Annotated in this window: 129 protein-coding genes, 4 tRNA genes and 2 pseudogenes (1 of these 135 cut by a window edge); 52 read left to right on the top strand and 83 right to left on the bottom strand. The window is 40.5% G+C overall.

The window, feature by feature from the left end:
* The first annotated feature begins 137 nt into the window (after positions 1–137).
* The 5 genes from FTV27_RS02130 to arsH all read left to right on the top strand — a co-directional run bounded on the left by FTV27_RS02130 (position 138) and on the right by arsH (position 5037).
* Complete coding sequence (locus FTV27_RS02130; protein ID WP_373687138.1) at positions 138–2378, top strand: TonB-dependent receptor family protein; 2241 nt, start codon at positions 138–140, stop codon at positions 2376–2378.
* Between the two features lie 113 nt (positions 2379–2491).
* Positions 2492–2821, top strand: a complete 330-nt coding sequence (locus FTV27_RS02125) for a metalloregulator ArsR/SmtB family transcription factor (RefSeq protein ID WP_180055089.1) — start codon at positions 2492–2494, stop codon at positions 2819–2821.
* Positions 2818–3291: an arsenate reductase ArsC gene (locus tag FTV27_RS02120; RefSeq protein WP_180076934.1), complete on the top strand. Its 474-nt coding sequence runs from the start codon at positions 2818–2820 to the stop codon at positions 3289–3291. The genes FTV27_RS02125 and FTV27_RS02120 overlap by 4 nt, the downstream gene beginning before the upstream one ends.
* Positions 3291–4331 (top strand): ACR3 family arsenite efflux transporter, encoded by a 1041-nt coding sequence (gene arsB, locus FTV27_RS02115; RefSeq protein WP_180076933.1) that lies wholly within the window; start codon positions 3291–3293, stop codon positions 4329–4331. Before FTV27_RS02120 ends, arsB begins: the two co-directional genes overlap by 1 nt.
* Position 4332: 1 nt before the next feature.
* Entirely contained in the window at positions 4333–5037 is a 705-nt protein-coding gene (arsH, locus tag FTV27_RS02110) for an arsenical resistance protein ArsH (RefSeq protein WP_180076932.1), read from the top strand.
* Between the two features lie 57 nt (positions 5038–5094).
* On the opposite strand, the gene FTV27_RS02105 is transcribed toward arsH, so the two are convergent.
* The 4 genes from FTV27_RS02105 to FTV27_RS02090 form a co-directional block, all read right to left on the bottom strand.
* A complete protein-coding gene (locus tag FTV27_RS02105) occupies positions 5095–5613 on the bottom strand; it encodes a GNAT family N-acetyltransferase (protein ID WP_180076931.1) in 519 nt (172 codons plus the stop codon).
* Between the two features lie 90 nt (positions 5614–5703).
* Positions 5704–6837 carry a glutamate 5-kinase gene (gene proB, locus FTV27_RS02100; protein ID WP_078190202.1) on the bottom strand — a complete coding sequence of 378 codons (1134 nt, stop codon included), beginning with the start codon at positions 6835–6837 and terminating at the stop codon, positions 5704–5706.
* Between the two features lie 40 nt (positions 6838–6877).
* Positions 6878–8092 carry an Obg family GTPase CgtA gene (gene cgtA / locus FTV27_RS02095; RefSeq protein ID WP_180076930.1) on the bottom strand — a complete coding sequence of 405 codons (1215 nt, stop codon included), beginning with the start codon at positions 8090–8092 and terminating at the stop codon, positions 6878–6880.
* Positions 8093–8305: 213 nt separating this feature from the next.
* Positions 8306–8680: a helix-turn-helix domain-containing protein gene (locus FTV27_RS02090; protein WP_180076929.1), complete on the bottom strand. Its 375-nt coding sequence runs from the start codon at positions 8678–8680 to the stop codon at positions 8306–8308.
* A 115-nt stretch (positions 8681–8795) separates the two neighbouring features.
* Between FTV27_RS02090 and FTV27_RS02085 the strand changes: the two genes are divergently transcribed.
* Positions 8796–9650, top strand: a complete 855-nt coding sequence (locus FTV27_RS02085) for an SDR family oxidoreductase (protein ID WP_180076928.1) — start codon at positions 8796–8798, stop codon at positions 9648–9650.
* A gap of 59 nt (positions 9651–9709) precedes the next feature.
* Here the strand turns inward: FTV27_RS02085 and FTV27_RS02080 are convergent, their stop codons facing one another.
* From FTV27_RS02080 to uvrB, 7 genes are all read right to left on the bottom strand, one after another.
* Entirely contained in the window at positions 9710–10390 is a 681-nt protein-coding gene (locus FTV27_RS02080; RefSeq protein ID WP_078190209.1) for a hypothetical protein, read from the bottom strand.
* A 3-nt stretch (positions 10391–10393) separates the two neighbouring features.
* Entirely contained in the window at positions 10394–11095 is a 702-nt protein-coding gene (locus tag FTV27_RS02075) for an MFS transporter (protein WP_143221649.1), read from the bottom strand.
* Positions 11096–11402: 307 nt separating this feature from the next.
* A complete protein-coding gene (locus tag FTV27_RS02070; protein ID WP_168379186.1) occupies positions 11403–12860 on the bottom strand; it encodes a glyceraldehyde-3-phosphate dehydrogenase in 1458 nt (485 codons plus the stop codon).
* Between the two features lie 354 nt (positions 12861–13214).
* Positions 13215–14897: a hypothetical protein gene (locus FTV27_RS02065; RefSeq protein ID WP_180076927.1), complete on the bottom strand. Its 1683-nt coding sequence runs from the start codon at positions 14895–14897 to the stop codon at positions 13215–13217.
* A 218-nt stretch (positions 14898–15115) separates the two neighbouring features.
* Positions 15116–16048, bottom strand: coding sequence for an EamA family transporter RarD (gene rarD / locus FTV27_RS02060; RefSeq protein WP_180026332.1), 933 nt, complete (start codon positions 16046–16048; stop codon positions 15116–15118).
* Positions 16049–16175: 127 nt separating this feature from the next.
* Complete coding sequence (locus FTV27_RS02055; protein WP_180010426.1) at positions 16176–16772, bottom strand: lipocalin family protein; 597 nt, start codon at positions 16770–16772, stop codon at positions 16176–16178.
* Positions 16773–16924: 152 nt separating this feature from the next.
* Positions 16925–18946 carry an excinuclease ABC subunit UvrB gene (gene uvrB, locus FTV27_RS02050; RefSeq protein ID WP_180076926.1) on the bottom strand — a complete coding sequence of 674 codons (2022 nt, stop codon included), beginning with the start codon at positions 18944–18946 and terminating at the stop codon, positions 16925–16927.
* A 300-nt stretch (positions 18947–19246) separates the two neighbouring features.
* Between uvrB and FTV27_RS02045 the strand changes: the two genes are divergently transcribed.
* Both FTV27_RS02045 and FTV27_RS02040 read left to right on the top strand, forming a co-directional pair.
* On the top strand, positions 19247–20035 hold the full coding sequence (locus FTV27_RS02045) for a hypothetical protein (protein WP_180076925.1): 789 nt from the start codon (positions 19247–19249) through the stop codon (positions 20033–20035).
* 198 nt (positions 20036–20233) lie between these two features.
* Positions 20234–21691, top strand: coding sequence for a sensor domain-containing diguanylate cyclase (locus FTV27_RS02040; protein ID WP_180077055.1), 1458 nt, complete (start codon positions 20234–20236; stop codon positions 21689–21691).
* Positions 21692–21751: 60 nt separating this feature from the next.
* Here the strand turns inward: FTV27_RS02040 and FTV27_RS02035 are convergent, their stop codons facing one another.
* Positions 21752–21931, bottom strand: a complete 180-nt coding sequence (locus FTV27_RS02035) for a hypothetical protein (RefSeq protein ID WP_078190224.1) — start codon at positions 21929–21931, stop codon at positions 21752–21754.
* Between the two features lie 444 nt (positions 21932–22375).
* On the opposite strand from FTV27_RS02035, the gene FTV27_RS02030 reads away from it, so the two are divergent.
* From FTV27_RS02030 to FTV27_RS02020, 4 genes are all read left to right on the top strand, one after another.
* Positions 22376–23452, top strand: coding sequence for an OmpW family protein (locus FTV27_RS02030; RefSeq protein WP_180063386.1), 1077 nt, complete (start codon positions 22376–22378; stop codon positions 23450–23452).
* A 244-nt stretch (positions 23453–23696) separates the two neighbouring features.
* Positions 23697–24908 carry an MFS transporter gene (locus tag FTV27_RS02025; RefSeq protein ID WP_180063387.1) on the top strand — a complete coding sequence of 404 codons (1212 nt, stop codon included), beginning with the start codon at positions 23697–23699 and terminating at the stop codon, positions 24906–24908.
* A complete protein-coding gene (locus FTV27_RS17150; RefSeq protein ID WP_257220694.1) occupies positions 24901–25035 on the top strand; it encodes a hypothetical protein in 135 nt (44 codons plus the stop codon). The genes FTV27_RS02025 and FTV27_RS17150 overlap by 8 nt, the downstream gene beginning before the upstream one ends.
* Positions 25036–25256: 221 nt before the next feature.
* Positions 25257–26213: a TauD/TfdA family dioxygenase gene (locus tag FTV27_RS02020; protein WP_180063388.1), complete on the top strand. Its 957-nt coding sequence runs from the start codon at positions 25257–25259 to the stop codon at positions 26211–26213.
* 107 nt (positions 26214–26320) lie between these two features.
* Here the strand turns inward: FTV27_RS02020 and FTV27_RS02015 are convergent, their stop codons facing one another.
* Positions 26321–27232, bottom strand: a complete 912-nt coding sequence (locus FTV27_RS02015) for a LysR substrate-binding domain-containing protein (protein ID WP_180004936.1) — start codon at positions 27230–27232, stop codon at positions 26321–26323.
* A gap of 102 nt (positions 27233–27334) precedes the next feature.
* Between FTV27_RS02015 and FTV27_RS02010 the strand changes: the two genes are divergently transcribed.
* Complete coding sequence (locus FTV27_RS02010) at positions 27335–28186, top strand: pirin family protein (protein WP_180076924.1); 852 nt, start codon at positions 27335–27337, stop codon at positions 28184–28186.
* A 94-nt stretch (positions 28187–28280) separates the two neighbouring features.
* On the opposite strand, the gene FTV27_RS02005 is transcribed toward FTV27_RS02010, so the two are convergent.
* On the bottom strand, positions 28281–29264 hold the full coding sequence (locus FTV27_RS02005) for an alpha/beta hydrolase (protein WP_257224248.1): 984 nt from the start codon (positions 29262–29264) through the stop codon (positions 28281–28283).
* 337 nt (positions 29265–29601) lie between these two features.
* Here FTV27_RS02005 and chrA point away from each other — a divergent pair, with 337 nt between their 5' ends.
* Entirely contained in the window at positions 29602–30840 is a 1239-nt protein-coding gene (gene chrA, locus FTV27_RS02000; RefSeq protein WP_180076923.1) for a chromate efflux transporter, read from the top strand.
* A 33-nt stretch (positions 30841–30873) separates the two neighbouring features.
* On the opposite strand, the gene FTV27_RS01995 is transcribed toward chrA, so the two are convergent.
* Positions 30874–31986: an AAA family ATPase gene (locus FTV27_RS01995; protein WP_180076922.1), complete on the bottom strand. Its 1113-nt coding sequence runs from the start codon at positions 31984–31986 to the stop codon at positions 30874–30876.
* 142 nt (positions 31987–32128) lie between these two features.
* On the bottom strand, positions 32129–33544 hold the full coding sequence (sthA, locus tag FTV27_RS01990; protein WP_078190237.1) for a Si-specific NAD(P)(+) transhydrogenase: 1416 nt from the start codon (positions 33542–33544) through the stop codon (positions 32129–32131).
* Between the two features lie 206 nt (positions 33545–33750).
* Here sthA and lipA point away from each other — a divergent pair, with 206 nt between their 5' ends.
* From lipA to FTV27_RS01975, 3 genes and pseudogenes are all read left to right on the top strand, one after another.
* Positions 33751–34764 carry a lipoyl synthase gene (lipA, locus tag FTV27_RS01985; protein ID WP_078190238.1) on the top strand — a complete coding sequence of 338 codons (1014 nt, stop codon included), beginning with the start codon at positions 33751–33753 and terminating at the stop codon, positions 34762–34764.
* Between the two features lie 409 nt (positions 34765–35173).
* Complete coding sequence (locus FTV27_RS01980) at positions 35174–37687, top strand: acyl-CoA dehydrogenase (RefSeq protein ID WP_180076921.1); 2514 nt, start codon at positions 35174–35176, stop codon at positions 37685–37687.
* A 159-nt stretch (positions 37688–37846) separates the two neighbouring features.
* A pseudogene (locus tag FTV27_RS01975) lies at positions 37847–37969 on the top strand (4-carboxymuconolactone decarboxylase); the annotation flags it as partial.
* Positions 37970–38142: 173 nt separating this feature from the next.
* Here the strand turns inward: FTV27_RS01975 and FTV27_RS01970 are convergent.
* The 44 genes from FTV27_RS01970 to FTV27_RS01755 form a co-directional block, all read right to left on the bottom strand.
* Complete coding sequence (locus FTV27_RS01970) at positions 38143–38916, bottom strand: N-acetylmuramoyl-L-alanine amidase (RefSeq protein WP_180076920.1); 774 nt, start codon at positions 38914–38916, stop codon at positions 38143–38145.
* Positions 38913–39470, bottom strand: coding sequence for a hypothetical protein (locus FTV27_RS01965; protein WP_180076919.1), 558 nt, complete (start codon positions 39468–39470; stop codon positions 38913–38915). Before FTV27_RS01965 ends, FTV27_RS01970 begins: the two co-directional genes overlap by 4 nt.
* A gap of 42 nt (positions 39471–39512) precedes the next feature.
* Entirely contained in the window at positions 39513–40514 is a 1002-nt protein-coding gene (locus FTV27_RS01960) for a hypothetical protein (protein WP_180076918.1), read from the bottom strand.
* Between the two features lie 4 nt (positions 40515–40518).
* Positions 40519–43320 carry a phage tail protein gene (locus tag FTV27_RS01955; RefSeq protein ID WP_180076917.1) on the bottom strand — a complete coding sequence of 934 codons (2802 nt, stop codon included), beginning with the start codon at positions 43318–43320 and terminating at the stop codon, positions 40519–40521.
* The gene (locus tag FTV27_RS01950; protein WP_180076916.1) at positions 43286–43507 is read right to left on the bottom strand and encodes a hypothetical protein; all 222 of its coding nucleotides are present in this window, start codon (positions 43505–43507) and stop codon (positions 43286–43288) included. Before FTV27_RS01950 ends, FTV27_RS01955 begins: the two co-directional genes overlap by 35 nt.
* Positions 43504–43719 carry a hypothetical protein gene (locus tag FTV27_RS01945; RefSeq protein ID WP_218949492.1) on the bottom strand — a complete coding sequence of 72 codons (216 nt, stop codon included), beginning with the start codon at positions 43717–43719 and terminating at the stop codon, positions 43504–43506. The genes FTV27_RS01950 and FTV27_RS01945 overlap by 4 nt, the downstream gene beginning before the upstream one ends.
* A gap of 2 nt (positions 43720–43721) precedes the next feature.
* The gene (locus FTV27_RS01940) at positions 43722–44822 is read right to left on the bottom strand and encodes a phage BR0599 family protein (protein WP_180076915.1); all 1101 of its coding nucleotides are present in this window, start codon (positions 44820–44822) and stop codon (positions 43722–43724) included.
* Complete coding sequence (locus FTV27_RS01935; protein ID WP_180076914.1) at positions 44819–45961, bottom strand: hypothetical protein; 1143 nt, start codon at positions 45959–45961, stop codon at positions 44819–44821. The genes FTV27_RS01940 and FTV27_RS01935 overlap by 4 nt, the downstream gene beginning before the upstream one ends.
* A gap of 64 nt (positions 45962–46025) precedes the next feature.
* Positions 46026–46451, bottom strand: coding sequence for a hypothetical protein (locus FTV27_RS01930; RefSeq protein WP_180004830.1), 426 nt, complete (start codon positions 46449–46451; stop codon positions 46026–46028).
* A gap of 9 nt (positions 46452–46460) precedes the next feature.
* Entirely contained in the window at positions 46461–46790 is a 330-nt protein-coding gene (locus FTV27_RS01925) for a hypothetical protein (protein WP_257229955.1), read from the bottom strand.
* A gap of 187 nt (positions 46791–46977) precedes the next feature.
* Positions 46978–49386 (bottom strand): hypothetical protein, encoded by a 2409-nt coding sequence (locus tag FTV27_RS01920; RefSeq protein ID WP_180076913.1) that lies wholly within the window; start codon positions 49384–49386, stop codon positions 46978–46980.
* A 57-nt stretch (positions 49387–49443) separates the two neighbouring features.
* On the bottom strand, positions 49444–49878 hold the full coding sequence (locus FTV27_RS01915) for a zinc ribbon domain-containing protein (RefSeq protein ID WP_180076912.1): 435 nt from the start codon (positions 49876–49878) through the stop codon (positions 49444–49446).
* 77 nt (positions 49879–49955) lie between these two features.
* Entirely contained in the window at positions 49956–50621 is a 666-nt protein-coding gene (locus FTV27_RS01910; protein ID WP_180076911.1) for a hypothetical protein, read from the bottom strand.
* Between the two features lie 75 nt (positions 50622–50696).
* The gene (locus FTV27_RS17310; protein ID WP_306669968.1) at positions 50697–50825 is read right to left on the bottom strand and encodes a hypothetical protein; all 129 of its coding nucleotides are present in this window, start codon (positions 50823–50825) and stop codon (positions 50697–50699) included.
* A gap of 89 nt (positions 50826–50914) precedes the next feature.
* On the bottom strand, positions 50915–51358 hold the full coding sequence (locus tag FTV27_RS01900; RefSeq protein WP_180076910.1) for a hypothetical protein: 444 nt from the start codon (positions 51356–51358) through the stop codon (positions 50915–50917).
* Positions 51359–51361: 3 nt separating this feature from the next.
* Positions 51362–51844, bottom strand: a complete 483-nt coding sequence (locus FTV27_RS01895; RefSeq protein ID WP_180076909.1) for a phage tail tube protein — start codon at positions 51842–51844, stop codon at positions 51362–51364.
* 88 nt (positions 51845–51932) lie between these two features.
* The gene (locus tag FTV27_RS01890) at positions 51933–52451 is read right to left on the bottom strand and encodes a Rha family transcriptional regulator (RefSeq protein WP_180076908.1); all 519 of its coding nucleotides are present in this window, start codon (positions 52449–52451) and stop codon (positions 51933–51935) included.
* 123 nt (positions 52452–52574) lie between these two features.
* On the bottom strand, positions 52575–52931 hold the full coding sequence (locus FTV27_RS01885) for a DUF3168 domain-containing protein (RefSeq protein WP_180076907.1): 357 nt from the start codon (positions 52929–52931) through the stop codon (positions 52575–52577).
* Positions 52928–53383: an HK97-gp10 family putative phage morphogenesis protein gene (locus tag FTV27_RS01880; RefSeq protein WP_180076906.1), complete on the bottom strand. Its 456-nt coding sequence runs from the start codon at positions 53381–53383 to the stop codon at positions 52928–52930. Before FTV27_RS01880 ends, FTV27_RS01885 begins: the two co-directional genes overlap by 4 nt.
* 7 nt (positions 53384–53390) lie before the next feature.
* Positions 53391–53720 (bottom strand): phage head closure protein, encoded by a 330-nt coding sequence (locus FTV27_RS01875; RefSeq protein ID WP_180076905.1) that lies wholly within the window; start codon positions 53718–53720, stop codon positions 53391–53393.
* A gap of 1 nt (position 53721) precedes the next feature.
* A complete protein-coding gene (locus FTV27_RS01870; protein ID WP_148826125.1) occupies positions 53722–54027 on the bottom strand; it encodes a head-tail connector protein in 306 nt (101 codons plus the stop codon).
* Positions 54024–54206, bottom strand: coding sequence for a hypothetical protein (locus tag FTV27_RS01865; protein WP_180076904.1), 183 nt, complete (start codon positions 54204–54206; stop codon positions 54024–54026). Before FTV27_RS01865 ends, FTV27_RS01870 begins: the two co-directional genes overlap by 4 nt.
* Positions 54207–54258: 52 nt before the next feature.
* Positions 54259–55461: a phage major capsid protein gene (locus FTV27_RS01860; RefSeq protein ID WP_180076903.1), complete on the bottom strand. Its 1203-nt coding sequence runs from the start codon at positions 55459–55461 to the stop codon at positions 54259–54261.
* A complete protein-coding gene (locus FTV27_RS01855) occupies positions 55454–56113 on the bottom strand; it encodes an HK97 family phage prohead protease (RefSeq protein ID WP_180076902.1) in 660 nt (219 codons plus the stop codon). The genes FTV27_RS01860 and FTV27_RS01855 overlap by 8 nt, the downstream gene beginning before the upstream one ends.
* On the bottom strand, positions 56106–57341 hold the full coding sequence (locus FTV27_RS01850) for a phage portal protein (RefSeq protein ID WP_180076901.1): 1236 nt from the start codon (positions 57339–57341) through the stop codon (positions 56106–56108). The genes FTV27_RS01855 and FTV27_RS01850 overlap by 8 nt, the downstream gene beginning before the upstream one ends.
* Positions 57338–59026, bottom strand: a complete 1689-nt coding sequence (locus FTV27_RS01845) for a terminase large subunit (RefSeq protein ID WP_180076900.1) — start codon at positions 59024–59026, stop codon at positions 57338–57340. The genes FTV27_RS01850 and FTV27_RS01845 overlap by 4 nt, the downstream gene beginning before the upstream one ends.
* Positions 59027–59030: 4 nt before the next feature.
* Complete coding sequence (locus tag FTV27_RS01840) at positions 59031–59483, bottom strand: terminase small subunit (protein ID WP_180076899.1); 453 nt, start codon at positions 59481–59483, stop codon at positions 59031–59033.
* 107 nt (positions 59484–59590) lie between these two features.
* Positions 59591–59746 carry a hypothetical protein gene (locus tag FTV27_RS01835; protein ID WP_180076898.1) on the bottom strand — a complete coding sequence of 52 codons (156 nt, stop codon included), beginning with the start codon at positions 59744–59746 and terminating at the stop codon, positions 59591–59593.
* The gene (locus tag FTV27_RS01830; protein ID WP_180076897.1) at positions 59743–60036 is read right to left on the bottom strand and encodes an HNH endonuclease; all 294 of its coding nucleotides are present in this window, start codon (positions 60034–60036) and stop codon (positions 59743–59745) included. The genes FTV27_RS01835 and FTV27_RS01830 overlap by 4 nt, the downstream gene beginning before the upstream one ends.
* On the bottom strand, positions 59975–60256 hold the full coding sequence (locus FTV27_RS01825) for a hypothetical protein (RefSeq protein WP_180076896.1): 282 nt from the start codon (positions 60254–60256) through the stop codon (positions 59975–59977). The genes FTV27_RS01830 and FTV27_RS01825 overlap by 62 nt, the downstream gene beginning before the upstream one ends.
* A gap of 255 nt (positions 60257–60511) precedes the next feature.
* Positions 60512–61051: a hypothetical protein gene (locus tag FTV27_RS01820; RefSeq protein ID WP_180076895.1), complete on the bottom strand. Its 540-nt coding sequence runs from the start codon at positions 61049–61051 to the stop codon at positions 60512–60514.
* On the bottom strand, positions 61035–61310 hold the full coding sequence (locus FTV27_RS01815; RefSeq protein ID WP_180076894.1) for a DUF968 domain-containing protein: 276 nt from the start codon (positions 61308–61310) through the stop codon (positions 61035–61037). The genes FTV27_RS01820 and FTV27_RS01815 overlap by 17 nt, the downstream gene beginning before the upstream one ends.
* Entirely contained in the window at positions 61303–61476 is a 174-nt protein-coding gene (locus FTV27_RS01810) for a hypothetical protein (protein WP_180076893.1), read from the bottom strand. The genes FTV27_RS01815 and FTV27_RS01810 overlap by 8 nt, the downstream gene beginning before the upstream one ends.
* Positions 61477–62219: 743 nt before the next feature.
* Positions 62220–62774: a hypothetical protein gene (locus FTV27_RS01805; protein WP_180076892.1), complete on the bottom strand. Its 555-nt coding sequence runs from the start codon at positions 62772–62774 to the stop codon at positions 62220–62222.
* A 9-nt stretch (positions 62775–62783) separates the two neighbouring features.
* Positions 62784–63188 carry a DUF1064 domain-containing protein gene (locus tag FTV27_RS01800; protein ID WP_180076891.1) on the bottom strand — a complete coding sequence of 135 codons (405 nt, stop codon included), beginning with the start codon at positions 63186–63188 and terminating at the stop codon, positions 62784–62786.
* 170 nt (positions 63189–63358) lie between these two features.
* Positions 63359–63601 (bottom strand): hypothetical protein, encoded by a 243-nt coding sequence (locus tag FTV27_RS01795; RefSeq protein ID WP_180076890.1) that lies wholly within the window; start codon positions 63599–63601, stop codon positions 63359–63361.
* Positions 63598–63822: a hypothetical protein gene (locus tag FTV27_RS01790; protein ID WP_180076889.1), complete on the bottom strand. Its 225-nt coding sequence runs from the start codon at positions 63820–63822 to the stop codon at positions 63598–63600. Before FTV27_RS01790 ends, FTV27_RS01795 begins: the two co-directional genes overlap by 4 nt.
* On the bottom strand, positions 63819–64109 hold the full coding sequence (locus FTV27_RS01785) for a hypothetical protein (RefSeq protein WP_373687137.1): 291 nt from the start codon (positions 64107–64109) through the stop codon (positions 63819–63821). Before FTV27_RS01785 ends, FTV27_RS01790 begins: the two co-directional genes overlap by 4 nt.
* A complete protein-coding gene (locus FTV27_RS01780) occupies positions 64106–64963 on the bottom strand; it encodes a hypothetical protein (protein ID WP_180076888.1) in 858 nt (285 codons plus the stop codon). Before FTV27_RS01780 ends, FTV27_RS01785 begins: the two co-directional genes overlap by 4 nt.
* Positions 64956–65735 carry a YdaU family protein gene (locus FTV27_RS01775; RefSeq protein WP_180076887.1) on the bottom strand — a complete coding sequence of 260 codons (780 nt, stop codon included), beginning with the start codon at positions 65733–65735 and terminating at the stop codon, positions 64956–64958. Before FTV27_RS01775 ends, FTV27_RS01780 begins: the two co-directional genes overlap by 8 nt.
* Positions 65735–66082, bottom strand: a complete 348-nt coding sequence (locus FTV27_RS01770) for a hypothetical protein (protein WP_180076886.1) — start codon at positions 66080–66082, stop codon at positions 65735–65737. Before FTV27_RS01770 ends, FTV27_RS01775 begins: the two co-directional genes overlap by 1 nt.
* On the bottom strand, positions 66079–66801 hold the full coding sequence (locus FTV27_RS01765) for a phage antirepressor KilAC domain-containing protein (protein WP_180076885.1): 723 nt from the start codon (positions 66799–66801) through the stop codon (positions 66079–66081). The genes FTV27_RS01770 and FTV27_RS01765 overlap by 4 nt, the downstream gene beginning before the upstream one ends.
* A gap of 14 nt (positions 66802–66815) precedes the next feature.
* Positions 66816–67070 carry a hypothetical protein gene (locus FTV27_RS01760; RefSeq protein WP_180076884.1) on the bottom strand — a complete coding sequence of 85 codons (255 nt, stop codon included), beginning with the start codon at positions 67068–67070 and terminating at the stop codon, positions 66816–66818.
* 47 nt (positions 67071–67117) lie between these two features.
* Positions 67118–67333, bottom strand: a complete 216-nt coding sequence (locus FTV27_RS01755) for a hypothetical protein (protein ID WP_180076883.1) — start codon at positions 67331–67333, stop codon at positions 67118–67120.
* Between the two features lie 91 nt (positions 67334–67424).
* On the opposite strand from FTV27_RS01755, the gene FTV27_RS01750 reads away from it, so the two are divergent.
* The 15 genes from FTV27_RS01750 to FTV27_RS01680 all read left to right on the top strand — a co-directional run bounded on the left by FTV27_RS01750 (position 67425) and on the right by FTV27_RS01680 (position 74409).
* Positions 67425–68093, top strand: coding sequence for a S24 family peptidase (locus FTV27_RS01750; RefSeq protein WP_180076882.1), 669 nt, complete (start codon positions 67425–67427; stop codon positions 68091–68093).
* A gap of 11 nt (positions 68094–68104) precedes the next feature.
* Positions 68105–68599: a hypothetical protein gene (locus FTV27_RS01745; protein WP_257229954.1), complete on the top strand. Its 495-nt coding sequence runs from the start codon at positions 68105–68107 to the stop codon at positions 68597–68599.
* 335 nt (positions 68600–68934) lie between these two features.
* Positions 68935–69291 carry a hypothetical protein gene (locus tag FTV27_RS01740; protein ID WP_180076881.1) on the top strand — a complete coding sequence of 119 codons (357 nt, stop codon included), beginning with the start codon at positions 68935–68937 and terminating at the stop codon, positions 69289–69291.
* On the top strand, positions 69288–69722 hold the full coding sequence (locus tag FTV27_RS01735) for a hypothetical protein (RefSeq protein WP_180076880.1): 435 nt from the start codon (positions 69288–69290) through the stop codon (positions 69720–69722). Before FTV27_RS01740 ends, FTV27_RS01735 begins: the two co-directional genes overlap by 4 nt.
* On the top strand, positions 69719–70636 hold the full coding sequence (locus FTV27_RS01730) for a recombinase RecT (RefSeq protein ID WP_180076879.1): 918 nt from the start codon (positions 69719–69721) through the stop codon (positions 70634–70636). The genes FTV27_RS01735 and FTV27_RS01730 overlap by 4 nt, the downstream gene beginning before the upstream one ends.
* On the top strand, positions 70636–71385 hold the full coding sequence (locus FTV27_RS01725) for a YqaJ viral recombinase family protein (protein ID WP_218949490.1): 750 nt from the start codon (positions 70636–70638) through the stop codon (positions 71383–71385). Before FTV27_RS01730 ends, FTV27_RS01725 begins: the two co-directional genes overlap by 1 nt.
* Entirely contained in the window at positions 71382–71615 is a 234-nt protein-coding gene (locus tag FTV27_RS01720; protein ID WP_180076878.1) for a hypothetical protein, read from the top strand. Before FTV27_RS01725 ends, FTV27_RS01720 begins: the two co-directional genes overlap by 4 nt.
* Entirely contained in the window at positions 71612–71926 is a 315-nt protein-coding gene (locus FTV27_RS01715; protein ID WP_180076877.1) for a hypothetical protein, read from the top strand. Before FTV27_RS01720 ends, FTV27_RS01715 begins: the two co-directional genes overlap by 4 nt.
* Positions 71926–72171 (top strand): hypothetical protein, encoded by a 246-nt coding sequence (locus FTV27_RS01710; protein WP_180076876.1) that lies wholly within the window; start codon positions 71926–71928, stop codon positions 72169–72171. The genes FTV27_RS01715 and FTV27_RS01710 overlap by 1 nt, the downstream gene beginning before the upstream one ends.
* Positions 72172–72753 carry an HNH endonuclease signature motif containing protein gene (locus FTV27_RS01705; RefSeq protein WP_180076875.1) on the top strand — a complete coding sequence of 194 codons (582 nt, stop codon included), beginning with the start codon at positions 72172–72174 and terminating at the stop codon, positions 72751–72753.
* Complete coding sequence (locus tag FTV27_RS01700) at positions 72753–73127, top strand: hypothetical protein (RefSeq protein WP_180076874.1); 375 nt, start codon at positions 72753–72755, stop codon at positions 73125–73127. The genes FTV27_RS01705 and FTV27_RS01700 overlap by 1 nt, the downstream gene beginning before the upstream one ends.
* On the top strand, positions 73124–73534 hold the full coding sequence (locus FTV27_RS01695; RefSeq protein ID WP_180076873.1) for a hypothetical protein: 411 nt from the start codon (positions 73124–73126) through the stop codon (positions 73532–73534). Before FTV27_RS01700 ends, FTV27_RS01695 begins: the two co-directional genes overlap by 4 nt.
* Positions 73527–73841 carry a hypothetical protein gene (locus FTV27_RS01690; protein WP_180076872.1) on the top strand — a complete coding sequence of 105 codons (315 nt, stop codon included), beginning with the start codon at positions 73527–73529 and terminating at the stop codon, positions 73839–73841. Before FTV27_RS01695 ends, FTV27_RS01690 begins: the two co-directional genes overlap by 8 nt.
* Positions 73838–74134 carry a hypothetical protein gene (locus FTV27_RS01685; RefSeq protein WP_180076871.1) on the top strand — a complete coding sequence of 99 codons (297 nt, stop codon included), beginning with the start codon at positions 73838–73840 and terminating at the stop codon, positions 74132–74134. Before FTV27_RS01690 ends, FTV27_RS01685 begins: the two co-directional genes overlap by 4 nt.
* Positions 74134–74409, top strand: a complete 276-nt coding sequence (locus FTV27_RS01680) for a pyocin activator PrtN family protein (protein ID WP_180073714.1) — start codon at positions 74134–74136, stop codon at positions 74407–74409. The genes FTV27_RS01685 and FTV27_RS01680 overlap by 1 nt, the downstream gene beginning before the upstream one ends.
* Here the strand turns inward: FTV27_RS01680 and FTV27_RS01675 are convergent.
* Positions 74393–75532 (bottom strand): tyrosine-type recombinase/integrase, encoded by a 1140-nt coding sequence (locus FTV27_RS01675; RefSeq protein ID WP_180076870.1) that lies wholly within the window; start codon positions 75530–75532, stop codon positions 74393–74395. The two genes, FTV27_RS01680 and FTV27_RS01675, sit on opposite strands and share 17 nt — an antisense overlap.
* A gap of 188 nt (positions 75533–75720) precedes the next feature.
* Between FTV27_RS01675 and FTV27_RS01670 the strand changes: the two are divergent.
* Positions 75721–76002: pseudogene (locus FTV27_RS01670) on the top strand (carboxymuconolactone decarboxylase family protein); the annotation flags it as partial.
* Positions 76003–76106: 104 nt separating this feature from the next.
* Here FTV27_RS01670 and FTV27_RS01665 read toward each other — a convergent pair.
* Together FTV27_RS01665 and FTV27_RS01660 are read right to left on the bottom strand one after the other, a co-directional pair.
* Positions 76107–76364, bottom strand: coding sequence for a hypothetical protein (locus FTV27_RS01665; RefSeq protein WP_180076869.1), 258 nt, complete (start codon positions 76362–76364; stop codon positions 76107–76109).
* Positions 76365–76549: 185 nt separating this feature from the next.
* A complete protein-coding gene (locus tag FTV27_RS01660) occupies positions 76550–77728 on the bottom strand; it encodes a S1C family serine protease (protein WP_078191894.1) in 1179 nt (392 codons plus the stop codon).
* Positions 77729–77897: 169 nt separating this feature from the next.
* On the opposite strand from FTV27_RS01660, the gene FTV27_RS01655 reads away from it, so the two are divergent.
* Positions 77898–78656 carry a Nif3-like dinuclear metal center hexameric protein gene (locus tag FTV27_RS01655; protein ID WP_180076868.1) on the top strand — a complete coding sequence of 253 codons (759 nt, stop codon included), beginning with the start codon at positions 77898–77900 and terminating at the stop codon, positions 78654–78656.
* Between the two features lie 156 nt (positions 78657–78812).
* Positions 78813–79439 (top strand): superoxide dismutase, encoded by a 627-nt coding sequence (locus FTV27_RS01650; protein ID WP_078192384.1) that lies wholly within the window; start codon positions 78813–78815, stop codon positions 79437–79439.
* 324 nt (positions 79440–79763) lie between these two features.
* Here the strand turns inward: FTV27_RS01650 and FTV27_RS17145 are convergent, their stop codons facing one another.
* Both FTV27_RS17145 and FTV27_RS17140 read right to left on the bottom strand, forming a co-directional pair.
* Positions 79764–80366, bottom strand: coding sequence for a hypothetical protein (locus tag FTV27_RS17145; RefSeq protein ID WP_257229953.1), 603 nt, complete (start codon positions 80364–80366; stop codon positions 79764–79766).
* Positions 80367–80379: 13 nt separating this feature from the next.
* Positions 80380–81108 carry a hypothetical protein gene (locus tag FTV27_RS17140; RefSeq protein ID WP_257229952.1) on the bottom strand — a complete coding sequence of 243 codons (729 nt, stop codon included), beginning with the start codon at positions 81106–81108 and terminating at the stop codon, positions 80380–80382.
* Between the two features lie 496 nt (positions 81109–81604).
* On the opposite strand from FTV27_RS17140, the gene FTV27_RS01640 reads away from it, so the two are divergent.
* From FTV27_RS01640 to FTV27_RS01620, 5 genes are all read left to right on the top strand, one after another.
* Positions 81605–81680 (top strand) — tRNA-Asn (locus tag FTV27_RS01640).
* A 5-nt stretch (positions 81681–81685) separates the two neighbouring features.
* Positions 81686–81761 (top strand) — tRNA-Asn (locus tag FTV27_RS01635).
* A gap of 217 nt (positions 81762–81978) precedes the next feature.
* Positions 81979–82054: transfer RNA gene (locus FTV27_RS01630), tRNA-Asn, on the top strand.
* 256 nt (positions 82055–82310) lie between these two features.
* Positions 82311–82386, top strand: a tRNA-Asn gene (locus FTV27_RS01625).
* Between the two features lie 22 nt (positions 82387–82408).
* Positions 82409–82891 (top strand): DUF2726 domain-containing protein, encoded by a 483-nt coding sequence (locus FTV27_RS01620; RefSeq protein WP_218949488.1) that lies wholly within the window; start codon positions 82409–82411, stop codon positions 82889–82891.
* 75 nt (positions 82892–82966) lie between these two features.
* Here the strand turns inward: FTV27_RS01620 and FTV27_RS01615 are convergent, their stop codons facing one another.
* The 4 genes from FTV27_RS01615 to FTV27_RS01600 form a co-directional block, all read right to left on the bottom strand.
* Positions 82967–83227, bottom strand: coding sequence for a hypothetical protein (locus tag FTV27_RS01615; protein ID WP_168379169.1), 261 nt, complete (start codon positions 83225–83227; stop codon positions 82967–82969).
* Between the two features lie 182 nt (positions 83228–83409).
* Entirely contained in the window at positions 83410–84870 is a 1461-nt protein-coding gene (locus FTV27_RS01610) for a S9 family peptidase (RefSeq protein ID WP_180076866.1), read from the bottom strand.
* Positions 84871–84992: 122 nt separating this feature from the next.
* The gene (ubiA, locus tag FTV27_RS01605) at positions 84993–85874 is read right to left on the bottom strand and encodes a 4-hydroxybenzoate octaprenyltransferase (RefSeq protein ID WP_180076865.1); all 882 of its coding nucleotides are present in this window, start codon (positions 85872–85874) and stop codon (positions 84993–84995) included.
* Between the two features lie 22 nt (positions 85875–85896).
* The gene (locus FTV27_RS01600) at positions 85897–86382 is read right to left on the bottom strand and encodes a chorismate lyase (RefSeq protein WP_111884531.1); all 486 of its coding nucleotides are present in this window, start codon (positions 86380–86382) and stop codon (positions 85897–85899) included.
* A 202-nt stretch (positions 86383–86584) separates the two neighbouring features.
* Between FTV27_RS01600 and FTV27_RS01595 the strand changes: the two genes are divergently transcribed.
* Positions 86585–87499 carry a polysaccharide deacetylase family protein gene (locus tag FTV27_RS01595; protein ID WP_180076864.1) on the top strand — a complete coding sequence of 305 codons (915 nt, stop codon included), beginning with the start codon at positions 86585–86587 and terminating at the stop codon, positions 87497–87499.
* 84 nt (positions 87500–87583) lie between these two features.
* Here FTV27_RS01595 and FTV27_RS01590 read toward each other — a convergent pair whose 3' ends face one another.
* Together FTV27_RS01590 and glnA are read right to left on the bottom strand one after the other, a co-directional pair.
* Complete coding sequence (locus FTV27_RS01590) at positions 87584–87862, bottom strand: hypothetical protein (RefSeq protein WP_111884533.1); 279 nt, start codon at positions 87860–87862, stop codon at positions 87584–87586.
* Between the two features lie 96 nt (positions 87863–87958).
* Positions 87959–89374, bottom strand: coding sequence for a type I glutamate--ammonia ligase (gene glnA, locus FTV27_RS01585; protein WP_171263711.1), 1416 nt, complete (start codon positions 89372–89374; stop codon positions 87959–87961).
* 878 nt (positions 89375–90252) lie between these two features.
* On the opposite strand from glnA, the gene FTV27_RS01580 reads away from it, so the two are divergent.
* The 9 genes from FTV27_RS01580 (at position 90253) to FTV27_RS01540 (ending at position 97057) form a co-directional block, all read left to right on the top strand.
* Positions 90253–90837, top strand: coding sequence for an aminodeoxychorismate/anthranilate synthase component II (locus FTV27_RS01580; RefSeq protein WP_218949484.1), 585 nt, complete (start codon positions 90253–90255; stop codon positions 90835–90837).
* An 18-nt stretch (positions 90838–90855) separates the two neighbouring features.
* Positions 90856–91902: an anthranilate phosphoribosyltransferase gene (trpD, locus tag FTV27_RS01575; RefSeq protein ID WP_168379163.1), complete on the top strand. Its 1047-nt coding sequence runs from the start codon at positions 90856–90858 to the stop codon at positions 91900–91902.
* Between the two features lie 16 nt (positions 91903–91918).
* Positions 91919–92725 (top strand): indole-3-glycerol phosphate synthase TrpC, encoded by an 807-nt coding sequence (gene trpC, locus FTV27_RS01570; protein WP_180010492.1) that lies wholly within the window; start codon positions 91919–91921, stop codon positions 92723–92725.
* A gap of 106 nt (positions 92726–92831) precedes the next feature.
* The gene (locus tag FTV27_RS01565; protein WP_180076863.1) at positions 92832–93815 is read left to right on the top strand and encodes a hypothetical protein; all 984 of its coding nucleotides are present in this window, start codon (positions 92832–92834) and stop codon (positions 93813–93815) included.
* Positions 93816–93926: 111 nt separating this feature from the next.
* Complete coding sequence (locus FTV27_RS01560; RefSeq protein ID WP_078191970.1) at positions 93927–94616, top strand: Smr/MutS family protein; 690 nt, start codon at positions 93927–93929, stop codon at positions 94614–94616.
* 95 nt (positions 94617–94711) lie between these two features.
* On the top strand, positions 94712–95260 hold the full coding sequence (gene folE / locus FTV27_RS01555; RefSeq protein WP_171262632.1) for a GTP cyclohydrolase I FolE: 549 nt from the start codon (positions 94712–94714) through the stop codon (positions 95258–95260).
* Positions 95261–95378: 118 nt separating this feature from the next.
* A complete protein-coding gene (locus tag FTV27_RS01550; protein ID WP_180076862.1) occupies positions 95379–95735 on the top strand; it encodes a cupin domain-containing protein in 357 nt (118 codons plus the stop codon).
* Positions 95736–95985: 250 nt separating this feature from the next.
* Complete coding sequence (locus tag FTV27_RS01545; protein WP_180076861.1) at positions 95986–96435, top strand: hypothetical protein; 450 nt, start codon at positions 95986–95988, stop codon at positions 96433–96435.
* Between the two features lie 70 nt (positions 96436–96505).
* Positions 96506–97057, top strand: a complete 552-nt coding sequence (locus FTV27_RS01540; protein WP_180076860.1) for a DUF4385 domain-containing protein — start codon at positions 96506–96508, stop codon at positions 97055–97057.
* An 8-nt stretch (positions 97058–97065) separates the two neighbouring features.
* Here FTV27_RS01540 and FTV27_RS01535 read toward each other — a convergent pair whose 3' ends face one another.
* From FTV27_RS01535 to hemE, 5 genes are all read right to left on the bottom strand, one after another.
* Entirely contained in the window at positions 97066–98457 is a 1392-nt protein-coding gene (locus FTV27_RS01535) for a diguanylate cyclase (RefSeq protein ID WP_180076859.1), read from the bottom strand.
* 106 nt (positions 98458–98563) lie between these two features.
* A complete protein-coding gene (locus FTV27_RS01530; RefSeq protein ID WP_180076858.1) occupies positions 98564–100468 on the bottom strand; it encodes a DUF4105 domain-containing protein in 1905 nt (634 codons plus the stop codon).
* Between the two features lie 79 nt (positions 100469–100547).
* Positions 100548–101018, bottom strand: a complete 471-nt coding sequence (locus tag FTV27_RS01525; RefSeq protein ID WP_078190276.1) for a DUF3015 family protein — start codon at positions 101016–101018, stop codon at positions 100548–100550.
* Positions 101019–101168: 150 nt separating this feature from the next.
* On the bottom strand, positions 101169–101960 hold the full coding sequence (locus FTV27_RS01520) for a DUF817 family protein (protein ID WP_180077050.1): 792 nt from the start codon (positions 101958–101960) through the stop codon (positions 101169–101171).
* Positions 101961–102000: 40 nt separating this feature from the next.
* Positions 102001–103071, bottom strand: coding sequence for a uroporphyrinogen decarboxylase (gene hemE, locus FTV27_RS01515; protein WP_180076857.1), 1071 nt, complete (start codon positions 103069–103071; stop codon positions 102001–102003).
* Positions 103072–103276: 205 nt separating this feature from the next.
* Here hemE and FTV27_RS01510 point away from each other — a divergent pair, with 205 nt between their 5' ends.
* Positions 103277–104497 carry a L,D-transpeptidase gene (locus tag FTV27_RS01510; protein WP_180076856.1) on the top strand — a complete coding sequence of 407 codons (1221 nt, stop codon included), beginning with the start codon at positions 103277–103279 and terminating at the stop codon, positions 104495–104497.
* Positions 104498–104688: 191 nt separating this feature from the next.
* Positions 104689–105384: a pirin-like bicupin family protein gene (locus FTV27_RS01505; protein WP_180076855.1), complete on the top strand. Its 696-nt coding sequence runs from the start codon at positions 104689–104691 to the stop codon at positions 105382–105384.
* A 29-nt stretch (positions 105385–105413) separates the two neighbouring features.
* Here FTV27_RS01505 and FTV27_RS01500 read toward each other — a convergent pair whose 3' ends face one another.
* The 7 genes from FTV27_RS01500 to FTV27_RS01470 all read right to left on the bottom strand — a co-directional run.
* The gene (locus FTV27_RS01500; protein WP_180076854.1) at positions 105414–105617 is read right to left on the bottom strand and encodes a hypothetical protein; all 204 of its coding nucleotides are present in this window, start codon (positions 105615–105617) and stop codon (positions 105414–105416) included.
* A gap of 714 nt (positions 105618–106331) precedes the next feature.
* Positions 106332–107531, bottom strand: a complete 1200-nt coding sequence (locus FTV27_RS01495; protein ID WP_218949482.1) for a hypothetical protein — start codon at positions 107529–107531, stop codon at positions 106332–106334.
* A 103-nt stretch (positions 107532–107634) separates the two neighbouring features.
* Complete coding sequence (locus FTV27_RS01490; protein ID WP_180076853.1) at positions 107635–109065, bottom strand: aspartate ammonia-lyase; 1431 nt, start codon at positions 109063–109065, stop codon at positions 107635–107637.
* Positions 109066–109248: 183 nt separating this feature from the next.
* Positions 109249–110889, bottom strand: coding sequence for a thiamine pyrophosphate-binding protein (locus tag FTV27_RS01485; RefSeq protein WP_180076852.1), 1641 nt, complete (start codon positions 110887–110889; stop codon positions 109249–109251).
* Positions 110890–110939: 50 nt separating this feature from the next.
* The gene (locus tag FTV27_RS01480; protein WP_180076851.1) at positions 110940–112406 is read right to left on the bottom strand and encodes an aldehyde dehydrogenase; all 1467 of its coding nucleotides are present in this window, start codon (positions 112404–112406) and stop codon (positions 110940–110942) included.
* A 19-nt stretch (positions 112407–112425) separates the two neighbouring features.
* Complete coding sequence (locus tag FTV27_RS01475) at positions 112426–113217, bottom strand: aspartate dehydrogenase (RefSeq protein ID WP_180076850.1); 792 nt, start codon at positions 113215–113217, stop codon at positions 112426–112428.
* A gap of 9 nt (positions 113218–113226) precedes the next feature.
* On the bottom strand, positions 113227–113690 hold the 3' portion of the coding sequence (locus tag FTV27_RS01470; protein ID WP_180076849.1) for an SDR family oxidoreductase. 331 nt of this gene lie beyond the right edge of the window; the window shows 464 of its 795 coding nt (coding positions 332–795); the start codon falls outside the window, past its right edge; the stop codon is at positions 113227–113229.

Below are 113690 nucleotides of genomic sequence, written 5' to 3'. Positions count from 1 at the left end.
TTCATTTTAAGAAACCGTGCTTTAGCGCGGTTTTTTTGACTATAAATTACACCTATTCTTTATTTAAATTAAAAAGTCTATTAGCTTAATCATATTCATAGTTTTAAATGATAATCATCCTTATTTAAATTTATCGCATGCAAGATTATGATACGCGCTCTCTCTCCATTGCTCACACTTTTATGTATAGTTCAAGCAAAAAATCTCCAAAGCTTCAAAATTTCCCGTTATTACCGCTAACTATTGCAGTAGGTATAAGCATGGTTGCCACTATGGCTTCTGCTGCTGAAAATACAGAGACCGCGCAAGCTGATGTTTTACCGACCATCACCATTGAAACTCAAGGGAACTGGCTGGAAAACGCCAATGAAAAGAAGGTGCAAAAGCATGCCGGTGCGCGGACCATCATTGACCGTAAACGCTTAAACGAAAGCGCAGCAACATCTCTTAAAGATGCGTTACGCCAAGTTCCTGGTGTTCAGGTTCAAGAAAATAATGGTACTGGCGGTAGCGATGTTTCATTAAATATTGGCGTTCGTGGATTAACTTCTCGCCTCTCTCCACGTTCAACTGTGTTGATCGATGGCATACCGATGTCATTTGCACCTTATGGACAACCACAGCTTTCTATGGCACCTGTCTCTTTAGGAAATATAGAATCTGTTGATGTAGTCCGTGGAGCAGGTTCTGTCCGTTTTGGGCCACAAAATGTCGGTGGTATTATCAATTTTGCCACACGTAGCATTCCTGAATCATTTAAAGGAACCGTAGCTTTAAACTCTGAATATGCAACGGGTACAGATCAGGTAAAATTAAGTCCTAGTCTGTTCGTTGGTGGAACATTTGATAATGGTTTAGGCTTAGCCTTGCTTTATTCAGGTACTAAAGGCAATGGTTATCGTGAAGCGAACAATAAAAATGACATTGATGATGTCATGTTAAAAACCGCTTATGACATAACAGATCAGGATAAAATTGCATTAAATTTCCATCACTACGATGGTACAGGTAAAATGCCTGAAGGTTTAAGCACTGCTGAATTCGAAGCAAATCCATATCAAACGTCGCATTATCGTGATTTTTTCACTGGCCGTCGTTCAGATGTATCCCTACGTTATACACATAAAGATGACACGAACAACTTTGAACTTTTAAGTTATTACATCGATTCATTCCGTACCAGCAACCTTGAATCCACCTTAACCAATGGCAATCATCGCTTAGATACTTCACCACGTGATTATAAAGTCTTTGCCATTGAGCCACGTTATTCTCGTAGCTATAGCTTAGGTAGCACGCTGAATGAAGTGACTGTAGGCTACCGTTATATGGATGAAGAAAGCACCGAGTTCGCAGGCCGTACTGAATACGCTGCAGATGCTGAACCCGGTCAGTTTATAGCACGTACCCGCAGTGCGGGTGGCACCAAAGCACACGCAGCTTATATCGATAACCGTATAGAATTGGGTAAATGGAATATTACACCCGGCGTTCGTTTTGAATCGATTGATACGCAAAACAGTTTTAGTGCTTATAAAAATGGCGTATTACAAAATACTGTTCATCCCTCGATCCAATCAGACGAATTTTTACCAAGTTTAGCTGTCCTATATAAAGCAACAGACCATTGGAATTTCTTTGCTAATGCCGGTGTATCTTTTGGTCCACAGCAATACAACCAATTAGCAACAACGCAAGGTACTACAGCAGTCACAACCCTAGATGGCTTACATCCTGAAAAGTCTAATAACTATGAAATTGGTACCAAATATTTAGGCAATGGTTTGAGCGCTGAATTAACTGCGTTTTATCTAGATTTTGACAAAGAACTGATTTTAGAACGTGATGCTGCAAACAATGGCATTTGGACTGACCTCGGTGCTACAAGTCATAAAGGGATTGAAACCGGTTTCAGTTATGACTTTGGACATTTAGCTGACACCCTCGAAGGCTTGAAAGCCTATGGTAATTATACCTATACCAAGGCAGTTGCTGAAGCAGGTAATTTCAAAGGTAAGGACTTGCCATTCTATTCACAAAATGTCGCAAACTTTGGCTTAGGCTATAAATATGATGCTTGGTCAATCAATGCCGACATGTATGCACAATCTAAACAACGTGCACCCGGCAACCAAGATTCGGGGATCTATCAAACTGAAGAAACTGCAAACGGTAAACTGGGAGATATTCCTGGCTATTCAACTTTCGCTGTACGTACAGGCTATGACTTTAGCGGTTCGCTGCAAGGGGTTAAAGTTGCCGCTGGCATCAAGAATGTATTTGATAAACAGTATTTCACCCGTTCATCAGATGCAACCGGTGGTAAATATATTGGTCAGCCACGTACTTTCTATTTACAAACTTCATTCGACTTTTAAACTGATCTAAATATAAAAATCCCACCAAGTGTGGGATTTTTATTGAACAATACATATGGACATCCATATGTTCACATGTAAAGATATATGCAAATCCATATATACAGATAAAAATGGAACAGACTGAATTTTTCAAATTACTTGCAGATGAGACTCGTCTGAACATCATCATGCTGTTGGCATGTAAAGGTGAACTCTGCGTATGTGAACTCACCGAATCACTTCAATTAAGCCAACCCAAAATTTCGCGCCATCTAGCGCTACTACGGTCATCTAGTGTTTTGAGTGATCAACGCAAAGGTCAATGGGTCTATTACTCCATTCACCCTGCACTGCCTACTTGGTGTACACAAATACTTGATGTCATGCGTCACCAAGAACGATTTAAAGATCTCGATTTAAACTCTCCGAAAGGCACTACCACATTGTGTGAAACGCTATGAATTTTTTATTTCTATGTACTGGCAATAGCTGCCGCAGCATTTTATCCGAAGTACTGTTTAACAAGCGTGCACCTGAAGGTTTCCGTGCCTATAGCGCAGGCAGTAAACCTTCAGGACAAGTCCACCCATTTACCTTAAAAACCCTACATAACCTCAATCTACCGACTGAGGGCTTGTCGAGTAAAACCATCACAGCATGTGAACAATACCAACCCGATGTGGTAATTACTGTCTGTGGTTCTGCAGCTCAAGAAGCTTGCCCAATTTACTTAGGCTCTGCCATCAAAGCACACTGGGGTTTAGAAGATCCTTCCCATTTAGAGCTTGCAGATGACATCAAACTTGCAGCTTTTCTTGATACCGTGGCACATATTAACCGCCGTTTAGATGCTTTATTTGCACTCGATTTTAAGCAATTAAGTCGTGAAGAGCTTAACAAAGAAATCCAAAAAATTTCAGAGATTCAATAATGACTGCTGCAAAACTGTCATTTCTAGACCGCAATCTAACGCTATGGATTTTTATCGCAATGGGGCTAGGCATTGCGATTGGCGTGTATGTTCCAAGTGCTTCAAGAGCTTTAAATCAACTCAATATCGGTGATGTCAATATTGCGATTGCCATTGGTTTAATCCTGATGATGTATCCGCCTTTGGCGAAAGTGGATTACAAAGCACTGCCTGAAGTGTTTAAAGACAAACGCACCCTATACCTTTCACTGCTTCAAAATTGGTTAATCGCGCCTTGCCTGATGTTTATTTTGGCGATCGTGTTTTTACAACACTACCCTGAATACATGACCGGTTTGATTCTGATTGGTTTAGCACGTTGTATTGCAATGGTTCTGGTTTGGAATGATCTCGCTTGTGGGGACAACCAATACGTTACGGCTTTAGTGGCATTTAACAGTATTTTCCAAATTGCATTTTTTAGTACCTACGCATGGTTCTTTTTGAGTTTTTTACCGCCATATTTTGGTATCGAAGCACAAGTGATCCAAGTCAGCTTTTGGACCATCACACATGCAGTATTGGTGTATCTAGGTATTCCCTTCCTGCTCGGTTTCCTGACGCGTGCCATATTGGTAAAACACAAAGGTCTGGATTGGTATAAAAATCAATTTATACCCAAAATCAGCCCCATCAGTTTAATCGCATTACTCTTTACCATTGTGGTGATGTTTAGCCTCAAAGGTGCAGATGTCGTGAGCCTTCCGATGGATGTACTGCGTATTGCCATTCCCCTCACAATCTACTTTGTGGTGATGTTTTTCATTAGCTTTTTGATGAGCAAATGGATGGGCAATAACTACGCCAAAACCACTGCGATATCCTTTACCGCAGCAGGTAATAATTTTGAACTTGCCCTCGCTGTTGCCATCGCCACCTTTGGCATTGCATCTCCGATTGCATTTACCACGATTATTGGCCCATTGGTTGAAGTCCCTGTGCTGATTGCATTAGTGAGTGTATCGCTATGGTTAAAACGCAAATGGTATAAAGAGAACTAAAATGAAGCTCCCCAATATTCAACTAGATTTACTTGAAACACCGAGTTTTGAACATGTTCAAGCAAAAGCACTTGAACATCCGCCACGCATTCTGCTGCTATATGGCTCTAACCGTGAACGCTCATTTAGCCGTTTAACGGTATTGGAGGCGGGTCGAATCCTTGAACATTTTGGTGCAGAAGTCAAAATCTTTCATCCTAAAGGTCTTCCACTGCCTGAAGATGCTGAAACTTCACATCCTAAAGTTCAGGAATTACATGAATTGCTTACATGGTCAGAAGGCATGGTTTGGTGTTCGCCAGAACGACATGGTGCGATGAGCTCTATATTGAAAGCACAAATTGATTGGATTCCTTTAGCTGCAGGTGCCATTCGTGCTACTCAAGGTAAAACGCTGGCGTTAATGCAAGTCAGTGGTGGTTCGCAATCTTTTAATGCTGTTAACCAAATGCGCATCCTTGGGCGTTGGATGCGGATGATCACGATTCCAAATCAATCTTCCGTTGCGAAAGCATTTTTAGAATTTGATGAAAATGATCGCATGAAACCTTCCTCCTATTACACTCGCATTGTCGATGTGATGGAGGAATTATATAAATTTACCCTACTCACACGTGGTCAATCTGCCTACCTCACAGATCGCTATTCTGAACGAGTTGAAAGTGCGGAAGAACTCTCTAAACGAGTTAATCAAAAGAACCTTTAATGAAAAACTCCTGCATCTGTGCAGGAGTTTTGGTCTAAAATATCCATCCGTTTCCACTTAAACTAATAATTTATAAAATAATGTCGTTGAATCTATTGTACCTGTATGGCTCAATGCAAATTGCGGGATGATCCCAGCTTTTATAAAGTTAAATTTTTCATATAGCTTTTCAGAGACAGCGCCTGTACGCGTATCAAGTACAAGTAATTTCAAGTTCAAGTGTTTTGCTTTATCTTCTGCAAGTGTTAATAGTTGGTGAGCAATGCCTTGCTGACGTACCTTTGGATGCACCATAAGTTTTTCAATCTCAGCACGATGCAGTGCATTGGCTTTGGTGGCACGAACCAATTGTACTGTGCCCACAATTTCACCGCTATGTAGCGCCACCCACAAAAAGGTTTTATGCTTTTGAATATCCTTTGCCACAGCAGACCAATATTCATCATAGTGCGACTTAGATTCTTTAGTTAAAAAACCCAGTGATGCACCATCTTGCACACATTGTGCCAATAATTCACACAGTTGAGCCTGCTCATCTTTTAGATCTTGAAGGTTTAAATATTGAATTTCGCTCATATTCTTCTCGTCTTATTACTATTTTTATCGTTATATTCAAATGGCATGCCATAAAAAATCCCGCTCGGAAGCAGGATTTTGATTTTCAATTTAGTAAATCGACATATGATTGCGATGGATCATTTCAAGTGATCGGGCTTCCCCTAAAACTTGATGAACTTTATCTGAGGCCAAACCTTTAACTATTTCTGCCGAGCGTGAACTGAAGTTTACACGACCTACGGCAACACGATGACCTTGTGTATCGACACATTCCACCACATCACCACGTTCAAAATGCCCTTCAACTGCTTTCACGCCTACAGGTAATAAACTACGGTGATTATCACGTATTGCCTTTACAGCACCATCATCAATCACCAAACGTCCAGCTGTTTGTAAATGTGCAGCTAACCATTGTTGATGGGCTGTCACACGATCATTGTCCGTAATGAATAAGGTACCGAGTAATTCACCTGCCATCACACGTGAAAGCACATTATCGCTATCACCGCTCGCAATCACGGTTGGACAACCTGACTTAGCAGCCAAACGTGCTGCACGAACTTTGGTTAACATGCCACCACGGCCAAATTTACCGCCGCCGCCAGCCATATCGAATAATGATTCATCCATTGCACGTACTGTATGGAACAGTTTTGCGTCTGGATTGGAACGAGGGTCAGAGTCGAACATACCTTCTTGGTCAGTTAGAATCACCAAGAGGTCTGCATGTACCTGTCCAGCCACCATCGCAGCTAAAGTATCGTTATCGCCAAAGCGGATCTCGTCAGTCGACACTGTGTCATTTTCATTGATCACAGGAATCACACGCCAATCAATCAAATGCTGCAAGGCATCACAAGAGTTCAAATAGCGACGACGGTCTGCCAAGTCATCATGCGTTAACAAAACTTGTGCTGTGCGAATCGAACGTTGTTCTAATACGCTAGACCAAGTATGAATTAAGCCCATCTGACCAATGGCAGCACAAGCCTGTAGACTGGGTAGATCTGTGGGTCGGTTGTCCAAATTCATACGAACCATCCCTTCAGCCACAGCACCGGAAGACACAAGAATGATCTCGTGCCCTGCATTGTGTAGTTCTGCAATTTGTCCCGCCCAATGCGAGATTGCATCCAGATCTAACCCTTTTCCGTTTGCTGTGAGTAGTGATGATCCGATTTTAACAACGATACGTTTACAACCCTTGAGCTGACGTTGCCCATCTACCACTTCTATCATCTTGTCCTCAGACTTGTTTGCTTTGACACTTATTCAGCAATTAACGTACGTAGTACGATTCTGCCTCATCATCACCGTCTTCAAATTCATCATCAAAGTCTTCACCTTGACCTGCCAGACGTTGTTGACGACGCATTTCACGATATGCTTCTTTCGCAGCAAGCGTTTGCTCACGTGTTTCAGCTTCAAGCTGATCACGGAACGCTTTAACTTCTGCAGCATATTCAGGATCTTCAGTTTCTCGTTCGCGCTGTTCTTCAATTTGATCCATCAGGTAGTACACAACGTCTTTAGTACCTTCAAATGTTAAACCTGAAGTTTTGAATACAGGGCCTTTCCACTGCAACTCTTCGAGAATGTGATCACACCATTCATCACGCGTTTCAGCCGCCAATTGGTCTACTTTATTGAGTACCAATACAACAGGTAATTTTGAAAGTGTTGGGGAGAATTTTTTCAACTCTTCCAAAATTGCTTTTGCATTGTACGCAGGGTCAGAACCATCAATCGGTTGAACATCTACGATGTGCAATAAAATACGTGTACGCGCCAAGTGTTTCAGGAATCGAACACCTAGACCTGCACCTTCTGCAGCCCCTTCGATTAGACCCGGAATATCCGCCATTACAAATGAACGGTGACTATCGGCATCAACCACACCTAGATTTGGCACCATAGTGGTAAATGGATAATCTGCAACTTTTGGTTTTGCTGCTGAAACTGCACGGATAAAGGTTGATTTACCCGCATTTGGCATACCCAACAAACCAACGTCTGCGAGTACTTTTAATTCAAGACGAATTTCACGATATTCGCCTTTTGAACCGTGTGTACATTTACGTGGAGAACGGTTGGTTGAAGATTTGAAGTGAGTATTACCCAAGCCACCTTCACCACCTGCTGCCACTAACACACGCTGACCGTCAGCCACTAAGTCGCCGATGATATCGCCAGATTCTGTATCTACAATTGTTGTGCCCACTGGAACGAGCAATACGGTATCTTCACCGCCACGGCCTGAGCAGTTCGCTCCACGACCATTTTTAGCACGTTCTGCACGGAATTTACGTGTATAACGATAATCTACTAGGGTACTTGTGTCGTTGTCGGCTTGAACGTATACGTTACCGCCACGACCACCATCACCACCATCTGGACCACCAAATGGTACGAATTTTTCACGGCGAAAACTGGCTACGCCATTGCCACCGTCGCCAGCCTCTACGGTAATGACTGCTTCATCAACAAAGCGCATGTTTGCCAATCCTCTAAAAACTTTAAAACCGCTTATTCTGCCATATTTTAAAGAATTTCTCGAACAATATTATTCAGCAATACTATAAATTTCATTCATCTTGGTGCTGATGCAAATTTTTAGGAAAATCCGCACCTCGCTCGAAAATCTTTAGCTCATCATCAAAATACCTTTGATAAATAGCAAACGAATTTCACTCCCCATTTCTGAAAGCTATTTACGTGCATTTTCCTTGGCTTCAATAATTTCAGGCAATGTTCGTTCAACCCAACCAATCAGATGCATTAACTTTTCTGCAGCCTGTGAGCCCATTAAAGTCAGTTGATATTCAACTTTGGGTGGCACGACTGGATAGACTGTCCGTAAGATAAAACCATCTTGCTCGAGCATTTTCAGCGTTTGAGCCAGCATCTTTTCGCTCACCCCTTCGATCCGCTGCTTAAGTTCACTAAAACGGTGTACCCCTTCAGTCAAACAACGCAAAATTAATACTGACCATTTATTGGTGAGATGTTCCAATATTTCTCTAGATGGACAGTCCGTGGATAAAACTTGACCTAATAATTTACTTGTAGCGTATGTGTTCATTAAATCTTTCCTCAAAGTCACTAACTTACTTTTTGGTACGTACTTACATTTAGTAAGTTAACAGATTAAGATTCAACCATCAAGATCATTGATTCAACAATCAGAGGGTTTAAATATGAAAATCGCAATTACAGGTGCAACAGGTCAACTAGGCCAATTGGTCCTTCAATTTTTATTGAAAGAAACCGCGGCCGAAAACATCATCGCTTTAGTTCGATCACCAGAAAAAGCAGCATCTCTACAAGCTCAAGGCATCGAACTTCGTCATTTTGACTATGATCAACCAGATACACTTGTTCCTGCACTACAAGGTGTCGATAAATTATTACTCATTTCTGCCAATGAAATTGGTCGCCGTACTCCACAACACAAAGCCGTAATTGATGCTGCAGTAGATGCGAAAGTTCCATATCTTGCTTATACCAGCCTGTTACGTGCAGATACGTCACCATTGGGTTTATCTCAAGAACATCGTGAAACAGAAAGTCTGATTCAGGCTAGTGGTTTAACCTATACCTTCTTACGAAATAACTGGTATGTCGAAAACTATCTTGCTGCTGCAGGACATGTGGTGGAAACAGGTACCTTATTTGGTGCAGCAAAGGATGGAAAAATTAATGCAGCGACCCGTGCTGACTATGCTGAAGCAGCTGCAAAAGTGCTTACAAGCGCTGGTCATGAGAATAAAACTTATGAACTTGCAAGCTCAGACAGTTTCACCTTGACACAGCTTGCTGAAACCTTACAGCAAGTTTCAGGTCAAAATGTTCACTATCAAAATCTAACAGCAGAAGACTACACACAAGGCCTATTACAAGCTGGCTTGCCCGCTGGTCTTGTAGATGTGATCGTCGATGCCGATATCAATAGCATTGACGGTGCGATGCAAAGTGATCGTAAGGACTTGGAACAGTTACTTGGACACCCAACCACTACTCTACATAGTGCTGTTCAAGCCGCTTTAAAATAAGATCCAATCCATTAAAAAAAGCCCGAATTGATTCGGGCTTTTTTTGAGTTGAAATACGCTTAGGGATGTACATTTTTTATCGGCAAATCCATATTCATATCTAAATTTGCCTTGGTATTACGCTCTGCGTTATACATCGTAGCATTAAAGGTTGCGATTTTTCGCATGGTCATCGGGTCATTAAGTTTTAGCTGTGGTGCAAACTGATGTACCACATGCAAATCGACTTTTTCATTAAACTCAAAATACACAGGGCCATTAAAATTAATTCGAATAGGAATGTTATAGGTTCTTTTCAAATGAAAAGGCACATCTAACTTGACAGGAATGTCCATTTTTAAAGGAAATTTCGGCACGAGTTTATTTTTAATCACCAAATCCGTGGTCGCCTCAAGCGGCATCGTCTGGTTAATTTGAATATTGGTGGAATAATCAATATCCACAGAGATCGGAACCTCTACACTAAACTGCAAATCTGCCAGATATTTTCCCTTTAATGGTAGTTGCAGCTTCCGATCTAAAGCAATCTGCGTATCCAGAGTCCCAATAGACTGCGTTTGCAAATAATTGCCGACTGAAATTTTGGTGGGTAGTGAATGCGACAATTGAATATCAGCATTTTTTGCACGTACTTGCATCGACGCATAAATATTTAAATACAACCAAAATAACACCGCAACCAATAACGCAACTGCGATAAAACTCAAAATGATGCGCTTCGCCGATTGAAATATCCACATGGCTTACTCCTGAGCTTTCGCTTCAGTTTTGGCATGCTCTCTGTTGAGTCGCATTGTTTTTAGTGGAATTACCAATTCACCCTTTTTAATTTGAACCGGCAACGTATTTTGCACATCCACTGTCGCTTTTAATGCCGTTTTAATTGGAACATTTAAATTACCTTCAATAGGAATGTTGGTTTTTAAATTTGCATTCAGTGGAATATGTAGGTTTTCTTTCAGCACGGTTTTGACTGGTGCATCAAATTTTAAATGTACTTTTTGCTCCAAAGGCACATTCATATTCACTGGAATATCCAATTGAATTGGGATATCACCTTTGAGTGGTAAAGTCACATCCTGCCCCATGACTTTAACTTTCACTTTGGTATTCACAGGAAGGTTTTGATTCACTTTCAAAGTTTCACGCACTGGAATCGTGGTCTTGATCGGAACTTGATTATCAAAATACACCCGTGGTGTCAGCGTTTGAGTTAAGGGAATATTTAAATTTTCATGTATCGGAATTTCAGCATTCACCCGCCCTGTCACGTCCACATCCAAGGCATCATGAATTTTGACTTCGGCTTGTAATGGCTCTTGCAGGTCGATATTGACGTTTTGATTTTCTAGCGGGATATAAATATTAAAGTGCTTAAACACCCAAATGGCGATGAGTACACCACAGAGTGCAGCAAACACAATAAATGCCAATCCACTGAGCATGTGCTTTGCTTGCAAACTAAATTCCTTTTGCTTTTTTATTTTTACAGCTTTATTTTGAACACATTACCTAAACCAGTTTGCAATTTTTTGTATTTATTTCTTTAATAATTTCATCAACTTAAAACTTGAATATTTTAGTCGGCTTTTTCATTATAAATGACTCGCACTCATCTAACAGTGGCAGAAAAAACAAGACATTTTGATGTTTTTGATCAATCCATTCATCGTCTATGCCTTAAGCTATTCATCCCTGCTCATTAGATAAAAAAAAGAGCCTCAAATGAGGCTCTTTTTTAGCTTTCACAAATTATGCATTTGTTTCAGCAGGAATTTTTGGATAGCTTACGCCGCCCATTTGTTCCGCGATACGCAATACTTGGCAGCTATAACCCACTTCGTTATCGTACCAAACATAAGCAGTTAAACGGTTACCAGAAGTGATTGTCGCTTGAGCGTCAAATACACCTGCAGTACGTGAACCGATAAAGTCAGATGATACAACTTCAGTTGAGTTTGTATAACCGATTTGACCTTGAAGGTTAGAGTTGATTGAAATTTGGCGAATGTATTCATTCACTTCTTCACGATCAACATCTTGACCTAAAGTAAGGTTCAAAATTGCAAGAGATACGTTTGGAGTAGGTACACGTACTGAGTTACCAGTCAATTTACCTTGAAGAGCAGGAAGCGCTTTAGCAACAGCTTTAGCAGCACCTGTTTCAGTAATAACCATGTTCAATGTTGCAGCACGGCCACGACGGTCAGCTTTATGGTAGTTGTCGATTAAGTTCTGGTCGTTCGTGAACGAGTGAACTGTTTCAACGTGACCATTGATCACTGTGTACTTGTCGTTTAACACTTTAAGTGTTGGTGTGATCGCGTTTGTTGTACAGCTTGCAGCAGAGATGATTGTATCTTCATCAAGGATGTCAGCTTGGTTCACACCGTATACAACGTTCTTCATGTCACCTTTACCAGGTGCAGTTAGAATTACACGTGCAGCACCAGCGCATTTAAGGTGCTGTGCAAGACCTTCAGAATCACGCCATTTACCTGTGTTATCGATTACAAGTGCATTGTTAATACCGTAAGCAGTGTAATCAACTTCAGATGGGTTAGACGCATAGATCACTTTGATGAAGTTACCGTTAGCAATGATTGCTTCATTTTCTTCATCAACAGAAATCGTACCTGCGAATGGACCATGAATAGAGTCACGACGTAACAAAGACGCACGTTTTTCTAAGTCACCGTCAGATGATTTACGAACAACGATTGCTTTAAGGTTAAGACCACGGCCTAAACCAGATTGGCTGATCATCAAACGTGCAAGGATACGACCAATACGACCGAAACCGTAAAGTACAACATCACGGTTTTCAACGTTAGTTGCATTGCCTTCAAGTGATTTAACAGCGTCAGCAACGAATGCGTCAACATCACCGCCTTTTTCTTTGAACTCAACAGCAAGTTTGCCAAGATCAATTTCAGCAGTACCGATGTTTTCGATTTTTGCCAAAGCTTCAAGAATTGGGAAAGTGTTCACAACTGAAAGTTCAACGTCAAGTACGCGAGTACGACGATGCGCTTTAAGAATTTGGATAACCGAACGGTTAATTAAAGAACGACCGTATACTGTAGCTACGATGTTTTTTTCACGATATAACTGACCCACTAGGGCAATCATACGTTCCGCGATTTCTTCACGGTTTTTCCAGCGACCTTGGTGCTCTGCATGTAGGGCAACGATAGTGTCTTTGCTCACAGATACGTCCTCTAATTAATTGTAAATCTAAGCATAAATTTCAAAACCCCACAATTGTAATGGAAAACTGAAAATTAATGAATCTAAAAGCAGATTTCGACAAGGTTATTTTGTTATATATTTACTATCAATTTTCAAAATAATCATGATTAGTATTATGATTTTATAGCCGAAAGTTGAAAAACCGGCTTTTTCGCAGATTTTTGTCACAAAATTTCAAATGTAGTTTTATCAACCAGATCTCAGCACATTTAGCTCAAAGATGCACGAATATTTATATTTTTCAAATTGTGGTGTTTTATATTTTGGGCAAAACAATGGATTTTTGAAGTCAGATCAATATTTAAAATTCAGTTAATTCTTCAGATTCTCAGCAAACTTTTCCAGATTAAACTCAAAGAAATTGACACTCAGCTCTAATATTTTCGGTAGTGCATTTAAACCATTCTCTCCAGCACTAATCGCAAAATATCTCCGATCACTAAAAGATCGCACGTTTAAGGCATTTTCACATGGCTCAAAATCGAGATTGACGAGCTGTGACGCATGTTCCTTCAGCAACATTAAAACCTGCATATAAGTCTGGCGCTTTTTTTGTTGCTGCGCTTTTAAAGCATCGGCTTCAAGGCTTTCATACTCCCCTGTTTTCGTCATGCGTTTGGAAAATCCAACATGCGCATGCGCGCCATGGGTACCCGTATTTTCTACAGTTGCGTCTGTAGCAAAGATCTTCTGTTGATCATCGACCGGCTGCAAGATCGCCTTCAGCGCCGTATGAATTTGCTGTGACTGCTGATGATGTAATTCCCACTCATCTTCGTTTTGAACATGAAAAATTTGAGCACGCCGTTTCAACAAAAGCACCTGCCAAGCCTGTAGTTGAAGTCGCAGTCGTTTTAACTCCAAACTCGCCTCAAACTTCGGGCAGCTACTTAAGACGTTTAGACTCGTGATGAGCTTCTGAGATATTTGCATGCTATGGAAAAATAAAAAATCATGCTGTATCTGCTCACTCAGTTGATATTGAACAGTCTGATGCAATGGCTTCAAGATCAATGTATTGAACTGCTGCTCAAAAGTAGGTAAAACCGTCACTAATTGAGTGGCATCCTCTACATGCAGCATTAAAAGTAGATGCTTATCTACCCGTATATGTAGTTGCTGCATTAAATTTTGCAGATCTAAATGTATAAAACCTGCAATAGATGCCAGCTTAGAGACTTGAATTTTTAATTCGTCTATTTGCTGATTCTCTAAAGCAGTATTTAAATCTAAAGCTGCCCCATCAAAAACGTCGTCTGCTAGGGCGTCATTATGTTTTGTCGATAAAAACCGACTTGCTGAATACTGCGTCGTCCAATCTAAATCAGGCGACAAAATATAAATAAACTCAGATGTTTGTACAATTTGTAAATAACGCGTTTTTTGTTCATGCTTTAAATAATATTTAAAAATCGGATGTTGCCAAACCTCAGATGATTTTGGTACAGAAGCATCAAAAACTTGCCCTAACATATGTGACTTTAAGAAAATTTCGATCAAGAAAATTTTAACTTGCAGAGCAGTGAGTTGACGTGCATCACTCGGCGCAATCAAATCCATTTCACGAATGATTTGTGCGGCATTTAAAATGAAATGCTGATGTAATACATTTTTTTCATACTGTAATTCAAAATCTTCTTCGGCATCTATTTTATTGATATAGGCTAGGTTTTCTTCTAATTTTTGCGCAACTTGAATACTCATTGTCAATATTCGAAGTTCTTCGAGCTGTGTTGCCAAATACTGTGCATGCTCACGCATGACATCATATTTTAGTACTTTCATCAGCATGCCCAAATTCATCGGTACATCTCTTTGATACGACTGTGATGAAGACTCCCAACGAATACCTTTTGGCGATAACACCTGCTGTATCTGTGCTAAATTGGATTGATCAAGATCAGTGCATACTTCAGATACAATACTCCGCCAATGCTGATCCAACACAGGCTCTAGCTGTAAAAGTTTAGCGCTTTGATGAAATGGGACAACCACTGACTGCTTCCTGTATCTTGGTTCTTTAATCGATCTTTTATCGATTTCAGTTTATTTTTATCTAAAATAAATATTTTTGTACACCATCATTCAATGCTGTTCTTCCTAAACAATAAATTGAATCATGGCGTGTTTTAGTTTTCTAAGTTTAAGATTTTATTAAAAAACAGCAAGCATTAATTGTAAACTGATCAATTTATCGTACCAGCATTTTCAGTCTAAGAATCGATTCGATCATTTAACGCTTTTACATTTTTTGCTAGCGCACGTTCATTTTGCTTTTGTTTAAACAGATGCAAAACACCCTCTATCACCAATAACAATACCGCACCCCAAATTGGAATATAGGTCAGCCATTCTTCGGCTTCTACTCGCTCCCCCAATGCGATGGATGCAAAAGCTAACAACACGGGTTCTAAATAACTCAACAAACCAAAAATCACAAATGGCAAATAACGACTCGCCAACATATAGCTACCTAAGCCAAGCGCACTCAGAAAACCCAGTCCTAAAACCGCCAAAATCAGATACGGGAATAACGACATTAGCTCTAAACTATCGCTATGAATAAATCCTAAATAAAAGGCTACAGGCAAAATTAAGCAAAGATCCCACCAAAAACCACCCAAATGATCGGTTTTAAAGGTACGACGTAAAAAGAAATAAATCGGATAAGCCACAGCGACATAGACAGTTTCCCACGCGATACTGCCAATACGCCAAATTTCGTGGCCGACCCCTAAAATTGCCAATGCCACGGCAGCCATCTGCCATTTAGACAGCTTTTCTTTATACAGTACACATCCAACCAGAACCATCACTAAGGGCAATAGAAAATACCCTAAAGATACTTCTAGCCCTCGGCCATTAATTGGTCCCCACAAAAACAACCAAAGCTGTGTAGTACATAAAAATGAACTAATGATTAACCAAATGAGAAAGATCGGTTGCTTGACCACACGCCAAAAAATTTCACTGACTTTGTTTAAATCTTTCATCCACCACATAAATAAAGTTAAAAATGGCAAGGTCGCTAACATGCGCCATGCAAAAGTTTGCTCGCTATCTAGAGGTTTTAAAAAGATGGTAAAGAAATACAAAATACCAAAAGTGACCGATGCCAATACAGACAATGCAACGCCTTTATACATCTTTCACTCCAGTCAAAATGACTACATAATCTTGATATTTTGCTTGATCAATCAAGCTTCTCACCTGGACATTCTAGCAAATAAAAAACCATGCACAGGCATGGTTTTTTAGCATTTGTTCAATTATTTAGGTTTTAGGTTTCACTGTCTGCTTGGTATGAATAATATCTGATAAATCATAACCAACAGATTGCGCATAATTTAAATATTCCTGAATCACTTCCTGATCTGGATGAGCCGAACGAGAAAGAACCCACATATATTTACGACGTGGCTCACCCACCAAAACTGTCTGATAGTCTTCATCGGCTTTGAGTACCCAATAATCACCACGCCCCACAGGCAACCAACGAATGGCTTCTGGTAAGAAACTAACTTTTAATTTCGAGTTAAACGGTGCATTTTGTACAAATGCCTCGCCTATTGATTGTTTCTTGGTACCATCTTTAGATACACAGCGATTATTTACATTAATATTGCCATTTTCATTTAGCGTGTAAACCGCAGTCACATCACGGTCACAGCTTTTTTGAAAAACCATAGGCTTACGAGCTACTTCATACCACATCCCTAAATAACGATCGAGCTCAACTTTTTCCACAGTCTGTAAAGGTTTCGTCTGTGCATAGGCCATTGTGGCTGCACCCAAACCAATTAACACTGCTGCACCAAGTGCAATTTTTGCGAGCTTAAAACCAGCTTTCGGAAGATTCGTTGTTGTCATTTTATGCCTCATTTCGATGCAAAACATTCGATGAAAATTAAGTAATTCTCTCTCGTGTTTTTACTCTAGCGGAAAAAATTGCTCTAAAAATCATTTTCTTGTCTGAATTATGTATGTAATTCAGACAATATGCCGCATCTTGTCTAACAAAATTATGAAATCATCTGTGCTTTTAAACGCAAGATTTCATCACGTAATCGAGCAGCTTGTTCAAACTGCAATTCTTTCGATGCTTTCAGCATTTCTTTTTCCAGCTTGTTCATATGTTTTGCTAAAAGTTTTGGATCAGACATCAAATGACGTTCATCTGCAGTTAATGCTTTGGACTGATCTGAAATTTTTGCATCGATTTCATCATCTGTCAGCACTTCACCAGTATCAATATCATTGACGTTTTGACGCACTGTACTGCGTGGCGTAATGCCATGCTCAAGGTTAAATGCAATCTGTAAATTACGACGACGATCCGTTTCATCAATGGCTTTTTGCATGGAGTCGGTCATACGATCTGCATATAAAATCGCTTTACCATTTAAGTTACGCGCTGCACGACCGATGGTTTGAATCAAAGAACGCTCAGAACGTAAGAAGCCTTCTTTGTCTGCATCTAAAATGGCTACTAGAGACACTTCTGGCATATCTAAGCCTTCGCGTAGTAAGTTAATCCCAACAATTGCATCGTATACACCCGAACGCAATTCATGGATAATTTTAGTGCGCTCAACAGTGTCAATATCTGAATGTAAATAAGCGACTTTAATGCCATATTCTTTCAAATATGAAGTTAAATCTTCTGCCATACGTTTGGTTAATGTCGTAACCAATACACGCTCATTTAAGTTTTTCCGATTATTAATTTCTGACAATACATCATCCACTTGCGTTAACACTGGACGAATTTCAATTTCAGGATCAACCAAACCTGTGGGTCGAACCACTTGCTCAACGACTTGTTCAGACTTTTCCATTTCATAATGTGCAGGCGTTGCACTGACATAAATGGTCGAAGGAATAATCCGCTCCCATTCTTCAAATTTCATTGGGCGGTTATCAAGCGCACTTGGTAAACGAAAACCGTAATTGACCAAATTTTCTTTACGTGAACGGTCACCTTTATACATAGCCCCAATTTGCGGAACGGTAACGTGCGATTCATCAATGATTAATAAGGCATCATCAGGTACATAATCAAACAAAGTCGGAGGTGCTTCACCAGAAGGACGGCCAGACAAGTGGCGTGAATAGTTTTCAATACCGTTAGTATAGCCAAGCTGCTGCATCATCTCTAAATCATACCGTGTACGTTGTTCGATACGCTGTGCTTCGAGTAATTTATCATTTGCACGAAAGAATCCTAGTCGTTCTGCGAGTTCTTCACGAATCGTCCCAATTGCACGCTGTAAATTATCTTTAGGTGTTACATAATGGCTTTTTGGGTAAATCGTAATCCGTGGCACTTTACGGACCATTCTGCCCGTCAATGGATCAAACCATCGAACTGAATCAACTTCATCATCAAATAACTCTATTCGAATGGCATTTTGATCAGATTCAGCAGGAAAAATATCAATAATTTCACCACGAATACGGTATGTGCCCCGTAAAAATTCGAGTTCATTTCGGGTGTATTGCATTTCCACCAAACGACGGATGATATCATCACGGCTAATACGGTCTCCTTCCACGATATGCAGAAGCATACTCATATAAGCATTGGGATCACCCAGACCATAAATAGCTGAAACTGACGCTACAATAATTGCATCACGTCGCTCTAATAATGCCCGTGTTGCCGAAAGACGCATCTGGTCGATATGATCATTAATCGATGAATCTTTTTCAATAAAAGTATCTGAAGATGGAACATAGGCTTCGGGTTGATAATAGTCATAATAACTGACGAAGTATTCCACGGCATTATGCGGAAAGAAGGCTTTAAACTCGCCATAAAGCTGCGCAGCCAAAGTTTTGTTATGCGCCATAATAATCGTTGGACGTTGCGTGCGAGCGATCACATTTGCCATGGTATAGGTTTTACCCGAACCTGTTACCCCTAAGAGCAACTGGTCATGCATTCCTTTCTCAATCCCCTTGACCAATTTCTCAATCGCTTGAGGCTGATCACCTGCGGGCTGATATTGTGTTACCAGTTCAAAAGGCTGTTCCTGCATCACACTCTTCTTCAACAGTTTTTATAGGGCTTTATTATGAGGGCAAAGTTGCACAAAACAACGCTAAATTTATGTAAAAAGCCAAAGTCTCTTACAGACAGAAGAAACTTTACTGAGTATGTGTTTCTATACTTTGTCATCAACTTCAAAAAATATAAAGCGCCTGATTGTGCCAATTTTTTTCGAAGAAACTCTTTAGGCTAAAAAACTCATAGATAAAGCGTTCATTTAACCCAGATAGATACTTGACCTAGCTAAATTTCACCTGCAACATGAACAAAAGGACGCCACAGATCAAACTTTATGACTTACCAATATCATGACGAAAGTATTGTTAAAAACTTAGCTGAAGATACCATTTTTGTTTTTGGCAGCAATATGGCAGGTCAACATACTGGCGGTGCAGCGCGTACTGCCCTAGAGCATTTTGGTGCAATGAATGGTATTGGTCGTGGATGGGCTGGTCAAAGTTTTGCTATTCCAACGATGAATGAGCATTTACAACAAATGCCGTTGTCACAAATTCAACACTATGTCGATGATTTTAAAATCTATACCAAGAATCATCCGAAGACTAAATACTTCATTACCTCGATCGGTTGTGGTGTCGCTGGCTATAAAGTTGAAGAAATTGCTCCCATGTTTAAGGGGATTTCCAGAAATGTTATTTTTCCAATTTCATTCCGTCCTTTCGTTGAAAAAGCATTACCAAAACTCACCTCGAAACTTTTACATACGATTTATCGAGATTCGGTTATTTTCGCACCTTCAACAGATGAGTTGGTTGATGTACTGGCCTTAACGGATAATGAAAAAAGTCTTGCGAAAATTGTCCTGAATACCCAAATGTACCCGACAGACAGTAATGGTCGTGACCGTATTTTTGAAATTGAAGATATTTTGCATGCCCTGAATGGGAAAATATTTGAATTTCAAAGTAATTCTGAAGGCCCGATGATGTTTGGCGGCGTTATTTTAGCCCTACTTGAACTGTACAATATCAATGAAAAAGATTTCATCGATGTTTGGAAAGCTGAACGTGAAATTGCTGCACCAAAGCCTGAAAATAAAGCCCGTAAAGCCAGCCGCTAAAGGCTCTTTTCACCACATTTGAAACACCCAAAAAGCCAATGTCCATATTGGCTTTTTTTCTACGGTTGTTTAATGGTTTTTAGTGACTTAAGTCACATTAAAAATAAAACTTATTTTACATATCACATTATTTTAATATCATTTTTTTCGTCTTATACTACTTGCTGACATTATCATAAAGAATGACGAGCACATAAAATAGACATGCTAGATTCTCCTTTTTTTGAGCTATCCCCCATTGCCATGTGGCTTGAAGATTACAGTGAAGTCAAAAAACAATTTGATCTCTGGCGTCAACAAGGTGTGCAGGATCTCGCCACTTTTCTTCAACAAGATGAATCTCGTATTTTGCAATGTGCGAGAAAAATAAAAATCTTACAGGTCAACACAAAAACACTAGAACTGTATCAAGCACGTGACTTTGAACATTTATGTCAAAACCTGGATTTAGTTTTTCAGGCGGAGATGTGTCAAACACACATTAGAGAATTGGTTGCATTGTGGAATGGTGAAACGCATTTTTCCCATTCTGCTGTGAACTATACGCTCAGTGGACAACGCCTAGACATTCAACTCAAAGGCATTGTGCTACCGAGTCATGAGCAGGATTTATCTGCCGTCTTAATTACGACTGAAGATATCACCTCTTATACTGAAGCTTGCCGTTTACAAGAACAAAGTCGTCATTTGGCAGAAGCGCGTTTTCATTATTCTCCGACCTCACTTTGGGTCGAAGATTTTAGCCGGATTAAAATCAAATTAGATCAGCTACGCGCTTTAGAAATCGAAGACTTTGTCACTTTTTTGGATGTTCATCCCGATTTTGTACAAGAGTGCATTAAAGAAATACTGATCGTTGACGTCAATCAAGCCACGCTTGATTTATTTGGCGCTCCGAACAAAGAAATATTGCTCAAAAATGTACATAAAGTATTTGCCAAAGAGATGCTTCAAACATTTAAAGAACAGTTGATTGAACTTTGGAATGGTAATTTACATCATCAACGTGAAGCTATAAATTATGCACTTGATGGCAGTATTCGCCACGTCTTACTACAATTTACTGTATTTCCCGATTATCTTGATGATTGGAGCACCGTGCAGGTTGCCTTAACCGATATTACTGCACGTAAAAAGGCTGAAAATTATCTTGAGTATTTAGGTAAACACGACGTACTGACCAAACTCTATAATCGTTCATTTTATATCGCAGAACTCAAGCGTCTCGAACGCAATCAATTACGTCCTGTTTCTTGTATTTTTATTGATTTAAATGGACTAAAAGAACTGAATGACAGTATTGGGCACGATGCTGGTGACAGTATCCTCAGACGTCTGGGCAACATTTTAAACCAACTTATTCAGCATACGCCCTATTCTGCTTCGCGCATTGGCGGTGATGAATTTGTCATTCTATTACCGGGTGCAGATGATGCAGCGCTGCAAAACTGCTTACAAAGTTTGAATGAGTTGTTATTGGTCGATAACCAATTTTATTCTAATCAACCGATGAGTATCTCGATTGGCTTTGCCACCAATGAGCTGAATGAGCGGATGGAAGATATGCTCAAACGTGCCGATCTAGACATGTATCGTCAGAAGAAAAAGTATTATCTCAATAAAGACCGAAGAATTCAGTCTGAAATACGCAATTAACATCAATAATTTGCAATAAAAAAGCCATGGTTTGAACCATGGCTTTTTTATTTAAATCTTTTAACGCTTACCCATCGAACGACGTGTACCGCGTGGTGGCATCCAAGTACGGTCAGCATAACGCTGAGGTTTTGGACGCATATCTTCAAAGATTTCATCCGAAGCATTATCTTCAGCTTTTTTAATCGGAAAAGGCAAATTGACTAAAGCCTTTTTCTTGGGAGGGTTTTGCGTACTCATACGAATAACTCAATTGAATCTGGCGCTATTGTACAAAAAAAATGGTTTTGGTGTAAAAGGCTTTGAGAGATTAGCCTCGATTGGCATATAAAGACTCAATGATTAGCTATGAATTTTTATATCTATAGAGGACAACAGCACAAAAAAGTGCTTTGAATATGGTTGTTTTAAACTATTTTACTGACCCAAATCAACCAACACACTGTCAATTATGTCAATAAATATTGAATATTTACAAATAGATAGAACCATTTCTAAATTTCAAAAATGTTCGATTTTTTTACACAAATACCTAATTAAAGCCTTCAAATAATACAAATCATCAAGAATGTTACAGGATTATTACGTTTATTCTTGTTTTCTATAACATTTTTTACGCACTAATTTTGAATAATGGGCACTTAGAAAAATTATTATCAATTTACGGACATGGAGTCCTTTAAAATGAAAAAAAGTGTATTGTGCATTGCTGCTTCTATGGCTGCCCTACCTATGCTCAGTCATGCAGACTCACCATATTTTAGTTTAAAAGATGGCGATGGCTTCAAACGTTTTTCTGTCTCTGTTGGTGCTCTACATGTTATGCCACAAGGTAAAGCACAACCATTCCATGTTGATACATCAGTAAAAAATGGTGAAACAGCCAAAGTTGGTGATATTTCAATTGACGCAGTAAAAGCCAATATGGATCCTGCTATGGATCCAAACATTTCTACTTGGTTTGTCGGTTTGCTCGATAAATTAGGTACGAGTACCTTACCAGCAGGGCTAAGCGGTACTGCTGAAATTAATGGCCTACAAAGTTGGGATAACCAAGGTACTGGCCTTGAAGCCGATGATGTAACCACACTAGGCATCATGACCAACTATTTCTTTACTGATAACATTTCTTTAGAAATGAAAGCCGGTATCCCACCTGAGGTAGACCTAAACGGCAAAGGAAAAATTTATGCGCCATTTGCAGCTATTGCGACACCTGAGTTAGGTATTATCGACCTACCTGAAATCGCAATGAAGAATAGTTTGCTGATTACAGATTTAGAAGCCTACGGCCCAGCGGCATCTGCTCGTGCATGGACCCCCGCTGCAGAAATCCAATATCACTTCGGTAAAACTGGCGTCAATAAATTCCGTCCCTATGTGGGTCTAGGCGTAATGTATGCATACTTTAATGAACTAGAAATTAATCCACGTACAGAAAAAGACCTGATTGCTGCTGGACATATGATTGCCAATATTAAAGAAGGCAATGCTGGTGCCGCACTTGACGGTAAACCAAGTAAAGCTAAGCCAAAAGTTGATTTAGAGGCAACTGATGTATTTGCTCCGGTTGCAACGGTTGGCTTCACCTATGATTTCAATGACAAATGGTTTGCTGTAGGTTCTGTCAGCTATGCACACCTACAGAATGAAACCACCATTACCGTTACAGATGCGACACATGGTGAACTGATCAAATCTAAAGCCGATATTGAAGTAAATCCAATTCTTGCGTATGCAGGTATCGGTATGCGTTTCTAATTAATAACCTGAATATAAAAAAGACGGCTACAGCCGTCTTTTTTATTAGGCTATATATGGTCTTTTATTCTGAGATATCTTTTAAATCTCTTTTAAACACTTTTGAATTTATGCTGAGGCAATTTCCTTTATTCATCCATAGTTACCTATAAAAAAAATTTATTGTTTGGTGAATTAAATTTAATCGCAACTCTGCGTTTATTCGAATACCATTGAGTTAAATTTAAAGAATGTAGACTGCTGTATGTCTGATACTCGTTTCTCGAAACCCCTGATTTATATGCTCATTGGCAGTGCTATTATTTTGGCATTGTCATTAGGGGTGCGTCATGCATTTGGCCTCTATCTCGTGCCGATGAGTGATGAATTCGGTTGGGGACATAACGTTTTTAGCCTTGCCATTGCCATGCAAAACTTAATTTGGGGTGCTGTGCAGCCGATTACAGGGGCTTTTGCAGATAAATATGGCAGTAAGATCGTGGTCGCCGTCGGTGGTGCATTATATGCCCTCGGACTATTACTCATGGCCATCAGCTCTACCGGTTTACTGCTTAATTTAAGTGCAGGTTTAATCCTGGGTTTAGCCCTCTCAGCCACATCTTTTCCAGTATTACTTTCTGCCGTAGGTCGTGCAGCGCATCCAGAAAAACGTAGTTTAGCCATGGGTATTGCCAGTGCAGCAGGTTCTTTTGGTCAGTTCATTATGCTGCCCTCTACATTACTGCTATTGCAAAAATTGGGTTGGTCTTCGGCTTTGGTGGTCAGCGCCATTTTAATTGCGCTAATTATTCCTTTAGCATGGATGTTAAAAGCACCAATGTATGTTGCACCAAATGCAACCAATACGCATGAAGCCTCTCTGAATTTTAAACAAATCTTGAAATTGGCTTGGGAGCATAAACCCTTTTGGTTTCTAGCACTTGGTTTCTTTGTCTGTGGCTTCCAAGTGGTGTTTATTGGCATCCATCTGCCGGGTTATTTAATTGATCATGGCTTTAATGCCACTACGGGCACTATTTTCCTAGCGCTCGTTGGACTATTTAATATTGTCGGCACCTACACAGCTGGTTGGCTCGGTGGCAAATATTCCAAACCAAAGCTGTTAATGGGACTGTATGGTTTACGTGGCATTGCCATTATTGCCTTTCTTTTGCTGCCTTTAAGCACATGGACAATCTATGCATTTGGCGTCATTATGGGTCTACTATGGCTTTCTACCGTACCGCTCACCAACGGTATTGTAGCCAATATGTTTGGCGTTAAATATCTCAGTATGCTAAGTGGTATCGTATTCTTTACTCATCAAGTCGGTTCATTTTTTGGTGGTTGGTTGGGTGGTGTGAACCACGATATAACCGGTAACTATAATGCCATTTGGATTTTTTCGATTGTCCTGAGTATTTTTGGAGTATTGGTACATTTCATGGTTAATGAGGAAAGTGTCATTCATGACTAATTCAACACTGTGGTTCCGGCTCAGTATTGGCATCAGTATTCTGGCCTTGTTGGCATTGTCCATCGGCTTATGGAGCCAAACGCCTGAATTATTCGAATACTTTAACCAAGCGTTTTGTGCACATTAAAGACGTATTGAAGCAATAATTCCAATTCAAACTGCTGTTTTATCAACACTACAACAGCAGTTTTTTAGCTATTTTCTACACGATTCAATAAAAGCTGCATTTTCAGCATATTAGTATTAATCATACGTTTTTTCATAAACTTAGCTTATTTTTTAATTTTCCATCCTGCGCTTTCTTCCATAGATTAAGTCTCAATAAAGAACAATTTGAGAACTTATGAAATGACCGCATTAACTCAACTTTCACAAGCCATCCATGATGCTCCACGTTGGCATCAAGCAGAACAATTTCAAGATGGCAATGAAATTCGTATTGAAGCGCAACATGACCAAGCTTTGGGGGCTGTGGTTTATGGTTTAGATGCGCGTAAAGCACAGTCTGGGGAAACCATCTACCGTTTAAAACAAGCGTTGGCAGAACACTTGATTTTAATTTTCAAACATCAAAGTCTAGATGATTTACAGTATCTCGCGTTTGCAAGTTACTTCGGTTCAATCTTCCGTCCCGATGCAGATATTCCTGTGCTGGCGTCACAAGATGATACCGGTACACCACCAGACGTCGTACCTGTGTCAAATGCAGTCGGTAAAGGAGACTATACTGGACATGGTGAATTGGCTGCGCATGCAGACCATCAGTGGACTCCACTGCCATCATTTGGTTCATTACTCTATGCCATTGAACTGCCACAAGACGGTGGACAAACCTCATGGTATAACACTATTAAAGCCTATGAAGCTTTAGATGAAGCGACACAAAAACATTTAGACCAACTTCAACTCATTACCTATAACCCATTTGTCCGTGCCAAAAATAATAAAGGCACAACGGGATATGGCGCTACACCGCTATATCGTTTCAAAGACCAACCGATTGTTGGACATGCTTATCCACATCCGCTTGTACGTACCCATCCAGAAAGTGGCCGTAAAGGGCTGTGGTTAAATGAACGATCTGAAGTGGAATTGGTTCACTACGATGATCAGTCAGGCAGTGAATTGATTGCATCTTTACGTGAACATTTATTGAAACCTGAGTTTCGATATGAACATCAATGGGAAGAAGGTGACATTGTATTTTGGGATAACCAAGCGACATTACACTCACGCCGCCCTTTCCCTTCAGACCAACGCCGCTTATTAAAGCGAATTAGCTTAGCAGGAGGACGACCATACTAATGTTGAACTTCATGCCAACAATAAAAAATAAATAACCCTGTAAAATCCGTGTTTGAGCAATAACCCAAAATAATTAGAATATGAAAACAATAAGAACACTGCTCAAATTACGGATGATCTATATCTAAGGCCTTAAAACCTGAAATCAAATGATCTAACATCGCACGTACACCCGGCAGCATACCTTGTCGTGTCGCGTATGCAACATGGATGACCCCTTGCGGCAATTGCCATTCAGGAAATAGCTCAATTAACTCACCACTTTTTAAAGCATCACGTACAAACACTTTGGGCAAAGAAGCGATTCCCACGCCAGAAATAGCAGCAGAAATCATCGCACCAAAACTGTCAGTTCTTAAGCGTGGATGAAATTCAATTTGTTGGGTTTCACTTTTTTCACGATGTCGAAAATCCCAAAAATGTTTAGGCCGATCAAAACCAATACACGGAAAATTTTGAATCTCAGCCAATTGCTGTGGCATTTCACGCTCGAAGAAAAGTTGTGGCGATGCCACTAAAACATGATCACAAGCATCTAAATCTCGAACGATCAAATCACTATCCATTAAAGGCATATTGCGCACACGAATGGCTAAATCTACGCCTTCCTCAATGACATCAACCCGATGATTGGTCGCCATCAGATGCACACTGATGTCTGGATATTGCTGCATAAAATCGGTGACCATTTTTGCAACAGGCATTTCCACCAAAGCCACAGGACAAGAAATTTTAATCTGGCCACAGAGTTGATCGTTCAACGTACTGAGCACAAAATTTTCCGTTTCGCTGACTTCCTCTAAAATTTTTAAGCAATGTAAATAGAACTGTTGTCCTATTTCAGTCACAGTAAATTTTCGCGTATTCCGCTGAATCAGACGTACACCCAAACGGGTCTCTAATTCTGTAATACGGCGTGATAGTTTAGATTTTGTAATACCCAATGCTTCACTGGCTTTGGTATAACCTTGGTATTTCACCAATTGCACGAAGTAGTAATAGTCATTTAAATTTTGCATGATTGTTTCATTTTTAGAATAATCTGTTGAGTTTTTCGCCCTGTCATTCCCTCACTATACCTCAATAATAGATCTCAGAAGCAATATATTGAGGGCTGAATTATGAATTCAATCAAACGTGTTTATCATAGTGATCGTAGCACTTGGGTGGGCGATGGCTTCCCAACAAACTCTATGTTCCCTATGCAAGAAATGGGCAATCAAACCAGTCCATTCCTCGTTATGGGCTATACCGGCCAATATCATTTCTCTCCAAGTCATCATCAACGTGGTGTTGGGTCACATCCACACCGTGGCTTTGAAACAGTGACCATTGTTTATGAAGGTGAATTGGAGCATTTTGACTCTAAAGGAAATCACGGCAGTATTGCCAAAGACGAAGTGCAATGGATGACCGCGGGTCGAGGCATTATGCATGAAGAACACCATTCTAAAGATTTTGCAAAAACTGGCGGAAATTTAGACATGGTACAACTTTGGGTCAATTTACCTAGTCATGCCAAAATTACTGAACCTCGCTACCAAGAACTGACTACAGCCAATATTGCTGAAGTTAAACTTGCACAAAATGCAGGCGTGGTACGCGTCATTGCTGGCCAATTTGAAGACACAATGGGTACAGCTGAAACCTTTAGCCCAATGAATGTCTTGGATGTGCGCTTGAATGCAAATGTTGAACAGGAATTTTCATTCAACCCACAGTGGAATAACATGATTTTTGTATTAAGTGGCGCGATCGAAATCGAAGGTCAACGCTTTGATGCGAAACAGACTTTATATGTCAGTGACCAAGTATCGTCCTTGAAACTTAAATCTTTTGAAGCAACCAAACTGCTTATTTTAAGTGGCGAAGCTTTAAATGAACCGATTGCGGCACATGGACCATTCGTCATGAATACTGAAGATGAAATACGTCAGGCATTTTATGATTTTCAACATGGTCATTTTGCTTAAATATTTCCACGATAAAGTCCCAATAAAAAAACCGCCTTCTGGCGGTTTTTTTATATCTATTTTGGTATGAATTACGCATCACGCTTTCAACAGATTATTGCGTGACTTTTTGATAAAACTCATCGATTGTATTGACCATTTGCTTAAGTCCCGGCTGTTCCAAAGGATAATATCCTGCATTTTTCAACAGCACGACATCGACTGGAACTTGGTGAATCCGTGCTAAAAATGGCTGACTTAAAGCCAAAGGCGTCCAGCGGTCTTGTTCAGGCTGCGTTAGTAAAATTGGGCAGACATCAAACTGCTCCGGTGGCGTGTCATTTTTATAATATAAATACGAATCTAGAAATTTAACCGATACACTATTCCCAGCTGACGTTTTATCTTTTAAAAAGACCTGCAATGCTGCGTCATTATTCACCAAGCGATGCATTTTACTTACCCACCGCATCGGCATTGGCAATGCTGAAAATGGTGTATGTGCTGTCACATGAGCCAGTGGGCTGCCCACGCGGCTCATAAATTTATTCAAAGAGACTTGATCACGCACAGTTTTATTTGAAGTGTCTAGAAAGGTCATACCGACGATACCTTTCACCTTTTTATTTTTTGCCGCCACGTGATAGGTCAACATACCACCTGCACTAAGCCCATACAAAACGATAGGACGATGATCTTTTTGTAGCTCGGCTTCAATGAGGTCATTACCTGCTTGAACCCAATCATCATAACGAATTTTTGAGCCCTTTTTGACTTGGGTGAGGCCATAACCGGGCATATCAATAGCGATAGTTTCATAGCCACGTTGTGCCAAAGGATGACCCAAAATCATCGACATTTGTCGACCATTTGTTCCCACACCATGAAACAGAATCACCTTCACTTTTGCCTGTGGATTCCGATAAGTATCTAAGTGAACAGTATGACCCTGCCAACTCCACCACTCTTCTTTGGGTCGCTGCGTTTCTGTTAAATGGTATTCTTTGGGTAGATAGTGCTGAATGCCCTGCCAACTGTTTTGATCTGTATAACTTGCTAATGCTTGTGAAGCAGGTAGCTGATCATCTGCAAATGCCATGATTGAAAGTAACGATGCAATGCCACTCATCAACCACTTCAATAAAGCGCTCAAAATTTCTGATAAGGTGTCTGATTTTGGAGAAGTCATTTTTAGACAAAATATTTTATGTGTAAATGCTGATGCTAATCAGCGGCAGAAACCGATGCCATGTGTATGTGGGACAGTACTATGTCACTTTATCCAATTATCGTTTTCTCTGCAAAGTGCTTCAGAATATATTTGAAGCAGGATTTACATACTCCTGCAATAATCAGCCTTTAAGATCTTTTAACTTTAATAATTTTATCCTTTAGAAATTCATAACCTTACTTTTGATTTTAAATATTGGTAACGCATGAGCCAGTCCATACCACAACGAAACCTTGTCATCTTTCTCACCTTTTTAAGATTAGGGTGTATTGCATTTGGTGGACCTGCTGCGCATTTAGTGTTGTTTTTTCAATATTTTGTGAAACAAGAAAAATGGATAACGGAGCATGAATATGCGCATTTGCTTGCCTTGACTCAAGTCCTTCCAGGCCCAACCAGTAGCCAGCTCGGCATGGCGATTGGATTTCAACTCAACCGCTATCAAGGTGCTTGTTTGGCGTGGTTAGGCTTTACTTTACCATCCGCCCTGCTGATGTGTGCCGCGGCGATTTTAAGCTTAAAACTTAGCGATCAACTCTCAACACAGTTCTTTCATGTTATTCAGTTGATTGTCCTTGCTGTGGTTACATGGGCATTTTGGCAAATGATGCGAAGCTTCTGTAAAACAAAATTTCAGTATCTAGTCATGCTTTTAGCTGCATTTTTTATTTATTTCTTTCAATTTTCTCTAAATCAAGTTTTGGTGATTTTATGCGCTGCAATTATCGGTTTAGTTTTATCGTCAAATCAATTACGCAGCCAAAAGCCAAATATCACCGAAACAGTTCCACCCAAACATGACAATTTTAGCCAGAATGCATATGAAAATACTCGCACCTCTTGGCTATGGCTTCTCGCCTTTATCAGCCCTTTTTTCGTTCTGCCATTCTTCGATATACAACATAGCAATATATTGTCTTTCAGCTTAGAAAGCTTCTACCGCACAGCATCCCTCGTCTTTGGTGGTGGACATATTATTTTGCCATTTTTACATCAGGACTTTGTCTCTACAGGACTGATCAGTAATGAAAATTTTGACTTAGGCTATGCCCTTGCACAACTCATGCCGGGGCCCTTGTTTAGTTTCGCCACCTATCTCGGCACACTTTTACCCATGACCGATGTGCCAATATTGAATGCCGCACTCGCGACATTGGCGATTTACTTCCCATCGTTTTTATTATTGTGTGGCTTATTACCGTTTTGGAATAAGTTGATGAAATGCCCGATGCTTTTTGGCACCTTAAAAATGATCAATGCGGCTGTCGTCGGTCTATTACTGTGTCTACTATTTCAAATGAGCCAGAAATACATCATTCAATGGACAGACTGTATATTTGTTGCCGTCATTATTGCTTTACTTCGCAGCAAACTGCCAGTTTGGTTCAGCTTAATAAGTAGTTTTATCGGCTATTATGCTTTTTTATCTTTTCTGCCTTTTTAAGCTAAAACAAAAAACTAGAGCTAAATGAATAATCTAATCCTCATCGATTAAGCTTGCGCCCTTGACCACGGTCTTCCCCTCGACCTGATCTAGTTGATAATGCTGCACATCACTATACTGTTTGATCATTTCAACCAGCTCATTGGAATGTGTGGTCAACCAAAGCTGTGTATAGCGACTTGCTTCAGCAATCAGCAGCGCCAAGGCAGGTAATAAATCGGGATGTAAGCTATTTTCTGGCTCATTCAGTGCCATAAAATTTGGGGGTCTTGGACTCAATAAAGCCACAGCTAAACACAAAAACCGTAAAGTCCCATCTGAAAATTCGGCACTTTCCAAAGGTCTTAAGATCCCTTGCTTTTGCATCATCATTTGAAAGCGCCCACCCATTTCCTGCACATAAAATTGGGTCTGCGGAAAGGCTTTTTCTAGTACTTCAAACAAGGTTTCACTGTTGCCACGCTCACGTAAAGTTTCAAAAGCCGCAGCTAAATTTGTACCATCATGCGCTAAAACTGGCGAACGAATGCCCACCTGTGGGACACGGATCGGTGAATTTCCACTGACAGAAAACTCATGATAAAAGCGCCAGTTTTTCATGGTCTCACGCACTTGTGAAACTTCGGGGTATAAATGTGGATCGGACAATTGTCCAAACACCGACTCTTCAGGTGTTAAAGACATCGGATAAGCAATCCGTTCTTCATCAACATTTTTAAGAAATGCCGCTTGGTTGGTTCTCTCTAACAACTCGCTCATTTTTCGACGTTGATAACCGCTTAACCAAATTCCTTCTACTTTGACCAAAGGATCGAGTGCAAACAAGGTGATGAGCGGTTCAGGAAAACCTATTTCAAGTTGATATTCATAATGCTCCATCTCCACTGCAAGCTTCATGCGCTTAGGGTCTTTCGATCGATCACCCGCACGGTGACCACCTGCCCACATGATTTTTTGAATCCCGCCCTCATTTGCAATAGCTTGGGATAATTGGCCATTTGCAGCTTCATGCAGGAGACGTACAGCTTTATATAGATTGGATTTACCACAACCATTCGGACCACTGACAATATTCAGACGCGACAAGGTCAGACTCATATGATGAATAGATCGAAAACCTTGAATAGTCACTGAACGGATCGTCATGGGTTACCTAAAATGAGTTGAAAATGCTGATGATTATGAGTTGATTGACTGTATATTTTGTATGCACTTTATTCTACCCATAAGAAACCCGCAAGCCGAAACTTACGGGTCTTTCATTGCACAATCTAAGTTAAATTTAACCTTAGAATAAGCGGTTCATACCATTCAATGTTGCAACACGGTACGCTTCCGCCATTGTCGGATAGTTAAATGTGGTTTCTACGAAATATTTAATCGTATTGTTCGGGCTGTTCATCACGGCCTGACCGATGTGAATAATTTCCGCAGCATTATTACCGAAGCAATGAACACCTAAAATTTCTAAAGTATCACGATGGAACAAGATTTTAAGCTCGCCCACGGTATCGCCCGTAATTTGCGCACGTGCCAAATGACGGAAAGATGCCTGACCCACTTCATACGGAATTTTTTCTTCAGTTAACTGTTGTTCAGTTTTACCAATCGAAGAAATTTCAGGAATTGTATAAATACCTGTCGGAATATCCGTTACAGGTGCAATTCCTTCTTCACCGCTCATGTTAGAACCAGCACAGCGACCTTGGTCATATGCAGCAGATGCAAGTGATGGCCAACCGATTACATCACCCGCTGCAAAGATATTCTCTACTTCAGTCTGATATTGATCATTCACGGTTAATTGACCACGGCTGTTTGGTTTGATGCCTACATTTTCTAGGCCTAAACCATCGGTATTACCAGAACGGCCGTTACACCACAAAATCGCGTCGGCTTTAATTTTCTTACCACTTTGCAAGTGCAGAACTACATGATCATCATGTGTTTCAAGATGATCAATCTGCTCATTGTGGCGAATCAGTACACCCTGCTCACGTAAACGATATGACAATGCATCTGAGATTTCATCGTCTAAATAGCTGAGTAATTTGTGCTGTGTATTGATCAAGTCTACTTTATGGTCTAAACCAATAAAGATAGACGCATATTCACAACCAATCACACCTGCACCATAAATGATGATTTTTTGGATTGAATAATCCAGATCCAAAATTTTATCTGAATCAAATACGCGAGGATGATTAAAGTCTAAAGCAGCTGGACGGTAAGGACGTGAACCTGTCGCAATCACTAATTGCTGGAATACTAAAGTTTCCGTCATACCTTCATTGCTAAAAATCAAAACAGTGTTTTGATCTTGGATATACGCACGACCGTGGAAAATATCAATTTTATTACGGTCATAAAAACGTGAATGCGTTTCAACTTGTTGTTGAATCACTTTATGCGCATTACGTAACACCTGTTTCATCGTGAACTGTTTCCATTCACCGACTTTTTGGAACATAGGGTCACGTTGGTAACGTAAAATGCTTGAAACGGTCTGACGCAATGCTTTACTTGGAATTGTTCCTACATGGGTACAGTTACCACCAAGCTGTTCACGCATATCTACAATAGCAACTCGCTTACCTGATTTAGCAAGTTTCATTGCAGCGCCTTCACCCGCAGGGCCAGAACCCAGAACTACCGCATCGTATTTCACGAAAGTTCCACTAACGACCTCTTTCTTACGTGGCATTCAACGCTCCTTTACAAATATTCTTTAATCTAGGCTGTATTATGACGTATATCCTAACTTTTTTGGATATTTAGCTCACATATATTATGTGATAACCACATTTATTATATGAATATCGTTTTCCCCCTATTTAAGCTCAAGTCCGCTATAATGATCGAGCTAATTTTTTGAATATCTCCTCGTCAAAAACAGTGGAAAAGTTGAATATGTCTGAGAACCGTAAACCTGTACAGGGTGTAAAACTTCGTGGCGCAGAAAAAGTCGCTCGCATACCTGTGAAGGTCGTGCCAACGGTTGAAACGCCTCGTAAGCCTGACTGGATTCGGGTCAAAATGGCTGCCCCTGATGAAGTTCAACGTATTAAAACAACTTTACGTGCACAAAAACTACATACCGTGTGTGAAGAAGCGGCTTGCCCGAACTTACCTGAATGTTTCGGTGGCGGTACTGCAACCTTTATGATTATGGGCGATATCTGTACTCGTCGTTGCCCATTCTGCGACGTTGCGCATGGTCGTCCCAATGCTCTTGACCCAGATGAACCACGTCACATGGCAGAAACCATTGCCAATCTTGGTTTGAAATACGCCGTAATTACGTCGGTCGACCGTGATGACCTAGTTGATGGCGGCGCACAGCACTTTGTTGACTGTATTAAAGAAGCTCGTGACTTGAGTCCAAAAACACTTTTGGAAATTCTAGTTCCTGACTTCCGTGGTCGTATGGATGTTGCCCTTCGTATCATGACGGAGTGCCCTCCTGATGTGTTTAACCACAACATTGAAACTGTGCCACGTTTGTATAAAGCAATGCGTCCAGGTTCTGACTACCAACACTCTCTAAACTTATTAAAAATGTTTAAAGAATACTGCCCAGATGTACCAACCAAATGTGGTTTGATGGTCGGTATTGGTGAAACTGAAGAAGAAGTGATCGCGTTATTAGACGACTTAAAAGCACACGATGTTGACTATGTCACCATTGGTCAGTACTTACAGCCCTCTAAAGAACATGCCCCTATTGACCGTTTTGTAAGCCCAGAAGAATTTGAGCGTTACACGGCACATGGTCAAAAGCTTGGTTTCAAAAACATTTGGGCTGCACCAATGGTACGTTCAAGCTACTTTGCTGACCGTCAATACTATGGTGAGCCAGTGCCTGCGGTACGTCGTAAAACTGATCCTGCAAAGAAAATTGCAGTGCAAACGATTGAAGCCTAATCACGCAAAGATTTAAAACATCACAAAAAAGCCCTCATTGATTGAGGGCTTTTTTTGTGGCTTTCACACTCAGCACAATTCGTTAACAAATATAAGATCTTTCGAAAATAGTGCGTTCCTTTAAACGGTATCCAATATATCGAATCATCCAAGTTTACGTAATGTGACATTTCTTTGCCCGATAGGGATTGTGTTGTGATTATTTATTAATCAATCTATTGATAACACTTTATTTGCGCTTTCATGATATTCGCGCAATTGTCCAATCATACTCACTAGCCGAGTGATGCCATTTTGACAGTCTCATGCACTTTAAAATCAGAAAGACAAAAGATGAGATCATTTTTAAACGCATGTAGGCTGTTTTAAAAGCATAACGCTCTGGCCCTTGTCACTGGAGCCATAACAAATGCTATTTATACTCAGTGCCGTACTCTTTATTTTTGCTCTTTGGGCCGTTTTTTTCTTTGAACTTTCACGTGCTGTAGGCGCAATAACACTGATATTCGTTTCAATTGCACTCGCCTTTTTAAGCCCATGGTCATTAATACTTGGCATCCCTCTTATTGCTTTAAGTTTAATCGTGCTGATTGACCCACTGAGACTCAATCTGCTCACCAAACCTGCCTATAAAACCTTAGCAAATGCGATGCCGAGTATGAGTACTACGGAACGTGAAGCGTTGGATGCAGGAACAAGTTGGTGGGAAAAAGAGCTATTTATGGGCGCGCCTGATTGGAAAAAATTTGAGGCTTATCCCTATCCTCAGCTCAGTGCTGAAGAACAATCCTTCATTGATAATGAAGTCGAGCAACTTTGTAGCATGCTCAACGAATGGGATATTCACCATAAACATAAAGACCTCCCACCAGAAGCTTGGCAATTCATCAAAGATAATGGTTTCTTAGGATTGGTGATTCCAAAATCGTATGGAGGCCGTGAATTTAGTTCATTTGCACAAAGCCGTGTCATGAGCAAGATTGCATCCCGCTCACTGACTGCTGCAGTCAGTTGTATGGTGCCCAACTCGCTTGGACCAGGGGAATTGCTTCTACACTATGGTACCGAAGCACAAAAAGACCAATACCTCCCAGGCCTTGCCAAAGGTGAAGAAATTCCATGTTTTGGTCTCACTAGCCCTGAAGCAGGCTCAGATGCAGGCGCTATTCCTGATACAGGTGTCGTCTGTTATGGCACCTTTGAGGGACAACAAGTGCTCGGCTTAAACATGAACTTCTCTAAACGCTGGATTACCCTTGCACCAATTGCCACCGTCATTGGTCTGGCATTTAAACTATACGATCCAGATGGCTTATTGGGAGATAAAAATAAAACGGAATATGGCATCACCTGCGCCCTATTACCAGCAAGTCATGACGGTGTCATTACAGGCCCACGTCATAATCCAGGTTCACCATTTATGAATGGGACAGTAGAAGGCAAAGATGTCTTTATCCCCTTAGATTGGATCATTGGTGGAATTGAAAATGCCGGCAAAGGTTGGCGTATGCTAATGGAATGCTTAGCGGTTGGTCGAGGTATTTCACTCCCTGCATTGTCAACGGCAGCCGGTGAAATGGCATATTTAAATGTCGGTGCATTTGCCAAAGTTCGTCAGCAGTTTAAAATTTCTGTGGGTAATTTTGAAGGTGTACAAGAAGCTTCGAGTGATATCGCTTCAGATGCTTATATGCTTGAAGCATTTCGCTATTTGGTGACATGTGGTTTAAACCAAGGCGGCAAACCTGCTGTGATGACTGCAATGGCCAAATACTATGCCACTGAAACCATGCGTAAAGTAGTGAATCACGGCATGGACATCGTCGGTGGACGTGCCGTGCAAATGGGACCTCGTAATTTTTTAGCTTTGAATTATCAGGCCATTCCTGTGTCAATTACTGTCGAAGGTGCCAATATTCTCAGTCGCTCTCTGATGATTTTTGGACAAGGCTCAATGCGTTGCCATCCATATTTATTTGAAGAGCTACAATTACTCCAAGCCGAAGATAAAAAAACTGCACTTAACACATTCAATGAAATGCTCTTTAAGCACTTAGGCTATACCTTTAACCGAACTGCACGCGCCTTTGCTTATGCGTTCACTGGTGGCCCATCAGACTCACCAGCTTCAGCAGATGAATTTAGCCGCCCCTACTATAAAAAAATTAATCGCTTCAGCGCCGATTTCGCGCTGACTGCAGATATGTGTCTTGGCCTATTAGCCGGTGATATTAAACGTAAAGAAATGCTTTCGGGACGTTTGGCGGACATTCACTCTTATTTATTTATAGCAACGGCTATTCTTAAATATTATGAACAAGGTCAAAGAAGCGAAGCTGAAAAATTACATGCGCAGCTTGCATTAGATAAAGCTTTGTACAATGTTGAAGAAGCTTTCCATGGCTTATTTGACAACTTCCCAATGCGACTAGCAGCAAGCGTTGTAAAAATCATCTGCTTTCCGTTTGGACGAGTTGTTGCCAAACCGACAGACCGTTTAAAACGTGAAGTTGCCACTCAAATGATGCTAGACAATACTTTCCGCCAAGAACTGAAAAAGCACGTGTATTACAGCACCGCAGCAGATGAAGTTTCTGGTCGTATGGAAAATGCCTTTTTACAACTGTTGAAAATTGAACCGCTGTGGAACCAATTTAAAAAAGCTGAATCTAAAGGCCAATTCAAAGGTTTAACTTTTGAAGCACATATAGCCGATGCGATTGCACAAAAAGTCATTACAGTATCTGAAGCTGAACAGCTCAGTACGTATAACATTCAACGCTATGACAGCATGCTCACAGATGTTTTCGATATGCAACTCATCCACGAACTTGAGCTATCAAATCCACATTTAACCGTTGCACCAGAAGTGAAAAAGCAACAACACACCGATGATGAACCAGAAGCATTCCTGCGTTATTAATCAGCTTCTGCATCGCTTTTGAGCTTAATTTTTCTCAAAATAAAAGCCATTCCACTGTTAAACAATGGGATGGCTTTTTTATACGACCATCAGCCAATGGTATCGCAGAGTCAAAGGTATAGGCTGTACTGCAAAATTACATCACTGAGGGTTTGCTACATGTCACAACAAGATTATGAAAATGGCTTAAAAGTTCGTACTGAAGTTATGGGTGAAAGTTTCGTTAAACGTGCTCAAGACAATACCGTGCCATTTACTCAACCTTTGCAAGATTGGATTAATTAATTTTAAAAACAATGTAAAATCAACATTATAAAACCGTATATCGATTTTAAGGCGTAAATTTGGAGTAAATAAAGGCTCATCAAAGAGCCTTCACACATATCCCCACATTCACATTCGTTGTGATTGAATGAGCTGTGCAACCTGATAGCAGGATGCACGGTAATATAATTTTAATTACGCTTTTCATAGTCGATCAGCACTTCAGCCACAGCTTTTGCAGCCAGCCAGTAGCGCGCATTGAATCGGGTAAGTTCATCCTCATTCGAAATAAATCCAAGTTCAACAATCAAACCACCAGCATTGATAAATCCAAGTTTTCCACGGGCTGACTGTGATTGATCAATCCAGCCATTGTCACCACGTAATCGACTACCAAGAGCATCTGCTACGGCTTTGGATAACTTTTGAGCCAAGACCTTATCTTTTGGCAATGCAATCGTTTCTACCCCATTCGCTTGTCTTGAAGTCGCTGCATTCATGTGAAATTCGACTGCTACACTTGAGCCTTGGATTAATTTTACCGCAGCAGACAATGGATCGTTTTTAGTGCCAGTACCATCAGTTTTGACCTGCAATCCGGCTTCACGCAAATAATGAGTCACTGCATTGCGGAAATTGACGACCAGATCTGCTTCTTTATATTTGCCATTTACTGCACCCGGATCTGCATTGCTATGCCCTGCAGTAATTGTCACAAATTGATTTACATCGTGTAGTTCGGGCTGCTTTTTCAGACGTGCAAGCACCATAGCCACACCGACAAACATACCAACCCACTCTGCAATATTTTCAGGGATCTTATTTTTCAGCTCTTGTGGGATTACGTTCCACACACCTAAAAACTGCTCTGAAAATAAAATCAGGGCATAAAAAAAGGCGCTAATTGCACCTACTTGTACCGACTTGAGTTTCCAAGCCTGTTTCCAGTTATCAATCAATTTCATTTTTCCTCTCTCATATTTCGTTCATAAATTTTGTTGCGGATTTCTTCAACCGTTCTTAAGAGTTGGTCAGATTGTTTTTCAAGAACTTGGATGGATTGGCTATTTGCCATTGTCTGAGTGTTTACCGTGTCTGTCTTACTCGTTTGAGTATTCCAAGCGACGACGAATAGACCTGCTAAGAAAATGCCACCAAAGCGCACAAGATTAGTAATACTGTCGATCTTGGTCTTACTTTCATGTAGTACCCTAATCTGTGAATCCACCTCTTTAAATCTTGGTTCAACTTCATTTCTGAGCTGCTTAATCTCACTTTTGAAGTTTGACTTTGCTTGGTCTAAATCTTCTTGCAGATTGTCACGAGTTTGAGTTAAGTCATTGCGGGTCTGTTGATGCTCCTTATTGAGCTGCTCTAACTGCATATTCATACGGTCGAGCTTTTGTGGCATTTCAGCAAGCTTATCCATATTTTTTGATATGTCATTAATCTTGTCTGAGATGGCAATAAGCCGCCCTGCTGTTGCTACTGGTGGGTCAGATGAGTAGTCATTTGGCATTGCGCCCCCTAATTTTTGGCAATAAAAAAGCACCCGAAGGTGCTATAAAACTGGATATGCTTCGTGAATTGGTGGCTTCCACTCGTTGTTGTCTTGATCTACTCCGACAATTTGAACCAAATCATTAGGGCTTATTGGTTTTGAGAAACCATAAGACCCAAGACTATCTGTTATCGACTCATCAATCAGACATCCTGTTTTTTTATCGTATAATCTAACCTTTTTGTTTGCGGCTAGTGAGTTGTCTGGGTTCAATAGAGTTCCAGCAATATTGTATAACACGGGACTGCTTGGAGGTAAGTCTCCATTAGTTCCGATTGCTAGACTATCAACTACACGACCCTCAATCCAACTCGATAAAGCCAAACCGATATACCCCTCCGATGGTAAGCTAGTAGTATTGTAATCAATACCCCATGTTGTCGGCTCTGTCACATCGCTCATCCACGATTTTACTTTAATGTTATTTCCAACAACTTTTATTCTTAAATTAAAAAAGTAACGATGTCTACTGCTTTCTGCGCTAATGTCGAGGTATGTTCCGCTTGTTGTCGCTGCGTTTGATGACGTATACCCAGCGGAATATAAGCGCATTGTGCGTGCAACAACTAAGTCTGTATGCGCAACATTGCCACCTGTAAATACAACACCACCCTTACTAAAGTCTATAGTTGCAGTTGAATCATATTCGACTGATGGCAAGCGAAATGCAAAACCAAAACCACCGCTATAATCCGATATTTGCCCCCACTGAGCCATTCTTGAAGCTCGTCCTGATATTAACGCTTCAAAATCTCTGACTTTTTGCTTTAAAAGAAAACGTATTTGGGTTTTTGAGTTATTGTCTGCGGCAACCCCAGCATTATTAATTGGATTTAACTGCAAACACTTTTTATTGCGCAGGTAGTCAAAAATTGTATCTGCCGATAACATTTCAAAGTCTGTTCTATCGTCTCCTGCTTTCACAATAAAATCAGAAAACTCATAATTATTCTCAAGTTTAAATGGCTCAACCGAGCCAAAATCATAAAAATATTGAGCCATTTTTTTACTCCTCGAATTTTAATACGACATTATTGCCGATTGGTCTAGTGTAAGGTTCTGTAAATTTCAGTTGATTAACCGCTGATTCAACTACAAAGTCATGTACAAATTTTTTCATGCACTCATACCCATCTCTAGTTGAAATAATTTCAAGTCGAACATTGAGCGCTGTAAATTCATCTTGATCAATAATGATCGAATTCAGCTCTGTTGTTTTTGAAACAAGCAAAACATTACTTGTACTATATAGATTAACTATATATGACACTCCCGCTTCGACTGTTGTATCTGAGTCATACCAACCAAGCGGGGTACCACCTGTCTGCTGTAATCGATTCCGATGTGACCAAGATAGATTAATGTTTCCACGCACTAAAGATGGCCAATACTCACCGTTAATTTTCACGTTGGCTGGTGGGTACGGGCGATATGCTTCACCACTCAATGTGATTGAATGTGTAGTAGCCAGCGCAGCCGAAAGCTGCGCGGAGCTAGTATTTGTCAGTGCTTTCACATTCACGATTTCACCCGCGTAGTAGTCAGTATTGTCTACGGCCAGCCATTGATCGCAGAAATAAAGCCGGGCTTCAGCAGCATGTACTGCAGGCTGAGTACCAAGCACACCGCGTTTCACTGTGACTGTATTTACAACAAGATCAATCGCCGTAACAGCAAGCTTTTCGTCATCAAGCAATAACCATTCATTTAGTTCAATCAAATCAAGATCTGTGCTGTCTTTAATTGAAAGTACTGTCTGCGTGCGGTCAATGCCTGCATTTAATAGTGCAGATGGACAATAGTCCAATGTTGCTTTTGTGCTGTAGCCGCCTTGCCCTGTTTGCATATCTGCATTTGTTGAATTGCGCTGATGCCGCGCTGCAATCACCGCAACTTTTGAAAGTGTTGGGTCTGCATCAAGATCTGCATTCACTTCTGATTCGCTTGAGAGCTGTACAGCATCAAAATACGGTAACTCAATTACACGCACAGTCGGATTATCTAGCGGCGGCTGATTCATTGGGTTTTCAGTTGGTGGCACATATGGTGCCAATGAATTCATTGGTGTGCTAAATACATCCTCAATCGCTTCAATTTTCACACTAAGATCGTGTGCATCTCCGTAATCGATTGCCTTAACACGCATGATTGAGCCCACAACACCATGAACACCCCAATTCCATGTAAATGCATCACCAACTGACAGCTTGCGGCCAAAATCGGGATGCACTTCATTCAATGTGACCACTTTCAGCGGACTTGAAAGCGCATGCAAATCACGCTCTGCCGCACGATATGCGGTGGCTGCATTGGTAAAGCCATCGTATTCAACAGGCTTATTCACTAAACCGTTTTGCGCAATACGCGCAGGATCTTGTGCGGTTGATGTCGCATTTTTACCGGTTTCTTTATTCCAGTATGTCACAGTGATTTGGTTTACTTGCTCTGCTGCAGTACGAATTTCGTAATCTGAAATTGAGCGCACATTGGACTCATCTAACACAACCAAAGATTCTGCTTCATAGTCATCGCGAATCAGTTTTAGCGTCCATTTATTTGTTTTTTTATCAACAAAACAAGACGCATCAATGTGCTCGCAAATCAGATTAATAATGTTTTGAATCTGCCCCTCATCATCAAAAACAATGCTCATATACATGTCTTCAATTTTTAAGACACGCCAAGCTTCAAGGAATGAATCTTTATCAAGCATTGATTCGGGTTGACCTAATCCCCACTGGGCATTTGTGATGCAGAGCCATAACATATCAGCGGGGTTCATATCTGGCTCACCAGTGCGAATACCAAACCACGCCTCTTCATTAATTAATGCAGACCCGTCATCCGTCCAAATCCACGGACACAATAATCCGCCGCCTAGCTTGACATCTTCACGTACCCAATTGTCTTCCGGTGTATTGTCTAAACTTGACAAAGCAATATGGTGCGGCAAGTCAGCATTGTTAGAGTTAGCAATAAACTGAGTGTATAAACAAAAATGCTTAACTGCGTTGAAGTGGCTCTGCGCTGTTGCTGTATGCGATGCTGTAACATCCTCCCCATCTGCAATAATGACAAATGTATTGCGCGTCGCTTCTGCGTTTTTAGAAAAAAATGAATACCCTGTGCTCATCATTTCTGTAAATGAATTGCCACTCACCTGGTCTTTATATGCAATAAAATCCCCAAATTCACCCGCATCACTGACCTGAAAATCAATAAAATCTTTATAGGTCACAGTTGCGTCAAATGCGATAATGCGAACATTTAAAACACAGTTGTAGTAAGTTTCTTTAAAAAAAACTAAGGTATTAACAATGCTTGAAAGTGTATTCTTTAAGCGCACAAAGTCTTGCATTGATAGTGATTTTGAGCAGTCAAAAGCAAATACAAAATTTGAAGGAACATTGGTGATATTAGAGTTAATGCCGCCAACATGTGAAATGCGGTATTTCCAGTCTTTCATGTAGTTTTGATTGCCAATATAACCTTGCTTCCAAACAAAAGAACTGACGCCACGGTACGCCGGCACATTGCCCACGCCTAAGACCGACTCAAGGTATGGATCAGGCTGCTGATCTGGTGTGCCGATGTAATAGTTGAAATTGCCTGCAACACCACCACCAGAGTCATCACCACCAAACAAGTGAGGCTTTGAAATTCTACTAGATTCATTACCCACCCCGCCGTACCATGCTTCTTTGTCTTCCACCCAGATTCTGCGTAGATAAGCACCCGCATGTGCAAGCACAGCATGAAATCCGACAGAATATTTATACCCGACCGTTTGCTTCTTTCCGCTGCCCATTTTCTTCCGCCTTCGCTATCTCTACGACTCTTAAAGCCATCACATCGTTTGTATCAATCAATTTTTGCGCTTCGATTCCATTCGCTAGAAAGTCCTGCCAATCCCAATTTCTGGCATTAAAAAAGGGCTTAACGCCCTCTTTTCTGCAATACCCAGCTGCTCGCATATGTCGAATATAAATTCTCATTTCTTAATCGCCTGACTTTTTTGATCACCAAACCACACGACGCTACCCTTCACATCGCGTGTACCCAGCACCACTTTATTAGTCACACCCTCTTCGGCAGTAGTAACTTCTACATCTTGTGCTGACATCTTGTTTTGCTGACTGCGCATCATTGCAAAGCTAACGATCAGCGAGACAACCATGGCTACTACTGCATAAATCAGTAAATTCATCGCTAAATCACCTGTCGCTCAAGTGGGTTGTCGGTCGGCACAAAAGGGAAGCCGCCATAATTCGGCATATTGCCGTAGGCCTTGCATGCAGTTGGGGTACGCATACAACCCGGATAAAGTGTCACATACGGAATCGCATCCTTTGCTGTCTGCAATTCGGTCTCAGCTAAAGAAAGCGCTGCGGTTTTGCCTGAAACTACCGTTTCGGCTTGCAGTTTTTCTGCTTGCGCCAGTGTCAATGTATCCACTAAATCCTGATAATTTGGATCATCTGGATTAGCCAGATCGACTGCGGCTTGTGCATCAATTTCAGCTTGTGTTTTGATTGCTAAATCTGCTTGTGCGTCAACCAATTCAGTTTGAGCTGTATCAAAAGCCAATTGTTTTTCATCAATGGTTGCAAACAAAGCTGCAAGCTGAACATCTTCGATCACATATTTAGAGAAGCTGTCATAACGGCGCTTCAGAATCAGCGAATTCTGCTTGCTTTCATCAATAGTGATTAAGACACCGGTTGGATCTTCAATCATTCCAATCTTGAAGTAATTGTCTGCGTACAACTCAAGATCACGCAGCACAACACTCAACTTATCAATGCTTTTGATCGTAGTTTTTACCGCATAATCATCTTTATTCAGTCGACACTCATCACTGAATACGCGATACGGACACGGCCCTTGAATTTTACGTGTAACAGCATTTCGACCAACTTTTGTGTATTCAGTTTCAAACTGCAGCGTAATACCGTCACTTTTTGGCTTTACTTTGACTAAGCGGCCCGACCAGAACTGATTAAATTGCGTGCCTTCATACGCAAACATTTCAACAGTCGTCAACTCTTCAAGTTCAGAGCGTGAGAGATTTTGTGCAAGCTCTGACTGTAAAGAAAATTCAATATCCATGACTTCTTTTTCAAGTGTTGTGCCTGATTTGTGCCGACCACGCTTGATGACATGCGGCTCAAATGAATAGCCCAGGTGTTCAATAAATGCATCACCATTGGTATAAGCACGAACCACAGCACCGGTTTTAAAAAGATAAAGCTCACGTCGGGCAATCGTTTCGCGACCATTGCCCAGCACTCGCTTAAAAAATTGCATCATGGCTCTATCTCCAAAATTGAAACTGAAGATTCAGTGATATTTCCGCCCTTGTACTGAATATCAGTAGAATCGTTATTTAGGCGATGTAGGCCCAAATAACAGATCATATGAATGCTTGCCGCAGGCTTATTCAGAGCTGGTGAAATGGTCAGTCTTGTATTAACACCATTTCTTACCGCAGCTGTGATTGTGTGTGCAGTCCAAATGTCATTTGCTTTAATCGCAATATGCTTGCGGTGCGTAGCAAATTCCAAATATTGGTTTGACTCAACATCCAGCACAGCAGCTATGTTGCCAGTGCTTTTTACGTAGAAGTTTCGTTCAAAGGTCGGCATCCAATACGGCCTAAACATTCCCAGTCGGCGAAACAAGAACTGGCGATATTCATACAGCTCAGCTTGCGTTTTCATCACTGAGCGCATCGGCTTGCCATATTTTGCATGCAGCCAATTCGTATGCTGATCAATTGGTCCAAGGCCAAAATCAACAACTGTCTGGTGCTGCAACACAGTGACATTCAGCGAATCCCCTTCAAGAAGAAGACGTTTAAAATATATATCGTTACCCAGAAACTGCGCTGGCGCCGGAGAATTTTTATAAGGAGCATCCAGCACCTGAAATTGCAGTTTAGGCTGACTCCAAACCGCATTGATCGGTGCTGAAACGTCGCCCAACAAAAAGCCCACTCGAAGTGGGCATATTGTGAAGTTTTGCAGGTCTATGGATTGATGCAACTTGAGCCCATCGCTACGTACTTCTTGAATCTCAACTACAATCCGTTCGCTACCTTTTTTGATTAAAGCCAATGAATCAGGCCGATAATCATAAATTCCAGTATTACAGGCAATAAAATCACCCGATGCGGCGGGTATGCGCTGCCATTCTATGTCCACTGGCACAGCCCACTTTGAGCGCAAACCACCATACAAAACATTGAAATTCTGAGCCATGGCTTTTCTTAATGCCACATAATCGATATTGAGCAACTGGGCTGCAGTTTCACGCAACGCGGTGCGCTGCTCTGTGCCGTTGTGAGATTCAAACATATATGTACTGAAAGACAGTGACTCTGATGAACCTACAAGGGTGCATTCAGTGAGCAATACAAGTTCGCCAAAAAGTGTTGTTTGGATTTTCATATTGATCTCAAAATTTAGGTATTAAAAAACCGCCCAAAAAGACGGTTTTTATCTACTTGACTGTTTAGCAATGCGAATGTCTTGCATTTAGTGTTTTTCTAGCCTCATGCACAACTTTATTCATGTAGGCACTGCGGCTACTTGTATTTTGCTGAAACAATGCTGGTTCAATTTGCTTCTGAATATTTTTGTCTAATGTTTCAAACACATGAACAAATACATCCTCCCCATCTACAACAACCATATTTTTTTTTGGATAAATTTCAAGAACATGTTCTTTTTTATCCGCACTAGTAATGTAACTAACAAACTCTTCATTTTTAAGTAATGATTCAATGTATAAAGCCTCAGCTTGCTTTCGGCTCTTATACATCCTTCTACTAGTTAAAATTGACACAATTGCGAGACCAATCATCACGCCTGTTAGGATAGACATAATAATGCCTAGCAGGTCAGTATTTTGAGCGATAGATAGTAGAATATTTTCCATAAATCCCCCTTACTTTTGACCTAAAATCTTAAACGGCTGCAAGTCAACAACATGTCTATTATATCTTTCAATAATATGCGGAATAACAATCACTGCTAAAGCAATTTTTGATATCAGCATTGTATCAACTTGGAACTGATAAGTATTTTGGATTAATGTTACGCCATAAAGCATTGAGAAAATAATCCCAATCACAATACAAATAATAGCAATAATTGAATTTGTTGAAGATGCACCTATAGTCATTGCATAGATAGCAATAGTGATAGTAAGAGAACTCTTGGTTAATATCCCTGTGATTAACCACTCAACCACCAATGGTAGCAACGGTAGTGACATATGCACAATCAAGCACAGCAAGAACGCTGTCCAAGCATCATTAATTCCAGGGAATCTCTTAGCCATTGAAAATAATATAAGCAAAATTCAGAGCGAATGATACATACATTTACTTATATTTTATACATTTAGCTAAAAATTATTTATCCTGAGCCGCGAATATAGGGAGAAGCCCACAAAAGCGGGCTTACGCAATACCAAGCGCGGCCTTAAAGTCAGACGGATTCGCTTTAATCAAATTGAGTACTGTTTGCCCTCCAACTGGACTGCGGATGTACCCACCTACAAGGTCATCACGGTCAACCTGATTGATGATTGTGAGTTGCTGACCTTGAGCTGGAGCAGCTTGTGTCTGTTTATCGTTCAAGTAGTTAGTCAAATCCTTATTTTGTTGAGGGTTCAACACACGTTCACCACCGTCTAGCAGCCAAGTACCCTCTTTCGGAATGTTATCGATACCGTTATGAGCCATACCAACCGGACTCAACGCTGAAACCGCAGCCTGAAGCAAACCTGTTTCCATAGTTGCCATTGCGACAGCAGGCAAGTTATATGGAAACGGTGCTGATGCCCAAGCTGCCGAAATAGCTTGATAACTATTTAACGCTGTAGAAAACAGTGCAAAGCCTTTTTGAACTCCACCAAGTATTGCGTATGCTGCACTAGAAGAGTCAACTAGACCCATCATCATGCCTGCGAAGTCAGCACCATATTGGGAACCGTAAGACATCTGCATGGTCAAACGCTGCTGTTGATACTCCTCTTCTGTCAGTAGCATGTGTTTACGTGCTTCTGCTAAAAGATCCATATCTTCTTGGTATGGCGATTTATCCAAGCCCATCATGGACTTGTAATCACCCCACACCTGCTCACGCTCAGCATTCGACTCCAGGCCCTGATTAAAGTTCGCCTCTTTAACAAGACTTTGCTTCATTTCAGGTGAATATTCAGCAGTATTGAGAATCTCTTCTCGTATTAATGTGTAATATTCTTTGGCGTAGTCAGCAGCAGATATCCAGTGGCGCTTAGCTTCAAGGAGTTGTTTTGATTGAGCTATCCGCAATTTATCAGTTTCAATCTTATACATCTCGTTCAGCGCTTGGATTTTTCCATCTCGCTGTTCTTTAGTGAGCTTCGCATCAGCCATTACTTCCTGATGACGTATATTGAACGAGTATTCAAGCTTTCTTTTTGCGGTTAATTTGTGTTCAGACACCTCAAAACCTATCTGCATTTCTGCAAGTTTCTTTTCTTGCTCAAATCGTGCCTCAGCCATAGAGATATATTCAGACATGCCATTTTTGCGTAGTCGCTTAATCTCTTTTTCTAGTTCGATTTCTTTTTGCAGAGGCCCACTTGCATAGTCGTAAATAATTCGCTGTTGCTCTTCTAGAATTCGATTTAGGTCTGCGTTTGCCTTTGTATTTGCTTTGGCTGATTTTGTGGCTTTGTTTTGTTTGTCTACCAATTCACCAAGCCCAGCATTTACACCTTTTGTATTTGATCCCAGTTGCCGTACTGCTGCTAATTGTCTAGCGGTAGATGAGGCAGATCCTCTTGTAATTTTATCTATACGATCCGCCGATGCGATCATAGTTGCGTCCAAATCAGCAATCATTGCATCTTGAATTGATTGCGTTTGACTAATATTGCCAGTCAAAATCGCTTGACCAGTTGCCATTAAGCCGCCAATCACCTTTCCAACCAGCTGTACCGCAGTAGCAGCACCAATTGCTACCTTCGCAACATACCGCAGTCCATCTGCAACAGTATCAGCAACATCAGAAAATTGCGCCCCCTGCTCAGATCCACTAAAAAAGGCATCTGCAATATCAACAAAGGCAGGAATAACAGCTTGCATAAGTTGATTTTTAGCACCTTGCAGCTGTAGATCAAGCAAATAAACCTGCTCTTTAAGAATTGCAGCAGACTTAATTGTGCTATCACTCATAATTAGACCGGCACGATCTGCTGCATCAGCATAGAGATCCATACCTTCACCACCATTCATAAGCAATGGGATGAGATCAGTCATGTCTGAAGCCATTGACTCCAGATAGAATGACATTTGCTGTTGAGTTACCCCTGCCTCCTCAAGCTTATCAACATAGAGTTGAAGCGCCTCTGGCCCAGAGAGTTTTTGCATCTTCAAAATCAACTTTTCAGCTGCTTCTGCCGATCCCTCGGTTTTAACCGCAATTTGCTCAAAAAAATCAACACCACCGCCTGCACCTATGGTTGTAAGTTCTCCTAATTTCTCATTAAAGTCTTTCATCATGTCAGAAAGCTTTTCTTGCTCAATGCCGTATGCTTGAGCACCAACTGCCATTCGCTGAAAATCTTGTGTGGTGGTATTAGCGCGAAATGCAAATTTCTCTAACTCAACTGCTTGCTGTGCGGTCGCATAAGCCATGCCAGCTAAAGCAGTTACAGCACTTGCACCAACGGTCGCTAGAGCGGTTCCGTATGTATTTACATGCTTTCGCATATTCTCAAAACTAATTTTGACTTGTTTTTCACTATCCTGAATAGGGCCTATAAAGTTACCAATCTTGGCAACCAAATCTAATGTCAACGCTCCAAGCTTGGTACTCATATAAAACCTCAGACAATAAAAAAGCACCCTACTGGGTGCTTTGTATGCTTAATATTTTTAACTGCAATGTTTTTTCCAAAGGATATCCATTTCTTTTTTGGAAATAGTATGCCCTTCTAAATCAACAATATCTTTTACTGATACAAACCTTCTTGCTCCAACGTAACCACCAAAGCTGTTTTTAGAATTAACGGTGCCGCAATTTTCATTTAGGAATTCAAATTTAGCTGAATCTGGATCTTTTAAAACCTCTGAAATAGCGCGCATTGTAGATGCTTTAGCTCGTAACGCCTTCTGTTCAACACTCAACTCTACAGGCTCGCTTGTTGTTTTATCCGAGTACATCCAAATGAGAGCTGCCAGCCCCAACATTACAACGCAAATCCAAGTTAACACACTGGTTTTCTTTGGTTGCTTCGCCCCACAACGTGGACAACTTTCCGCCTTGTCGCTTACTGGTGATCCACATTCTTTACAAGGCTTAATGCCCATACCCCACCCCAAATTATTAATTTAGGACAAGATACTAATTTTACGGCCAAAAAGAAACCGCCCGAAGGCGGCTTACTTTAGAAGTTGTATCGAATACCAGCTTTGTAGGTCATGCCGTCAATATCTAAGTCTGAGCTATTTCCAGAAACACACAACCCATCTATACACGCCTCTGCATCCTCATTAATAAGCCACTTGTAGCCCACATTCCCAAAAACATCTAGATTATTGTTAACTTTATGCCCCAACTCAAAGTGAATTGGTAGGGTTACATAAGTAAGATCTATTGATACATTGGCGTCAAAATCAGCATCGTAAGCGCTCTCATCTAGCCACGCATACCCAATGCCAGCACCAACCGCAGCATAGTTGTTTTGATTTTCTAAGACCTTATACTGCAACCCAACCGATATTTCGTGAAAATCCATATCCGATGCATTTTGAAATGCATATTCTGCATAAACATCCGTTTTTTGAGTGATATCTGCAGATGCATTCAAAAAGAAGCCATTAAATGTTTCATCACCGCCGAATTCATTTGAACCAATTTTAGAACCCGCATAACCACCTGCAAGTGACATCTGCCCATTAAATCCGACACCACTGGTGGTTGATTTGTTGTACGTGGTTTCTGCTTTTGAACCCATAGGTAATGGCTCGCCGGATTGAAGAATTATTGCTCGATCAGCCAAAGCAAGTGATGAAATTAAAGATAATGTTCCGATTGCTAATAATTTTTTCATACTACCCCCTTAAAAGTAAGGTGATAAACTACTCAATTATTTAAAAAAAGTCTACACAGTTAATAAAAGGCCGACCTAAGCCAGCCCCTTCATCATCATCTCATCTACCGTCAAAATTTCATCTTCAGGCTGGTCTTCGTGCGGCATAAAAGAAACTGCTTTAATATCTTTGGCACCTTTAGATGCCAAGTATGTTGCCGCCAAATTTCCAAAACCCTGCTCGATTCTGCGGCCAACAAATAAGGAGCCTCGCTTGATACGATAAGCCCACCAGATCGCAAATTCCTCCGCACTTATTCGGGCTTTTGCTTCTTCGATTGTTCTTCCACCAATGCCGTTGATAACGAGCTCACACCAGAACTCTTCTGATTTAAAATCCACTTCTTTCCCATGAAATCATTTACCGCATCAACTACTTCATTCATTGCAGCAATAATTTCAGAGTTCACCAGGCCTGTATCCTCGATGGTCGGGAAGAACTTTTCATCTTCAGATACGTAAACAGCAGCAAATAAGATTGCTTTTGAGTATTGATCAACTGTAGCTTCATTTTTGTCCTTCAAGCCCCAAGCGTTAATTGCTTCAACACACTCCTGATGGGAAAGGCGTTTAATCAGGATTTCACCCTCAAAAGCTTCACCATTCATGCCGACAAAACTAATTGTTCGTTCAACCAGCACCCCAACCCCCGCCGCTTTGCGGACAGAGGCAAGTGTTAATTTATTTTTTTTAGCCATGTTTTAAGGTCCTACAGGTGGGATTGTGCGCATTACTTCGTTAATACCTGAAGTGCGCTTGAGTGGGTAGTTGTAACCAACGAATTGAGATTTTTCGAAAGTACGATCTGGAGTTTTAAGATAACCCTCCCAAACCCACCACATGCGAGTTGTTGGAGTAGAGACAACATCACTTACAACAGTTGGTGCGTCGGTTGAATGGCTAGAACCTAAATACCACATCACTTTTTTACGAGGATCTGACTTAGATAGCGCCAACAATTTAAGATGCGAATCGTTTTCGTCATCAAAATCTGTATCCAATGTGCCTTCGCCTGGTGTTTTCTTGCCCGGATCGAAGTTATCTTCCTCATCATCAAGGCAAGTAACATCGATATCTTCTTCGGTATCTGTGCCAAGTGTTAAGTTTTTTGCACATTGGACAGCAATAATCTCTGTGCCATCGAAGTAATACAACTGTGATTTTTGAACTTTAATACGCGCCATGAGTAGCTACTCCTCAATTTTTTGGCATAAAAAAACCACCTTTCGGTGGCATTGGTTTGAAAATAATTAACCCCACACTTGGCGGGGTTTAATCATCAAAAAGCGGCAAACACGGTTGCATTAACTTCTCGACTTCCTCGATTGCGCTAATCAATGTGTCTCTCTTTTTGCGATAACTTCCGAGAATATGACCTGCTAGACTTGCATCTGCTTTCTCTAAGTCAAGTTGCAGATTCAATTTATTGTGAATAGTAGCGTGTGCTTGATGTTGATTACTTAAATACTCTTTGGTTCTAAAGAACGCTTGCACCAAAGCACATTTAAAATCGACAACTCGCTCAGTGTTTCGCATTAATGTCATCAGGAAGGTCGCCTGTTGTTCATTCAGCAAGGCTATACGTCTGGTCTGAACACCACCATCAGTTTCAAAGGGTCGCATTTCAAATGCCACCCTTCCAAATTTGTTGAAGTGATGTATGTGTGTTTTGATTAACTGCATCACGGCTTTATGGTTGGCTTTGGAACCGTCTGCTATATGAAGTGATGTTGTTAAGGCCTTGTCGCCCTCAGCAATTACAATTTCATCCGTAGTCATTATGTTTGTCATGTCTTGCTCCTGATGCTCAATTAATAAAAGCAATCCACCCGAGCATCAATCAATGTGGTGAAATGCTTTGTAAATTTCAGGCATAAAAAAGCACCCGATTGGGTGCCTGTTAGTTGAAAATGTTTATCTTTGTGACCACCAATTCATATCCCAGCCACGCCCATGCAATTTGGTTTCAGCATCAATGCTGTCAGGATGCTTTCCGTTGTAATAAAACCCTGCTTGCTCTAAAACTATTCGGGCTTTTAAACGCAAATCTTCCGCTTCCTTGGGATTGGAATGCCAAATCACCATTTGATATGTGTCATTTTCATCGATCGCACCACAATCAATAGTGTTTTCAGGTTCTGAGCCTATGCCTTGAAAAACCAAATATGGAACCTCTGTGCCAATGTCTGCTTGGTCTAAAAAGATTCGATCTCCGAATTTTGATGCTAAATAGGTATTGGCTTTAATCGTTTTGGCAATTGGAGCTGTCATCTTGCGAGTTCCTTATCTAATTCAACACTGAAAACCTGTGAGAATTTATCAGTCACTTTTTGGATATTATTGCTCATTGCGGGGCGCATGAATGGGACTCCCATTGAGTTGGCTGTAGGAAATTCTTTAAATCGCCAATGGCGTGTATCACCTCCACTCAAATTAGGTGGTACTGGATTGCTAAATGAAGCACCGCCACGCACACCAACACGCATTACGATTTCATTTGAATTGCGCGATTTACCGCCTGAAACAGCAATATTTTTCCAAATCTTCTCTACTGTTTCAGGATCATCGATCGCCTTAGCATTTACTCGCGCTGCATCGCGGACAATATTCATTGCTTGGCGTGCTGCTTTGCGTGCTATGCGCTTGGCTGCCTTACTGCTCGTCAATAACTTGAGCTTTCGATTTAGCTCATCAATGCCATGTATCTGCACATCAAGTGACATAAGCACCTCACATAGTTGAAAGCAAGAACGTCACCGACTCATAACCTGTATTTGTATCTTCAAGCGCTTGACTATCAATAGCGTAGGTTTTGCCTTTGTAAATCACGCGCATGGTCGTGTCGATATCTTCTCGATAGCGGATCTTTACACGTGCGACGACTTTGGAATTACTAGCCTGTGCGGCAATTAGGTCCTTACCCGATAAATGGGTGACTTTAGCCCACAAAGGCATGTAATCAACCCACTGTTCAGGGATTGGATAGCCATCTTCATCACGACCTGATGTGAGTTTTTGAACTGTGATTCTATGGCGGAGTTCGCCAGCATTCTGTGACAAATCACACCCCCATATTCCGGTAAGGCTGGATTAAGGACCAGTACCCTAAAGGCAATTCAATCGTTGCCTGAGTGGTGGCTTCCCGATTGGCATAAAGGTGTGCAACAAAGAGAAGCCGAGCAGCATCTAAAGCCTTGTTATCAACCAGATCATTTTCATTTACTCGCTCAGCCTCAGTTGCGATAACTTTGCGGTCTAAATGTGCTTGGATTTGCTCATTGGCAGCATCGATATATGCTTGTATCAAAGTATCTTCATCATCATGATCTACACGACAATGCAACTTAGCTTTTGCAAGATCAATCATTCTGGTTTGGCCTGTTTTGCTGTGGTTTTGGTTGTTTTAGGTTTTGGCTCTTCAATAGATTCAACTAAAACACCCTTATCAACTAAGTGTTTCACATCCGCTGGATTTGCTGTGCGCTTATCACCAGTCTGGTAATACTTATCACCATAGTGCTCACGCTTAACATCGTACTCAGTCATGACTATCTCCTAAAAATAAGGGCCAGCAATTTGGCCCTTATTGGATTCTGGATTAACCGCCCGAAACTGCTGGGGCAATATCACCATAGATGAATGCTTCTGGACGATAAACCGCCAATGCCAGACGCTCTTCCGCAAGAATGGTCACTAAGTTCTTAACGAAATCATCTTCGTTCTCAGTTGCCACCTCTACACGAGACTGCCAGCGGTCAAAGATTTGAGCACCCATTGAGAAGGCACCAGTCAGGAATTTACCCGCAGCAATCGCCTGTGTTTCTGCAACCGGAAGACCCCACAGAGTCGGGTTTAAGTTGCCTTGTGGATTGCCAATGATGTACTGACCAGATGTGTCTTTCAGGGTTTCAATTGCAGCCCAATCAATCGGGTTTAGCACATGACCGCTTGCAGGGTATTCAGCAAGAATTGCCTGAAGCATTGCGAAGCGCAGGGTGTCGATTTTGCTTTCTGCGGTGGTTGATACTCCTACAGGGCGAACATACGGAGTTGCTTGTGGAATAATACCAAGCAAGTTTTGACCAGTGCCGTCACCATTCAGGATCTGCTGCTCTTCTTTGAAAGCAAGGCCATAACGTAAGCGACCATCGATATAAGACTGCAATTGCGATGCATCATCAAGAATCTGGCGCGATGCCTTCATGTAGTGAGCAATAACTTTTGCAGTAGTCGATTTAAGATCGAACTTAATATCTGATTGTGGTTTTTTAGCACCTTCAGCCACCATATCAGCAGCATTCACAAAACCAGTTTCTTGAACGTACTCAAGCGCGTTACCGTCCATGCGACCCTGCATCAACAGGTCACGGATTGTGAGCTTGCGATCAGGCGGTGCAATAATGCCTGGAATGCGGGTAGTCTGAACCAGATCACCAGCCGAGCCAGCAGCATCAGTTACTGCTGATGTGATAGTGGCTTTAATTTCAAGGTTTGCTTTACCGCGCTGTCCAGCTGAACCAACCAGTGATTTAAACTGATCAGATTCCACAAATTGGCGGCCAAGAGATTTAACCTCTTCATTACCTTCATGCGGACGACGGGCAGCTTTCTGCTCAACTTCATCCACGCGAGCTTTTAACTCATTCAGCTTGGTAATCGCTTCATCCGCTGCCTGTTTAGCACCTTCTGCAATTTTATCGCCATGTTCACGCTTGCCTTTGAAGTCTTCAGCAATGCCTTTGACTTCATCGACTTGTTTTTTAAACTCTTGAGCGAGTTGTTCTAAATTTTGATCAGTCATTTTGACTTCCTTTTAAAATATTAAGAGCATTTGAAATTGATTTCGCTTGGAATTTTTCATCTTCAGACTCGCTCAAAAGATGGCGCAAACCCTTGCCAGCGATTGCAGTGGCTTGCGTTTTAGAAAAGCCTGACTCTCTCAGGAACTTTTCAAATTCAGGTAAAGTTGGCAATTCGCCTTCTTCTAATTTGGATTTCACAGAAGTAATGAGGCTTTCTTCATTGGCAGGCATGGTCACAATTGAAATCTCGCCTAGGTCGAGCTCGATTAACTCTCGGATACCGTTGGTTTGTTGGTTGGCCTTCTTGGTTTTGTAACCAATACTTAAACCATCAATGGCACCAGCTTTTAGCAACGCATGCGTAGATTTTGCTCTTGGCACATCATCAATTAGCAATCGACCTTCAACAAAAAGCCCTTTTTCATCTTCATAGATGCTTGTGTACACTCCGATTGGTTCACCATCGTTGTGATTCCACAAAACAGGGGGCATCTTGTTTTTCTCAGCCCATTTTTCTAAAGATTTAGCAAATGCCCCCGGAAGAATTACGTCGTTGTACCAGTCAACATTGCCAAAAACCGCACCATAGCCCGAAAAAAAACCGTCCTCTTGGACGGCTTTTATCTTTAAATTAAAACTCTTTCTAATCATTCTTTTCACCTTTATCGGTGCCTAATGGAACCATTTGCATTTGAACCATCAACTGATCTGCAGTAGGGTCATCTGCTTTTGGCATATCCTCAAGCTCTCGCACTTCATTGCGGGTATATAGACCGTTCTGAGTCATCTTCACGTAGAAGTCGGCTCTTGCTGTGTTGTTTGCACGTAATAAGCCATCAACCGCAAATTTAGGGCGGTATTTGTATTTATCTTGAGGCAGCAGTAATTTTCGAGCGATTGTTTGCTCATATCGAACCAATTGCGGATTCAATGAGTAAGTGAGAAAGCCCTGGTTGGTTTGCTCAAGGCTTGATGCCCATGAGCTGGCTTTGTTTGTGTGGCCAATTAACTGAGGTGGAACACCAAAAGCCCGACATATTTCCTCAATGCCAAAATAACGACTTTCAAGAAGCTGAGCATCAACTGGATTGATTCGAATATTTGAAGCACTGGCGACTTTCATGCCTGCTTCAAGCACCATATATTTGCCAGCATTCTCAGGTCGACTGAACATAGAAAGGCTTTCTCGCAAAGAATGGCGCTGCTCTTTGGTTAGCGTTGTTTCTCCACTCTCAAGAAATCCACCAACTTTCAAACCATTCTTGAACCAGTCCTGCGCCTGATTATTAGCATCAAACTGCATACCAATGGTTTGAGCAAAAAACTGAATCGCTGACAGTCCCACATATCCATCCAAGGTAAAGCCCTTAAAATGCAGAATCTCATCATCGGTATAGATCTTAACTTTGCCGTTTTCCGTGTAATGGTATTCAAAGCTTCCATCTTTCAGGCGCTTTTTAACCATTTCACTAGGAAACAATGGTTCTAAAGAAATAACACTGCGATTATTGCGGCGAGCAATATAACTGTATGCATTACCCCATAAATCCAGACACGCTGACTGAATCTGCCAAAATTCACTGGCGCACATGTCTGCATTGGGTGAGTCGTGCAAGATTCGGTATAGTTCGTGGTCTTTGGCAATCTTTTTTTCAGTGTCGTATAGGTGAAGTGGCAAGGTTGAAATGGTTTCAGCACGTAGTTTTACACATGCCCAAACTGCCGATAACTTCAGAGAGGTTTCGGGATTGACCACTGCACCACCAGAAGACATATAGCTATCTACTGGATAGGAGGAATCCCCTTTCTTTAATTGAGTTTTTCCAGTCAATCGTGACCAGAAGCGAGACCAGAATCCCGTGTCTTGTAAGTCGCTCATGCTATCACGATGTCCTCTAAATATCCGTCAATGTCATAGTTTTTAACTTCCGGTGCCAGACTCATAAGTGCCACCGCGTTAAACGTAGCAATCAATGGATCGATCTTCCCAACACCTGACTCCTGTTTGCTGATCATCATGCCGTTTCCTTTTACGACAGCACGCGCATTCCCAACACACCAAGTCATTAAGCCTTGTCCGGCATGGTAAAGATTTCCTTCAGCAAGTTTTCGTTCTGTAGTGAGGATATAACCCATCAACTTAAAGCCTTGAGCTACTGCAATAAGCTTATCTTCAGGAATGCCTGCATCAAGTAGGCCATCTAAAAGACCACCCAAACCAAGAGGATCGAGTCCAATTTTGTCGAGCTTGCCTGAGTCAAAGCATTTCTTTGCAATGGCGGCTAGTTGGTCAATGTCATCACCGATACGCTCAACAATGGTCAGGCTTTTTTCCTTTTCATAGTCAGCGTACTTGGGCGCATTTTCCTTGCGTCTTTCAACCGCAGTTTTATTGCACCAGGCATGATTCCAAAGCCACCATTTACGGCTTTTGTTATGCCGACCAAGTACAGCAAAGCCGAGCAAGTCGTCAAGGCCACCGCCATCAATACCGCAGGTAATAACGTCTGATTGCTCGATCAGTTTATCCAAGGTAAATTCTTTGGATTGCTGCAGCCAATATTCAGCACCAGCCCAGCGGTTGGCACGTAGGTTTAGGCCAATTGGTACGTTTAAGTGTTTTGCAAGAAAGTCACGCAGCGATTCTTCGCCAGCATCCTTGACCTTCTCAAACTCGTTAATCAGGTAATCAAGATCAACCGATGCACCCAAGTTTGGATTGGTGACATAGAAGTTTTCAGGTTTTAAGTGCTCACCTGCCTCAAGCATCCACTCAGGAAACTCGTAAATCAGCGGCAAGAACTGAGGATTGACTTTTACACCGTCCCGAATATCCCGGGCATAGTCCAGCAGCTGCTTAAATACACCGCATGGCGTTTCATCTGACATGGTAGACAGATAAATCACACAACCTTCGGGCCGTGATGCAAGGCCACCCTTTGCTTCACGAAACATAGATTCAGCACGCGGTCTTTTACCAAATACCCAAATCTCATCGATCAGGATAATTGATGCCTTTTTACCAGCAGCCGCATCACTCTCAGCAGCAATCACTTTTAGAGTCGCATTGGTACCCAAGTGAGTGACTGTTTTGGTGTGCTCTGAAATATTAAACATCTCCTGAAGCTCAGGATCTGCTTTGATAAAGTCTCGGATTGGGTTGAATGAATTATCGGCAACTTCTTTTGTTGGTGCCAGAATGATGAGCTCAGCCGACATACGATCATTTAAGATCAAGGCCACCATCATTACTCCAGCCGCAATCGTCGACTTGGTGTTTTTCTTGGAGATCAGCAGGAAGAATTCACGGATTAACCGCTTCTTCTGCACCGGATCGTAGGCACCAAAGATTGCCCGGACAAATTCAATTACCCAATCGAGTGTGACTTCACCCATTTTTGGGCTGCCCATCACATCGACCAGGATTAATTCTTTAAAAATCCGCTCTGCTACGTCCGCCACTTCTGGGAAAAGCGGTTCACATGGCATGAGTGACTTTTTAGCGACAATACGTTCCTCCCAATTGGGACACGCTGTGGACCAATCAGGTGTTTTCGTATTCATAAAATCAACTTCTCAATTGTGAACCCAGTGTTCCAAACTTCCCTCCTTGAGTGGCTTTTTTAGCTTCATCGGCTTTGGTTTCTTTCTTGCCTTTTTCAGCAACCTTGCCATGGAAATATGGAAGGGCTGCTTTTGCTGCATCCATTCGCAATTTCATATCTTCAACAGGATCAGTCCAGATCTCAGTTAAGAATTTCAAGGGATCAGGCAGTTGGTCCGCATTAGATATTTGTTTTTGAGTGATGATTGGGCGGTCTACAGCCTTAACATCAGGTTTAACATCCTTATCCGCTTTTAGTCGCTCAAGGTATGCAATCACATCAGGATCTTTTGCCATTCTTGAGCCAGCTTGTGATGCTGTTTCGGGGCTGCAACCTGCGAAAATAGCGGCTTCACGATTAGTTGCACCATCAAATTTAGCTTGGGCAAATGCCTTCTTTTTAGCTGTTAAAGCCATGTGCCCTCCTTTAACATTTTCTCAAAAGGGAAATTTTTTTATAAATGAGATCGGGGGCGGTGTCCGCTGGCTTGGCCTTTTGAACTTTTTACCTCCCCCCACCATCTTTAATTTTCCAAATACTTTTCAACTAATGCATCGATGTTTTGCGCACGCTCAATTAGTGCTTGCTTGGTATCGTTTGGGATTCGTGGATCAAACTGCATGCCTCGCATAAAGTTTGCAGTTGATTCAAGTTGTTCTAATAGTTCTTCATTACTCATAGCCTGCTTTCCTTTTGAGTCTTCTCTTTATGACACGGTACACACAACGACTGAAGGTTGGCTTCATCATCTGTACCACCTTGAGCCACGTTCTTAATGTGATCTAACTCTAGATCCATAGTCACACGACCACAGCACTGGCATGTCCACTCATCACGAGTGTGGATCTTCTGCTTCAGTCTGCGCCATGGTCTACCACCTCGACCACTACCCCAATTCTTTTTGAGCTCAGGCCTTGGCTGCTTGGGTGTCATCGCCTGCAGTTTGGTTTGAAGTCTTGGGAGTTTCATTTACTTTTAATTCCGAAAGCTGAGCATCTATCTGCAGCTGGTTAATAGGATTAACCTCAATGATTGCCTTCCAAACATTTCCCACCTCAGCAACCAAAGTCACTTTTGTAACCCCTTCAAGTCTTGAGCCATCATCAAGTAAGACCTGAGTCCCATGTACTGAATGAGCGCCTCGTTCTGATTCTTTCAGCTTGGGTATGATTGATAAAACTTTAGGCATAACTTATTCATCCATATATCTAGGTTGACTTGGCTCGTCCTCGTCGGGATTTAACTGAAGCAACAGCTCCTGTATCTGACTGCTCTGTGTCACTACTACCTGAATTAGCTGACTGTTCTGCTGCAACACCTGGTTGTTCTGCTTTACGATCTCGGTTAGTAAGTCGAGCAATTGCTTTTGTGATGGATTCTTTTGAGTTGTCATACATTGCCTTTAGTTTTTGTCTGCGTTGTTCACAACCTTCACATGCCATAGTTATTCCCTCAAATACATCAAATCATCAGGTACAGTTAAATACACGCCAAGCGTCACACTAGCGAACGCATGAACCTTGTCGCAAAACTCAGTGAATTGTTTTTTATTAAGCTTGCTAGACTTCACATGATCTTGAATAAACATCTTAACCACGCGGTTGTATTTAGCTGTGTGAGTAAGCTTCTCTTGCCCATCAAGCAATCGCAACACATCACGATAACCCATCACAGCCTCGTAAGCTTCCGCTGCCGCCTCACTATCCCTAACACACATACGAGCTAAGAATTTCTTCTTCATCTCATACTTAATGGTTTCAGGCTCATCACCAGTATGCTTAGCCAATTGACCAAACCACATATGCAATAAACGATTCTGCGCCTTACTCCGGTCATCTTCTTTCTGATTGATCCGAACAACTAAAGGCTTGCCATCACTTAACGCATTCGCATGATGTCTATGCATGTAGGCAATTGCTTTACCTACTTCTTCAAATGACTTAATAACGAATGTGGCGGGTTCGAGTTTAGAAATATTCTTCATCCTGCTTACCCATCATCAACTCAACCTTAACCAACCATTGCTCAAACAGCTTTTCACTTTCTTCACGATTGCCTAATTCAAACCGATCAAACGCAGCATGGCATGAATGACAAAGCGGAATTACAAATAGGTCGGATGCCTTAACCCCTCTACCCTTACCATGCTTCGCTGAATTACTGTGTGCTGCTTGGCTTGGTACCTGACCACACCTTACACACGGAAGCTTACGAATCTCAGCCAATCGCTTTGAATCACGCATACAGTGCTTCATGTAAATTCTTAATCCGCTCTTTCAGCTTAATCATGATGCCGTCTATGGTTAGCATCTCTGCCCGCGTCAATCCCGATCTACTGAGATTCTGATATTTCGACAGCTCAGCACTGCAAAATTCTAAGTCTTGTTTCGCTTGTACTTTGTCTGTCATAAATCACAACCTTCTTTGCCGAAGCCATAGCCGTCTTTCATACCCGCCACCCGATAAGAAAAGAAAAACCCCACCAATAATGCATATTGAGTGGGGTTCTGTTTGCCGTAATACGTTCGGCAAAAGCCACCGAAGTGGCGAGGGTCAATTGATCTCTTTCAAACAACTACGACAAACTTTTATCTCATCACCATCGATCGTGTGGTCAATCTCCATCACGCCATGAAAACCGAATAAGCATTTTAAAAATTGGAGCATGTTTTCTCCTTATTTCATCGCAAATCGAAATAACTAAAAATAACTAAATCTGTCAGTAATTTTGTCAGTAATTTATTTATTAAAAGCAATGATTTATTTTATTTTTTAGCTAAAACATGCCGCAATAATGTCGGTAATTTTGTCAGTAATCTGGGTGGCGGTAATCAATTTAAAAACCACTAGAAATTAATAGGAACCGCCATAGGTGCCCTGATATTGCTTACACAAAAAACATTTCTCAGGGCATTAAAAACCAACCAAGAAGAATTACTTCTTAGTTGGCTTGGTAGTGTGCTTAATGGCTCATAACTGACTGCGTTAAGAGTTCACCACGCTCAAGTAATACTCGCCTTTTACAACTAAGTAGCGCCTTTAGGCAACAAAAAAGCCCACCGTTTGGTGAGCTTAATTTAATCATGGTCAGAAACTGCGTAATACGACCAGTATAGTAAAACTATACCCTAGTCTTCGCTAAAACGAAATACCTACGCTTTTAATTCTTTGTAAGTATTTTTCTTATACTTTTTAATCGCATTCGATGCTTCATCAATTGCAGACTCCAAAGCCAAACTCATTAGATTTTCGTACTTCTTCCAAGTCATACGGTAACCATCTGCACCCATCTGCATCGAATTAATACCTGCATAATACAATCGACCTTGCGCTGTGAAATTCCCCTCAAGCTCGGGATTCAAAGCAAAGTCAATTACCATACGTGCAACCAAGTATGCCAAATGATTCATGGTGATATGCTCAGGCTCGCGCTTTTTATCATCCTTGGCATTGACCAACATAATTTTTACCAAGTGATTACGCACATACTCATAATCGCTTTCGCACTTCCCATCAAAGACAATAAGCGCTGTAACTGACTTTGCAAGCTGTGTTTCCATGCTCGCAATCGCACCCAAACGATCTTCATAATTCAAAGGTTTCTCCCCAGTGCCATGCGCTTGTGGCTCAAAGTTTGGTGACTTCGCTGTAATACCTTTAGTCAACCACTCAAACGGTTCAAATTTTTCTGCTGCTACTGCGTTCATACCCTGCCCTCAAACTTCTCTAATATCGATATCGTGTACTGTTTTCATCAAGTGTTTCTTATTGCGATAACTCGGTAAATTTCTCGTTCCCGGCGACTTCACATCCTCAACAATGAATTTCCCATTTTCGATGTACGTAAAATCCGCGAAATACCTCAATTCAGGTTTTGCCCTTTTCTCGCCTTCCAATTTCACCTTAGGTGCCAAGACAAATTTAACCTGACACTTAAGCTCTGAAATTTCACCCCTCTGCATTAACGCTGTAAGCTCGATATAGCGCTTGTACTCTTTTACGCTATCGAACTTCATCCCGTCCTTTTCGATCTTCACAGCATTAAATTTGTTGCGTTTGGTGGCAGTCTTACGACCACCGCCATACTGTTGGCGATATTCAGCGAGGGAGATGCTGGTCATTCGCATTTCGCTTAATCAAATTAAAGCACCCATAATTTCCAACAAACTTCTGCCCGCTATCATCAATTGCCGCAACTACAAAATTCTTAATATGCGTCACAGTTAGTGTGCTTGTTGGTTGCTTCCATGCTTCAACGTCATGCATCACCTTGTCACCAATATGAAATGGATTACTCACACTCACCTCGCTCCAATACAATCTTGACAGCCTCTACCACCTGCTCACATGTCCAGCCATCTCTCGGAGACAAGCCATTCACCCCATGAAGCATGCTTGAGATTTTCCGCATGGACTTCTCAAACCTGTCTTTTCTAACCACTTCGCCCGAAGCATCAAATTCTAGATCTTCAAGATTTGCGTCTTTAAATTGTGGCAAGCGAATATCGCGTTCAGTGACTTGATCTTTACTCATCCCTCAATCACCCTCGTCGTCGGCGCAATATGATTTCTTATGTCTGACACATAGTTGGTTCGGTCGTGGTCTGCAATGGCTTTGCGGAGGTCTGTAATCAAGACATCACCTTTGCATGGAATACCCTCACTACCATAGGCCGCAAGATACACATTGAAGCTTTCTGCCCCATCAGGCGCACCCGCCACAATTTCCCGCATTTGTTCGATTGTTAGGTTCATGCCGTATACCCTTTCTCATGATATGAACGAATTGCATTTTTAGGTCTTTGCAAGCGTTGAGGCTTATATCGAATGTAGTAACAGCTTTTGCATGCAGCTTCATAACAAGTGCTCTTAGTTCCATCTCTCTTTAGTTTTCCTGAGTATGTAAACCAAAATTCATCATCTAAAGGCCAATATTCACCACACTGAATACAGAGTTTTTCTCGACCTAATTCGGTTTCGATATATTTAGGTTTATTCACATCCACCCAATCCAAGGTTTTATTGTCATGTTGATCCTTCACACCCCACCTCCTACACGTTGATCCTCTTCCATAAATCTCAAAGCAAATGGGATCTTCTTATTTTCAAAACTTAAACTTGCTCGGTATTGCTCAAAATTATCGAATGGATCTACATGCTCGAATTCCATGCTTTCAACTTCCTGAGGATCTTTCAAAACCTCGATCATCTTGTTTACTGGTTCGCGCTTGATCAGATCTTGGATTTTCGCTAACGCTTCTTGAGCAGTTGTTTTGAATTTCTGAGCGTCTTGATTTAGCTCCGAGCTTGATTGCTTGTATTCAAGTTGTGCAGCTGCTTCGGGTGCTGGTAGAAATCCCTCCAATTGAGCCTGTTGAATTGCTGCAATCTGCTGATCCTTGTCCACACCAAGACTTGTTGTGTAAACCGGTTTAACCCCAAGGTCTTTCGCTTCAGTAACCAATCGCTCATACACAGCAGTAAAGATCTTCTTAGCTTCAGCCAATTGATACTTGTCACAAGTAGCAACCAAGTCGGCACACTTCTCGAATGCCTTAGCTGCTTGCTCAGTCCACACCACTGTCAATTCGCGACCAGTACCCATTTCGATTGAATTTTTCGCAATCGCCCAGGCTTCATGCGCATCAAGCCATTCTTCTGATTTAGGCTCACACCAATCTCTGAATTCAGGAACTGTTGGCGGCCACTTTTCACTTTTCATACGAGCCATACCACGAGTAAAATCTTCAACCGTCAAACCTTGGTAATTTTCAAGCATCTCTTGAGCGAGTTCAGCGATATCAACACCTGTCCACTGGTCCGCAAACTTCTTGCCGTAGTTCACACGCATTTTGTTGATCAGACGCATAACGTCCTGAGTAGTGATGTTAGGCATTACCCACCTCCTGAATCACAAACGGCTTTTTTGGCGTTACATCAATCGCCTCGTCTGAGAGAGCTTCTTGAATACCTTGCTTCCAACGATCCATTTCGGATGCTGTGCGTTGTTGTGATGTTTGGTAGGTGGGTTGAACTGATTTTTGTTTTTCAGAATCTTGATTTCGCATAATCCATTGAACAAATTTCACCAGTGCTTTGTTGGCAACCATGTGTTGATCTGCGTAGTACAACTCGAATTGTGATTGCAGTTGATCAATGTATTTCTGATCTACCTCATGACGACCTGCCATTTTCAATTTCGTGTTCACCGTGTTCAGGTCAAACGTATATTTATATTGGTTATTGGTTAATGGTTCTTGGTTTATGGTTAATGGTTTATGGTTAGGTGACGGTTCGTGCTTTTCTTCACACGCTTCGTGCACGTTTCGTGACGGTTCGTTCTTGGATTTGCGTTTTTCTTCACGCTGCTTGGCGATTCGTGCATTGGTTTCAGCTTTGGCTTTATAATCCATGAGCTCATCACAAATGCGTTTTTGCACATATCGACCGTCATTTTGTAGTTCAAAAAACTTGGTTAATACGAATTTAACTGCTGCAATTTCCGCCTCGTCACGAGCCCATGCCCAGTCCAATGCTTCTTCTAAAGTCGGGAATGTTTCACGATCGTAAATCGCATCCATGAGTAAGGTATAAGCACCATGCTCAAGCATGGATAAGCGCCCTGCTTTTTTGGCATAATCACCTATGTTGCGTTTGTAGTAATGCATTAGACAGCACCTCGCTCAATCAACTGTCTTGCTAGATCAAATACTTTTTTTGCTGTACTAACATCTGGTGAGTAGATGTGGATTAATTCCAATTTTTCGTAATCAAAATCTTCAACTGTTAATCCCCAGAAAATATGATCGCGCAAACTCTCATAAGCTGACTTAGCATCCCATTCGCCATACTCATAACTCGCTCGATACCATATTTCCCAGGTTCCCTTTGGCACATCATCCCATTCGCTATCGGTATTTTTTGCAAACACCTTTTCTGGATAATTTAGGGGATCAAGCTTCATTAGAAGGGTTTTAGCCGTGTTGCTATTCTTTTTTATTTGACGTTTTTTCATGCCGCTGCTCCTTGCTCTAACCATTTCGCAATGCGCGTGATAAGTTTTTGAGTCAACTTAACTTGCGTAAAAACCTTTTCACCCGACTCAAATAATCGAGGTGCGGAAGTCACAACATGCACAAGCTTTTGATCAATAGACTTTTGATAGGCCTGAATTTTCGAAAAGTTGTCGCGATATACGACTTTGTGGTCCAGTAGGTATTGCGTTAATTGGTTTTGACCAACCTTGAGAACTTTAGCGGCCTCACGAATACCTAAAACATTGGTGCAGTCAGCAATGCGATCTAAGCCTTTTGCTTTTGGTTCGAGGATTGCGACTTGTCCCCGCAACTCAATATTTTCCTGCTCAGCTTGTAGGGCTAATTGGATTAGATCCATGCGGGATAATTCAGTTGGTTTTTGTGGTTGGTAAGCTTGAGCTTCAAGCTCCTGCCAACGATCAACAAGACGTGCAGTGAACTCTGGGCAGAGTTGAGCAACAACGATAATTGAATCGCGCTTGCCTTTTTCACCAGTAAAGACATAGACTTTTGGTATTACACCATTTGCTGATTTAATCCCGTCCTCAATTTGAGGGTGGGAAATAATGTTTGCATTAACTAGGTTTTCAATAGTGCGCTTCACGTTGTCGTGGCGCTTTTCAACTAACTCGGCAATTTCCAAGCTAGTCATTGATTGTTCAGAACTTCCGAACTGTGGTAAAATTGGCATGTTCATATTGACTAGACTCCTTATTGAACATCGAGCTCATCTGTTACAGCAGATGAGCTTTTTTGTGTTTCCCAGTTATTCCCTAACAATCCCAAGCGGGCCATTCGCTCAGCTGCTAATCTTTCTGTATACCCAGTACCAAGCAAGGCGGTATTCAAAATGTCAGATGCAGCTTTATCTATAGTTTCGTTACGAGACATGGCAAGTAATGCCAAACGGTCATGCGCTTCGGGTAAAACCCCTTTAGCTCGAACCTCTCTTTTTGGTAGAGACATAAGTCCTCCTGTTACAATTGATTTGATAAACCCCTTAATCCCCATGTTTAACTCGCCTTTTCCGTTCTTTGCTTGTCATTCATGCGGTACTGGCGAAGCTCAAGTGCATCCTGAATGTGCTGCGGAACTTTTCCACCCCACAAATAAACTGTTTGACGTGCGCCAGTTCTTAAGATTCCAATTTTTGCCAGTGCTTCAGCTAACTTCTGATCTGAATCGGCATTGAAGTGTTTCTTAAGAGAGACTACAGAAGAAAAATCCATAGTAAAAAACCCTTAACTAAAATGTTAAATATAATTTACCACACGTAAAATACATTTACAACGCCACTTGTTAAAATGTTTTTACATTGAGATGAGGGAATACCTTGTGAGTATTGGTCAGAGAATTTCAAAATTGATGTTTGATATGGATGTGAGTAATGCAAAGCTTGCTCGCATGATTGGGGTGTCACGCCCAACCATAGGGAATTGGATAGAAGGCAAGTCAGCTCCAACTGGCGAAAATCTTACAAATCTAGCTAACGCACTCAAGGTAGACCCCAACTGGTTGATGTCAGGAAAAGAATCGCAGGTGCGACTGGATAACAATGTGGATCTTTCCCAGAAAATACCTTTTGATGGTCGTCCGGTGCCTGTGATTTCATGGGTGGCAGCAGGCTCACTTTCTTCTATTGAGACTGTGTTAAGAGACGCTGAAATTGATGAATGGCTCCCACCAAATAAAGACTGCGGAAAAAGTGGTTACGGCTTAAAAGTAACTGGAATGTCAATGTCGCCTTTCTTTCTTCCAGATGACCGTATTTATGTGAATCCTGAAGTGCAAACTTTTGATTTACAAACTGGTGATCTAGTCATTATTGCGTGCTTTGGAGAAACTGAAGCTACCTTTAAAAAATTAATTATTGAAGGTGAAAACAAGTACTTACAGCCATTAAACCCAAATTGGCCAGAGCAAATTATTAAACTCAGTGAAGACTGCCGATTAGTTGGAAAAGTTGTTGGTTTGTATCGAAAGATTTAAAGGGATTTATTGTGTCTATAGATAGATTATTTCAAAACCAAATTTTAAACATAGCAGCAAAGTGCTATCCATTTGATGTAAATCATGAATTGGATGAGTTATTTAAAAATGTTGAAGAGCGAAAGATTGCTGCAAATCTTTGGTATTTAGCTGAACACAAACTGATAAAAGATAAGCCAGTTGAAGTATCCCTTGATGGGTTTATTAGTTTAGGAAATATTGGCATAACCCACCGAGGTTTAGATTTTTTAGCAGATGATGGTGGGTTAAGTGCGATACTTAATGTGGTTACAGTTAAATTTGAAGCTGATACACTAAAGTCTCTAATTGCCATAAAAATTAATCAGTCTGATTTAACCCCAGAGAATAAGAAATCAATGATTGATGCACTCGAAGAGCTTCCTGCTGAGTCCATAAAACACCTGACCATGAAATTACTGGATGAGTGTGTTGATAATCTGCCGGCAGCAATTCTTCTAATTGGAACGTGGTTGAGCTCTTTCTAACAAACTTGAGCAGCATATTTCCCCCATTAAGAAGAAATATATCTGTGTCCACATTCATCTCAGCGTAAATGCCAGGATGCTCACCGTTTAAATGAAAACACAGTCCTTTTAATTGATTCATAAAAAAAACCACCCTACCGCGAACCCAATGCAGCTTAACCCATCCCTGTGATGGGTTTTCTTTTGTCTATTAAAGCACAGCAAATAAATAATGTTAAATTTATTTTACTTAATCGCTTTACAACTTGTTAAATCTATTTTACTATTGACCTCGTAAACATAAAAAAGCCCCGAACAATCTTGGCGGATGCGGGGCGTGAACTACGGGGTTTATTATGGATAGTAACAAGAAACAAATCAAGTTTGCTGGTGGCGCTATTGCACTTGCAGCATTCATTGTCGGTGCATTTTCAATATCACCTGCCTCCACTACCGCACCGATTGATGACAATCAAGTTGTCGTTACAGGCGAAGTAAAGCTTAAGCAAAAACTTAAATTTTGTGCTGAACAATGCCCTGCGCTAATCACTATCGGTGATTACGAAGTATTTGTTGAATATGGGCTTGATGGTGAGTCAATTCGCTATATGGAACCAATGAGCGTTTCCAAAGACGGCATTGAAGTAAATGCATACATCGATCAGGTGGATATTCAAAATATTAACGCTGCGATTTTGCGAGGTGATCAATGAACATCAAAGCTAACACTTTAATCCTTGCTCCTGTATTCCCTGATTTTGAAGTGGCTGAAGACATTGCTATTCAAGATGGCAAGGTTGAATTCACGCTTCAGTATCGCTTCGATTTTATCACTGATGCGTCTATTGAATGCAGCATGCCACTACTTGAATGCACACAAGGTTTTGCAGTTGGTGATTCAGATCCACAGAACTGCCATGAAATTGATATCCCTGCTTTTAAGGCAATTGAAAACACACTGGTAACTGTAATGAAAGCCGATGCCGTAGCAACCAAAGAAGGCAATGAATTTGTCTTACTTCCTGAGCAGTTACGTGACTTGAATGTGTTGATTGTGGATTGGTGTGAAGAGCAGTTTTTGAAGGAATCTGAACAGCAAGCTACTTACGTTGCGGAAGATATTGCAGAGGAGATTTACGGATGAATGCACCAGTGAAAACAGAAAATCAGGTTGCAGAACATGATCCAAAGTCAATAAAGGCTTATGTTTCAGATTCTAAAATCCGTCAAAAATTTGAAGAAGTTCTTGGAAAGAAAACTCAAGGTTTTCTTGCATCGGTGATGCAGGTTGCTAACCAACCACAACTCAAAGGCGCAGTCCCGGCAACTGTGGTTAATGCAGCAATGATGGCAGCAACGCTTGATTTACCAATCAATAATAACCTTGGCTTTGCATACATTGTGCCGTACAAGCGCAAATTTAAAGATGCTCAAGGTAAATGGTCAGAGTCTTTAGAGGCTCAATTTCAGATGGGATACAAAGGCTTCATTCAATTGGCACAGCGTTCAGGTCAGTTTGCACGTATTGCTGCAACACCAGTATTTGAGGGTCAGTTGATTTCAGCAAATCCTCTGCTTGGCTATGAGTTCGACTGGACAGTTCCAAATCAGGGTGAAGCTATTGGCTATGTGGCTTTCTTTAAGCTACTGAATGGCTTTACTGCTGAGCTTTATATGAGTGCTGCTGATGTAAAGAAACATGCAGGGAAATACAGTCAGTCATTCAAATACGGCTCTGGTGTTTGGAAAGATAATTTTGAAGCTATGGCGCTTAAGACAGTGACAAAACTTTTGCTTTCAAAACAAGCACCTCTTTCAATTGAAATGCAAACAGCACAACTTGCAGATCAGGCAATTGTTCGTGATGTTGAAACTAATGATTTTGATTACATCGATCACAATGAAAGTGTTGGTGCGATTGAGTCAAAAGTCACTGTTCCAGATGCTGAGTTCCCTGTGCTTCTTGAGCAAATTAAAGCAGGTGCGTTTGAGAAAGATTATGTGCTGAGTGAGTACGCGCTCACAGATGCTCAAAAAGTAGCGGTGGAGGCTCAGTAATGAAACTATTCCGCTGTTCATCTCTACATAAACTTATTGGTGATGCTCAAAGCATTGCCAGTGAGTTGCGAAATGATGAAATTAACACTCTCATTCGTAAGAAAAAGCGCACCGAAGAGGAAAATGCTTTAGTTCAAAAACTCAAAGATGCATCACTTTCTGATACTGCGAAAAATGCGATTCGCGATGTTGTGAAAGAGGATTTATATACATTCCACTCATTCAAAGGGAATCAATTCACAGCTAAAGGCAACTTGCTAGAAGATTTAGCAATCGAAATGTCAGGCAAGATGCGCTTCAAAAAGTTTAAAAAGCATGAAGGTCGTGTGAATACAGATTTGATCACTGGTGAGTGCGACATTCTTGATTTAGATCGCAAGCTCATTATCGACACAAAATGTACTTGGGACATTGGCACGCATCCTTTTTTTATTGATGAGGCCATGGAGAAAGTTAAAAAGGCAGGCTATGACATTCAGATGCAAGCCTATATGTGGCTTTACGAATGTGAAGTGGCGAACATTGATTTTTGGCTATTCCCTTGCCCCATCGAACTCACAAAGGATTGGGATGATCGGGAGCAATTGATTGATCTTGTTGAAAAGATTGATATTCGTGAGCGCCTTACAACTGTGGTGATTGAGCGTGATGAGACAATCATTCAGAAGATCAAAGACAAAATCCCACACTGCCAAGCGTACTACGAAAAGTTATTTACTGAACGTAGCAAAGGGAGGATTGCAGCATGAAATTCTTAAAAATTGGCAACACGATTCTTAATGTTTCACAAATTGAATGCGTCACTGAAAACCTTGTCACTGTTGGCTATGTTGACAATGATAATTCGCCTTTTGGCAAGGCGATCAAAGAGGTAAAAGGCATTCAGGTTTATATGATCGATGCATCCAGTCAGGGTGGCTGCTTTGTCTTTGAAAGCGAAACCATTGAATCGTTCTATGAAAAATTGGTGGCAGCATGAAACTACCAAACAGCATTTCACCCACCTTTATCGAATGGCTAGATCGTGGCGGTCACAAAATTGAACTCAAGAAAAACGCCATGATTGTAAAAAAGCAATTTAGCGATGGTGTGAAACGCAGCGTGATTCCTTTCGAGCGTCACGAAATTAAAGAGTTTTATGAATTGGACGAATACCTATCCCAGCGTTATGAGCTTTTTCTAAAGCAGTATTTCAACAATGGGAAAGGTTTTATTCAGGATTTGCATTTAGCTATGGCGAGCAAGTATCGCAAGGCTGTGATGATGAATAATTTGGCGAAGGTGGTGTGATGAGTACATTAAAAGATTTAAACAAGCATCTGTTTGATCAGTTGGGTCGTTTAGCTAAGGCTGACAAAGATGAGCTTGAAACTGAGGTAAAACGCGCTCAAACAATTCAAGGCATTAGTGCTGAGATTATCAAGGCACACGCCACTCAGTTGGATGCGGTTAGGTTGGTCGCTCAGCACAAAGGCTTAAATCAGGATCAGCAAGCACCACGCATTGCGCTTGGCGATATGAATGTCGAGGTTTAAATGAAAGTTAAATACACACCTGAAATGGATGCCTTTTTGATTAAGCACACAATCATGCCTCGCAAGGAATTAACCGAGCTTTTTAATGCTGAGTTTAGTGTGAGTGTCAATGTGGATCAGATTAAGGCTCACTGCCTCAGGATTGGTGCTAAAACTGGCCGTACTGGTCGCTTGGAAAAGGGCCATGTTACTTGGAATAAAGGCATGAAAGGCTATAAACCAAGTCCAGAAACATTGTGGAAAAAAGGCAATATTCCTCACACTTCAGCACCAGTTGGTTATGAGTACATCACTAAAGATGGCTACATCGAGCGCAAGTTTGAGGGTGAGCGTCAAATGAAGCTAAAGCATAAGTACCTGTGGGAGAAGGCTAATGGCCCTATCCCTAGTGGTCACGCATTAATCTTTAAAAACGGCATTAAAACCGATTGTCGCTTGGATAACTTGATGTTGGTGAGCCGTGCGGAATTGCTTGCAATGAACCGTAAATTTAAAGAATTGCAGCGACCTGAAACAAAGGAAACCGTTGCGCTTTTAGCAAAGCTTTATGTGCAAAGTCAGAATATTGAAAAGGTGGCGTGATGGATATTCAAAATAATGCGATTGTAATTGATGCTGATACTGAAGCCTTGGACAGTCAGATTACTCAAATCTCAAATGATTTTGCTGAAACTTATTATCTTGATAATGAACAGCAAGAAGAATTAGAAATGCTTGTTGCTAAAGCCATGAAACTTGGTGAGCTATATGAGCGTCAAAAGTGGCAAGCCAAAGCCCAAGCGGTGCCTGAAGGGTTTGTTTTGGTTCCAAGACAACCCAATGAGAAGACACTTATAAAAATGTCATGGTCGGTGGTACTAGGTGAAGATCAACACGGCAACTCTGTTTACTTATCAATTGATGAGGCAAAACAAGCGTATGAGGCAGTGATCAAAGCACAGGAGCAAGGCCAATGAATGGTATCCAGGCGGTTATTGCCGTAAACGAAGGAAAAAGCGTTCAGTACTACGATCATGAGGATGATGCATGGTTAAGTTTCGATAAAAAAACAGGATTTCGGGTGGGTTGTTTGCTCGGTGAGCCCAATCACCAAGGCCAAGTTGCAAAGTTTAGAATTAAACCATCGTTTATTTTGCTTAATGGCATAAAGGTTCCAGCACCATTACAGGAAGAACCCACCAGTCCAATTAACTATTGGTGGTTTAACCCCAAAAAACCAAATGGCATTGCTACGGGAAAATGGCTTGATGATGATGAAGATCATGCAATCTTTAATAATATTGGTATTTACCTAGAGGAAGAGGATGTTGTTCAGGTTCGGGATGCTTATAGAGAGGTATTAAAGGAGCCAGCCAATGACTGAAATTCAATTAACAAAACCCCAATTCGCTCAGCTCCAAATTGACAACTTAACGTCAAAAGATATGCCCTACTTTGAAAATTGGGATGCGCAGGAAGTTGGACTGTTTAATGCGATTGTTAATGCAGTCGATTACGACAATGAGTTTACTTTCAATATGCGTGGTTGGTCACGTCAGCGTGTGGTAAATGGCACAGGCGGAATGATCGAAGTTAATGAAATGAATGCGGATGAGCTATACCACTTGTTTAGTTGTTATTTGAGTGGGTTTTCGAGTGGCGTGGTAAAGGCTTTGGGAGAGGTGTCGTGAGAAGTCCTGATCAAATTGGAATTACTTGGGAAGAAAATCAACTCTTGATGCAGCAGCTCAGAGAAAAGGCGGCTTTAGAACACCGCCTCCAGCATAATATTTTTGAGGTTGGGGATAAGGTTGTTTCAACGCTTGATGGTGATGAAGATTGGAAAAATGCTGTTTGCGAAATATTAGCGTTTCACAAGAAAATGGCAATAACTACAGGTTTTAGTTGCGCTATTCATCACTATGATTACAGACACGCCACAGATGAAGAAATCAAAGCAGGTAAAAGATTGGAGGTGAAGTGATGGGAGCATTGCAGTTTTCAACTTATGACTACTTGTTTTTAAAGCATCGCTCTGTTGTGGTGAAGTTGCTTGATATTGCGGATGAATACTATCCATCCCTAAAAAAAGCGACTGTGCATCAGATGGCGACCGAAAACAAGTTCCCCTTTCCAGTGTTTAAGCTGGATCAGAAAAGCCGTACAGCGCCATATTTCGTAAACTTGCGGGATTTGGCAGATGCGCTAGATAAAGAGCATCGAAGCGCATCAAAAGACTTTGCTACATTTCACCAATGATCTGTAGCAGGTCATCTAGCTGTAAAATGTTCACCCTCTTTTTTACCGACACATATCGCTCAAGGCTGCTCCATGTGTCATGCAATGTGACTTGCTGTATTTGCGGAATAGTTAATCCATTCTCAGCAAGTCGTGTTGCCCCCTCGTGTCTTAAATCATGAAACCTAAAGTCGCTCATGCCTAAAATGTGGCAGGACTGATTAAACTCGGATGCTATAGCAATGGCAGACAGCGGTACAAGTAAATCACTATCACCACCCATCTTCAGCATTCTTGATCTTGTATCATCCTGCATTAGAAGCTCAATGATTTTTTGGCAGCCTAAAAGCACATTAAAATACTTGTGATTTCCTTTTGAGCCATTGGGGTTTTTTAGATCCCGAACCATCCATGATTGATGTTTTTTATCATAATCGCTTAACCGTATTCGGGTTATCTCTGCTTGTCGCCTGCATGAAAAAATGGCGAATAGAACAATTAAGTGCATTGGGTAAGCAGTCCGCCCACGATTCCATTTATCAAGATAATGCAGCAACAGGTTTTTTAATTCGGCATTTGATAGCAACCTATCTCGCCTGTCTGACTTCTTGATCTGTCGTGTCTTCCTGAGTTGTAGGCAGGCGTTGTTAAATTCATTCAAATTGACATTGATACGCCACATCACAGAAGCATGAGTCAAGATGGACTTAATATTTTGGAGTTCATTTAAGATGGTTGATGGCAAGACTGGGTCAAGGCCCAACTTGCTATAGCCTTTCTTCCGCAGAGCCACATGCTCGGAAACATGGGTGGCATTAATTTGTTCTAAATACACCTTGGCAATAGGTAGTTTCGCAATTAGATCAAGCGACCTGTTTTTAGTACGACCAAACTCACCACCAACTTCTTCTTTATATTTTGCAATAGCAGCAGCAATCGTCATTGACTTATTATTGATACCAAGCAAAATATCAGGATTATCTGCTATTTCTTGCTCACGCTTGTTGAGCCAGTTTGATGCAGTGCGCATGGTGCCAAAGGTTTTACTTTCCTTGTACTCAGGCAAACCAGTGCGTTTAATGCGTATTTCAGCACGATAACGGATAGCACCGCTGACGCTTTTGCGCTGTGTGATTGTTCCCATTTTTACGCCATTTAATGTTTTTCTCAGATGGCGTAAATTATGGCGTAATTCGATAATCTTTAATACTTGTTAATCTGTATTAATCGTTATTAATCGGCAAGCGGCTTATTTAATTAAAGTACTGTAATTTATAATAAAATATATAAGATATTGATATTTAAAACATATTTAGCATTTATATTAATGTGATGCAAGATTGGATTAATGAGCATGCATGGGGTTCAACTTGGCAGCGTGAAGGCGTTTTTCCCCGTAAATATCGCTCACTGATTACCATTGCATTTTTAACTGCACAAAAAAGTCCAACAGAACTCAAGGGTCATGTCCGAGGTGCTTTAAATAATGGGGCGACTGTAGAAGAAATTCAGGAAGTGTTACTTCATAGTTTGCCATATTGTGGCGCACCGGCGACTCAAGAAGCATTTCGTGCGGCACTTGAAGTCATTAATGACTATCAAAAATCTGAATAAGTTACTGCGTTATAAAACGGCTTTAGAAAACTACGATTATTGTGGTTTTCTAAAGGGTTTCATCTTGTTTTTAACTTACGACCTTAAATGCAGTGAATCCCGAATCAAATCCAGTAGACATTAAAATTATAGAAGAATTCATTCACTTCAAATCGAACTTGATATCCCAATTCTGTAAGCTCAGCAGATAAACTTCGAATCTCTTCTAAAGCTAAATGCTTGGGTAAAACCGTAAATACGGCAGTATTCCCCTGTTTAGCATTTTCCTCAATCAGCAAAGCCAAACGTGCCTTATATAAGGCGATATCTAAATTGGCTTGAGTGGATAAAACTTTGGCATGTTCCGCGGGTAAAAAGCTCATATTCTTATACGCTTATCTGATTATTATTGCTTATAAATTAAGCCAAATTCAGCAAAGTGTTCAATGCATTTTTGTAATTGATATTTCAATTACAAAGCGCATTGTTTGGCCCAAACGATGCACTTAAAAGCGATGTGCAAAAAAGGAACTCAAAAAAAATCCCTCATGAAGAGGGATTTTCTATGCTAGCGGGGTAATGGAATATATTGCGAGTCACTGTTTTGAGTTTGCGGTTTACGCTCTCCCACTTGTACAGGTAATGTCATCGCCTTTCCGTCTCGCTCAATGTCAATTTGCATAGTGCTCAATGGCGCTTGCTGTGCAACGTAATTGATTAAATGCGAAGTCGAGGTAATTAGCTCATTATTCACTTTCATGATTTTATCACCACGTTTTAAACCTGCTTGTGCTGCAGGTCCATTGCGAATGACATCTGCGACAATCACGCCATTCACCCGTGGATCTAAAATATTTTCTTGTTTAATTGGAAGTAAACTAATACCTAACCAACCACGTACCACTCGCCCATCTTTTAAAATAGCGTTCAGCACTTGTTGGCACACTTTTGCAGGAATGGCAAAACCAATCCCCAAAGAGCCACCTGACTGCGAGAAGATCGCGGTATTTACACCAATTAAGTTCCCTGCAACATCAATTAAAGCACCACCAGAGTTGCCGGGGTTGATCGCAGCATCTGTTTGAATAAAGTCTTCGTAGGTATTGATCCCCAAATCTGAACGACCTGTAGCCGAAATAATCCCTTGCGTAACCGTCTGACCTACGCCAAAAGGGTTACCAATCGCTAGGACAACATCACCGACTTCATTGCCACTTAGCTTAAACGGCAAAACCGGTAATTGACTCATTTCAATCTTAATCACAGCTAGGTCTGTATCTGGGTCTGTGCCTACAACTTTCGCTTCAGCACGGCGACCATCATGTAAAGCCACAACGATCTGATCGGCCTGCGCAATCACATGGTTATTCGTCAAAATATAGCCATCTGGACGAACAATCACACCTGAACCTAAACTATTTTCGTTTTGATTGGTTTGATCTGGAAGTTGATTACCAAAAAACTCACGGTAAACCGGATCATTTAATAAAGGATGATCCAATTGTTTCACTTTTTGCGTAGTGAAAATATTGACAACCGCTGGCGCAGCAACTTTTACCGCAGCACTATACGAAACTACACCGCCTGTACGCGACGTATCAATGAGGGGCTCAACCTTTTCTGCAGGCATTTTAACCCCATCTGGGGCAATGGGTGCTTTAGGTTTTTGAACCTGTTGCCATGTAAAGAAACCGATGATCACAAGTATTAATAATACCCAAGGTAACCATGTAAAGGTCCGACGCACGTCTATATCCTCTAAATTTTATAATTCATTGATGGCTAAATAATTTATATCGTATTGTAATGTAATCTTTTCAACAAAATTAAAAATAAATACAGAGATTTGTGATTCTTTAGTTACAATTTAAACAATCGTAAATTTTGATGCATCTCTTTGAGATTTTGGACAGTATATGGCTCAGTTAAGTGAAATTATTCAGTGGTGTGACAGCACACTCAAAACACATGAATTTAAGGACTATGCTCCCAATGGCTTGCAAATTGAAGGCTCAGCAGAAGTGCATAAAATTTTATGTGCAGTTACCGCATCACAAACAGCGATTGAAGCCGCGATAGCAGCAAAAGCTGATTTGCTATTGGTACACCATGGTTATTTTTGGAAAGGTGAAGCTTACCCAATCACAGGTATGCGTGGCAAACGCATCAAAACCCTGATCAAAAACGATATTTCACTCGTTGGTTATCACTTACCTTTAGATAGTCACCCTACTTTAGGTAATAATGCAGCGATAGCAGATTTGCTCGAATTAAAGAATATTGAAGCCTTAGATCCTACTGAGCGCAATCCTATTGGCAATGTTGGTTATTTAAAACAAGCAATGACTCCAACAGCGTTTAAAGACTTCGTTTCTGAAAAATTAGGATTTGATGTCATTCACTTGCCGGCAGATAAACCATCGATTCAAAAAATTGGTTTGTGTACGGGTGGCGCACAAGACTTTATTGGCAAAGCCGCTGCATTAGATTGTGATGCGTACATTTCAGGTGAAGTGAGTGAACGTACTTTTTACGAAGCTGAAGAATTAAATGTGCATTATTATGCATGTGGACATCATGCAACTGAAAGATATGGTGTACAACGACTCGCAAAAGCTATTTCAGAACAGTTCAATATTGAGTATAGTTATTTCGAATTAAACAACCCGATTTAATTTAAATCGTCCTGGTCTTTGGCTCAGTCCTTATACGTATATTTTCAGGCTTTATTCTGTATTGTTATTTATAAGCAATGCGCATTTTACTGCAAGAATCTATTACAATAACGGCACTTAATGTCAAAACCCAGCAAAATGCAAGGAATTGAAAACATGACAACGATTACTTTACCAGCGTTACCTTACGGTTACGAAGATCTTGCTCCTCATATCAGCAAAGAAACTTTAGAATACCATCACGACAAACACCACAATACTTATGTGGTTAACCTAAACAAAGCAATTGAAGGTACTGACCTTGCTGGCAAAACTTTAGAAGAAATCATCACTGCTGTTAAAGGCGATGCTTCTAAAGCTGGTATCTTCAACAATGCAGCTCAAGTATGGAACCACACATTCTATTGGAACTGTATGGCTAAAAACGGTGGCGGTAAAGCTACTGGCGCTTTAGCAGCTAAAATCGACGAAGCTTTCGGTTCTTACGAAAAATTCGCTGAAGAATTTGCAAATGCTGCTGCAACTCAGTTCGGTTCAGGTTGGGCTTGGTTAGTTGCTGACGAAGTAAACGGCAACCTTTCTATCCTTAAAACTTCAAATGCTGACACTCCACTTGCTCACGGTAAAGTTGCTGTGTTGACTATCGACGTTTGGGAACACGCTTACTACATCGATTTCCGTAACGCTCGTCCTAAATACATCTCTACTTTCTTAGAAAGCCTAGTGAACTGGGACTATGCAAACGCTAAATATGCAGGTCAAGCTGCTGGCGTTGAAAAATAAGTTTTAAAACTTATTCAAAAGTCAAAAAAATCACCCTTTTAGGGTGATTTTTTATGGGTTCTATAATTCTAAATTTATAAAAAGTTATTAGAACTTCTGTTTCTTTTTTTAGTTTCAGTGAAGCTAAAAAAATCTATGCAACATGGACTATTTTTCCCATGTTGCATGATAAACATTTAAAAAATTTAAAATCCGTAGTTATGGCCTTTCCCAACACAAGATTCTGAAATTTATTAAAATTAAGGTGTTTTCAAATACTATGTATTAAATTAATTGTAGGAGAATTACCATAGTTATATTTTTGAGAGTATAACTACGCAATTATTACCTTAAGAGATCATTTACGCCTAAATGACCAAACTTGCCATTTATTAGACGACCATCATCTAACTGCACGTTTTTAAATTCTATAGTTCCCTCTGAATCATTGACAGTTACACCACTACAATGATTATTCGTCAATTTACAGTTCCATTTCAGATAGATATTCACATTTAATTGACCCTTCTGTGGTCTTTGATAAGCTACATTTACATTTTTAGTTATAGTATCGTATTTCACTGTGAACTCTAGATCAGATTGCTTATCTCGACTCATAAAACGATAATATTTACTTTCATTCTCTGCATATGCAACTGCTGAAACAGTTTCATCAATTTTAAAAACTTCATCTCCTGCAATGACTTGACCATAAGGAATTTTTTTCACAAAACCTCCAGATACTTCTAAGTCTGGAGACGCAGTATATTCAACAGGGTTAGTAAATAAGTTATTGATGAATTTAAAGGTCGTTATACCATTTTCATAATCTGTATTTAATGTAAAATCTCGATTGAAGTAACCTTTATATATGTACACATCTTTAGGTTGCTCATTACTGAAATAATTCCCCTCTGTTAAGATAAATCTATCATGATCAATATCCAAAGGATTATTAAAATTAAAATAATATTCTTTTATCGGTCGTAAAACTTAAAACAGAACTAGTTTTCCAATCCAAAAACTTTTCTATTGTTGCAGGTTTACCATTAACAATTAAGTCTGATTTCGCAGGATATTCATTAAATCTTTTGCTATCCCATACTGGCCAATCAGAATTTACTTCAAACTTAACAGAGCCTTTAATTTTAGCTGTAGATGCAAAGCCAATATTATTTAAACGTCCTGTTATAGAACCATTTGCATCTATAATAAAATAAGTTTTGCCATTACTCTGCTTTTCAATTTTATAAGAAAATGTATCACTGCATGAATTTTGACATTGAACCCGCAGATACCCGTTAGCATTTTCCGAATAGCTAAAAACTCCAACTTTATCGTCATTAGGATAAAAATAAAGACCCGCCAAATTATTAATATGGGCAGACAAATCATTGCTTGGTGTAAGAATTTCTAGATTCCACATATTATTGTTAGTAGCAGATGCTTCAATCACACTATCTGTGTGAAATGGTGAAAACTTGATAGTTGAGTGATTAGCAATGCCAGAATTTTCAATTTCAAAATAGCCATGTGTCAAATCTGGACTTAGTACAGAAGTTTCTTCAATAGGCTTAGGCACAGATGTTTCTGATGACGTTGGACTACTTTCTCCTCCCCCTCCACCGCATGCGACTAATAAAATAGATAAGAGAGTTGAAGTTAATAATTTTCTTCCAATGTGAAGCATATAAATTCCTATTTAAAAATAAATTTTTAAATTTTATAAAATATTGAATTTAGAATACTTTTTTAAATATTCAATAACATTTCATGAAACTTTGTTTTGTTCTTATACAGGAAGCTAAGCCATTTGTGTACTTAGAAGATTTATTTATCTAAAAATTATTAAAAAAATCTGCTAATTAATTAAAACAACTGGAATTTACTGACTAATTATTAACTATTTCAATATAATAAAGGTCATCCGAAATGACGGTACATAGTGCTCTCAGCATGTTCAGAACTAGAATAGCGATCTAACGCAACCTTACCCACCATTCCATCCATCACTCTATTAACTATAATTGTTAAAGTATTCCGATAGGGTTTAACGCAACAAAAGCTTAAAATAATCAATAAATAAGCAAGAAACTCATCTTTGGATAATAAAAAAACATTTAAGCGCTTTATCTTTTATTTTTACTTGACCGCTTTAGCTTTCATCCCTAAAATGCGCATCAGATTCTCCAATAGCTCAGTCGGTAGAGCGACGGACTGTTAATCCGCAGGTCCCTGGTTCGAGCCCAGGTTGGAGAGCCATCTATTCTTCCATAGCTCAGTCGGTAGAGCGACGGACTGTTAATCCGCAGGTCCCTGGTTCGAGCCCAGGTGGAAGAGCCAGATTCTAAAAAGCCCACTCATTGCGAAGTGGGTTTTTTATTGCCTGATATTTAACAAAGCATACCTACTTTTTTGTTTTTGCTTTCCTAATAAGTATCCGTATATGTACCAAGTTGTCTGATTCGGCTATTTTTAAAACACTTAATTTGATTTTTCTGTATTTTATTTAAATCAGGCTTGACCACCCTCCCATACATCTTTAGAATCCACTTCAGATTCTCCAATAGCTCAGTCGGTAGAGCGACGGACTGTTAATCCGCAGGTCCCTGGTTCGAGCCCAGGTTGGAGAGCCAAATTCTAAAAGCCCACGCATTATGTCGTGGGCTTTTTTTATGCTCTGACTTTTGTTTTAAGATAAGTATAACTTGCTCTATGACCTAAGCTATTCACTTAGCTCTCCGACCACATTAGAAAGAATAGTCAGAGCTTAAGTTTTAAAAACGCTTTATATTAAAGGTGTTTATATTTAATACATTCAGCCTAAATTTCCTTATTTTTTGCAATTCTGACTTGACCTCACTGCATTTGCCCCATAGAATGCGTGCAGATTCTCCAATAGCTCAGTCGGTAGAGCGACGGACTGTTAATCCGCAGGTCCCTGGTTCGAGCCCAGGTTGGAGAGCCAAATTCTAAAAAGCCCACGCATCATGACGTGGGCTTTTTTCATATATGTAGTTTATTCCGTGCCAGATCTAAGTCAGTTCATATTTTTTATTATTGGTTGCTTGGCAACTTTTGCCCTTGTCTGCTTAGTCTTTCCCAGACTGTTTAGAAGCAAACAAAAGTTTTTCCCACGTCGTGTAATCACTGCCTTTGAAAGTAAGATGTTTCATCGATTAAATGAAGCATTTCCGGACTACCACATTTTAGCCCAAGTGGCGTTTAGCGCACTGATCACCACTCAAAATTACAAAATCAGAAATAGATTTAATCGAAAAGTCACTGATTTTGTCATACTTGACCAAACTTATAATGTGCTTGTGATTATCGAACTGGATGACCCCAGTCATATAGGCAAAGAGCAAGAAGATGCTGAACGTGATGCAATGCTTGAAGAAGCTGGCTACCGTGTAATCCGCTACACCAGTATTCCAACAGTTCACACGCTCAGGCATGATGTAAATAAATAGTTGTTAAATACGTAAAGTACAATCAAACATTGGGTGAATGCGCATTGCATTCACATCCATAACGTAAGCAGAATTTTATTGAGCATTTGACTCTTGAGCTGCCAGCACTTCTGATACTGCTTGGTCAGCCTCAGCAGCCAAAGCCTCATCTTGTGCTTCTTTTGCTTTAATACGCTCAATCATTTCAGCTTGTTGTTGCTTATATTTTTCTTGGTTTTTGGCATCACTATTGACTGCAAGAAAAGCCATACTGACCAAAAATATAGGAATCAATAGCCCAAGTGCCATCAAAATGATCATCTTTTTGGTATTGGGTTTTGGCTTTACTTCAGACATAACGATTCTTTCATTTACATAAATAATTCGACGCCCAATATAGCAAAAAACAAAATTCGCTCAAGTCTTCATAACATTCTTTGCTCGAACTAACTGTACCCCCTCATTTTCACGGATTGAATGATTAATAATCCAATATGCAAAAAAAGGAGACATGCTCCTTTTTTTATTATTGAAAAAACTTAGCTTGAAGCAGCTACCCCCTTACAATGTGGACTTTGGCTTGCATCTTTTTGCTCATTGGTTAAGACAATACCTGTACCTGCAGACATTTTAGCTTGAATAAATTCGACCGCTTGCGCATTTCTACAGATAATTGCCTGTGTATGACTTGCATTTGGCACAACGTCTAATTGATAACCTTCAGCATAATTTGCATCTGGGAAATACTTCTTCGCTTGTGTTTTCATATTTGCAAATAGCGCTTGCGTAACCACAGGAATAACTGCCTGATCATTTGCACCTTGAATAATATACACAGGCGCTTTAATTACTTTGGCAGCAGTAGCATTTGTCGCTGGCTGATTGTCAATTAAAAATTTCTGAACAACTGGGTCATTATCAATTTTATTCAAATCAATTCCGTACTGTGAAACCGTATGCGTTGGATCCTTTAAGAATTCAATCACAGCTGCTTTAAACTGTTCTTGCAAACCATTTGCGCCATTTGGGTCGGCATAACTTAAACATGCACCGTCATCCCCTGTACGTCCATAGGCTTTTTCTGCAATAACACCGGCATCAGCAGTAAAAATATTTTTTAAATCATAATTTGGCTCATAGGCTTTAATACCTGAACTGGTCAATGCAGCATATGCCAAAAGCTCAGCATAGCCATCTGCAATTTGATCAATTAACGCCTGTGCTTGAACCTCCGAAAGCTGCCCCATACTAAGTGCATAACGCACTTGTGCCAACTGTTCATCCAATCTATTCAATCCATGGGGTTTAGGTTGACCATTTGCATCAACATTTAGTTTTGGATCTAAATAGATCTTAATAATCGTGCCTAAACTCGACGCAGGTGCGGCTGCTACTGCACCTTTATAGTTAGTATCGGTATTCGCAAATTCCGCCGTGCCTAAGGATGCATGACCACCTTGCGATTGACCAATCGACATCCACTGACCATTGAGTTGCTTACCATAATGTTCTTTTGCCGCTTTAACTGCAGTAAGCGCCGAATTTGCCGCACTCGATAAATTAAGGTATGGATGAACCCCCTTGGTTCCTAAACCCTCATAGTCTGGTGCCACAATTACATAACCTGCCGCCATAAGCGTGTTAGCTAGAATTTTAAAGCGTGGATGAATTGCATTTTTACTTGGCGCACATTCATCTCCAGCTCCGACTGTTCCATGCTCCCATACCACAACACGATAACCATCTTTAGGTTGAGTAGCTTTTGGAAACAACACTAAAGCCGTTGCTGTTGCTACTTTCCCCTGCACATTGGTCATGTTATACGTCATGACTTTTATGGACGATGTATTGTCTACAGTTTCTAAAGCATAATTTGCTTCAGACACAAATGTTGATTTTTGATTCGAAGATGATGAGTCATTATCATCATCATTACACGCGGTTAAAGACAGCATAGAAACTGCAACTGTCAGAGCTAATGCTATTTTTGAACGTTTCATAAAATATCCTTTTTAATCATTATTCTTTAAACATGAAACTACATGCCTTTTTATTAAGGCATAAAAAAAAGCACCCGAATAGGATGCTTTAGTTCATTTTAAACAGTTTCAGATCAATGACATTAAAGTTTAAGGGCCATGAAAATCCCTATAAAAATCATAAACCCTACCCAACGGTTATGGCGAAACGCCCAAAAACATAACTGCGGATCACGGTCTTTAGTTTTAGTCCACTGGTAAATAAAATCGGCAGCCACAGCCAACAACGCGAGCAAACCGAATGGCATCAAGAGATCTTCTAAATACAGCGCTGCACCAATCAATACAATACTCAGTGCCTGCAATAATGAAATAATTTCAATATCGTATTTACCAAATAAAATCGCAGTCGATTTCACGCCAATTTTCAAATCATATTCACGGTCAGTAATGGCATATTGTGTATCATACGCAACCGTCCACGCCAAATTACCAAAGTACAATAACCAACACGTTAAATCAGGTGTTTGCCCCACAGCGGTATAGGCCATAGGAATCGACCATGAAAATGCCGCGCCTAAAAATACTTGTGGCAGATGCGTGTAGCGTTTCATAAAGGGATAAATGAACGCTAAAAACAATGCACCAAAGGACCAATAAAAAGTTTCTATCGGTAAAAAGAACAACATACATGCGCTAGCAAGCACCAAGATCAAGAACACATATATGGCTTCTTTAGCACTAATCACCCCAGTGGCTAAAGGACGATGTTTGGTTCTTTCCACAGCACCATCGACTTTACGGTCAGCAAAGTCATTAATCGCACAACCTGCTGCACGCATAAATATCGTGCCCAAAATCATGGGAATCAAAATACTGAATTGCGGTGTTCCTTGATTGGCAATCCACAGTGCCCACATGGTTGGCCAAAAAACCAGTTCCGTGCCAATTGGCTTATCGAAGCGACATAAATAGTAATAAGCTTCTAAACGCTGCTGCCAAGTAATCTGTTGCACCACGGCCATGACTGTCCTTCATCTGGTAATGTTATTTCTGCAAATATTGCTCAAAACTCGCTAAAAAAGTTTCCTGAACTATAAATTTACAACCATGCCAAGTATAACAGCTCTGACGTGTCCAACCATCGTCTAGCCACAATACACGCCGCTCACACTTCGGATTGGTCCGTTGAAATAAAAAATGTCCGATGGGTTTTTTACCAATATGCTGAAAAATCCGCGCACGTCCTTGTATGCTAAGGATTGGAAATATACTTTTTGCCTTGACCCACGGCTCAGCTTCACAGCCATATAAATAACTTTCACGTACCCAAGCTGTGTGCTGTATTGGCATTTGTAGCCACCGTGCATCTTGAAGCGTCATACGTTGAAATTGCTCAATACTCGGCTCAACTTTAAATACACCTTGGGCAAAATCTGTTAATTGTTGGGTTAATGAACCCGAAGCATACAACCATGTTCTTAATTCAGGAGACATTCTTTTATCCCGCATTTCGCATGCTTGACGCTGCATATTTCATTTCCCTTTAACCATTTGCTGAGTATAGCGAATCCTTAGTGTAACCAACTCAACATCGTTTTTCATGACCAATAGCTTGTTTTCAGTAAAATGAGCAAAACTAAAACAGCTTAAGCACTTCATTACATATGTAATCAACACAAACCTCACTTACCCAGTATGATGTCGTGGATAACCACCAAATTACACAAGCATAATGTTTCCATATAAGCCGCTATATGTTTTTATTTTTTTCGTTTTACTTTGTGCCAATATCACGGCTCAAGCAAAATCTATTGCGCTCAGTTTTGATGATGGATTAAATCCAGCGTTTAACGCACAAGCGGAACAAATCAATGCCCAAATTTTAAAACATCTGCATGATCAACAAATCAAAACTATTGTCTTCCCTAGCCTGATTAAAATTGGCGATTATCAAGGTAAACAACTGATTCAAGCGTGGGGACAATCTGGCCATCTGATTGGCAATCATAGTGCACTGCACCAAAATCTAAATAAAGAAAATGTCACATTAAAAGATTATCTGCACAGCATTGAACAGGCGGATACAGTGCTAAAAACGCTGCCAAATTACACACGTATTTACCGGTATCCTTTTTTAAAAGAAGGTAATAGCACTAAAAAACGTGATGCTGTCTATCAGTGGTTAGAGCAGCATCAATACCGCATTGGCGGTGTGAGTATAGATGCCAGTGATTGGTTTTATAACCGAAAATATCTCGACTATTCCAAACAGCAAGATCAGGACAAATTAGAACATCTGAAACAAGCATATATTGCTCACCTGCTTCACCGAGCAGATTATTATGACCAACTTGCCCAGCTCACCATAAATCGTTCACCACAGCATGTTTTACTTTTACATGTGAATGATATTAATGCCGCTTTTTTAAAGGATGTCATTACTACTTTTCAGCAGCATGGCTGGACTTTTATTTCAGCAGCAGACGCCCTGCAAGATCCCTTATATACGCAGCACAGCCAAAACATCCCTGCGGGTGAAAGTGTAATTTGGTCTATTGCCAAAACCAAAGGATTAGAAAACTTACGCTACCCCGCCGAAGATGCGCCTTATGAAATCGATAATCTAAAACAGCATGGTTTGCAATAACGTTTGGCAAATTTCTAGATATTCAATAAAAAATGACCTGCAATATTGCAGGTCATTTTTTCAGTTCAATTTTTTAGTGTTGAATTAAAAGTTATCTGTCTTGGCAATGGCTTCAAACTTGCCTTGCGGTGTTTTAATCAGAACTAGTCCTTCGGTTGTAATATAAAAACTTTCAGGGTATTCAAACTCCAATGCCAGCTCTGGGTTTTTCAGTTCGACAAATTGAGCCTGTTTATAACCTTCAACGGTCCGCCCAACTTCCAAATAAGTCACTTCTGAGAAGTTGAGTTTAAATCCCTTTGCCTGATCTGCTGGATCAATCCAAGGGAAAAAACCGGTATGTTTTTTACGTGGTTTTGCCATGTTTAGATATTTATTCAACTCTTTGCTTTATATTAACCCATCTCATAAAAAAACCCGCACAAGGCGGGTCTTTTTACAGTGTAATTCTGTATAGAATTACAAGCTGTAGTACATGTCGAATTCAACTGGGTGAGTTGTCGTGTTAAGACGACGAACTTCTTCAGTTTTAAGTTCGATGTAGGCATCAAGCATTTCTTTAGTGAACACGCCACCTTTAAGAAGGTAATCATGGTCAGCTGCAAGAGCTTCAAGCGCCATATCTAAGCTATGAGCCACTGTAGGGATTTTAGCTTCTTCTTCAGGAGGAAGGTCGTACAAGTTCTTGTCAGCAGCTTCACCTGGGTGGATCTTGTTTTGAATACCGTCAAGACCAGCCATAAGAAGTGCAGCGAAACCTAAGTACGGGTTCATCATTGGATCTGGGAAACGTGCTTCAATACGTTTGCCTTTAGGGCTAGAAACGTAAGGAATACGGATAGAAGCTGAACGGTTACGTGCTGAGTAAGCAAGCATAATCGGTGCTTCGAAATGTGGTACTAAACGTTTGTACGAGTTAGTTGATGGGTTTGTGATTGCGTTCAATGAACGAGCGTGTTTGATCACACCGCCAATGAAGTACAACGCCATTTCTGAAAGACCAGCGTATTCATCACCAGCAAACAAGTTCTTGCCGTCTTTAGAGATTGACATGTGAACGTGCATACCAGAACCGTTATCGCCAACCATTGGTTTAGGCATAAATGTAGCAGTTTTAGCATATTGGTGAGCAACGTTCCAAACAGCATATTTGAACTGTTGAACTTCGTCCGCTTTGCGAACCATAGTGTTGAAGCTTACACCGATTTCAAGCTGGCAAGATGCAACTTCGTGGTGATGTACTTCTACACGACCTGGGCCCATGATGTCTTCAATTTTTGCACACATATCTGCACGCATATCTTGTGAAGAATCTACAGGAGGAACTGGGAAGTAACCACCTTTCACACGTGGACGGTGACCAGAGTTACCCGCTTCGTAATCTTTACCAGTAGACCAAGCAGCTTCTTCAGCGATTAATGTGTGGCGCGCGCCAGACATATCGATGTCCCATTTTACTTCGTCAAATACGAAGAATTCTGGTTCTGGACCAAAATAAGCAGTATCACCGATACCAGTTGATTTTAGGTATTCTTCCGCACGGCGAGCAATAGAGCGTGGGTCACGTTCATAACCTTGACCAGTTGAAGGTTCGATAACATCACAAGTCACAACAACTGTAGCTTCTGCAAAGAACGGGTCGATAAAACAAGTTTCTGCATCTGGACGTAAGATCATGTCAGATGCTTCAATGCCTTTCCAACCAGCAATTGAAGAACCATCAAACATTTTGCCATCTTCAAACGTATCTTCGTCGATTGAATCTGCTGGGTAAGTTACGTGTTGTTCTTTACCCTTAGTATCAGTAAAGCGAAAATCGACCCATTTTGCGCCACTTTCTTGGATGAGTTGAAGGACCTTGTTCGCCATGCTCATTTTGCTCCGATGATTTTTTTGTGCACACTGAAGTGCGTGTTAGTAGTTGGTAGTTATTAAGCAATTACCGTACCAACTTTTAAAAGCCAAGCTAAAATATTGAATTCCTTATCAGAATAGAAGATTTTAGCTCCTAGCTTTTCGACTATTATACTGTGTGTAACAGTAAATGCACCATATTCAGCCACTCTTCATCACTTTTGTTTAAAAACTTCTCGCAGGTGTATCAAAATAGTGCAACTTGGTTTTGCACCAAAATGATTAATCGCTTTCAACGATAAAATCATTGAGATTTTATCAAAGCTTTAAGGTCGAATTTAAATACGATAGAAACTAATGGCTTAGCTAGTTATAAATGGAAAAATACTGACGTAATAACTGAATTAATGATCGATATCTAGGTTTTTTGAGCCCGTAAAGTACCCATTTTTTGACGTTAATTTAACCATTTTGTTTTAATTTTAATCAATTTACCTTAACATTAATTGTGCTCCATTTTGGTGATTTTGCTTCAAAACGGTTCATATTTTTCCATCTAGAGCCTGAATTGCTATTTTTAACGACATCAAGCAGATCTTTTTAAAATATCAATTGAACATATTTTACCCACTTAAATTCAGCCTAATGTCTTGTTCAAATTAAATCCCAAATTTATAAGTCGAAAATTTATTGAAATGATTTCAGTTGCGATGAACTTTGGCGAAATTGTTCAGCAGAAATTGAATAATATTTGCTATGATTGGCTGCATTCTAAATATTTCACTATTTTTCTATTTAAAATATCCACACGATATTTGGGTCAATATACAACTATTTAGAATCATTTCGGACTATTCAAAGCACATTTAAGTGCATAAATTTCAAAGGTTAATACGCTCATGCTTTTGATGATCGACAATTATGACTCTTTTACCTACAACATCGTCCAATATTTTGGCGAGTTAAATCAGGAAGTAAAAGTTGTACGTAACGATGCCGTGACATTGGAAGATATCGAGCGATGGCAACCGAAGTATTTAGTCATTGGTCCTGGCCCTTGTTCGCCAAGTGAAGCAGGCATTTCAATTCCTGCGATTCAACACTTTGCGGGGAAAATTCCTTTACTGGGTGTGTGTTTAGGCCACCAAGCCATAGGACAAGCTTTTGGCGGCGATATTATTCGCGCTAAAAAAGTGATGCACGGTCGTTTATCTGACATGTATCACAGCGATCAAGGTATTTTCAGCAACCTCCCTTCTCCATTTTCCGCAACGCGTTATCACTCTTTGGTGATTGATCAAGCGACTTTGTCTGAATGTTTAGAAGTGACCTGCTGGACCAATGAAGAAGATGGCACGATGGAAGAAATCATGGGCGTTAAACATAAGACATTGCCTGTCGAAGGCGTGCAGTTTCACCCTGAATCAATTCTTAGTGAACATGGCCATCAAATCTTTAAAAACTTCTTAGAAATTTACGCTTAATCGAGTGCAAAAAATATTATGAATATTCAACAAGCTTTAAATAACATCACTAAAAATATTGAACTCACTCAACCTCAAATGGAAGAAGTGATGCGAACCATCATGCAAGGTGAAGCGACCGATGCTCAAATTGGCGCACTGATGATGGGCTTACGCCAAAAAGGTGAAAGTATTGATGAAATTACTGCCGCAGCACGTGTAATGCGTGAGTTTGCGATCAAAATTGATGTCAGTGATTTACCACATTTGGTGGATATCGTTGGTACAGGTGGTGATGGTCAAAACTTATTTAACGTCTCTACTGCGTCTAGTTTTGTTATTGCAGCAGCAGGTGCAACTATTGCTAAACATGGCGGTCGTGGTGTTTCATCAAAATCAGGCTCTTCTGATCTTTTAGAACAAGCTGGAATCAACCTTGACCTTAACATGCAGCAAACTGAACGTTGTATTCGTGAAATGGGCGTTGGTTTCCTCTTTGCCCCTAATCATCATAAAGCCATGAAATATGCTGCTGGTCCACGTAAAGAATTGGGCTTCCGTAGTATTTTCAACCTACTTGGCCCGCTTACGAATCCGGCCGGCGTAAAACGTTTTGTGATTGGTGTTTTCTCTACAGAATTATGTCGTCCTATGGCTGAAGTTTTAAAACAGCTTGGTGCAGAACATGTCTTGGTGGTGCATTCTAAAGATGGTTTAGATGAAATTAGCCTTGCATCAAGTACTTATGTTGCAGAACTCAAAGATGGCGAAGTCACTGAATGGGAAATTCAACCGGAAGCTGTAGATATCGAATCGCAAACCTTAACAGGTCTATCTGTAGATAGTGCTGCGGAAAGTCTAAAATTAATTAAAGATGCTTTAGGTAAAAACAAATCTGCGCTCGGTGATAAAGCCGCGAATATGATTGCCCTAAATGCAGGCGCAGGCATTTATGTTTCAGGCTTAACCAAAAGCTATAAACAAGGTGTTGCATTAGCACATGACATTATCTATGGCGGTCAAGCCTTAGAAAAAATGGGCATTTTGTCTGAATTTACGAAAACTTTAAAAGAATACGAAGCTTAAGATTAGGACACAGATCATGGTAGATATCGCCAATACAATTTTGGGTAAAATTGTTGAACGTAAAAAAGAAGAATTTGCAGCCCGTCTTAAACAACGTAGCTATAAAGATGTCGAAGAGCTAGCTCAAGCAGCTACACCCATTCGAGGTTTTGCACAAAACCTCGGCTCTAAACGTCCGGGGGTGATTGCTGAAATTAAAAAAGCATCACCATCGAAAGGCATCATTCGTGAAAACTTTAACCCTGCTGAAATTGCGCAGCAATATCAAGATGCTGGTGCGGCATGTTTGTCTGTTTTAACTGATGTCGACTTTTTCCAAGGTGCCGATGAAAACATTCAGATTGCACGTACGAACTGTGACTTACCTGCGCTGCGAAAAGATTTTTTAATTGACCCTTATGGTGTAATTGAAGCACGTGCATTACATGCTGACTGTATTTTATTAATCGTGGCTTGTTTGTCTGATCAACAACTCGAAGAAATGTCGAAAACTGCTTTTGAGCACAATCTCGACGTATTGGTTGAAGTACATGACGAAGAAGAACTTGAGCGTGCAATGCGTCTTTCTGACAACTGTCTACTTGGCGTCAATAATCGTAATTTAAAAACCTTTGAAGTTGACCTCAATACATCATTACGTTTGAAGAAGTTACTTGAGCCTTCTCGCCTGCTAGTGACAGAAAGCGGCATTGCAACACCTGCTGATGTCGCGATGATGCAAGAACATGACATTCATGCCTTCTTGGTCGGTGAAAGTTTTATGAAGCAGCCACGCCCTGATCAGGCATTCAAGGAGCTGTTTGGTGTGCCTGATAAAATATAAATGAAATATGTAGGGTGAGTTCGCTCACCCTTTTTCTCCTTTGCATCTATATTAAAAAAATTACACATCCTTTTTATATTTTTTATTCAATTGAGAATTAAAAATAATGAAGTCGATTATTTCTTCTACTCTTCTATTCATTTCATTAATCTTGGTTTCACTACACCAGATAAGTTGGGCAAAAAATATAACTCTTTATACTGGCTCACCGTATCATATTGACCAAAATCATATCCTCTACTTTAATATTTCCACTATGCCCGAAGGCATCATTGCTGCGCAGATTGACCTAAATCAAATTTTTCCAAATATAAATACTAACGTGCTAAAGGGCAAAAATTATGATTTCAATAAGAATCAAATTGAAATCATTAGTTATCAAGGCTTACCAATAGTCATTAATTACTCAATCAATACTAAAAACAAGAATATTGAAAATTCAACCTATTTTTCTATTTCTAAAGGACATAAAAATTCTTTATCAAAACCAATCAATATTAAATCTCACCCTATTTCTATGGAAAAATTAAATCATTTTGAACAGATTTTTTATAAAGATACCCCTCATTTATTGAAAAAGAATTTAGCTGATGAGCCATATTTAATAAATATATTCATGTTCCATGCAGCAATAAATGATTTTGATGATATGAATGATTTTTTCCAAAATGCGATAAAGAACCTGACACAGAAAAATGATATTGATAATTATGAAAAAGCCAAAAATTTGTATCTTGAATATTTAAATTTTGGTGAAAACAATGAATTTTATGATACCACCTTAATTATGGCGGCTATCGAGCACACAGATATTTCTTTCATCAAAAAAATGAAGCTGAGAAAAATAAATGAACTTGTAGTAGATGAAATTGAACCACAAACATATTATTTCACTAGATGCTCCCCATTAGGTAAAGCTATCCGCCTAAATCAATATCAGATAATTTCTTATTTACTTGAAAAAGGCGCTTCAACCGAAATCGTGTGTATTTCTAAATTTAATGAAGAACAATCAGCATTAGCTCTTGCAGAACAATATAAAAATAAAAAAGTTATTAAATTAATTAATTCAACTTTGAAGCCCAAATAGGACTTGTAATGAATTAAGAGATCTTCTTTATATAAAGTCTTTCCAGTTCAAATCAGTGCCATTTAAGGCTATAATTGCACTAAATTTTTGTATATTTCCCGTTTTTTCATTATGAGCAAACACGATTCTTCGCTTTCAAAAGATCAGTACAACCTACTGAAATCTTTTAAAAAGCAAATTACGAATCCACATTCCTCAACGATTGCTAAACAGCCTGAGCCAACGCCAAAGACTGTTGAACAAGAGCAGGAAGAAGACTTCGCGCTTTTCCAAAAGCAAATGCAAGGTGTTCAAAAAATGAATGCAGGAAATATTGCAAAAATGGAAAAAGTGGGTCGTAAAAAACCTGATGCGCAAACGTTGGCTAAACGTGCTGCTGCAATTGGTCCTATGGAAACAGATGATGCATTACTTTCTGATACGCAAGCGATGCTCAACCCTGTTGCCAGTCAAGCTGCTTTAAGCTATCGCATTGCAACCTTACAACATAAAGTTTTTGAAGATTTGAAAGCTGGTAATCTACGTTGGTTTGAAGCTGTCGACTTACACGGTTGCACTGTTGAAGAAGCCCGTTCTGCCGTGCTGCAAATTATTCAAATGGCGAAAGATGACAATCAAAACGTCATTAAAATTGTGCATGGCAAAGGTCCAGAAGCAATTTTAAAAACTTATGTAAATAGTTGGTTACGTCAACATCGTGATGTATTGGCATTTGTGAGCGCCCCAGAAAAACAAGGCGGCACAGGTGCTGTACTAGTTCTGCTTAAACGTGCAGAAAAGAACCCACAGTTTAAACAATAATCGGATTTAACTCCAAAAGAAGGCATTGTAATAGTTTTCTGCTACAATGCCGTCCTTGTTCAATCTCTCAGTGTAAGTGAACACGTCTTATGTCTATGCAGCAATCCTACGCAAATATCCTAACTGCCGTTGGTGAAGATCTGAATCGCCCAGGTCTTAAAGATACGCCTATGCGTGCTGCTAAAGCTTTTTCATATCTTACTTCTGGTTATAGCCAGACACTTGAAGAAGTGACCAACAATGCGGTTTTCCCATCCGATAACCGTGAAATGGTCTTAGTTAAGAATATTGAATTCTATTCATTGTGTGAGCACCATTTATTGCCTTTTTATGGTCGTGTACATATTGCTTATCTCCCAGAAGGCAATGTTTTAGGTTTATCAAAATTCGCACGTATTACAGAAATGTTTGCCCGTCGCTTACAAATTCAGGAAAACCTCACTCAGCAGATCGCTGAAGCTGTGGCTGAAGTGACTGGTGCACGTGGTGTTGCTGTGGTGATTGATTCAGCTCACATGTGTATGATGATGCGTGGTGTAGGTAAACAAGAGTCTACAACCCGTACCGTTTCTTTTGTCGGTGACTTTAAAACCAATAAAGAAGAACGTCGTGAATTTTTAAGTGCAGTTCCAGAAAGCTATTAATAGAACATTCAGCGTTAGCTCTTAAAAAAAGCCTCAAACTCTTGAGGCTTTTTCTATTTATGTTTTAATGTCGCAAATCGTTTGCTTTGATAGCAAAGCACTATTTTCAGGATGAATCATGTCAGATGTATATATTGCCGGTCAGGGTTTAGCGCAAGCCAAACACAGCATAGACTTCCCTCGCCCAGACCGTTTGGTTCAGGGCAATCCTAAACGTGAAACTGCAAGCCTGTATGTACACCCCAATATGGACTGCGGGATTTGGCAATGTGAAGTTGGCGCATGGAATATTGTCTTTGCACCGAACAAACAAGAGTTTTTTACTATCCTTGAAGGATTAGTACGTATTCATGATCAACAAGGCGGATATATCGAGATTTCCGCTGGCCAAGCGGGCATTATTCCCCCATCGTTTCAGGGCAAGTTTGAAGTTGTCGAAGCCGTCAAAAAATACTATGTGGTTGTAGAAGTTTAATCGCCCAAAATATTTATTTTGAAAAAATATCTTTTAAAAATATTGTTTGTAACCGTGCTGTAAGACTTGTAACTCAAAACTACAGCATAAAATTGATATCAATTACTTAATGTATTTCTGTTCATAAATTAAACATTTCATAACATGATTTCACCCCCCATATTCAAGATTAGTCCGTACATTGAAAACAAGATGAATCCTTTAGATTCATTGCTATTTTCTTTTTTTTTACTAACTAAGGGTGATCACTATGGTAGCCGCAAAAAAGACAACTGAAAAAGATGAGAAAAAGACAGCGAAAACTACGGCAAAAACTGCAAAAAAGAATGAGGATAAAGTAAAAAAATCAGCTAAAGCATCGAGTAAAGATTCAAACAAAGCAACAAAGAAAACTGCTGAAAAAAAATCTAAGGACAGCACTTCTAAAAAAGAAGCTGCAACTAAAGATGAAAAAGTAAAAGCTAAAAAATCTGCGTCAACTAAAAGTTCGCCGAAATCTAAAGCTGACAAAAAAGAGGCCCCTAAAAAAGCCAGCACATCAAAAACAAGCACTAAGGTTAAAGAGGAAAAGCCAAAAGCTGAGAAGAAAACAACCAAAAAATCTTCAACAGCAAAGAAAACGGATGCTAAGGCAAGCAAGTCTAAGGGAGAAAAACCCAAGACGACCAAAGCCAAATCCACCAGCAAAAAGACAAAATAAAAAGTAGCCCCAACTGGGGCTACTTTTTTAGCTTAAGCTTGAAATAGAGTAAGGTTGTAATGGAGTGAATATGAATAATAAATCCATCCCCACACCTAAGCGTGTATCACGCGTTCATTCCAATAGTTTTGATTACAGTTTAGATTTTAAAAAGATAAATTTTCGCGAACACCCTGAACTTTATAGAATTGGACGTGGTGAACAAGGTGTATTACTCGTAGAGCCTTATAAATCTGAAATTTTGCCTTATTGGCGATTTGCTAATGAAGAAAAAGCCATCGAAAGCAGTACCAAAATTTGGCAACTTTTTGAAGAGTATTTAGACGCTGAAGATTTTGTCGGTGCAGATATGGCACGTAAATTTTTGCAGATGGGTTTTACACGTGCACGTCGCTATGCCAACCATAAAGGTGGTAAAAAATATGAGGGTCCAGTCCCTAATGATAAAAAAGGATTAAGTGGTGCACATGGACGCGAAAAGCTTCCAAGACAAAAAGAGGATCCCGTCAAAGCAGCTGCTGCACGAGTATTTAAACAAAAATGGGATGAAGCTAAAGTTCATCCCAAGTATGTAGAGCAAAAAGCAAAATTTTTAGATTTTCTACAAAGCAAAATTAAGTGAATATCCATTTAGGATGAAGATGATCTTGTCTGCTGATCAGTTTTAGCAACGTAAATACGATTACGACCAGTATTCTTGGCAGCATAGAGTGCTATATCGGCAGCATCTAGTAAACGTTGATAGTCAGGATGACCATTATACTGCACACAACCAACGCTAACGGTTAAACTAAATTGTTGACCTTGTACTGTTCGGATCACTCCGTTTTCAATATATTGGCGAATATTTTCTGCAACTTTCATCGCACGGTTTACATTGGTGTCCACCAAGAGTAACAAGAACTCTTCGCCACCAATACGGAATGCATAATCGCTACCTTGGCTGTAACGCTGCAAAGCTTCGGCAATAAATTTCAGTGCAAGATCACCTGCCGCATGACCAAACTTATCATTGATCATTTTAAAGTAATCCGCGTCAAAGGCTAGCAAAGACAAAGGCGTTTCATTTTGACGTGCAAAAGTAATTTCACGTGAAATAATAGTACTAAGATAACGACGGTTTAGGAGTTGCGTCAAAGAATCATTGCCTGACTCAATATATTCAGCCACCTGAAATAATTGATCGACTAAATGCTGAATTTCACGATTTAAGTCTCGAATCTGTTGAATCAAATGTTGCAGTTGATCTTTATCCATTATTTGTGTGGTTTGCTGCGTTAGCTCATCCACTTGATAAATTCGATCAATAATTAATTGAACCTGATCTGAACCCGAAAAAGCATATGCCGCTTTATGAATAAACCACAATCCAAATTCTGATTTTGAAAGTAAGGAATGATAAAAACTGACATTTCCCGAAAAGATTTTAAACATCAATTCATTTTCCCAATTGAGCAATGAACCCCGTTGTTTATCTTTATGCACTGCCACATCTTGCATCGCAGAAAATAAGCGATAATTGTGTTTTGTTTCTTGTTTTTTTTCCGTATTGATCTCATAAGAGATGCACATAATTTCTGTGCTAAATCCGATAATTTGTACAATATAACTGCACATATGGAGAATATTTTGCGTATGGTTTAGCTCTAAAATTTCAAATATTTTACGTTCTATTTCACGTACACCACGCATGATAAACCATGAAGGTATGCCGACACGCGCATGCACTATTCCAACTTTTTGCTGTCTTTTGACAGAGCTTTCGTATTCACCATTGAGCGCGACATTAAATGTTTCTAATAACCATTTTCTTAAGGTATCGATGAGTCTTTTTTGAATGATATCGTCTTTAAAAAACTCAGCCGATTCTGGCTCTCTCGACATTTGTTCATAAAAAACAGTAACTAAATGCTCAACATGCTTCTGGATAAATTGCAAAGCTGCAAGATGTTCATTTTCAGTATATTGATCACAAATATCTTTCCAAGTCTGACTTAGACCTGTAATACATTCTTGATTCATTCGGTGACACAAACCACAGCGATTACAAAGCTAGCAATCATACCTTGCTTTACTTACATAAAAAAACAAATTTATTTGATATTTCACATTTTATCTATCTTAAAAATTAATAGAAAAATACATAACTCAATTTCATTTTATTCCAATCTTGATCATCTTGTTGCTGGTATTCGTATCCTAGTCTTAAGGCATGTTGTTGGGTTACGATATATTGTAATTCAGCATCGAGTTTCAGATTCCATTGATGTGTATCTTCCCAATACGGAAGCTCTGCCTGAACCAAACTGTTGAGTTTTTCTGACCAAATATTTTGGCAACCCAGTGTCGGCCCAAGGCCCACTCGCCATCCCTGATCAAGTGACTTACCGCCCTGCACCTGCATTTGAGACTGCACATAACACAAATGTGTACGTTCCTGATTGGCCCAGCTATATCCAGATTGCGCTTTTAATTCAGCTACGCCATGTTGTTTCGTTTCGCTAAATTGACCTGCATCTACAGACACTTGCTGCCAACCAAAATTAAAACCCCAGCTTAGCGGTGTTTTAAATGGCGTGATCGGATTGTAGGAGTTGACCGATAAAAAATCAAAATGATTGAGTTTAAGTTGGTCGTCTCGATATTGGATCGAGCCATCCCAAAACATCAACTGCGTACCAATCCGAAAGCCACCTTGCGGATCGATCAAATCATGATAAGCCTGACGATGACCGAGTTCGATATATTTTTCACCTTGAACTTCGCCTACTGTAGCTGAAAAATTTCGCGCATGATGTCCATTGACTGGGTCTAGACTTGGCTGCTTAGGATCAGTCCGTTGTTTTGGTTGCGAAGATTGACTACGTAAGGCCAAGATTTGACGTAATTTAGGCTGTGTTTCTTCCGCACTCACCTTTCTCCCAATCAGTAATAAATACAGATGGTCATACGCCATTTCTAATATTTTCGCTTGCTCTACTTCATTAAACTGAGCGAGTGCTGTCGACATGTTCTCAGGTTCAATTTCAGCGAGCTTATGCGCTTCGCGTGCTAAACGATATCCATGTTGCTGCGCTTGTGACAAAAGCTGCGTTTCTAATGCAGGACGATAAAACGCTGCTTGAATCAGTTGTTCATCATTGATCGCTTTGATCGTCTCAACGGGAATGGAAGCGACTTTAAATTTCTGGGTTAAATTCAGTGTCGGGCGAACCAAATCCATTAAGCCCAATAATCGATATGCACAGTTATCGCTGGCAAAATAATAGGGAAAACTGACATTTTGCATTTCCCAAATATGTTTAACCAAATAACTGGTTTCTTGCTCGGTCAGTGCTAGCTCATATTCCCACAAATCACGACTTTCAAAATCACCATATTCTTTCACTTTACGGTAGTACGGCATCAATGAATATTCACCAGGATATTGCCCTGTTAAGCCTTTCCATGCATAAGACCAGTTATCTTCACCTGCAACTGTCGCTGCATAGTTAATGGCATAGGACACCAAATTTAGTTCTTTTTGATCTTTCGGATCGAGACGCAATAAGGTATGTCCAAACATAGAACTTGGATTACCCATAAAGTCTGTGGCGTAGATTAATGTTGCTTTATACGGCTTAATTTTTCCAAACCATTCATCAAACTCAGGGCAGCTCACCACAGGTAACTGCTCTGAACGGATGGATAACTCTTGCATCAGCCACTGACTACGCGCAGGGAAACGACAACGAAAGGCTTGATTAGGTTCGGCGGTTTGAAATAGTGCAGCGACATCTGCCTCTAATTCGGCTTGGGCATTTTGACGGCCATTTTCAGCTAGAAAGTAACCTGAAAAAGCAACTTCACTTTGTCCTTTATGATCTGTATATAAAAGTCGTTGCCAACTGATGTGTTCAGACAGTTTTTTTGATTGTGCAAGTTCAATATATCGCTGTAACTCTACGGTTTTAGAAGGAGTAGAATCTACAACTTGCTGAGCATATATGATACTCGGAATCATAAAAGTACAAAATAAAGCAATTGATTTCATTCAGTTATATTCAAATCCATTTTTATATATTTTAGATAATAAAAAACCCTGCCGAGAGACAGGGTTTTGAAAGCATCGATTAAACGTATGCTTTAAGTACTTCGTCTTTTGCCATTACACTTTGTAATGAAGCAAGTACTTGTAGAGAAGACTGGTTTTCAGCTGAATAGATTTCAGCAAAATTTGCTTTAGACACAGCAAAGAAACGTGCTTTATCTGTTGATTGGATGTTTAAAAGCTCAGCCAAAACATTCAGGCTCTCACCTTGACCAACCGCCATATCACGTGCAAGTGATTCAGCATTTTCATTGGTAAATGTTACCGCTTGAGCAGTCACTGTACCTGTACCGCTACAACCTAAAGTACCAAAGGTAATACCAAGTAACTGGTTAGTAAAAATACCGTTGGTAGTCGCAGCTAAAATTTTAGGAATTTTACCTGATTGACCAGCCCAAACTTGAGAACCAACACCACAACCTACGTCACGGTCAGCAAAAGCAGCTGTAGAACCTAGTGCAACGACTGCAACTAAAGCTAATTTTTTTAACATAGCACTTCTCCAGGGAATTTTATTCCATTGTTTTTAATTATTAAAACATGTGTAATTTTGATTACACACCTGTAGATTAACTTGATCTTTCAGATAAGGCAAAACATTTTCATCTAAAACTTTTGGCTAAAAATAATACGTTCTTATTCACTATTTTTTGAGCAACCAAGTACCATTTTCATCACGTTTTCCAAGGATTTTGAGCACTAAAACCAAACTGAGTAATAGCAACAAATACCAAGAACCGAGTTTCCCCCAACCGACCATATGCCATGCATCGACCTGACTTGGATATAACCAAATTTGATAGAAGGTACTGATATTTTCTGCGATCCAAATCAAAAATGCCAAAACCAGCAGCACCGGTAACATAGGCAACTGAATCACATGATTTTGTAATTGAAAACTGAGCTTGGTTTTCCAAAAGATTACCACACTCCAAGCAAACAAAAGCATACGAATATCTGGCACAAAAAATTTGGTCATAAAATTAAGATATGACAAAACGGCTAAGCACAGCATATTGCCAAAACGCGGTAAGTTACTGAACGACACTTGATATAGACGTAGTGAACGTGCAAAGAAACTCCCCACCGCCGAATACATAAAACCTGCAAATAATGGCACTGTCAGCAGTTTAAAAACCGCAGGCTGCGGATATTGCCATGAGGCAATATGTGGATGAGTCAGAAATATTTCCATCCCCATAGCCAGCAGATGAAACAGTGCTATGACTTTAGCTTCCGCCCAAGATTCGAGTTTTAAGTAAAGTAAACACACTTGAATGATCAGTGCATAAAACAATAAATAGTCATAACGGAAAAAGCCAAAATATTCCTGACTTCCCATTGCTGCAGTTAATGCAAAAGCGATCAGCAGTAATATCCCAAATAAGGCAGCCGCAGCTGCCTTATAAGAGAACTCAAAACATGATTTTATCATCTTGACCACGGTTGAATCCTAAACCAATTTCCCTAAAGCCTTATAAATACTTGGCACTATATTCGTGTACCGTATCAATAAAAGCTTTTGGATTGGCTGGATCTACCCACTGGGTAATACCATGACCTAAGTTCGCCACATAACCAGTTTTTTCACCGTTGGCATATGCGTCATCTAAAATAGCACGCGTCGCTTTCGCGATTGCTTCAGGCGAACCATATAATGTTGCTGGGTCTAAGTTACCTTGCAAAGCTGCACGGCCTGCGACTGTTTGACGTGCTACATTTAATGGCGTAGTCCAATCTAAACCAAAAGCATCTGCACCCGTTGCAATCATTGGCTCTAACCATTGACCACCACCTTTGGTAAACAAAATCACAGGGACTTTGCGTCCATCTTTTTCACGCTGTAAACCTGCCACGATTTTTTGCATGTAGTTCAGTGAAAATTCAATGTATTCACGGTGTGCTAATGCCCCACCCCAACTATCAAAGATTTGTACGGCTTGCGCACCTGCATCAATCTGCGCATTGAGATATTCAGTCACCGCCACAGCCAAACGGTCTAATAAGGCATGCAGCACTTCAGGTTGTGCATACATCATTTGTTTTGTAAAACGGAAATCTTTGCTTGAACCGCCTTCCACCATATAGGTTGCCAGTGTCCAAGGACTGCCTGAGAAGCCAATCAAAGGAACTTGTCCGCCCAAAGCTGAACGAATTGTAGTCACGGCATTCATGACATAATCTAAGTCAGATTTGGCATTAAATTTAGGTAAATTCAGTACATCTTGTTCGGTACGTACGGTTTTATGAAACTTCGGACCTTCACCTGCTTCAAAATACAGTCCCAAACCCAACGCATCAGGTACAGTCAAAATGTCTGAAAATAAAATAGCTGCGTCTAAGTCATAACGACGCAAAGGTTGTAAAGTAACTTCACAAGCAAATTCTGTATTTTTACAAAGGGATAGGAAATCACCTGCTTTGGCACGTGTTTCACGATACTCTGGTAAATAACGGCCAGCCTGACGCATCATCCAAACCGGAGTTGCATCTACCGGTTCACGTAATAAGGCACGCAAGAAACGATCATTTTTTAAGGTCGTCATTCACTTTCCCAACTTAATTCGATATTGGCATCATCATATCAAAAAGGTTGTAAATATAATAACTTCTCATGCATTTAAAAACCGATCATGTTGAGTGCCAAAAATGATATTTACACAAAACAACTACTGCATCTCCACTTTTTTTCTGTAATACTTAGCCAGTTTTTAATACACAGTAAATGAATAATTCTTAAGGTTGAATTACATGTTCGTTCGCACCATGCTCGCACTGAGCCTAAGTTGCATATTTGCTGGTACAGCTATTGCCGCATCTACTGCTGAACAACCATTAACGCCAAAAAAAGTGACTAATGTTGCAGTTCAGGATCCCATTGATCCGTTAGCGACTGAAGCTTCATCTGCAACTAGCCAGATTAGCGCTCAAGAACAAGAAGATCTGAACCAAGCATCGCAAACTTTAGACAGCCTGCAACAATCAGAAGATGTTAAAGCCGACATCGGTGCTGCACCTGCTACAGCGACTGTTACAACTCCAACATCAACTTCGCCTGCTGCCAAAGTTGCTTGGGGTTTAAATGACCTAAATAATGCTCAGTGGTATGACAACATTGGTAAAGGTCAATTCCCTGTTTATGCACGTGCGCATGTCATGCTCAATAATGCACATGCTTCACCGGGTGCAATTGATGGGACCAGTGGTAAAAATACCCTAAAGGCGATCGCTTCATTCCAACAAATGAATGGGTTGAAACCCACAGGGACTTTAACCAAAGAAACTTGGGATGCACTGATTGCGAAACAAGGTTCTAAACCTGCATTCATTGAATACACATTGACTGATGCAGACTTGAAAGGTCCTTATGCAGCATCAATTCCACACGACTATGCATTACAAGCAAAAATGAAAGGCTTGTACTACACACGTGTAACTGAAATGTTGGGTGAAAAATTCCACATGGACGAAGACTTTTTGAAAAAGTTGAATCCAAAAGCGACATTTAAAAAAGCTGGTGAAAAAATCTTAGTAGCGAATATTCGTAACGAAGTTCCTGAAGATATTCACCTGATCGTTGCACATAAAGGCGCGAAACAACTTTACTTGTTTAATAGCCGCAACCAAATGATCGGTTCATTCCCGGCAACGATTGGTAGTTCAGATACACCATCACCTACAGGTACATATAAAGTAACAGGTGTTGCACCAAACCCTTGGTACAGCTACTCACCTTCTAACTTTGTTCAAGGCAACAACAGAAAACCATTGTCTTTACCACCTGGTCCAAATGGTCCTGTTGGTAATATCTGGATTGGTTTGAGCAAAAAATCATTTGGTATACACGGTACTCCGAACCCATCTGCAATCTCTAAAACTGCGTCACACGGTTGTATTCGTTTGACCAACTGGGATGCAAATGACTTAGGTAAGAAAGTGAAATCTGGTGTGACTGTTAAATTCTTAGAATAATTTTAGTCATATTTAAAAAAGCCTGCTTCTTGCAGGCTTTTTTATAGTTGCGCCTTTATGCATAACAAAAGACTCAATCTTGGCTGAGCGTTGCAAAAATAGGATGAATTGTCGCTAAAAAACTATATATCCCTATTTAGTTCAATCCTAAAATAGGCATATGTTCAATAATTAAGATAAGGATGAATGCCATGAATGCTTTTTTACATCCAAGTGAAAACCGTGGTCACGTAAAAATGGGCTGGCTTGAGTCTAAACACAGCTTTTCTTTTGGTAACTGGTATGACCCGAAATACATGGGCGTTAGTGCGCTTCGTGTAATTAATGATGACTTAATTGCAGCCCATGAAGGTTTTGGTCAACACCCACATGACAACATGGAAATTTTGACCTGTGTGTTAAAAGGCACCATTACGCATAAAGACAGCATGGGCAACCATGGTGGCATTTCTGCGGGTGAATGGCAGCTCATGAGCGCAGGTACAGGTGTGCGTCATAGCGAAATGAACCAAGGTGATGAAGATGTGCATTTACTACAAATTTGGATCGTTCCAAATGAACGTGATGCTGAACCGACCTATCAACAAATTAAATGTGATCCACGCGATCAACCCAATCAATGGCATTTAATTGTCGGTCCAAATGACAATGCAGCTATGCATATTCGCCAGCAAGCGGAAGTTAAATCTGCATTTTTGACGAAAGGTCAATCTTTAGATATCCATGTAACGCAGCATATCAACTATATCCATGTTATTTCAGGTTCAGTGCAAATTGCTGAACATAAAGTTGAAGCTGGTGGTGCAATTGCGTTCTTAGAAGATAGCCAAATTGAAGCACTTGAAGATGCTCAAGTGATTTGGTTTGATTTACCCGAAGTAAAATAATTAAAAGCCCTCAAATGTGGGGGCTTTTTTTATGCAGCTTGGCTAAGGCGTTCACTGCGTTTATATAACCACATCAACACTAAAGACGGAATAATAAATCCAGCAGCAAGCATGGCTATATGTTTTATTGGAAATGTGCATGGTGACATTTGTAGTGCCAGTAAAGCGAAGAAACTGAGCTGCCAAGTTATGTTTTCACCTTTTTGAGCATGCTTTTTATATTCATAAGCCAATATATGGCAGCAAATCCAATGTCAAAGACCTAAGATCAAGTACCCCATTCCCCCATAAGTCTAAACCAAAGACAATTTTGCAAAAATATAAGTTCATATCTGCATAATACTGAAGGATATCGTCGATAAATGCAGAAAACATGACAAGACTCTAATTGTCGCAATATGCTTATCTTTAGCCCCAAATATGTATTTTAAAGAATAAAGCAAATTACCTCCCTCACGAGAGAGTGATCCAAATCTATAAAAGTTAAATTAAAATATAAGTATGGAAATGTTTGAAGATTTGAATTTACTTGTAAAAGGCGAAATTACCCGTTTACCTTATAAAAATTAATAACACAAAATGCCATTAAATCATCTGACCTTGCGTACCAAAGCCTGAATAAAGTTTTTGCTATAGCCATGCTCTGCAATAGCAGCAAGCCATTATCGAGGAGATTTTGACAATTTTCTAAATTTTGATCTGCTTAGGACATGGTTTAACTAAGATAAACTGAGAGTTAAATGAACAGATGCTCAGTTAATTCATAAACGATTTTTTTTATTTTTAGTAAATCTTAAATTTAATACGCCATAGCCCTGATTTAATTTAAAACAAAGACATAAAATATGAAGATTAAATACATCTGAATGCATCTTAAGTATTCCAATAAAAAAACCTCGATCAAAACCATTTTGCTTTAACAGAGGTTTTAGCTTGTTGGATATCGATCAGAAGTTAAAGCCAATATTTAAATTGACGCGATACAGCCATTTATCGCTATTTTCAGATGTTGCTGAAGTAAAGCCTGTGCCATTGGTTGCCCCACCAATAATATTGGCATTTTTGCCCCAAGTATAATCTGCCCACACCATAAATGGTGTAGCGATAAACATTGCACCTGTGGTATTCATTTGCGAAGCTGACCAGTCACTGCGTTCTTTGTCTAAATAACTGTAGTCATTGTAAAAACGAATGGCTTTGAGTTTACCCATATTTTGAACAGGTAATGTATATGCCAAATTGAGGCTTGAAACTGTACCTTCAGAGGCAATGAAATAGGCTGGTGTTAAACCATTTGCGCCCATCAAGGTCATGTCATTACTTACACCTTCAGGGTTTTCAGCATCATATTGATAATGAATCACCGAAGACTGTAAATTCCAACGTTGGTAGTTGCTGTTGGTATGAATCCCAGCGGCATAATAACTACCTTCATCGCGGGTCGTTTTGTTATGCAATTGTGCGGCAGATCCAGATATACCGACCTCGTGTTTCCCGATTTGATCATTACCGAATTTACGTACAATACGAGTATTCAGCTGATTGTGCTTTTCGTTTTGATAAGCAGCTTGAAAGGGTAAATGATTCTCTGAAAGATCATCATAAGTTGCAGATTCAGGTGAATAGCGTAAATTGGTTTCCAACATACGTGGGTAGTAACCAACTTTCACATCCCATTCAGGATTGTTGTAATTCCAGTTAATCCCCGGCGCGATGTTGTTGCCATAGCCCAAGAAGAACGGGGTATGATAGGTCCAACCATTTTGCGGATATGGATAAAGCGCAAATGGCTTATAGACAAAACCTGCTTCGATGCTGTTGTTTTTGTCTAGGTTATAACCCACATAGGCTTTTTCAATTGAGGTTTTTTCCTGATCTTGAATTAAATAGCTCGCATTCAAATAGGCATCACCTGATTTGCCTTTTAGGTCGATACGGAAAATATCAAAATCCAGTTTGCCTATGCCGCGTTTATCACTTGGCTCCCACTGTTCATAACGATGATTAAAACGTAAAGCTCCACCCAATTTAAACGATTGTGTGCCATCGTCGCTTTTCCACTCTAATGGATCCTCTTTGGCTTGAACGCTAGCGGCAGCTGCGCTCAAAGACAGCATCATCGCTGTTATCAATATGGTTTTATTCATCTCAAGCACCTGTCCTTATTTTGTTTTACATGCAAAACTTTGTTTATTTCCATATTTAACTAAAAAAAATTTATTTAGCAGTCACTGCGAACTTCATTTGCAATTAAGCAATGTCTTGCAGCGGTGCTTGGAAGTTTCGAACTTCCGAAATTAAATTTTCAAAAGAAAAGACTTCTTTCAATTGCTCTTCCGTCATCAATCCCTGAGACAGCACCACTTCTTGAATGGTTTTGTTTTCAGCAATACATTGTTTACCAATGGCATCACAGCGGTCATGTCCAAGAATTGGATCAAGCAAAGTCACAATGCCAACACTACGCATGACCATGTCATAGGCTTGTTGTTCATTGACTTGAATGCCTGCAAAACATTTTTCATCCAAACTGCTGATGCCATGTTGAAGCAATTCAATCGATTCATTCAGTGACAACGCAATCACAGGTTCCATCACGTTCAACTGTAATTGTCCTGCTTCAGCTGCCATGCTGATGGTTAAATCATTACCCATGACTTTAAAGGCAATTTGATTAACCACTTCAGGAATCACTGGGTTCACTTTGGCGGGCATAATGGATGAACCTGCTTGCAATTCTGGTAAGCGAATTTCGGCCAGCCCAGTACGTGGACCTGAGCTGAGTAAACGCAAGTCGTTACAGATTTTTGATAGTTTGCATGCCAGACGTTTTAGGGTACTTGAAATCAGAATGAATACGCCGCAGTCACTGGTGGCTTCAACATAGTCTTCGGCGCCTTTGACTGGTAATCCAGTGAGTTCAGCTAAACGTGCCGTAATATGCTGCGCATAACCTTCAGGTGTATTCACCCCTGTACCAATTGCCGTTGCACCTAAGTTGATTTCCAATAAAAATTCACGCATTTTCTTAATCAAACGCATATCTTCATTCAGTAAAGTGGCAAAGGCTTGAAACTCTTGTCCCATGGTCATCGGAACCGCATCTTGCAACTGTGTACGGCCCATTTTCAACACATGTTTAAAATCAGCTACCTTCGCACGAATGGTTTGAATCAATTTATCCAGTGCTAAAAGCAGGTCTTCTATACGGTGATATAAACTGATCCGTAGTGCTGTTGGATAAACATCGTTGGTCGATTGGGATTTGTTGACGTGGTCATTCGGATGCAGAATCGAGTAACTCACCTTTTGCTCCCCCAAGTATTCCAAACCAATATTGGCAATGACTTCATTACAGTTCATATTGACCGATGTACCTGCCCCACCTTGGTAACAGTCAATTGGAAATGACGCTGCCCATTGCTGTGGCTGTTCAATCAATTGATCAGCTGCATATTCAATGGCTTTAAGCTGTTGCTCACTGATTTTTTTATAATTAAAATTACTTTGTGCAGCTGCTTTTTTGACAAAGCCTAAAGCACGAATAAAATGCAGTGACTGTCCAACCGTTAAATGGGAAATTTTAAAATTTTCTAATGCACGTTGGGTATGAATGCCGTAATACGCACTAAATGGCACTTCTTTAGCACCCAGTAAATCATGCTCAATCCTTGTTTGCATATCCACTCACCTTGTTTTGCTCTACCTTTGTCTGCTGAACTCAGGTTTTATGTCCTTTGACTTTACATGTCGTCTGACTGTAACTCAGGTGCAATTCCCCTTCGGGGAAATTACACCGTTCAATTTCATTCACTTTTGTTTGATCAAAAGGGTTTTAGACTTTACTGATCCAATTCGGATGGATTAGTACAATTTCTTCTGTGGTGGACCCGCAAATTTCAATGGACCAATTGCGTTCATATCAAGCTCAATAACCGCTGGACCATTCAAATCAATGGCTTCTTTGATTGCAGTTTTAAACTCTTCCGCGCTCGCTACTTTCCAGCTCTTCACACCCATTGAATCACCAAGCAATTTGTAGTCTGGCGTATGCAGTTCGTTATAGTATTGACGACCGCCAAAGTAGTTATTTTGAATGCCACGCATGACGCCATAACCACCATCATTCATAATTATCAGCACCATATCGGTGTTTTCTTGCGCCATCGTCGCAATTTCACCAATACCCAGCATCAAGCCACCATCACCTACTAAGCCCACAACTTTTTTGTCTGGGTTAGCAATCGATGAACCAATGGCATGTGCAAGACCCAAGCCGATTGCACCAGCCAATGAGTGGATGTTTTTGTTCGGTGTTTGTACTGGGAACAAACGGCTGCCCCAAGTACTGCCTGACATGGTGATGTCACGAACAAAAATACCGTCTTCTGGTAATGCTGCACGTAAGTGATCACAAATTAATGCGTATTGATCCATTTGCGTACGTAGTGCATCTACCGCATGTTCACGCGCAGCCTTAACATCTGCATCATATGCAGCATCAATTTTGCTTAGGCCATTCAATGCGCTAATGACACGTGCAAAAGTATCTTTGGTATCTGCACATACAAATTGTGAAATCTTGTAGTTACGTTGCTGTGCAACTGGATTTGCATCAATTTGGATGATGTTTTCAGGGAATTCAACTGAGTAAGTCTTGGTTTCATTACTGCGTAAACGTGAGCCTGCAACAATCAATAAGTCCGCCTCTTTCATCAGTTTTTCAACGGCTGCAGAGTTATGGAATGCACGTAAGCTACGTGGATGATCATCTGCCAATACACCGCGTGCATGCGTAGATGAAACAACTGGAATACCTAAGTCAGCCAGCGCTTTCACTTCTGCAACTGCATTTAACGTACCGCCACCAATCCACAGTAATGGACGTTTCGCCTTTTTCAATGCATCTGCAATCATGTTAATTTCAGCATTTTCCGCTTGCGGCAGTTGCATGGCTTTTACTGGGCCAAGATTGGCTGGCAAATCAATTTCAGCCGCTTGCACATCAATTGGAATTTCTACACTGACTGGCCCCATAGGTACAGTCGTCGCAACGCGAATCGCTTCACGAATAACACCAACAGCATTGTCTGGGCTGGTAATACGAAAAGCCGCTTTGCTTGATGCTTTTAAGAAAGTCAGTTGATCTTTAGTTTCATGAATAAAGCTTGCATCGCGATCTAAATATTCACGTTCCACTTGACCTGTTAAATGCAACACTGGACTGCCTGCATTCATTGCTTCAATGAGTGAACCCACAGCATTACCTGCACCAGCACCAGTACTGGTCAAAGCTACACCTAAACCTTTAAAGCGTGCATGTGCGTCTGCCATAGTGACAGAACCTGCTTCACCACGCGCTGCGACAAAGCGCATTTTTTCACGGCGGCCTACGGCATCTGCAATAGGCAAGTTGTGAATAGAAATCACGCCATACATGCTGTCTACATTATGCTGTTCTAAAACTCGAGCGATTGCTTCGCCTACATTTACACGTTCAGTCATTGTTCTTTCCTTAAATTCTTGAATTTTTGATTACTAATTTTTTGAGTCTGCTAGTCCGACCATGGATTGGCTTGCTCGTTTAAACCTAGATAAATACTTTTTTGCTGCATATAAGACAGGATACCGAGACGGCCTTTTTCACGGCCAATTCCACTGTCTTTAAAACCACCAAAAGGTGCGCTGATGGAGAATTTTTTATAGGTGTTAATCCACACCGTACCGACTTCCAGCAAACGGGCAATTTTCCATGCTTTACGGTAGCTTTCTGTCCAAATCCCTGCCGCTAAACCAAAACAGCTATCGTTGGCTTGCTCGAATAAATCTTTTTCATTGTCGTATGGCATAACGACCAACACAGGGCCAAAAATTTCTTCTTGGCAGGTTTGCGCGCTGTTGCTCAAACCCGTGATGATCGTCGGTTTGTAGAAACTGCCTTTGGCAAATTCACCTTCAGTGATCGCTTCACCACCCGTAACAACCGTACCGCCTTCAGCTTTGGCTAATTCCACATACCGATGCACAGATTCCAAATGCTTTTGGTTAATAAGTGAACCCATATGTACATTTGGCTGTTCAGGATGGCCCACGCGTAAACCTTCAGTGATTTCCACTAATCGCTTTAAAAATTCGTCATAAATGGAAGCGTGAATAAACAAACGCGAACCCGCAATACACGCCTGACCTGCTGAACTGAAAATACCGTAAGCAATACCTTTGGCTGCAATTTCAATATCTGCATCTGGCAGTACAATTGTTGGCGATTTTCCGCCTAACTCTAAAGACGTGGTAATCAGCTTTTCAGCAGCAATATGCGCCAAGTGACGGCCAGTAGATGTACCGCCCGTAAAAGAAATTTTGCGTACTAAAGGATGTTGGGCAATAGCATCACCAATCACTGAGCCGCGTCCAACCAACACACTCAAAATGCCTTTTGGTAAGCCTGCTTCTTCAAAGATTTTTGCCAACTCCAAAGCAATTAATGATGTCGCTTCAGCTGGTTTTAAAATCACCGCGTTACCTGCTGCAATAGCGGGTGCCAATTTTTGCACTTCACTGGCAATTGGCGAATTCCAAGGGGTAATCGCTGCCACTACACCCACAGGCTCATGCACGCTCATGGTCAAAAAGTCAGATGCACGCTGCGTGGTCAATTCTTCATTAAATGTTTCGCAGGCTGCGGCATTAAAGCGCGCCGTTGCTGCTGCACTCATGACCAAAGCACGTGTTTCAGCTAAAGGTTTACCATTGTCACGCGTTTGCAATTTAGATAATTCATCTGCGCGGGCTTCAATAATATCGGCGACACGGTACAAAATTTTTGCGCGCTCATGCGGCAAAGAATTGCGCCACGCTGGCTTACGCCAAGCTTGATCAGCCTTTGTAATCGCTTCTTCAACATCGTCCAACGTTGCGGTAGAAATTTCCGCATTGACTGAATTGTCTGCTGGAAAAACACTTTGAATCACGTTGCCGCGGCCTAAACGCCATTCACCTGCAATATAAATTTCTTTAACCATGGCACTCACCAAATTCCTTTTAAATCTGAATCGCATCTACGCTGTTGCGGCATGCACGGATCACGCTCAATGCTGCCAATGTTGATGTTTTGGGATTGCTCTCCAAAGGCACACCAATCATTTCAATACTCATTTGACCAAACCGCCCTTGGGCAATAATGGTATGTTTGTTTTGGTTAATATGTGGATCGACCGTTAGCTCAACCATGGTTTCATCCATGCCGATACCCGCCAATGCAATGGTGGCAGCCACGTTGGCATTGGCTGGAAAATGCAATGCCGCTTCACGCGCAGTACCGGTATAAAAAACGGTGGCTTCAGTCACTTGATCTAAATCAATGAGCTTTTCTGCATAACTGCCACGCCAACTGTTTGGACTTTTGCAGCCTTTATAAGTGACCTTTTCCAATCCACCTTCTTTGGCCGCTGAAATGCCGTCAATTCCTGCAATCGCACCTGCCAGTAAATGAATGTGTGCACCCGAATGTTCAGCGGTATTTTGCAACTCTTCAAAGAAAGCGCTGTCAGCCAAAGTGCCCACGGAGATCAGGCCAATGTTCCAGCCTTTTGCTAAAACTTTCGTGGCATGTTCTTTCACCGCAGCTTGGCCTGCCACTTCAATCACATAGTCGGGCGTGCCATCACAATCGTCGATATCGGAAATGACCTGCACATCTGCGGCAAGCGCGTCCTGTACACTGGCAATACTGCGCTCTGGTACCACCACCCATTTCAATTTAAGGTCTTTGGGCAAATGGCTGCGAACCTCATTGGCCATTGCGCCAAAACCAATCATCATCAGCTGTTTCATATGCCCACCTTATAAATGCTTGTTAAAGCCGCCAGAAACATCGATTGCGGAACCTGTGGTATATGACGCCATTGGCGATGCCAAGAAAACCAAAGCGCGCGCGGGCTCTTCAGGTTTGCCTAATCTCTCCATTGGAATACCTCGTTTTTTAGCGATATTGCCAATCCATTCTTCCCACGTTTGATTTTGATCAGAACGGGCTGCAAAACGGCGTTTCCACTGTGCAGATTCCACCATGCCCAATAGGATTGAGTTGACACGAATACCGTATTGAGAAAATTCATGCGCCAATGAATGGGTTAAATTCAACAATGCTGCACGTGCAGATGAGGTCGCTATCATGTGCGGTTCAGGCTGCAACGCTAGTAATGAATTGACATTGGTAATCGATGCACACTCTGACTGCTGCAATGCCGGCAAAAATGCGCGGATAGGATGCAGCACACTGAAATATTTCAATTCAACTTCTTTCA

The sequence above is a fragment of the Acinetobacter sp. YH12251 genome (genome assembly GCF_013417465.1).
Classification (GTDB): Bacteria; Pseudomonadota; Gammaproteobacteria; order Pseudomonadales; family Moraxellaceae; genus Acinetobacter; species Acinetobacter amyesii.
The sequence above is the reverse complement of the archived record's forward strand: the minus strand, read 5'-3'. Positions and strand labels throughout refer to the sequence as shown.

What these genes read in the sequence shown, in the direction of transcription:
- FTV27_RS02130 (WP_373687138.1), top strand. Translation starts at nt 138, where the DNA reads ATGCAAGATTATGATACGCGCTCTCTCTCCATTGCTCACACTTTTATG.
- FTV27_RS02125 (WP_180055089.1), top strand. Translation starts at nt 2,492, where the DNA reads ATGGAACAGACTGAATTTTTCAAATTACTTGCAGATGAGACTCGTCTG.
- FTV27_RS02120 (WP_180076934.1), top strand. Translation starts at nt 2,818, where the DNA reads ATGAATTTTTTATTTCTATGTACTGGCAATAGCTGCCGCAGCATTTTA.
- arsB (WP_180076933.1), top strand. Translation starts at nt 3,291, where the DNA reads ATGACTGCTGCAAAACTGTCATTTCTAGACCGCAATCTAACGCTATGG.
- arsH (WP_180076932.1), top strand. Translation starts at nt 4,333, where the DNA reads ATGAAGCTCCCCAATATTCAACTAGATTTACTTGAAACACCGAGTTTT.
- FTV27_RS02105 (WP_180076931.1), bottom strand. Translation starts at nt 5,613, where the DNA reads ATGAGCGAAATTCAATATTTAAACCTTCAAGATCTAAAAGATGAGCAG.
- proB (WP_078190202.1), bottom strand. Translation starts at nt 6,837, where the DNA reads ATGATAGAAGTGGTAGATGGGCAACGTCAGCTCAAGGGTTGTAAACGT.
- cgtA (WP_180076930.1), bottom strand. Translation starts at nt 8,092, where the DNA reads ATGCGCTTTGTTGATGAAGCAGTCATTACCGTAGAGGCTGGCGACGGT.
- FTV27_RS02090 (WP_180076929.1), bottom strand. Translation starts at nt 8,680, where the DNA reads ATGAACACATACGCTACAAGTAAATTATTAGGTCAAGTTTTATCCACG.
- FTV27_RS02085 (WP_180076928.1), top strand. Translation starts at nt 8,796, where the DNA reads ATGAAAATCGCAATTACAGGTGCAACAGGTCAACTAGGCCAATTGGTC.
- FTV27_RS02080 (WP_078190209.1), bottom strand. Translation starts at nt 10,390, where the DNA reads ATGTGGATATTTCAATCGGCGAAGCGCATCATTTTGAGTTTTATCGCA.
- FTV27_RS02075 (WP_143221649.1), bottom strand. Translation starts at nt 11,095, where the DNA reads ATGCTCAGTGGATTGGCATTTATTGTGTTTGCTGCACTCTGTGGTGTA.
- rarD (WP_180026332.1), bottom strand. Translation starts at nt 16,048, where the DNA reads ATGTATAAAGGCGTTGCATTGTCTGTATTGGCATCGGTCACTTTTGGT.
- FTV27_RS02055 (WP_180010426.1), bottom strand. Translation starts at nt 16,772, where the DNA reads ATGACAACAACGAATCTTCCGAAAGCTGGTTTTAAGCTCGCAAAAATT.
- FTV27_RS02045 (WP_180076925.1), top strand. Translation starts at nt 19,247, where the DNA reads ATGACTTACCAATATCATGACGAAAGTATTGTTAAAAACTTAGCTGAA.
- FTV27_RS02035 (WP_078190224.1), bottom strand. Translation starts at nt 21,931, where the DNA reads ATGAGTACGCAAAACCCTCCCAAGAAAAAGGCTTTAGTCAATTTGCCT.
- FTV27_RS02030 (WP_180063386.1), top strand. Translation starts at nt 22,376, where the DNA reads ATGAAAAAAAGTGTATTGTGCATTGCTGCTTCTATGGCTGCCCTACCT.
- FTV27_RS02025 (WP_180063387.1), top strand. Translation starts at nt 23,697, where the DNA reads ATGTCTGATACTCGTTTCTCGAAACCCCTGATTTATATGCTCATTGGC.
- FTV27_RS17150 (WP_257220694.1), top strand. Translation starts at nt 24,901, where the DNA reads ATGACTAATTCAACACTGTGGTTCCGGCTCAGTATTGGCATCAGTATT.
- FTV27_RS02020 (WP_180063388.1), top strand. Translation starts at nt 25,257, where the DNA reads ATGACCGCATTAACTCAACTTTCACAAGCCATCCATGATGCTCCACGT.
- FTV27_RS02015 (WP_180004936.1), bottom strand. Translation starts at nt 27,232, where the DNA reads ATGCAAAATTTAAATGACTATTACTACTTCGTGCAATTGGTGAAATAC.
- FTV27_RS02010 (WP_180076924.1), top strand. Translation starts at nt 27,335, where the DNA reads ATGAATTCAATCAAACGTGTTTATCATAGTGATCGTAGCACTTGGGTG.
- FTV27_RS02005 (WP_257224248.1), bottom strand. Translation starts at nt 29,264, where the DNA reads ATGGCATTTGCAGATGATCAGCTACCTGCTTCACAAGCATTAGCAAGT.
- chrA (WP_180076923.1), top strand. Translation starts at nt 29,602, where the DNA reads ATGAGCCAGTCCATACCACAACGAAACCTTGTCATCTTTCTCACCTTT.
- FTV27_RS01995 (WP_180076922.1), bottom strand. Translation starts at nt 31,986, where the DNA reads ATGACGATCCGTTCAGTGACTATTCAAGGTTTTCGATCTATTCATCAT.
- sthA (WP_078190237.1), bottom strand. Translation starts at nt 33,544, where the DNA reads ATGCCACGTAAGAAAGAGGTCGTTAGTGGAACTTTCGTGAAATACGAT.
- lipA (WP_078190238.1), top strand. Translation starts at nt 33,751, where the DNA reads ATGTCTGAGAACCGTAAACCTGTACAGGGTGTAAAACTTCGTGGCGCA.
- FTV27_RS01980 (WP_180076921.1), top strand. Translation starts at nt 35,174, where the DNA reads ATGCTATTTATACTCAGTGCCGTACTCTTTATTTTTGCTCTTTGGGCC.
- FTV27_RS01970 (WP_180076920.1), bottom strand. Translation starts at nt 38,916, where the DNA reads ATGAAATTGATTGATAACTGGAAACAGGCTTGGAAACTCAAGTCGGTA.
- FTV27_RS01965 (WP_180076919.1), bottom strand. Translation starts at nt 39,470, where the DNA reads ATGCCAAATGACTACTCATCTGACCCACCAGTAGCAACAGCAGGGCGG.
- FTV27_RS01960 (WP_180076918.1), bottom strand. Translation starts at nt 40,514, where the DNA reads ATGGCTCAATATTTTTATGATTTTGGCTCGGTTGAGCCATTTAAACTT.
- FTV27_RS01955 (WP_180076917.1), bottom strand. Translation starts at nt 43,320, where the DNA reads ATGGGCAGCGGAAAGAAGCAAACGGTCGGGTATAAATATTCTGTCGGA.
- FTV27_RS01950 (WP_180076916.1), bottom strand. Translation starts at nt 43,507, where the DNA reads ATGAGAATTTATATTCGACATATGCGAGCAGCTGGGTATTGCAGAAAA.
- FTV27_RS01945 (WP_218949492.1), bottom strand. Translation starts at nt 43,719, where the DNA reads ATGAATTTACTGATTTATGCAGTAGTAGCCATGGTTGTCTCGCTGATC.
- FTV27_RS01940 (WP_180076915.1), bottom strand. Translation starts at nt 44,822, where the DNA reads ATGATGCAATTTTTTAAGCGAGTGCTGGGCAATGGTCGCGAAACGATT.
- FTV27_RS01935 (WP_180076914.1), bottom strand. Translation starts at nt 45,961, where the DNA reads ATGAAAATCCAAACAACACTTTTTGGCGAACTTGTATTGCTCACTGAA.
- FTV27_RS01930 (WP_180004830.1), bottom strand. Translation starts at nt 46,451, where the DNA reads ATGGAAAATATTCTACTATCTATCGCTCAAAATACTGACCTGCTAGGC.
- FTV27_RS01925 (WP_257229955.1), bottom strand. Translation starts at nt 46,790, where the DNA reads ATGTCACTACCGTTGCTACCATTGGTGGTTGAGTGGTTAATCACAGGG.
- FTV27_RS01920 (WP_180076913.1), bottom strand. Translation starts at nt 49,386, where the DNA reads ATGAGTACCAAGCTTGGAGCGTTGACATTAGATTTGGTTGCCAAGATT.
- FTV27_RS01915 (WP_180076912.1), bottom strand. Translation starts at nt 49,878, where the DNA reads ATGGGCATTAAGCCTTGTAAAGAATGTGGATCACCAGTAAGCGACAAG.
- FTV27_RS01910 (WP_180076911.1), bottom strand. Translation starts at nt 50,621, where the DNA reads ATGAAAAAATTATTAGCAATCGGAACATTATCTTTAATTTCATCACTT.
- FTV27_RS01900 (WP_180076910.1), bottom strand. Translation starts at nt 51,358, where the DNA reads ATGGCTAAAAAAAATAAATTAACACTTGCCTCTGTCCGCAAAGCGGCG.
- FTV27_RS01895 (WP_180076909.1), bottom strand. Translation starts at nt 51,844, where the DNA reads ATGGCGCGTATTAAAGTTCAAAAATCACAGTTGTATTACTTCGATGGC.
- FTV27_RS01890 (WP_180076908.1), bottom strand. Translation starts at nt 52,451, where the DNA reads ATGACAAACATAATGACTACGGATGAAATTGTAATTGCTGAGGGCGAC.
- FTV27_RS01885 (WP_180076907.1), bottom strand. Translation starts at nt 52,931, where the DNA reads ATGACAGCTCCAATTGCCAAAACGATTAAAGCCAATACCTATTTAGCA.
- FTV27_RS01880 (WP_180076906.1), bottom strand. Translation starts at nt 53,383, where the DNA reads ATGTCACTTGATGTGCAGATACATGGCATTGATGAGCTAAATCGAAAG.
- FTV27_RS01870 (WP_148826125.1), bottom strand. Translation starts at nt 54,027, where the DNA reads ATGATTGATCTTGCAAAAGCTAAGTTGCATTGTCGTGTAGATCATGAT.
- FTV27_RS01865 (WP_180076904.1), bottom strand. Translation starts at nt 54,206, where the DNA reads ATGACTGAGTACGATGTTAAGCGTGAGCACTATGGTGATAAGTATTAC.
- FTV27_RS01860 (WP_180076903.1), bottom strand. Translation starts at nt 55,461, where the DNA reads ATGACTGATCAAAATTTAGAACAACTCGCTCAAGAGTTTAAAAAACAA.
- FTV27_RS01855 (WP_180076902.1), bottom strand. Translation starts at nt 56,113, where the DNA reads ATGATTAGAAAGAGTTTTAATTTAAAGATAAAAGCCGTCCAAGAGGAC.
- FTV27_RS01850 (WP_180076901.1), bottom strand. Translation starts at nt 57,341, where the DNA reads ATGAGCGACTTACAAGACACGGGATTCTGGTCTCGCTTCTGGTCACGA.
- FTV27_RS01845 (WP_180076900.1), bottom strand. Translation starts at nt 59,026, where the DNA reads ATGAATACGAAAACACCTGATTGGTCCACAGCGTGTCCCAATTGGGAG.
- FTV27_RS01840 (WP_180076899.1), bottom strand. Translation starts at nt 59,483, where the DNA reads ATGGCTTTAACAGCTAAAAAGAAGGCATTTGCCCAAGCTAAATTTGAT.
- FTV27_RS01835 (WP_180076898.1), bottom strand. Translation starts at nt 59,746, where the DNA reads ATGAGTAATGAAGAACTATTAGAACAACTTGAATCAACTGCAAACTTT.
- FTV27_RS01830 (WP_180076897.1), bottom strand. Translation starts at nt 60,036, where the DNA reads ATGAAACTCCCAAGACTTCAAACCAAACTGCAGGCGATGACACCCAAG.
- FTV27_RS01825 (WP_180076896.1), bottom strand. Translation starts at nt 60,256, where the DNA reads ATGCCTAAAGTTTTATCAATCATACCCAAGCTGAAAGAATCAGAACGA.
- FTV27_RS01820 (WP_180076895.1), bottom strand. Translation starts at nt 61,051, where the DNA reads ATGAAGAATATTTCTAAACTCGAACCCGCCACATTCGTTATTAAGTCA.
- FTV27_RS01815 (WP_180076894.1), bottom strand. Translation starts at nt 61,310, where the DNA reads ATGCGTGATTCAAAGCGATTGGCTGAGATTCGTAAGCTTCCGTGTGTA.
- FTV27_RS01810 (WP_180076893.1), bottom strand. Translation starts at nt 61,476, where the DNA reads ATGACAGACAAAGTACAAGCGAAACAAGACTTAGAATTTTGCAGTGCT.
- FTV27_RS01805 (WP_180076892.1), bottom strand. Translation starts at nt 62,774, where the DNA reads ATGAACGCAGTAGCAGCAGAAAAATTTGAACCGTTTGAGTGGTTGACT.
- FTV27_RS01800 (WP_180076891.1), bottom strand. Translation starts at nt 63,188, where the DNA reads ATGACCAGCATCTCCCTCGCTGAATATCGCCAACAGTATGGCGGTGGT.
- FTV27_RS01795 (WP_180076890.1), bottom strand. Translation starts at nt 63,601, where the DNA reads ATGAGTAAAGATCAAGTCACTGAACGCGATATTCGCTTGCCACAATTT.
- FTV27_RS01790 (WP_180076889.1), bottom strand. Translation starts at nt 63,822, where the DNA reads ATGAACCTAACAATCGAACAAATGCGGGAAATTGTGGCGGGTGCGCCT.
- FTV27_RS01780 (WP_180076888.1), bottom strand. Translation starts at nt 64,963, where the DNA reads ATGCCTAACATCACTACTCAGGACGTTATGCGTCTGATCAACAAAATG.
- FTV27_RS01775 (WP_180076887.1), bottom strand. Translation starts at nt 65,735, where the DNA reads ATGCATTACTACAAACGCAACATAGGTGATTATGCCAAAAAAGCAGGG.
- FTV27_RS01770 (WP_180076886.1), bottom strand. Translation starts at nt 66,082, where the DNA reads ATGAAAAAACGTCAAATAAAAAAGAATAGCAACACGGCTAAAACCCTT.
- FTV27_RS01765 (WP_180076885.1), bottom strand. Translation starts at nt 66,801, where the DNA reads ATGAACATGCCAATTTTACCACAGTTCGGAAGTTCTGAACAATCAATG.
- FTV27_RS01760 (WP_180076884.1), bottom strand. Translation starts at nt 67,070, where the DNA reads ATGTCTCTACCAAAAAGAGAGGTTCGAGCTAAAGGGGTTTTACCCGAA.
- FTV27_RS01755 (WP_180076883.1), bottom strand. Translation starts at nt 67,333, where the DNA reads ATGGATTTTTCTTCTGTAGTCTCTCTTAAGAAACACTTCAATGCCGAT.
- FTV27_RS01750 (WP_180076882.1), top strand. Translation starts at nt 67,425, where the DNA reads ATGAGGGAATACCTTGTGAGTATTGGTCAGAGAATTTCAAAATTGATG.
- FTV27_RS01740 (WP_180076881.1), top strand. Translation starts at nt 68,935, where the DNA reads ATGGATAGTAACAAGAAACAAATCAAGTTTGCTGGTGGCGCTATTGCA.
- FTV27_RS01735 (WP_180076880.1), top strand. Translation starts at nt 69,288, where the DNA reads ATGAACATCAAAGCTAACACTTTAATCCTTGCTCCTGTATTCCCTGAT.
- FTV27_RS01730 (WP_180076879.1), top strand. Translation starts at nt 69,719, where the DNA reads ATGAATGCACCAGTGAAAACAGAAAATCAGGTTGCAGAACATGATCCA.
- FTV27_RS01725 (WP_218949490.1), top strand. Translation starts at nt 70,636, where the DNA reads ATGAAACTATTCCGCTGTTCATCTCTACATAAACTTATTGGTGATGCT.
- FTV27_RS01720 (WP_180076878.1), top strand. Translation starts at nt 71,382, where the DNA reads ATGAAATTCTTAAAAATTGGCAACACGATTCTTAATGTTTCACAAATT.
- FTV27_RS01715 (WP_180076877.1), top strand. Translation starts at nt 71,612, where the DNA reads ATGAAACTACCAAACAGCATTTCACCCACCTTTATCGAATGGCTAGAT.
- FTV27_RS01710 (WP_180076876.1), top strand. Translation starts at nt 71,926, where the DNA reads ATGAGTACATTAAAAGATTTAAACAAGCATCTGTTTGATCAGTTGGGT.
- FTV27_RS01705 (WP_180076875.1), top strand. Translation starts at nt 72,172, where the DNA reads ATGAAAGTTAAATACACACCTGAAATGGATGCCTTTTTGATTAAGCAC.
- FTV27_RS01700 (WP_180076874.1), top strand. Translation starts at nt 72,753, where the DNA reads ATGGATATTCAAAATAATGCGATTGTAATTGATGCTGATACTGAAGCC.
- FTV27_RS01695 (WP_180076873.1), top strand. Translation starts at nt 73,124, where the DNA reads ATGAATGGTATCCAGGCGGTTATTGCCGTAAACGAAGGAAAAAGCGTT.
- FTV27_RS01690 (WP_180076872.1), top strand. Translation starts at nt 73,527, where the DNA reads ATGACTGAAATTCAATTAACAAAACCCCAATTCGCTCAGCTCCAAATT.
- FTV27_RS01680 (WP_180073714.1), top strand. Translation starts at nt 74,134, where the DNA reads ATGGGAGCATTGCAGTTTTCAACTTATGACTACTTGTTTTTAAAGCAT.
- FTV27_RS01675 (WP_180076870.1), bottom strand. Translation starts at nt 75,532, where the DNA reads ATGGGAACAATCACACAGCGCAAAAGCGTCAGCGGTGCTATCCGTTAT.
- FTV27_RS01665 (WP_180076869.1), bottom strand. Translation starts at nt 76,364, where the DNA reads ATGAGCTTTTTACCCGCGGAACATGCCAAAGTTTTATCCACTCAAGCC.
- FTV27_RS01655 (WP_180076868.1), top strand. Translation starts at nt 77,898, where the DNA reads ATGGCTCAGTTAAGTGAAATTATTCAGTGGTGTGACAGCACACTCAAA.
- FTV27_RS01650 (WP_078192384.1), top strand. Translation starts at nt 78,813, where the DNA reads ATGACAACGATTACTTTACCAGCGTTACCTTACGGTTACGAAGATCTT.
- FTV27_RS17140 (WP_257229952.1), bottom strand. Translation starts at nt 81,108, where the DNA reads ATGCTTCACATTGGAAGAAAATTATTAACTTCAACTCTCTTATCTATT.
- FTV27_RS01620 (WP_218949488.1), top strand. Translation starts at nt 82,409, where the DNA reads ATGACGTGGGCTTTTTTCATATATGTAGTTTATTCCGTGCCAGATCTA.
- FTV27_RS01615 (WP_168379169.1), bottom strand. Translation starts at nt 83,227, where the DNA reads ATGTCTGAAGTAAAGCCAAAACCCAATACCAAAAAGATGATCATTTTG.
- FTV27_RS01610 (WP_180076866.1), bottom strand. Translation starts at nt 84,870, where the DNA reads ATGAAACGTTCAAAAATAGCATTAGCTCTGACAGTTGCAGTTTCTATG.
- ubiA (WP_180076865.1), bottom strand. Translation starts at nt 85,874, where the DNA reads ATGGCCGTGGTGCAACAGATTACTTGGCAGCAGCGTTTAGAAGCTTAT.
- FTV27_RS01600 (WP_111884531.1), bottom strand. Translation starts at nt 86,382, where the DNA reads ATGCAGCGTCAAGCATGCGAAATGCGGGATAAAAGAATGTCTCCTGAA.
- FTV27_RS01595 (WP_180076864.1), top strand. Translation starts at nt 86,585, where the DNA reads ATGTTTCCATATAAGCCGCTATATGTTTTTATTTTTTTCGTTTTACTT.
- FTV27_RS01590 (WP_111884533.1), bottom strand. Translation starts at nt 87,862, where the DNA reads ATGGCAAAACCACGTAAAAAACATACCGGTTTTTTCCCTTGGATTGAT.
- glnA (WP_171263711.1), bottom strand. Translation starts at nt 89,374, where the DNA reads ATGAGCATGGCGAACAAGGTCCTTCAACTCATCCAAGAAAGTGGCGCA.
- FTV27_RS01580 (WP_218949484.1), top strand. Translation starts at nt 90,253, where the DNA reads ATGCTTTTGATGATCGACAATTATGACTCTTTTACCTACAACATCGTC.
- trpD (WP_168379163.1), top strand. Translation starts at nt 90,856, where the DNA reads ATGAATATTCAACAAGCTTTAAATAACATCACTAAAAATATTGAACTC.
- trpC (WP_180010492.1), top strand. Translation starts at nt 91,919, where the DNA reads ATGGTAGATATCGCCAATACAATTTTGGGTAAAATTGTTGAACGTAAA.
- FTV27_RS01565 (WP_180076863.1), top strand. Translation starts at nt 92,832, where the DNA reads ATGAAGTCGATTATTTCTTCTACTCTTCTATTCATTTCATTAATCTTG.
- FTV27_RS01560 (WP_078191970.1), top strand. Translation starts at nt 93,927, where the DNA reads ATGAGCAAACACGATTCTTCGCTTTCAAAAGATCAGTACAACCTACTG.
- folE (WP_171262632.1), top strand. Translation starts at nt 94,712, where the DNA reads ATGCAGCAATCCTACGCAAATATCCTAACTGCCGTTGGTGAAGATCTG.
- FTV27_RS01550 (WP_180076862.1), top strand. Translation starts at nt 95,379, where the DNA reads ATGTCAGATGTATATATTGCCGGTCAGGGTTTAGCGCAAGCCAAACAC.
- FTV27_RS01545 (WP_180076861.1), top strand. Translation starts at nt 95,986, where the DNA reads ATGGTAGCCGCAAAAAAGACAACTGAAAAAGATGAGAAAAAGACAGCG.
- FTV27_RS01540 (WP_180076860.1), top strand. Translation starts at nt 96,506, where the DNA reads ATGAATAATAAATCCATCCCCACACCTAAGCGTGTATCACGCGTTCAT.
- FTV27_RS01535 (WP_180076859.1), bottom strand. Translation starts at nt 98,457, where the DNA reads ATGAATCAAGAATGTATTACAGGTCTAAGTCAGACTTGGAAAGATATT.
- FTV27_RS01530 (WP_180076858.1), bottom strand. Translation starts at nt 100,468, where the DNA reads ATGAAATCAATTGCTTTATTTTGTACTTTTATGATTCCGAGTATCATA.
- FTV27_RS01525 (WP_078190276.1), bottom strand. Translation starts at nt 101,018, where the DNA reads ATGTTAAAAAAATTAGCTTTAGTTGCAGTCGTTGCACTAGGTTCTACA.
- FTV27_RS01520 (WP_180077050.1), bottom strand. Translation starts at nt 101,960, where the DNA reads ATGATAAAATCATGTTTTGAGTTCTCTTATAAGGCAGCTGCGGCTGCC.
- hemE (WP_180076857.1), bottom strand. Translation starts at nt 103,071, where the DNA reads ATGACGACCTTAAAAAATGATCGTTTCTTGCGTGCCTTATTACGTGAA.
- FTV27_RS01510 (WP_180076856.1), top strand. Translation starts at nt 103,277, where the DNA reads ATGTTCGTTCGCACCATGCTCGCACTGAGCCTAAGTTGCATATTTGCT.
- FTV27_RS01505 (WP_180076855.1), top strand. Translation starts at nt 104,689, where the DNA reads ATGAATGCTTTTTTACATCCAAGTGAAAACCGTGGTCACGTAAAAATG.
- FTV27_RS01495 (WP_218949482.1), bottom strand. Translation starts at nt 107,531, where the DNA reads ATGAATAAAACCATATTGATAACAGCGATGATGCTGTCTTTGAGCGCA.
- FTV27_RS01490 (WP_180076853.1), bottom strand. Translation starts at nt 109,065, where the DNA reads ATGCAAACAAGGATTGAGCATGATTTACTGGGTGCTAAAGAAGTGCCA.
- FTV27_RS01485 (WP_180076852.1), bottom strand. Translation starts at nt 110,889, where the DNA reads ATGACTGAACGTGTAAATGTAGGCGAAGCAATCGCTCGAGTTTTAGAA.
- FTV27_RS01480 (WP_180076851.1), bottom strand. Translation starts at nt 112,406, where the DNA reads ATGGTTAAAGAAATTTATATTGCAGGTGAATGGCGTTTAGGCCGCGGC.
- FTV27_RS01475 (WP_180076850.1), bottom strand. Translation starts at nt 113,217, where the DNA reads ATGAAACAGCTGATGATGATTGGTTTTGGCGCAATGGCCAATGAGGTT.